103 protein-coding genes, 1 tRNA gene, 1 other RNA gene and 5 pseudogenes (2 of these 110 running past the window's edge) are annotated in these 115,343 nt (G+C 34.9%); 69 read left to right on the top strand and 41 right to left on the bottom strand.

The window, feature by feature from the left end; translation table 11 throughout:
• The 4 genes in view from OTK01_RS11410 to pepV are tightly spaced (at most 42 nt apart) and all read left to right on the top strand, a layout consistent with a single transcriptional unit that may run on beyond the window.
• On the top strand, positions 1–877 hold the end of the coding sequence (locus OTK01_RS11410) for an ASKHA domain-containing protein (RefSeq protein ID WP_029228960.1). Its footprint begins 938 nt before the window's first position; 877 of the gene's 1,815 nt are visible here — the last part of the coding sequence; its start codon lies beyond the left edge, outside the window; its stop codon occupies positions 875–877.
• On the top strand, positions 870–1,571 hold the full coding sequence (locus tag OTK01_RS11405; protein WP_013433416.1) for a TVP38/TMEM64 family protein: 702 nt from the start codon (positions 870–872) through the stop codon (positions 1,569–1,571). The genes OTK01_RS11410 and OTK01_RS11405 overlap by 8 nt, the downstream gene beginning before the upstream one ends.
• 42 nt (positions 1,572–1,613) lie before the next feature.
• Positions 1,614–2,336, top strand: a complete 723-nt coding sequence (locus OTK01_RS11400; RefSeq protein WP_029228961.1) for an N-acetylmuramoyl-L-alanine amidase — start codon at positions 1,614–1,616, stop codon at positions 2,334–2,336.
• Complete coding sequence (gene pepV, locus OTK01_RS11395) at positions 2,329–3,720, top strand: dipeptidase PepV (RefSeq protein WP_029228962.1); 1,392 nt, start codon at positions 2,329–2,331, stop codon at positions 3,718–3,720. Before OTK01_RS11400 ends, pepV begins: the two co-directional genes overlap by 8 nt.
• 60 nt (positions 3,721–3,780) lie before the next feature.
• Here the strand turns inward: pepV and OTK01_RS11390 are convergent, their stop codons facing one another.
• Entirely contained in the window at positions 3,781–4,431 is a 651-nt protein-coding gene (locus tag OTK01_RS11390; protein WP_269011612.1) for a manganese efflux pump, read from the bottom strand.
• 142 nt (positions 4,432–4,573) lie between these two features.
• On the opposite strand from OTK01_RS11390, the gene OTK01_RS11385 reads away from it, so the two are divergent.
• Genes OTK01_RS11385 through OTK01_RS11365 form a run of 5 tightly spaced genes read left to right on the top strand, consistent with a single transcriptional unit; the run spans position 4,574 to position 7,989 of the window.
• Entirely contained in the window at positions 4,574–5,116 is a 543-nt protein-coding gene (locus OTK01_RS11385; protein ID WP_013433412.1) for a sigma-70 family RNA polymerase sigma factor, read from the top strand.
• Positions 5,109–6,479: a hypothetical protein gene (locus OTK01_RS11380; RefSeq protein WP_029228964.1), complete on the top strand. Its 1,371-nt coding sequence runs from the start codon at positions 5,109–5,111 to the stop codon at positions 6,477–6,479. The genes OTK01_RS11385 and OTK01_RS11380 overlap by 8 nt, the downstream gene beginning before the upstream one ends.
• A gap of 52 nt (positions 6,480–6,531) precedes the next feature.
• The gene (locus tag OTK01_RS11375) at positions 6,532–6,840 is read left to right on the top strand and encodes an STAS domain-containing protein (RefSeq protein ID WP_014041881.1); all 309 of its coding nucleotides are present in this window, start codon (positions 6,532–6,534) and stop codon (positions 6,838–6,840) included.
• Between the two features lie 17 nt (positions 6,841–6,857).
• Positions 6,858–7,214, top strand: a complete 357-nt coding sequence (locus tag OTK01_RS11370) for an ATP-binding protein (protein ID WP_029228965.1) — start codon at positions 6,858–6,860, stop codon at positions 7,212–7,214.
• A gap of 4 nt (positions 7,215–7,218) precedes the next feature.
• Positions 7,219–7,989 carry a SigB/SigF/SigG family RNA polymerase sigma factor gene (locus OTK01_RS11365; protein WP_029228966.1) on the top strand — a complete coding sequence of 257 codons (771 nt, stop codon included), beginning with the start codon at positions 7,219–7,221 and terminating at the stop codon, positions 7,987–7,989.
• 79 nt (positions 7,990–8,068) lie between these two features.
• On the opposite strand, the gene OTK01_RS11360 is transcribed toward OTK01_RS11365, so the two are convergent.
• Positions 8,069–9,253 carry a glycosyltransferase family 4 protein gene (locus OTK01_RS11360; RefSeq protein ID WP_029228967.1) on the bottom strand — a complete coding sequence of 395 codons (1,185 nt, stop codon included), beginning with the start codon at positions 9,251–9,253 and terminating at the stop codon, positions 8,069–8,071.
• Positions 9,254–9,479: 226 nt separating this feature from the next.
• On the opposite strand from OTK01_RS11360, the gene OTK01_RS11355 reads away from it, so the two are divergent.
• The 10 genes from OTK01_RS11355 (at position 9,480) to rimI (ending at position 19,178) form a co-directional block, all read left to right on the top strand.
• Positions 9,480–12,953 carry an Ig-like domain-containing protein gene (locus tag OTK01_RS11355; protein ID WP_029228968.1) on the top strand — a complete coding sequence of 1,158 codons (3,474 nt, stop codon included), beginning with the start codon at positions 9,480–9,482 and terminating at the stop codon, positions 12,951–12,953.
• 35 nt (positions 12,954–12,988) lie between these two features.
• Positions 12,989–13,270, top strand: a complete 282-nt coding sequence (locus OTK01_RS11350; protein WP_269011611.1) for a hypothetical protein — start codon at positions 12,989–12,991, stop codon at positions 13,268–13,270.
• Positions 13,263–13,613, top strand: a complete 351-nt coding sequence (locus OTK01_RS11345) for a type II toxin-antitoxin system VapC family toxin (RefSeq protein WP_051129965.1) — start codon at positions 13,263–13,265, stop codon at positions 13,611–13,613. The genes OTK01_RS11350 and OTK01_RS11345 overlap by 8 nt, the downstream gene beginning before the upstream one ends.
• 152 nt (positions 13,614–13,765) lie before the next feature.
• Positions 13,766–14,128 carry a 6-carboxytetrahydropterin synthase QueD gene (gene queD / locus OTK01_RS11340; protein ID WP_029228970.1) on the top strand — a complete coding sequence of 121 codons (363 nt, stop codon included), beginning with the start codon at positions 13,766–13,768 and terminating at the stop codon, positions 14,126–14,128.
• Entirely contained in the window at positions 14,125–14,895 is a 771-nt protein-coding gene (gene folE2, locus OTK01_RS11335) for a GTP cyclohydrolase FolE2 (RefSeq protein ID WP_029228971.1), read from the top strand. Before queD ends, folE2 begins: the two co-directional genes overlap by 4 nt.
• A gap of 62 nt (positions 14,896–14,957) precedes the next feature.
• Positions 14,958–16,397 (top strand): TMEM106 family protein, encoded by a 1,440-nt coding sequence (locus OTK01_RS11330; RefSeq protein WP_029228972.1) that lies wholly within the window; start codon positions 14,958–14,960, stop codon positions 16,395–16,397.
• A 35-nt stretch (positions 16,398–16,432) separates the two neighbouring features.
• The gene (locus OTK01_RS11325; protein WP_013433401.1) at positions 16,433–17,599 is read left to right on the top strand and encodes an amidohydrolase; all 1,167 of its coding nucleotides are present in this window, start codon (positions 16,433–16,435) and stop codon (positions 17,597–17,599) included.
• Positions 17,600–17,618: 19 nt separating this feature from the next.
• Positions 17,619–18,092 carry a tRNA (adenosine(37)-N6)-threonylcarbamoyltransferase complex ATPase subunit type 1 TsaE gene (gene tsaE, locus OTK01_RS11320; protein WP_029228973.1) on the top strand — a complete coding sequence of 158 codons (474 nt, stop codon included), beginning with the start codon at positions 17,619–17,621 and terminating at the stop codon, positions 18,090–18,092.
• Positions 18,073–18,738 carry a tRNA (adenosine(37)-N6)-threonylcarbamoyltransferase complex dimerization subunit type 1 TsaB gene (tsaB, locus tag OTK01_RS11315; protein WP_029228974.1) on the top strand — a complete coding sequence of 222 codons (666 nt, stop codon included), beginning with the start codon at positions 18,073–18,075 and terminating at the stop codon, positions 18,736–18,738. Before tsaE ends, tsaB begins: the two co-directional genes overlap by 20 nt.
• Positions 18,735–19,178 carry a ribosomal protein S18-alanine N-acetyltransferase gene (gene rimI / locus OTK01_RS11310; protein ID WP_029228975.1) on the top strand — a complete coding sequence of 148 codons (444 nt, stop codon included), beginning with the start codon at positions 18,735–18,737 and terminating at the stop codon, positions 19,176–19,178. Before tsaB ends, rimI begins: the two co-directional genes overlap by 4 nt.
• 14 nt (positions 19,179–19,192) lie before the next feature.
• Here the strand turns inward: rimI and OTK01_RS11305 are convergent, their stop codons facing one another.
• Positions 19,193–20,842 carry a putative bifunctional diguanylate cyclase/phosphodiesterase gene (locus OTK01_RS11305; protein ID WP_029228976.1) on the bottom strand — a complete coding sequence of 550 codons (1,650 nt, stop codon included), beginning with the start codon at positions 20,840–20,842 and terminating at the stop codon, positions 19,193–19,195.
• A gap of 189 nt (positions 20,843–21,031) precedes the next feature.
• On the opposite strand from OTK01_RS11305, the gene pulA reads away from it, so the two are divergent.
• Positions 21,032–23,509: a type I pullulanase gene (gene pulA / locus OTK01_RS11300; protein WP_029228977.1), complete on the top strand. Its 2,478-nt coding sequence runs from the start codon at positions 21,032–21,034 to the stop codon at positions 23,507–23,509.
• A 78-nt stretch (positions 23,510–23,587) separates the two neighbouring features.
• On the opposite strand, the gene OTK01_RS11295 is transcribed toward pulA, so the two are convergent.
• On the bottom strand, positions 23,588–24,733 hold the full coding sequence (locus tag OTK01_RS11295; RefSeq protein WP_029228978.1) for a DUF58 domain-containing protein: 1,146 nt from the start codon (positions 24,731–24,733) through the stop codon (positions 23,588–23,590).
• Between the two features lie 505 nt (positions 24,734–25,238).
• Between OTK01_RS11295 and OTK01_RS11290 the strand changes: the two genes are divergently transcribed.
• The 10 genes from OTK01_RS11290 to OTK01_RS11245 all read left to right on the top strand — a co-directional run bounded on the left by OTK01_RS11290 (position 25,239) and on the right by OTK01_RS11245 (position 35,802).
• Positions 25,239–26,198, top strand: coding sequence for a tyrosine-type recombinase/integrase (locus OTK01_RS11290; RefSeq protein WP_029228979.1), 960 nt, complete (start codon positions 25,239–25,241; stop codon positions 26,196–26,198).
• An 8-nt stretch (positions 26,199–26,206) separates the two neighbouring features.
• Entirely contained in the window at positions 26,207–26,536 is a 330-nt protein-coding gene (locus tag OTK01_RS11285; RefSeq protein WP_029228980.1) for a hypothetical protein, read from the top strand.
• 314 nt (positions 26,537–26,850) lie between these two features.
• Positions 26,851–27,072 (top strand): helix-turn-helix domain-containing protein, encoded by a 222-nt coding sequence (locus OTK01_RS11280; protein ID WP_029228981.1) that lies wholly within the window; start codon positions 26,851–26,853, stop codon positions 27,070–27,072.
• Between the two features lie 17 nt (positions 27,073–27,089).
• A complete protein-coding gene (locus OTK01_RS11275) occupies positions 27,090–29,228 on the top strand; it encodes a hypothetical protein (RefSeq protein WP_029228982.1) in 2,139 nt (712 codons plus the stop codon).
• Between the two features lie 373 nt (positions 29,229–29,601).
• Complete coding sequence (locus OTK01_RS11270; RefSeq protein ID WP_014041898.1) at positions 29,602–29,784, top strand: helix-turn-helix domain-containing protein; 183 nt, start codon at positions 29,602–29,604, stop codon at positions 29,782–29,784.
• A gap of 223 nt (positions 29,785–30,007) precedes the next feature.
• The gene (locus tag OTK01_RS11265; protein WP_029228983.1) at positions 30,008–32,008 is read left to right on the top strand and encodes a DnaB-like helicase N-terminal domain-containing protein; all 2,001 of its coding nucleotides are present in this window, start codon (positions 30,008–30,010) and stop codon (positions 32,006–32,008) included.
• 36 nt (positions 32,009–32,044) lie between these two features.
• Complete coding sequence (locus tag OTK01_RS11260) at positions 32,045–32,281, top strand: hypothetical protein (RefSeq protein ID WP_029228984.1); 237 nt, start codon at positions 32,045–32,047, stop codon at positions 32,279–32,281.
• Positions 32,278–32,439 (top strand): hypothetical protein, encoded by a 162-nt coding sequence (locus tag OTK01_RS11255; RefSeq protein WP_167321288.1) that lies wholly within the window; start codon positions 32,278–32,280, stop codon positions 32,437–32,439. The genes OTK01_RS11260 and OTK01_RS11255 overlap by 4 nt, the downstream gene beginning before the upstream one ends.
• Before the next feature lie 2,549 nt (positions 32,440–34,988).
• Positions 34,989–35,076 (top strand) — tRNA-Leu (locus tag OTK01_RS11250).
• A gap of 309 nt (positions 35,077–35,385) precedes the next feature.
• On the top strand, positions 35,386–35,802 hold the full coding sequence (locus tag OTK01_RS11245) for a bacteriohemerythrin (protein ID WP_029228985.1): 417 nt from the start codon (positions 35,386–35,388) through the stop codon (positions 35,800–35,802).
• Positions 35,803–35,857: 55 nt separating this feature from the next.
• On the opposite strand, the gene OTK01_RS11240 is transcribed toward OTK01_RS11245, so the two are convergent.
• Positions 35,858–37,123 (bottom strand): hypothetical protein, encoded by a 1,266-nt coding sequence (locus OTK01_RS11240; RefSeq protein WP_029228986.1) that lies wholly within the window; start codon positions 37,121–37,123, stop codon positions 35,858–35,860.
• Positions 37,124–37,286: 163 nt separating this feature from the next.
• Between OTK01_RS11240 and rlmD the strand changes: the two genes are divergently transcribed.
• Both rlmD and OTK01_RS11230 read left to right on the top strand, forming a co-directional pair.
• Positions 37,287–38,642, top strand: coding sequence for a 23S rRNA (uracil(1939)-C(5))-methyltransferase RlmD (rlmD, locus tag OTK01_RS11235; RefSeq protein ID WP_029228987.1), 1,356 nt, complete (start codon positions 37,287–37,289; stop codon positions 38,640–38,642).
• Positions 38,643–38,653: 11 nt separating this feature from the next.
• The gene (locus tag OTK01_RS11230) at positions 38,654–39,136 is read left to right on the top strand and encodes a methylated-DNA--[protein]-cysteine S-methyltransferase (protein WP_029228988.1); all 483 of its coding nucleotides are present in this window, start codon (positions 38,654–38,656) and stop codon (positions 39,134–39,136) included.
• 29 nt (positions 39,137–39,165) lie between these two features.
• Here the strand turns inward: OTK01_RS11230 and OTK01_RS11225 are convergent, their stop codons facing one another.
• From OTK01_RS11225 to OTK01_RS11215, 3 genes are all read right to left on the bottom strand, one after another.
• Entirely contained in the window at positions 39,166–40,524 is a 1,359-nt protein-coding gene (locus OTK01_RS11225) for a GH1 family beta-glucosidase (protein ID WP_029228989.1), read from the bottom strand.
• 240 nt (positions 40,525–40,764) lie between these two features.
• Positions 40,765–43,137: a glycoside hydrolase family 94 protein gene (locus OTK01_RS11220; protein WP_029228990.1), complete on the bottom strand. Its 2,373-nt coding sequence runs from the start codon at positions 43,135–43,137 to the stop codon at positions 40,765–40,767.
• 37 nt (positions 43,138–43,174) lie between these two features.
• On the bottom strand, positions 43,175–45,610 hold the full coding sequence (locus OTK01_RS11215; RefSeq protein ID WP_029228991.1) for a glycoside hydrolase family 94 protein: 2,436 nt from the start codon (positions 45,608–45,610) through the stop codon (positions 43,175–43,177).
• A gap of 259 nt (positions 45,611–45,869) precedes the next feature.
• Here OTK01_RS11215 and OTK01_RS11210 point away from each other — a divergent pair, with 259 nt between their 5' ends.
• Entirely contained in the window at positions 45,870–47,093 is a 1,224-nt protein-coding gene (locus OTK01_RS11210) for a glycosyltransferase family 4 protein (protein WP_029228992.1), read from the top strand.
• A gap of 16 nt (positions 47,094–47,109) precedes the next feature.
• Positions 47,110–48,456: a sugar transferase gene (locus OTK01_RS11205; RefSeq protein ID WP_029228993.1), complete on the top strand. Its 1,347-nt coding sequence runs from the start codon at positions 47,110–47,112 to the stop codon at positions 48,454–48,456.
• A 171-nt stretch (positions 48,457–48,627) separates the two neighbouring features.
• On the opposite strand, the gene OTK01_RS11200 is transcribed toward OTK01_RS11205, so the two are convergent.
• The 8 genes and pseudogenes from OTK01_RS11200 to OTK01_RS11175 form a co-directional block, all read right to left on the bottom strand.
• Entirely contained in the window at positions 48,628–48,825 is a 198-nt protein-coding gene (locus OTK01_RS11200; RefSeq protein ID WP_013433383.1) for a DUF2281 domain-containing protein, read from the bottom strand.
• Between the two features lie 113 nt (positions 48,826–48,938).
• Positions 48,939–49,301: a transfer-messenger RNA gene (gene ssrA / locus OTK01_RS11195) on the bottom strand.
• The gene (gene smpB, locus OTK01_RS11190) at positions 49,302–49,778 is read right to left on the bottom strand and encodes an SsrA-binding protein SmpB (RefSeq protein ID WP_029228994.1); all 477 of its coding nucleotides are present in this window, start codon (positions 49,776–49,778) and stop codon (positions 49,302–49,304) included. It lies immediately after the preceding tmRNA gene.
• A 272-nt stretch (positions 49,779–50,050) separates the two neighbouring features.
• The gene (locus OTK01_RS13375) at positions 50,051–50,314 is read right to left on the bottom strand and encodes a 4Fe-4S dicluster domain-containing protein (RefSeq protein WP_416358739.1); all 264 of its coding nucleotides are present in this window, start codon (positions 50,312–50,314) and stop codon (positions 50,051–50,053) included.
• 177 nt (positions 50,315–50,491) lie between these two features.
• Positions 50,492–51,016 (bottom strand): annotated as a pseudogene (locus tag OTK01_RS13370) (aldo/keto reductase); the annotation flags it as partial.
• A gap of 69 nt (positions 51,017–51,085) precedes the next feature.
• Positions 51,086–52,837: pseudogene (locus OTK01_RS13365) on the bottom strand (ABC transporter ATP-binding protein); the annotation flags it as partial.
• A 21-nt stretch (positions 52,838–52,858) separates the two neighbouring features.
• The gene (cas6, locus tag OTK01_RS11180) at positions 52,859–53,611 is read right to left on the bottom strand and encodes a CRISPR-associated endoribonuclease Cas6 (RefSeq protein ID WP_029228996.1); all 753 of its coding nucleotides are present in this window, start codon (positions 53,609–53,611) and stop codon (positions 52,859–52,861) included.
• A 17-nt stretch (positions 53,612–53,628) separates the two neighbouring features.
• A complete protein-coding gene (locus OTK01_RS11175) occupies positions 53,629–54,606 on the bottom strand; it encodes a LacI family DNA-binding transcriptional regulator (RefSeq protein ID WP_029228997.1) in 978 nt (325 codons plus the stop codon).
• A gap of 237 nt (positions 54,607–54,843) precedes the next feature.
• Between OTK01_RS11175 and OTK01_RS11170 the strand changes: the two genes are divergently transcribed.
• From OTK01_RS11170 to OTK01_RS11155, 4 genes are all read left to right on the top strand, one after another.
• Positions 54,844–56,145 (top strand): ABC transporter substrate-binding protein, encoded by a 1,302-nt coding sequence (locus tag OTK01_RS11170; protein ID WP_029228998.1) that lies wholly within the window; start codon positions 54,844–54,846, stop codon positions 56,143–56,145.
• A gap of 79 nt (positions 56,146–56,224) precedes the next feature.
• On the top strand, positions 56,225–57,100 hold the full coding sequence (locus OTK01_RS11165; RefSeq protein ID WP_029228999.1) for a carbohydrate ABC transporter permease: 876 nt from the start codon (positions 56,225–56,227) through the stop codon (positions 57,098–57,100).
• Positions 57,101–57,925 (top strand): carbohydrate ABC transporter permease, encoded by an 825-nt coding sequence (locus OTK01_RS11160; protein ID WP_029229000.1) that lies wholly within the window; start codon positions 57,101–57,103, stop codon positions 57,923–57,925.
• 23 nt (positions 57,926–57,948) lie between these two features.
• Positions 57,949–59,403 (top strand): glycoside hydrolase family 32 protein, encoded by a 1,455-nt coding sequence (locus OTK01_RS11155; protein WP_029229001.1) that lies wholly within the window; start codon positions 57,949–57,951, stop codon positions 59,401–59,403.
• Between the two features lie 465 nt (positions 59,404–59,868).
• Here the strand turns inward: OTK01_RS11155 and OTK01_RS11150 are convergent, their stop codons facing one another.
• Both OTK01_RS11150 and OTK01_RS11145 read right to left on the bottom strand, forming a co-directional pair.
• Positions 59,869–60,261 (bottom strand): helix-turn-helix domain-containing protein, encoded by a 393-nt coding sequence (locus OTK01_RS11150; RefSeq protein WP_029229002.1) that lies wholly within the window; start codon positions 60,259–60,261, stop codon positions 59,869–59,871.
• Positions 60,262–60,291: 30 nt separating this feature from the next.
• Positions 60,292–60,588 carry a helix-turn-helix domain-containing protein gene (locus OTK01_RS11145; RefSeq protein WP_029229003.1) on the bottom strand — a complete coding sequence of 99 codons (297 nt, stop codon included), beginning with the start codon at positions 60,586–60,588 and terminating at the stop codon, positions 60,292–60,294.
• 194 nt (positions 60,589–60,782) lie between these two features.
• Between OTK01_RS11145 and OTK01_RS11140 the strand changes: the two genes are divergently transcribed.
• From OTK01_RS11140 to OTK01_RS11115, 6 genes are all read left to right on the top strand, one after another.
• Positions 60,783–62,099 carry an ABC transporter substrate-binding protein gene (locus tag OTK01_RS11140; RefSeq protein ID WP_029229004.1) on the top strand — a complete coding sequence of 439 codons (1,317 nt, stop codon included), beginning with the start codon at positions 60,783–60,785 and terminating at the stop codon, positions 62,097–62,099.
• Positions 62,100–62,189: 90 nt separating this feature from the next.
• Entirely contained in the window at positions 62,190–63,074 is an 885-nt protein-coding gene (locus OTK01_RS11135; protein WP_029229005.1) for a carbohydrate ABC transporter permease, read from the top strand.
• Between the two features lie 27 nt (positions 63,075–63,101).
• Positions 63,102–63,944 carry a carbohydrate ABC transporter permease gene (locus OTK01_RS11130; protein WP_084694648.1) on the top strand — a complete coding sequence of 281 codons (843 nt, stop codon included), beginning with the start codon at positions 63,102–63,104 and terminating at the stop codon, positions 63,942–63,944.
• 144 nt (positions 63,945–64,088) lie between these two features.
• Entirely contained in the window at positions 64,089–66,278 is a 2,190-nt protein-coding gene (locus tag OTK01_RS11125) for an alpha-galactosidase (protein WP_029229007.1), read from the top strand.
• Entirely contained in the window at positions 66,271–67,152 is an 882-nt protein-coding gene (locus OTK01_RS11120) for a GNAT family N-acetyltransferase (protein WP_269011610.1), read from the top strand. Before OTK01_RS11125 ends, OTK01_RS11120 begins: the two co-directional genes overlap by 8 nt.
• Positions 67,153–67,295: 143 nt before the next feature.
• Positions 67,296–68,039 (top strand): SIMPL domain-containing protein, encoded by a 744-nt coding sequence (locus OTK01_RS11115; RefSeq protein WP_013433057.1) that lies wholly within the window; start codon positions 67,296–67,298, stop codon positions 68,037–68,039.
• 58 nt (positions 68,040–68,097) lie between these two features.
• Here the strand turns inward: OTK01_RS11115 and hydF are convergent, their stop codons facing one another.
• Both hydF and OTK01_RS11105 read right to left on the bottom strand, forming a co-directional pair.
• Positions 68,098–69,309, bottom strand: a complete 1,212-nt coding sequence (gene hydF / locus OTK01_RS11110) for a [FeFe] hydrogenase H-cluster maturation GTPase HydF (RefSeq protein WP_029229009.1) — start codon at positions 69,307–69,309, stop codon at positions 68,098–68,100.
• A gap of 26 nt (positions 69,310–69,335) precedes the next feature.
• Complete coding sequence (locus OTK01_RS11105; protein WP_029229010.1) at positions 69,336–70,721, bottom strand: aspartate ammonia-lyase; 1,386 nt, start codon at positions 70,719–70,721, stop codon at positions 69,336–69,338.
• 343 nt (positions 70,722–71,064) lie between these two features.
• Here OTK01_RS11105 and OTK01_RS11100 point away from each other — a divergent pair, with 343 nt between their 5' ends.
• Both OTK01_RS11100 and OTK01_RS11095 read left to right on the top strand, forming a co-directional pair.
• A complete protein-coding gene (locus OTK01_RS11100) occupies positions 71,065–71,637 on the top strand; it encodes a papain-like cysteine protease family protein (protein WP_029229011.1) in 573 nt (190 codons plus the stop codon).
• Positions 71,638–71,661: 24 nt separating this feature from the next.
• Entirely contained in the window at positions 71,662–72,642 is a 981-nt protein-coding gene (locus tag OTK01_RS11095) for a hypothetical protein (protein WP_029229012.1), read from the top strand.
• A 97-nt stretch (positions 72,643–72,739) separates the two neighbouring features.
• Here OTK01_RS11095 and OTK01_RS11090 read toward each other — a convergent pair whose 3' ends face one another.
• Positions 72,740–73,234 carry a ferritin family protein gene (locus OTK01_RS11090; protein ID WP_013433052.1) on the bottom strand — a complete coding sequence of 165 codons (495 nt, stop codon included), beginning with the start codon at positions 73,232–73,234 and terminating at the stop codon, positions 72,740–72,742.
• 178 nt (positions 73,235–73,412) lie between these two features.
• Positions 73,413–73,610, bottom strand: coding sequence for a hypothetical protein (locus OTK01_RS11085; RefSeq protein WP_269011609.1), 198 nt, complete (start codon positions 73,608–73,610; stop codon positions 73,413–73,415).
• 169 nt (positions 73,611–73,779) lie between these two features.
• Between OTK01_RS11085 and OTK01_RS11080 the strand changes: the two genes are divergently transcribed.
• Both OTK01_RS11080 and OTK01_RS11075 read left to right on the top strand, forming a co-directional pair.
• Positions 73,780–75,204, top strand: a complete 1,425-nt coding sequence (locus OTK01_RS11080; RefSeq protein WP_269011608.1) for a transposase — start codon at positions 73,780–73,782, stop codon at positions 75,202–75,204.
• Positions 75,205–76,117: 913 nt separating this feature from the next.
• Positions 76,118–76,285, top strand: a complete 168-nt coding sequence (locus tag OTK01_RS11075; protein WP_269011607.1) for a hypothetical protein — start codon at positions 76,118–76,120, stop codon at positions 76,283–76,285.
• A gap of 221 nt (positions 76,286–76,506) precedes the next feature.
• Here the strand turns inward: OTK01_RS11075 and OTK01_RS11070 are convergent.
• Positions 76,507–77,730, bottom strand: a pseudogene (locus OTK01_RS11070) (IS256 family transposase).
• A gap of 784 nt (positions 77,731–78,514) precedes the next feature.
• On the opposite strand from OTK01_RS11070, the gene OTK01_RS11065 reads away from it, so the two are divergent.
• Entirely contained in the window at positions 78,515–79,015 is a 501-nt protein-coding gene (locus tag OTK01_RS11065) for a GNAT family N-acetyltransferase (protein WP_029229273.1), read from the top strand.
• Between the two features lie 209 nt (positions 79,016–79,224).
• Here the strand turns inward: OTK01_RS11065 and OTK01_RS11060 are convergent, their stop codons facing one another.
• The gene (locus tag OTK01_RS11060) at positions 79,225–80,517 is read right to left on the bottom strand and encodes an IS110 family RNA-guided transposase (protein WP_029229272.1); all 1,293 of its coding nucleotides are present in this window, start codon (positions 80,515–80,517) and stop codon (positions 79,225–79,227) included.
• 441 nt (positions 80,518–80,958) lie between these two features.
• Between OTK01_RS11060 and OTK01_RS11055 the strand changes: the two are divergent.
• Positions 80,959–81,546: pseudogene (locus OTK01_RS11055) on the top strand (IS256 family transposase); the annotation flags it as partial.
• Positions 81,547–81,830: 284 nt separating this feature from the next.
• Here the strand turns inward: OTK01_RS11055 and OTK01_RS11050 are convergent.
• The 13 genes from OTK01_RS11050 to OTK01_RS10990 all read right to left on the bottom strand — a co-directional run bounded on the left by OTK01_RS11050 (position 81,831) and on the right by OTK01_RS10990 (position 93,508).
• Positions 81,831–82,325 carry a ferritin family protein gene (locus OTK01_RS11050; protein ID WP_013433052.1) on the bottom strand — a complete coding sequence of 165 codons (495 nt, stop codon included), beginning with the start codon at positions 82,323–82,325 and terminating at the stop codon, positions 81,831–81,833.
• Between the two features lie 172 nt (positions 82,326–82,497).
• On the bottom strand, positions 82,498–83,109 hold the full coding sequence (locus OTK01_RS11045; RefSeq protein WP_013433051.1) for a hypothetical protein: 612 nt from the start codon (positions 83,107–83,109) through the stop codon (positions 82,498–82,500).
• Positions 83,110–83,636: 527 nt separating this feature from the next.
• Complete coding sequence (locus OTK01_RS11040; protein WP_029228575.1) at positions 83,637–84,251, bottom strand: hypothetical protein; 615 nt, start codon at positions 84,249–84,251, stop codon at positions 83,637–83,639.
• Positions 84,252–84,361: 110 nt separating this feature from the next.
• Positions 84,362–85,714 carry a hypothetical protein gene (locus OTK01_RS11035; protein ID WP_269011606.1) on the bottom strand — a complete coding sequence of 451 codons (1,353 nt, stop codon included), beginning with the start codon at positions 85,712–85,714 and terminating at the stop codon, positions 84,362–84,364.
• A gap of 81 nt (positions 85,715–85,795) precedes the next feature.
• Positions 85,796–85,930, bottom strand: coding sequence for a hypothetical protein (locus tag OTK01_RS11030; protein WP_269011605.1), 135 nt, complete (start codon positions 85,928–85,930; stop codon positions 85,796–85,798).
• A gap of 724 nt (positions 85,931–86,654) precedes the next feature.
• Complete coding sequence (locus OTK01_RS11025) at positions 86,655–87,413, bottom strand: hypothetical protein (protein ID WP_269011604.1); 759 nt, start codon at positions 87,411–87,413, stop codon at positions 86,655–86,657.
• 62 nt (positions 87,414–87,475) lie between these two features.
• Positions 87,476–88,345: a lysozyme gene (locus tag OTK01_RS11020; RefSeq protein ID WP_029228577.1), complete on the bottom strand. Its 870-nt coding sequence runs from the start codon at positions 88,343–88,345 to the stop codon at positions 87,476–87,478.
• A 1,067-nt stretch (positions 88,346–89,412) separates the two neighbouring features.
• Positions 89,413–90,021: a hypothetical protein gene (locus OTK01_RS11015; RefSeq protein ID WP_029228578.1), complete on the bottom strand. Its 609-nt coding sequence runs from the start codon at positions 90,019–90,021 to the stop codon at positions 89,413–89,415.
• On the bottom strand, positions 90,018–90,959 hold the full coding sequence (locus tag OTK01_RS11010; RefSeq protein ID WP_029228579.1) for a M23 family metallopeptidase: 942 nt from the start codon (positions 90,957–90,959) through the stop codon (positions 90,018–90,020). Before OTK01_RS11010 ends, OTK01_RS11015 begins: the two co-directional genes overlap by 4 nt.
• A 257-nt stretch (positions 90,960–91,216) precedes the next feature.
• Positions 91,217–91,396: a hypothetical protein gene (locus OTK01_RS11005; RefSeq protein ID WP_029228580.1), complete on the bottom strand. Its 180-nt coding sequence runs from the start codon at positions 91,394–91,396 to the stop codon at positions 91,217–91,219.
• Positions 91,397–91,402: 6 nt separating this feature from the next.
• On the bottom strand, positions 91,403–92,272 hold the full coding sequence (locus tag OTK01_RS11000) for a hypothetical protein (RefSeq protein WP_029228581.1): 870 nt from the start codon (positions 92,270–92,272) through the stop codon (positions 91,403–91,405).
• 26 nt (positions 92,273–92,298) lie between these two features.
• Complete coding sequence (locus OTK01_RS10995) at positions 92,299–93,288, bottom strand: peptidoglycan-binding protein (RefSeq protein ID WP_029228582.1); 990 nt, start codon at positions 93,286–93,288, stop codon at positions 92,299–92,301.
• Positions 93,239–93,508, bottom strand: a complete 270-nt coding sequence (locus OTK01_RS10990) for a hypothetical protein (RefSeq protein WP_029228583.1) — start codon at positions 93,506–93,508, stop codon at positions 93,239–93,241. The genes OTK01_RS10995 and OTK01_RS10990 overlap by 50 nt, the downstream gene beginning before the upstream one ends.
• A 460-nt stretch (positions 93,509–93,968) precedes the next feature.
• On the opposite strand from OTK01_RS10990, the gene OTK01_RS10985 reads away from it, so the two are divergent.
• From OTK01_RS10985 to cimA, 8 genes are all read left to right on the top strand, one after another.
• Positions 93,969–94,784, top strand: a complete 816-nt coding sequence (locus OTK01_RS10985; RefSeq protein WP_013433042.1) for an amidohydrolase family protein — start codon at positions 93,969–93,971, stop codon at positions 94,782–94,784.
• 54 nt (positions 94,785–94,838) lie between these two features.
• Positions 94,839–95,627, top strand: a complete 789-nt coding sequence (locus OTK01_RS10980) for an MBL fold metallo-hydrolase (protein ID WP_029228584.1) — start codon at positions 94,839–94,841, stop codon at positions 95,625–95,627.
• 25 nt (positions 95,628–95,652) lie between these two features.
• Positions 95,653–96,459, top strand: a complete 807-nt coding sequence (locus tag OTK01_RS10975; RefSeq protein WP_029228585.1) for an SDR family NAD(P)-dependent oxidoreductase — start codon at positions 95,653–95,655, stop codon at positions 96,457–96,459.
• Between the two features lie 163 nt (positions 96,460–96,622).
• The gene (gene ilvB, locus OTK01_RS10970) at positions 96,623–98,230 is read left to right on the top strand and encodes a biosynthetic-type acetolactate synthase large subunit (RefSeq protein ID WP_029228586.1); all 1,608 of its coding nucleotides are present in this window, start codon (positions 96,623–96,625) and stop codon (positions 98,228–98,230) included.
• Positions 98,231–98,280: 50 nt separating this feature from the next.
• Positions 98,281–98,793, top strand: coding sequence for an acetolactate synthase small subunit (ilvN, locus tag OTK01_RS10965; RefSeq protein WP_013404018.1), 513 nt, complete (start codon positions 98,281–98,283; stop codon positions 98,791–98,793).
• Positions 98,794–98,795: 2 nt separating this feature from the next.
• Complete coding sequence (ilvC, locus tag OTK01_RS10960; protein WP_014042562.1) at positions 98,796–99,797, top strand: ketol-acid reductoisomerase; 1,002 nt, start codon at positions 98,796–98,798, stop codon at positions 99,795–99,797.
• A gap of 16 nt (positions 99,798–99,813) precedes the next feature.
• Complete coding sequence (locus OTK01_RS10955; protein ID WP_013433037.1) at positions 99,814–101,337, top strand: 2-isopropylmalate synthase; 1,524 nt, start codon at positions 99,814–99,816, stop codon at positions 101,335–101,337.
• Between the two features lie 336 nt (positions 101,338–101,673).
• The gene (gene cimA, locus OTK01_RS10950; RefSeq protein WP_014042561.1) at positions 101,674–103,254 is read left to right on the top strand and encodes a citramalate synthase; all 1,581 of its coding nucleotides are present in this window, start codon (positions 101,674–101,676) and stop codon (positions 103,252–103,254) included.
• Between the two features lie 69 nt (positions 103,255–103,323).
• Here the strand turns inward: cimA and OTK01_RS10945 are convergent, their stop codons facing one another.
• Together OTK01_RS10945 and OTK01_RS10940 are read right to left on the bottom strand one after the other, a co-directional pair.
• Positions 103,324–104,007 carry a DUF5412 family protein gene (locus OTK01_RS10945; protein WP_029228587.1) on the bottom strand — a complete coding sequence of 228 codons (684 nt, stop codon included), beginning with the start codon at positions 104,005–104,007 and terminating at the stop codon, positions 103,324–103,326.
• Positions 104,008–104,201: 194 nt separating this feature from the next.
• Positions 104,202–104,339: pseudogene (locus tag OTK01_RS10940) on the bottom strand (CAP domain-containing protein); the annotation flags it as partial.
• 97 nt (positions 104,340–104,436) lie between these two features.
• On the opposite strand from OTK01_RS10940, the gene OTK01_RS10935 reads away from it, so the two are divergent.
• The 10 genes from OTK01_RS10935 to OTK01_RS10890 all read left to right on the top strand — a co-directional run bounded on the left by OTK01_RS10935 (position 104,437) and on the right by OTK01_RS10890 (position 112,931).
• A complete protein-coding gene (locus OTK01_RS10935; RefSeq protein ID WP_013433032.1) occupies positions 104,437–104,610 on the top strand; it encodes an indolepyruvate ferredoxin oxidoreductase subunit alpha in 174 nt (57 codons plus the stop codon).
• Between the two features lie 120 nt (positions 104,611–104,730).
• Positions 104,731–105,288: a FumA C-terminus/TtdB family hydratase beta subunit gene (locus OTK01_RS10930; protein WP_029228588.1), complete on the top strand. Its 558-nt coding sequence runs from the start codon at positions 104,731–104,733 to the stop codon at positions 105,286–105,288.
• On the top strand, positions 105,248–106,642 hold the full coding sequence (locus OTK01_RS10925) for an aminotransferase class I/II-fold pyridoxal phosphate-dependent enzyme (RefSeq protein WP_464233309.1): 1,395 nt from the start codon (positions 105,248–105,250) through the stop codon (positions 106,640–106,642). The genes OTK01_RS10930 and OTK01_RS10925 overlap by 41 nt, the downstream gene beginning before the upstream one ends.
• Positions 106,629–107,252, top strand: coding sequence for a dTMP kinase (gene tmk, locus OTK01_RS10920; protein WP_014042557.1), 624 nt, complete (start codon positions 106,629–106,631; stop codon positions 107,250–107,252). The genes OTK01_RS10925 and tmk overlap by 14 nt, the downstream gene beginning before the upstream one ends.
• A 73-nt stretch (positions 107,253–107,325) precedes the next feature.
• Positions 107,326–107,655: a cyclic-di-AMP receptor gene (locus OTK01_RS10915; RefSeq protein WP_029228590.1), complete on the top strand. Its 330-nt coding sequence runs from the start codon at positions 107,326–107,328 to the stop codon at positions 107,653–107,655.
• A gap of 26 nt (positions 107,656–107,681) precedes the next feature.
• The gene (locus OTK01_RS10910) at positions 107,682–108,128 is read left to right on the top strand and encodes a YaaR family protein (protein ID WP_013433027.1); all 447 of its coding nucleotides are present in this window, start codon (positions 107,682–107,684) and stop codon (positions 108,126–108,128) included.
• A gap of 26 nt (positions 108,129–108,154) precedes the next feature.
• Positions 108,155–109,117, top strand: coding sequence for a DNA polymerase III subunit (locus tag OTK01_RS10905; protein ID WP_029228591.1), 963 nt, complete (start codon positions 108,155–108,157; stop codon positions 109,115–109,117).
• 7 nt (positions 109,118–109,124) lie between these two features.
• Positions 109,125–110,012: a PSP1 domain-containing protein gene (locus OTK01_RS10900; RefSeq protein WP_013433025.1), complete on the top strand. Its 888-nt coding sequence runs from the start codon at positions 109,125–109,127 to the stop codon at positions 110,010–110,012.
• A gap of 108 nt (positions 110,013–110,120) precedes the next feature.
• Entirely contained in the window at positions 110,121–111,347 is a 1,227-nt protein-coding gene (locus OTK01_RS10895) for a DNA recombination protein RmuC (RefSeq protein WP_029228592.1), read from the top strand.
• A gap of 186 nt (positions 111,348–111,533) precedes the next feature.
• Positions 111,534–112,931, top strand: coding sequence for a beta/alpha barrel domain-containing protein (locus OTK01_RS10890; RefSeq protein ID WP_029228593.1), 1,398 nt, complete (start codon positions 111,534–111,536; stop codon positions 112,929–112,931).
• A gap of 50 nt (positions 112,932–112,981) precedes the next feature.
• Here the strand turns inward: OTK01_RS10890 and OTK01_RS10885 are convergent, their stop codons facing one another.
• On the bottom strand, positions 112,982–113,311 hold the full coding sequence (locus OTK01_RS10885; protein ID WP_013433022.1) for a DUF6922 domain-containing protein: 330 nt from the start codon (positions 113,309–113,311) through the stop codon (positions 112,982–112,984).
• Positions 113,308–114,018: a nucleotidyl transferase AbiEii/AbiGii toxin family protein gene (locus tag OTK01_RS10880; protein WP_029228594.1), complete on the bottom strand. Its 711-nt coding sequence runs from the start codon at positions 114,016–114,018 to the stop codon at positions 113,308–113,310. Before OTK01_RS10880 ends, OTK01_RS10885 begins: the two co-directional genes overlap by 4 nt.
• 530 nt (positions 114,019–114,548) lie before the next feature.
• Between OTK01_RS10880 and OTK01_RS10875 the strand changes: the two genes are divergently transcribed.
• Positions 114,549–115,343, top strand: the 5' portion of a protein-coding gene (locus OTK01_RS10875) for an ammonium transporter (RefSeq protein WP_029228595.1). Its footprint extends 552 nt past the window's final position; 795 of the gene's 1,347 nt are visible here — the first part of the coding sequence; the start codon lies at positions 114,549–114,551; the stop codon falls past the right edge of the window.

The raw sequence follows: 115,343 nt of genomic DNA, 5'->3' as shown, positions 1-115,343 counted from the left end.
GGGGTTTGAAATAAATCCAGCAGGTACCATTGAGGTTTTAAACAGCATCTCAGCATACATTGGAGCTGATATTGTTGCGGGAATACTCTCAACCCAGATGCACAAAAGCTCCAAGATTTCTCTTCTTTTGGACCTTGGGACAAACGGTGAGATGGTGCTTGGCAGCAGCAGCTTTATGCTTGCATGCTCAACTGCGGCAGGACCTGCATTTGAAGGTGTTAACATCTCGTGCGGGATGGGCGCGGTGGAAGGTGCAATTGACAGTGTTAAGATAGAAAATGGCAAGGTGTATTTTACCACAATAGGGGCAAAGCAGCCAGCTGGAATTTGTGGTTCTGGAATAGTAGATGCCATTGCTTATATGCTAAAAGAAGGTATAATTGATGAAACTGGCAGGTTTTGTGATAAAAATGATACTTATAAATCATACATGAGAGAAGAAAACGGTCAACAAGCCTTTTTCATAACCGACTCAGTCTATATAACTCAAAAAGACATAAGAGAGATTCAGCTTGCAAAAGCGGCAATCTCAGCTGGGGTAAAGACAATGATTGAACATGCCAAAATTACAGAAGATGACATCGAAAATGTATATTTAGCAGGTGGGTTTGGAAATTACATAAATCCATGGTCAGCCATTGAAATTGGTATCATTCCAAAGAAACTAAAAAGCAAAATAGTTCCTGTTGGAAACAGTGCTGTAGCAGGTGCTGTGCTTGTGCTTCTGAGCCGCAAAATGGCACTTGAGGCACAGGAGATTGGCAGGAAAGTAAAATACATTGAGCTTTCAAACTCTCAAGATTTCAACCAATTTTTTGTTGAGAGCATGATGTTTGAGAACTTCAGCCAAGAAGGTGAGCAGAAGCAAAATGGTTGATGAAGTAAAGGTAAAGGATAAGATAAAACTGTGGATATTCATCTTTATCATGGTGCTTTCCATATTTGCTCTTGTGTATGCCGAAAAACAGCATCAACTAAACCCTAAGTATATCAAACAGTATATTTCTCATTTTGGTGTTTGGGCACCGCTTGTGTTTTTGATACTATACTCAGTAAAATCGTTTATAATCTTTATCCCGGCAGGAGTATTTATGCTGGCAGCAGGACTTTCGTTTGGTACATTGTTTGGAGCACTTATTCTAATTGTGGGAACTCTTCTTTCCTCTACCATTGGTTTTGTGTTTGCAAGGTATTTTGGTAAAGACTATGTACAGAAAAAGCTACACAGCACAAAGTTTTCTAATGTAGGAAAGAAGATAGCCCAGAAAGGTTTTTTAATCATACTACTTTTGAGGCTTGTGCCAATCCTTCCTTACGATGCGATAAATTATATATGCGGTCTTTCAAAGATAAGGTACAGAGACTTTATACTTGCCACCTTTATTGGAACAGTACCTGCATGTTTTTTGTATGCTTATCTTGGTGAAAATATCCTAAGACCGTTTTCTAAAGGATTTTATTTGAGCTTGTGTTTGGTGATTGTTATATCCCTCACGCCAGTTCTTTTTGCAAAGACAATAAAAGAGTTTTTGCAGGATGATAAAGAAGAAGAGGATGAGCATAAAATTTAATTATGAAATAGAAGATTGAAGATAAAGGAAGGAATAAAAGGGTTGAAAAATAGAAAAGTAAAGCTATTTTCAATTTGCACGGCATTTTTAGTTTTTATAGCTTTAACAGCTTTTTTGTTTGTAAATACCAATATATTCAAAATCGCTGAGATATTCAGCGAAAACAACATGTATTCAAAAAAACTTATTGTTATTGACCCTGGGCATGGTGGGTTTGACCCGGGGGCAGTGAGCGGCGATATAAAAGAGTCTGTGATAAATCTTCAGATTTCAAGAAAGCTCAAAGAGTATTTTGAGATGTTCGGTTTTAAAGTTCTTCTTACACGCTCAACAGAAGATGATTTGAGCGAGCACGACAAAAAGTCGCATGACCTGAAAAAGAGAAAAGAGATTGTGCTGGAAAACAATCCTCAAGTTTTTATCTCAATCCATTTAAACAGCTTTCCTGTTAGCAAGTACTTTGGTGCGCAGGTGTTTTATGACAAGTCAAATGAGGAGGCGAAAAAACTTGCTTTGTTTGTCCAAAATGAGCTAAGATATATGCCAAATGGACTTATAAACAAACGACAGCCAAAACCAATAGATGTGTATATTCTAAAAAACATCAAAATTCCTGCCATATTAGTAGAATGTGGTTTTATGTCAAACAAGATGGAGCTATCTTTACTTCAAAGCCAGAAGTATCAGGACTGGCTTTCATACTCAATATTGAAAGGAGTTTTAAACTATTTAGACCAAAGAGAGGAGATGGTGAGAGGTGGATGAGGTAAAAGCGCTGATAGACAGAGAAATTGAAAATTTAAAAGATGAAATAGTGAATACTACTTTGCAGCTTATAAAAATCAGGAGCGTTGAGGATACACCTGCACCTGATATGCCGTTTGGCAAGGGAATTAATGATGCCCTGCTTGTGTGCGAAAATCTTTGCAAAAGCTTGGGATTTGAAACAAAGAACTATGACGGATATGCGCTTGAGGCAGTCTATGGAAATCAGGATGAAGATGTGTGCGTGATAGGTCATTTGGATGTTGTGCCCGAAGGGGAGGGCTGGAGTGTACCGCCTTATGAAGGTGTTGTAAAGGACGGTAAGATTTTTGGCCGTGGTGCGGTTGATGACAAAGGTCCAACTGTGGCAGCTCTTTATGGCATGTATGTGGTTAAAAAGCTTGCTGAAGAAAAGAAGATTTCTCTTAAAAGAAAGCTAAGGTTTGTTTTTGGTACAAACGAAGAGGGTGGCTCTAAGTGTCTTCAGTATTATTTTGAAAGAGCAAAATATCCAACTGTTGGGTTTACTCCAGATGCTGATTTTCCAGTCATCCAGGGTGAAAAAGGTTTTTTGGTGTTTGAGCTTGCAAAAGATGTGGAAGATACCTTTGAGATTGAGGGCGGACAGCGACCTAACATGGTGCCTGACAGGTGCAGGTTCGAAGGCAGTTTTGATGTCCAAAAAGCCAAAGAAATTATTGCAAAAAAAGGGCTGAATGACAAGGTAGAGGTTTTTGAAGAAGGCGAAAAAGCATTTTTAGTTACAAAGGGCGTTTCTGCGCACGGGAGCCTGCCTTTTAAGGGCGAGAATGCTATATCGTATATGTTTGATATTTTAGATGAGCTTTGGACAAAAGAGGATGATTTTAGAAGATTTATTGACTTTTACAACACTCACATTGGGTTTGATGTGTTTGGCGAGAAACTCTCAATTGGGTTTGAAGATGAAAAGTCTGGCAAGCTTGTGTTAAATGCCGGGATGATACGCAAAGAAAAAGGCAGACTTGTCCTTACAATAAATGTTAGATATCCAGTTGACACCTCATATGATGAGATAGAAAAGAAAGTGAAGGAAGTAGTACAGAATTACAATATTGAATACCGTTTGGTTACAAACGTACCCCCTCTTTATTTTGAAACTGACCACTTTTTAATCAGGACCTTGCTTGAGGTTTACAAAGAATTTACAAAAGATGATACACAGCCGCTTGTGATTGGCGGTGGAACATACGCAAGGTGGGCAAAAAACGTGGTTGCTTTTGGTCCAAATATGCCAGGTGATGAAGATGTTGCCCACCAAAAAGATGAGTATATCCTTATAGACAGGCTCATACTGTGCAGCAAAATCTATGCAAATGCTATTTACAGGCTTGCAAAAGAATAGTAAAAAGCAAAGAGGCTGTAGTCTTGGTATGCACAGGACTTTTCGGCCTCTTTGTCTTTTTTAAAATAGATTGTAAATTCCAAGAACAATTAGAACAATCCCCGGGATGTAATTGGCAATAAGTGATTTTCTGAAAGTCTTAAAAAAGTAGGCAAAGACATTTCCTGCAGAGATAGCTAAAAATTGAAAGGCTGGTATGAGAAGTATTTGCTTTATGTTTGCAAGGTTTGAAAGACCCAATGAGAATGAAGCTGAAAGACTATCAAACGAAAGCGCAAAAGCAACTAAGAGCGCTTCTGCAGGCTCTATTGACCCTGAGCTGTCGATGTCGGATAGTACAGGCTCTTTTATGATTTTTATAGTAAGTCCGAGCGATTTTAAAGAGAGGTTAACAAGTGTCTTAGGTAAAGGGCTGCTGTTCTTCTCAAGAAGTGTTCTAATTACAAATACTATGCCGATTATTATCATAAAAATGGCGCCCAAGTGTGAAGAAAGTTGAGGTTCAAGAAATTTGCCACAGCCTTTTCCCATGAAAAATGAAATTATGGTGATACTCATAGATGTAAAAAAGATGATTAGCTTTGACTTTGCAAGAATTTTAATTCCTTTTGCACCGAAAGCAACTCCAAAGAAAAGTGCGTCAATGTTGAGTGAGAGAATTACAACAAGCACCTGATATATGTTCATTTCTGAAATCTGTGCACCCACCATTTTTTGGTCTTTATTATTATACGACCGAGCAAGTTATTTTGGTAATTGAGCGAAACGAAATTTTTACTTTTCGCGTTATAATAAATATAGTAAAATTTAGGTGTGTGATAAAAAATAAGCAAGAGGGGATTAAAAGTAGACAATGGATGAGAGAGAATTAGTAGAAAAGGCAAAGAAGGATAAAAAATACTTTGAAAAATTATATGAGATGTATTTTGACAAGATTTATTCTTACATATACTACAGAACGTTCAACCATCCGATTACCGAGGACCTGACCAGCGAGACCTTTATGAAAGTGCTAAGGTCACTTGACAGGTTTGAATGGAAAGAAAATGGTTCTTTTTCAGCATGGATATTCCGTATTGCCCAGAATGTTGTAAATGACTATTACAGGAGCAAAAAAGAGTTTGTTGATATCGAGAAAATATCGGACAGTTCATGGCTGAAAAATCCGGAGGATGAGCTTTTAGATAAAGTTGAGAAAGATATAATTAAAAGTGCGCTGAGCAAGCTCACAAAAGACCAGCAGGAAGTTGTAATTTTGCGCTATAGCGCGAATATGAAATTTCATGAGATTGCAAAGGTAAAAAACAAGTCTGATGTAGCGGTGAGAGCCCTGTTTTTCAGAGCAATGCATTCGCTTAAAGAAATGCTTTTAAAAGAGGTGCATGAAAGTGAATGATGAAAAACTTGACAGAATTTTTGAAGAGGCTTTTAAAGTGGAGTATAGGAAAGAGTTTAAACAAGAGCTAAAAGATGTGTTATTAAAAGAATATGATAAGAGAAAAAAAGCAAGATTTTTCTTGAGAATATCTACTGTGGTTGCGGCTTGTATAGTTTTAGCCATTGTCGCCTTTGGAGCTATGAAACTTGATTTGATGAGATTAAATGTCCCGGACACTTCCTTTGTAAAGACCGAGATGGAAAAAGCTTTTACACAGCAGGATACAAGCACAAAACAAGAGACCAAGCAAAATAGTAAGAATAGTAAAGATAATAGCCTTTCTGTTGAGCAGAAAACTTCGCAAAATAGTGATGTTCCTGAAAAAAGTCAGACGCAAAGCACAAAGCAAAAACAAAGTTCAAATGATGCTTATTCTACATCATCTTCAGCAAAGCCAGAATCCAAAAAAACTGTAGAAAAATCTTCTAGTATCACAAAAAAATCGAGTTTTACTACAAATGAAAACAAAAATGCATCGAGCAAGAAACCTTTAGCTGTTAGCAGCTCTTTGCCAAATTCTTCGACCAAAAAAATTGTTGAAAGCGATGTGAAAAATAAAACTAAGCAGAGTATTGAAAAAGCTTCTGAGTCAAATGCTAAAAACGAAAGCTCAAATACAACTGTAATTGTTACAAAACAGAATATAGAGCCGGCAAAAGAGCAGAAAGATGTGGTTGTAATAGCGCAAGAAGAGAATGTGTTGGAAAGTGTTTATGTTTTGAGAGAAGAAGAGCTAAAATTTGATGAAGAATATATTTTAGATGTACTGGGCAGCATTGTATCATCTGATGTATATGAAAAAGAGTATTTTACACCACAAAGTATTGTTCAGGCTCAGGTCTATGATGGATATTTTAGTTTTGAGGTTGTCAAAAGCGATACACAAGTTTCAATTTCTAAATTTTCAGGGCAACTGGAGCAGGAAAATGTTTTGGAGAGCGTTTATAATAAAACTGACCTTATTTTACAAAAACTTGGTATAAAAGATTACAAAGTTTCTGTCTTTCCCCAGCAGGAGGGCTACAGAGCAGAGATTGCCATTTACTTTGACGGATACAGGATATTTGATGCAGATGGTTATATAGATTATTCAAGCAGTGCAGATGTTATTGGCGGAAAGATTTATCTTAAAAGCTTTTCAAAATTAAAAAGTGTGAAAATAATAGATGCAAAAACGGCAGCAAAAGAGTTTGAGAAAAGATATAACCTCAAAAATGTAGAGCCATCTGATATTGCTATTGTATATAAGAAAACAGGAGAACTTTTTATTCCAGTATATATTTACATTTATGAAAACAAAATATACTGGTTGGAAAAGTAGAGTTTAAAATGATATAATAAGATATACAAAAATGTTTACGGAGGTTTTTGTTATGAACCTTGATTTAAAAGAGAGAATTTCTGAAAATGGTGTCGTGATTGAGCTTAAAGGAGAGCTTGACATATTTTCTTCACCAACTTTGAAAGACAAGCTCTATTCATTGATTGATACATCATCAAGTGACGTTATTGTTGATATGAACGATGTGAGCTATATAGACTCAACCGGGCTTGGTGTATTTGTAGGCGCTCTGAAAAAATCAAAGCAAAAAGGCACAAATATTGTTCTTAAGAACTTAAAACCCAACGTGAAGAAGGTTTTCACTATCACCGGACTTGATAAGGTGTTCAGAATTGAATGAGGGGGCAAAAGTTAAATATGGACCAAATTATGTTAACAATTCCGCCCAAAGCTGAATATATTATGGTAGTAAGATTAACGCTATCTGGGATAGCTGCGCGAGCAGGCTTTGATTTTGAGACAATTGAAGATTTGAAAATGGCCATATCAGAGGTTTTTAACCTTTTTGAAATAGAAAAGCTAAATAGAAAAATATCTATAGAGTTTAACATTGCAAGTGAGTATTTGGACATAAGAATTGATGTGCCAAATGGTGAGATAAAAGACAACGAGCTTGCAAAGATGATTCTTCAAACTTTGATTGATGAGACTGAGTTTGAAAAAACTGAAGATGGCCATATTGTGAAACTAAAAAAATATCATCGAGGGGTCTGATTTGATGGTTGATGAAAAAAGGACATTAGAGATTGATGATGAAAAAATAGATAGACTCTTCGAAGAGTATCAGAAAACCAAGGATATTAAGCTTAGAAATGAACTTGTGAACAAGCACCTTTATATAGCCGAGATTATTGCAAAAAAGTTTGTCAACAGAGGGATAGACTATGAAGACCTTTACCAGGTCGCATGCATTGCGCTTATAAACGCTGTGGAGAGGTTTGAACCCAACAAAGGTTATAAATTCACAAGTTTTGCAACCCCAACCATAATGGGAGAGATAAAAAGATATTTCAGAGATAGAGCTTCAATCATCAGACTTCCAAGAAGGATCTACGAAACTTCTGCCAAGATAAAACTTGCCACAGAGATACTCTCTACAAAATTAAAAAGACCGCCGAAGGTAGAAGAGATTGCTCAGCATCTTAACATGAGCACAGAAGAAGTTTTAGAGGTAATGGAAGCATCTAACAACTATCTTCCACAGTCTTTGGACCAGACCATGTATGAGGATGAAGAGATGACGCTTGGGGATGTTCTTGGCAAGAGCGATGAGAACATCTTGCAGGTAGAAAATGTTGAAGCTGTAAAGAAGGCAATTGAAAGGCTTTCACCTTTTGAGAGAGAGTTTGTTCAAAAGCGGTTTTTTGAAGAAAAAACTCAAAAGGAAATTGCAGAGGAGATGAACGTTTCACAGATGTACATTTCACGGCTTGAGAAAAAGGTGCTAAAAAAATTGAAGGATTTTATTGAAGAGAAAAAAGAGGAATAAAAAAATATAAGACTGCCGTGGTGGGCAAAAACCAATTTTTTTCTGCACGGCAGTCTTTTTTATTTATTTGTTGCTAACTTTATCCAAAGACCTCTTCATACATTTCAAGTTGATTTTTGAGTTGAAATCTTGAAATAAATGTGATGATATTAAAGAGCATTGCTTTTTGAAGATTTTTATCACACATTTTTTTCATTGCTTCTACCAGGAGATTTTCGTTATGTGGCTCAATTAACAGACCAGTTTTTCCGTCATTCACAATCTCATTTATAGCACCTACATTTGTAGCTATTACAGGAAGACCATGGGCGTATGCTTCTATTATCACTCTACCAAATGATTCATAAAGAAGGCTTGGGAATACAAGCACATCTGAAAAAGAAAATATGGCTTCTTTTTCGCTATCCTGTACAAACCCGAAATATTTTATTCTAGGATTTTGAGAAGAAAGCTTTTTAACCTCATTTTCCAGAGGACCACGCCCACATATTAAAAGCTCTGCATGGCTGCATTCCAATTTTTCAAATGCGTTTAAAAGATTTATAATTCCTTTTTCATAAGACAGTCTTCCCATATACAAAAATCTTGTTCTTTTATTGGTTTTAAGATTTCGTATTCTCCAGTCAACCATATTTTTTATACTGATTTGTTCAAAATCGATGCTATTTGGTATGACTCTTTTTTGAGCGTTTTTAAAGTAACCTTTTGAAATAAAGAAGTTGAGGATGAAATTTGAAGGTGCACAAACTGCGTCTACAAAACCTGACAAGAATTTAATGTAATTCCTGTAAAGTTTACAGAAAGGATTATTGCATTTGGCAGGTATTTTTTTACCTGCGTTAAGCTTGTCCTTGGGACAAAAAAGCCAAATATCTCGTATAGTATGGACCACTTTTAAGTTGTGCTTCTTTTTTATAAACTTCCACACATAGGGGGAAATAAAAAAGAGATTATTTGTAAGGACCACTTCTATTTTAAACTGTTCTATCACCTTGCTCAACTTTCTTAAAAACAATGGGTTGAAACAGTCTAACATTCTGTATACAAACCAATTAGATTTATTTTTGTACAAAATTCCTTTTGTTCTTACAACTGTGACACCGTTATAGTTTTTAGCTTTTATTGATTTGTCAATACCATCTGCAGAAAAAACGATTACATTATGACCTTTTTTTGAAAGCCCTTCAGCTAATAGTTTTATACTCTCTTCAGTTCCGCCTATAATGTTGGGATAATAATATGTATTCAAGATTAGTATATTCATGATTTTCCTCCGTGTGTATATTTTACACTGCCTATATTGTACGGTTTGAGTTTTAATAATTTGTTAATATTCTGTGAACAATTGTGAACAAAATTAAGATGTTTTATGACAAAATTATTACAAATGTTTATCTTCCTTTTTCTAAACATTTTCCAAAAAACATGATATAATACCTTATATAAATGCTGTGAAGGAATACAAATATTGAACAAAGGAGAGAACAACAATGTTTAAAAGTTGGGGAAAGAGATTTTTTGTTTTTTTGAGCTTACTGAGTTTTCTGTTAAGCTTTTTGGTAAATACTTCATTTTCTCAAAACCTTTCTTATTATCAGCAGGCGGCACAGGTTTTAAAGCAAAAAGGAATAATGACAGGTGACACAAAAGGAAATTTGAATCTTGACAAACCTCTCAAACGTTCAGAGATTTCCAAAATGATTATCATGCTGCTTGGCAAAAAGCCTTTAGCAGATTTTTATGCAAATCAAAAAAGGTCTTCTTTTAAAGATGTTAAGGCAGATTACTGGGGACTTGGCTACATAGAAGCAGCAAAATCAATAGGATTGATTTCAGGGTATACAGATGGGACTTTCAGGCCAGAACAGTACTTAAAAGTTGAAGAGTTGACTGCCATGGTTGTAAGGGCACTTGGTGTGAAGGAGTCGGAGCTCAAAGGCAAGTGGCCACTGAACTATATCCAGAAAGCATATTCGATGAACATTTTTTATGGGATAGAATCCGAAATTGAGATAGGAAAGCTTGTCACAAGAGGCCAGACGGCAGCTATACTTTACAATGCGTTTTTAAACGAAAGCTTAAAAGCTGCAAAGCCTGTCGGACTTGAAATAATTGACCTGCAAACTTTAAAGGTAACATTTGATAAGGAGATTTCTTTAGTTGCAAAATCTGACTTTTCGTTTGATGGTGGACTTTCTGTTGTGGATGCGAAGTTTGCAGACTCAAGCAAAAAGGTCATTGAGATAAAAACATCTGCCCAGCAAGAAGGGAAAGAGTACACGCTTTTTTACAAAGGGCAAGCTACAACTTTAAAGTTTGTGGCGAAGACAATACCTTTTTCGCTTGCAGAGGATATTAAAATTGAGAGTTTAAAGAAAGTGGATTTGAAGTTTACAAAGCCGATTTCAAAGAGCCAGCAGGATAACCTGCCGATAAAAATTTATGTAAATAGCAAAGAAATTACAGATGTAAGGAAAGTTCTCTCGAGCGATTTTAAAACTGTGAGTATAATCTTCCCAAGCAGATTAAATCAAACTGACAAGCTGATGGTTGAGATTTCAAACCTTCTTTCAGAAACAGGCCAGAGCTTAAGCATAACAAAAGAGCTAACAGTTATTGATGCAACCCAGCCAAAGGTTGTGGATTTTAGGGTCATTAACAGCAAAAAGTTTAAAGTTATCTTCACTGAGCCTATGAATATTGATTCTGCAAATGCTTACAAGGTATGTGATTTATCTTCGGTTGGAGCAAATATCAGAATTGACTCAAATTATGTGTATGCAAAAGTTACACCAAAACATCAAGAGAATGCTATTGATATTGAACTTTTATATCCTCTTGCTGATGGGAATCACACAGTTGAAATAACAGAAGCGAAAGACTTTGCAGGATACAAAGCTCCTGACTTTAAAGCTACATTTACAACAGTGCTTGAAAAAAATCCGCCAAAGCTTGTGTCCTTAGACCTTGTTTCAAACAATCGAATAAGGCTTGTATTTGATGAAGAGATAAGAAGCTTAAATGGTTTGACTCCAACAGGCGAGTATGAGGTTTACCAAGCACAGGACAGTACCAACCATGCAATTGGCGCAAAAATAACACTTCTTTCAGATGAAAAAACAATTGACATTCAGTTAAATCCACAATTGAAGCTTGATAGCAGGGCACTTGTTTCATTTGAAGTGAGGTTCCGATACGTTGAAGACCTTCTTGGCAACAAGGTATCAGATTGGGTATCAGTAACATCCAAAGCTCAGGATGATACTACAAAACCGGCAGTCAAAAGTGTCGAGGTTTTGGATGGGAATATAATTAAGGTAACATTTACTGAAAACGTGAATGCTGATGGTAAGGTTCAAAGTTTTTCTCTGCTTTCAGCAGATGGTACACAGATAGTAGAGACTCAGGCAAAAGTAGTAAAACCGTTAAAAGAAGAAGATAACTCAATGTTTGCTGTTGAGTTTTCGACACTTGCAGCAATAAATGGTGGAAGATATACTTTGAAGATTTCAGGCATCTGTGATACATCTGTGAGGGAAAATGTTATGGACAGTAGCACATATGCAATAGATGCAAAAGACACACTTGCACCTACTGTAACTGCTGCAATTGCCAAGTATGATTCTTCTTCGGATGTGGACAGAATAGATGTATTTTTCTCAGAACCAATGGATGTTGAAAAACTGAAGAATTTGAGCAGTTATTTTGTGGGGGCATCAAGTGCAACAATTCCACTTTCGAGCATCAAAGGAGCAAAAGTTGATTATATCTCACCAAACGGCGACAGAATCACCCTTTTAATTCCAGGGGCAGACGATACATCGCCTGGCAAGTGGAGTCAATCGGGGGGTGTGATAGACAAATTGGCAGCTCCTACCCTCACAGACAAGGCAGGCAACTTTTTAGCAAATGCTACAATTGCAATGCCAGTTTCTGTGTCGGCAAACTTTAGAGGGATATCTGCGCAAGACATAGAGGTTGTTGCAGTGGACAAAAATACTATTGAACTTAGAGCTTTGAATGGATACATCTTTGCATCGTTTGACCCTGCAGCAATAATGTTCAGAAACGCATATTCGACTTCAAGTTTAAATGGAAATCCTGACAACGATAAAGTGGTCAGCCTTGGAATTGTAAGTTATTCAATTTCTCAAGACAAAAAGACCATTACTTTAAAAACATCAATTTCTTTGACTTCAAGTGCCATGGCTGATACAAATGATTCTGGTCAAGATGCTGAACAGCTGAAAATATTTACAGTAAATTCGAATATAAAAGACCAGTTTGAACAAAGCCTTGTAATTCCGCCAATACTTGATATTAGCTTTTATCCATCGATATTGCTAAAAGACAAAATTAGTCCACAGCAGACAGGGGTTTCTGTTGGAAGTGGAAATCAGTCAGACACAATAGCTATTACATTCGACGAACCAGTTTTTTCCCTGCCAGGTATAAGTACCACAGTGCTGGCTGCAGGAATTGAGCTAAAGGTTGGAGGTATTACTTTAATTCCTGATGTTGACTACGCAGCTTACATCCAAAATGGCATAGTTTATGTGAAGGTCAAAAAACCAGGGACTGTAGACAGCAAGATAAGCTTAGAGATAAAAAGACCAGACTTAATAGTAGATAGCAATGGAAATTCTTCTGTTGTGTTAAAAGCTCAAACTGTTGAGCATGTGACAGAAAGGACTTCCCCTGATGTCACAGCAGAGTTTTCTTCGACGGATACAAGAAAAGTCAAACTCACATTTTCTGAACCCATGGATGCTTCAACACTAATTGCTCAAAACTTCTCATGCGTTGCAGGCGGTAGTATTGTAAGCTTTGTAAAGTCTTCTGATAACAGAGTTGTTGAGATTACATTCACAAACCCGCTTCCAGCAGGAAGCATTGTAAATATCTCACCAAATGTCAAGGACTTGGCTGGAAATTCAGTGTCAGTCCAGGCGGTGAGAAAATAGGGGAAAGAATGTGGTATAATAAATTTATAAGGAAGTTGAAAGTAGGTGAGAAAGTAATGCTGATTAATGCCGAGGAATTTAAAGAAAATGTTCAAAAGTTTTTAGAAGTTGCCAAAAGAGAAGAAGTAATAATAGCAGAAGATGGGAAACCAACACTTAAAATTGTGCCTCTAAGAGATAATAAAAATAGAAAAAATAATTTAAAGAAAAAACAAAAGGTTTTTGAACTAATTGACAAGCTTGCAGGTGCTGCAAGTGATATAAAGGATATAGATGTGGATAAGGCAAGAGAGGAGAGAATATTAAAAATTGAATAGAATCTTATTAGATACGAATGTAATATTAGATTTAATACTTGCTAGAGAACCTTTTTATGAATCAACTGTGAGACTATTTAAACTTCTTTTAAGTAGTGATAATTATAAAGGTTACATTACAGCAAATAGTATTACCGATATTTTCTATATTGCAAAAAAGAGTATACATTATGAGAAAGTAAGATTAATGTTAATTGAGCTGTTAAAATATATTGAAATCGTTAATGTATGTAAGACAGACATTAAAAAAGCTCTTTTAAGTGATTATCCAGATTTGGAAGATGCTCTACAGATTGTATGTGCAGAAAAAAATAAAAGCATATGCAATAATTACTCGGGATAAGAAAATGAAAGCCACTAAAATAAAAATTTTAACACCAACAGAGTTTTTGGGAAAATATATTCTCCCAGACCAAGAGATATGAACATCTTGGTCTGGGTTTTTACTTCTAAGATAAATAATGTATCATTATCTGAAGGAGAGTGAGAACAATCATGCTTCTTAAAAAAATCTTCAAATTTGATGCAGCGCATAATCTTACAAAGTACAATGGAAAATGTGAAAACCTTCACGGGCACACATACAAGCTTGTTGTGACAGTGGAAGGCAAACCCGATGACCAGGACATGGTGATAGACTTTGTGCTTTTGAAAAAGATTGTGCAGGATGAGGTAATTGACATCTTAGACCATGCATATATAAACGACATAATAGAAAATCCTACTGCTGAGAACATTGCAAAGTGGATATGGGGGAAACTTAGCAAAAAAATAGAAGAACAAGGCTGCAGACTTTATGAAATTGAAGTGTGGGAGACAGAAGATAGCAGCGTCATATACAGGGGTGAAGATGAATGATTGATGTGCAGAGCCAGAAAGACCAGAGAGGGATTTCCATCCAGAAGGTGGGGATAAAAGACCTGAATTGGCCAATTGTTGTAATGGACAGAGAAAACAAAACTCAGACAACAATTGCAAAAATCACCGCTGCAGCAGAGCTAAAAGGTGATATCAGAGGCACGCACATGTCCAGGTTCATTGAAGCTATAGATGAGCTGAAAGTTGTAGGACCAAAGGAGATCGAAAAGCTTTTGGATAGGATAAAAGAAAAGCTGAATTCAGAAAAAGCCTATATAAGGTTTGATTTTCCTTACTTTATCAACAAAAGAACACCTGTGACAGGAACACTTTCTCCACTTAAAGTTGACTGTTATTTTGAAGCAGAAAAAGACCAGAAATTTGACCTCAAAACTGGTGTGATTGTCCCTGTTCACACTCTGTGCCCATGCTCAAAAGAAATTTCAGAGTATGGAGCTCACAACCAGAGAGCTTATGTGACGATAGAAGTGAGAATGAAAAAGTTTATGTGGATTGAGGAACTTGTTGAGATTGCAGAAGCTTCTGCATCATGCCCTCTTTATTCTATTTTAAAAAGACCTGACGAAAAATGGGTAACAGAAAGAGCTTACCAGAACCCTCGCTTTGTTGAAGACCTTTTGAGAGAGGTTGTTTTGAAAATAAAGGAAGATGGGCGAATAAAATGGTATAAGGTTTTTGTTGAGTCAATTGAGAGCATTCACAACCACAATGCCTTTGCGTATATTGAAGGTGAAATAACAAAATGATACAATTAAAGTAACAATCTGCTTTGAAAAAGCGAGGGAAGGTTTTTAAAAAACCGATTGATATGAAAATAAAGATTTATACAAAAAGGCTTGGGATAAGTATTGCAGCGTTTGTATTTGGAATTTTGTTTATAATCCTTTTAATCAGAAATTTTACGGTCAAAAATACGCCAACCCAAAATGACAACATAACCTATGTAAAAAATATGTTTGAACTGAAAAATGCAAAGCTTGTTGAAGACAACATTGTCATCGAGAAGTTACCAGACGATACCTTTATGTTCAAGTATCTTTTTGAAGACTCAAAATCAAAATATGAAATATACATGAAAGAAGACCAGTCAATAGTTTATTTTAAGAAATTTACTCCTTCCGACATGGTTAACAAGTTTTCAATAAGAGATGTGAAGACAAAAGCTTTCAAGCTTTTATATAAGCTTGCGCCTTATACAAAAGGAAATGTTGAGATTGAGGTGGCTTCATCGCCAAACGCCTACATTTGTGTTTTTAATCGCTATGAAGGCGACAAAAAAGTTTTAGGAAACTGGGCAACGGTTGTACTTAACAAAGATAATGGAGAACTTTTAGAGTTTAGCATAAACTGGCATCAAGATATTAACTTCAAAAGTGCAGGCAAAAAAGGTGACGAAGAGGGTAAAATCTTAAGTAGCATAAAGGTTGTACCTGTTTTGAGCTCTGATTCTTTTTTAAAGTATACCACATTGAACAGTGTCCTTGGATTAAAAGATGTCTATTACGACTTTGTTGATGGCAAAGTGTATCCACAGATTAATCTATCTACAAACACTTTAAATATTCGGGATTACAATAACTATGTTGAGTATGCTCAAAAAAAAGCACAGGTTGAATATGTAAAGTTGAAATTTGGAAAGATTTTAAATCTGCTTTCTTCCCAGGCAAGACGTCTTCCATTTTCTGCTTCCGAGTTTAGCATTTCTTCCAGTGGTGAATACTCATACACCAAAAAAAGTATTCTTGGTACTGTAAAGATAACTGCCGACAAGTACGGGAACATCTTGAAAGCCATGGCAGATTTAAAATCATCTGGTGAAATAAAAAAGGTTGACTCTAAGGTCTTAAACGATAAAGCAGAGCAGATTATGCAGGTGCTTGCTGGCAAATACGTTGTTGCAAAATCTTATATATTCGAAAACGATAATCAGCACACTGTAAGTTACAAGCTCTATATAGGGAATGCCTACATAATGAATGGAAAACTTGAAATTGCATTTGATAAACTTTCTGGAGAAGTATTAAAACTTGATTTTGATTTGGGCATAAGACCAGAGTTTATGGAAAAGGTGAAAACTTTTAGAAGTACATCCGAGTATATAAATCTCATAAAATCAAGTGGATTTGAAGAGGTTTATGTTTTGACAAAAGAATATGGGAAGGTGTACCTTTATCAGAAACCTGTTGAGGCGCACTTGGCGCTGAAACCCAAATTTGATATGACATATCTTATGCATGCAACAAAATAATCTTGAAAGATATTCAAAGGAGGAAATCTACAGCGATGGACATCTTAATAAAAAATGCAAAAATCTATACAATGGATGAGAAAGGAATTATTGAAAAAGGCGATATACTTATCAAAGATGGCAAGATAGCAATGATTGACCAAAATATTCATGAAGAATTTGCCCATGTAATAGATGCAACAGGAAGACTTGTCTTTCCAGGGTTTATAGATGCGCACTCACACATAGGAATGTGGGAAGACTCTGTCGGGTTTGAAGGTGCTGATGGGAACGAAGACTCAGACCCTGTCACGCCGCACCTGAGAGCAATTGATGCTATAAATCCATTTGACAGGAGTTTTGAAGAGGCAATTGAAGGTGGGGTTACATGTGTTGCAACAGGACCAGGAAGCGCTAACGTGATAGGCGGGCAGTTTTGTGTCATCAAGACGTTTGGCAAGAGAGTTGACAAAATGGTTGTGAAAGAACCTGCTGCAATGAAGGTTGCGTTTGGCGAAAACCCAAAAAGCGTGTACCATGAAAAACATCAGATGCCTCAAACACGCATGGCAACTGCTGCAATCTTAAGAGAAGCACTTTTTAAAGCAAGAGAGTACTTAAATAAAAAACTTGAGGCTCAGCAGGATGAAGAAAAAGATATGCCAGAGTTTGATATGAAAAGTGAGAGCCTTATAAAGGTTTTAACAAAAGAAATTCCGCTGAAAGCGCATGCTCACAGGGCAGATGACATATTCACGGCAATAAGGATAGCAAAAGAATTTGATGTAAATCTCACACTTGACCATGTGACAGACGGATATTTGATTGTGGATGAGCTAAAACAAGAAAATATCCCATGCATTGTTGGACCAAACCTTACTGACAGGTCAAAGGTTGAGCTTAAAAACCTTGATTTCAAAAATCCAGGAATACTTTCTAAAGAGGGCATTCTTGTTGCTATTATGACCGACCATCCTGTCATTCCGCAAAAATATCTTGTGCTATGTAGCGCGCTTGCGTGCAAAAGCGGAATGGATGAGATAGAGGCTCTAAAAGCAATTACCATAAACCCTGCAAAGATTTTAGGAATTGATAATAGGGTTGGGAGTATAAAGGAAGGCAAAGATGCTGATATTGTAATATACAAGGGTCATCCTTTTGACATATTTTCTGAGGTTGAATATGTCCTGATTGATGGCAAAGTTGTATATCACCGCAAATAAAAAGGGGAAATTATGAAAAATGAAGGAGATAATGTCTTATTCGTATGATGAAACAGTGTCGATTGGCTATAACATTGGAAGAAATCTTTTCCAAGGTGCTATTGTTACCTTAGAAGGAGAACTTGGTAGCGGAAAGACTGCACTGACATGTGGGATTGCCAAGGCTTTTGGGATTGAAGATATTTCAAGTCCAACGTTTACCATATTTCATGTGTATGAGGGGAAAGATGGCATTTTGGTTTATCATTTTGACATTTACAGGATTGAAGAGACAGAGCTTGAGGATATAGGATATGAGGAGTATTTTTATGGTGATGGTATTGTGATAATTGAGTGGGCTGATAAGTTAAAAAGACTTCATCCCAAAGAATATTTAAAGGTTGAGATTCAGAAGATAGATGAGAATGTTCGAAAAATATTGATAACAGGTGTTGGGGAAAAGTACAAAAATGTTGAGGATGTGATAGAAAAAGATGAAGATATTGGCGATTGAGACGTCCGGCAAGGTTGCAAGCGCTGCCTTGTTGGAAGACTTAAAAGTAATTTCTGAGATAGTGCTTAACACAAAACTTGTTCACTCTGTAATGCTAATCGATTTGATTGACCAGGTATTAAAAAATGCTTCGAGTAAAATAGAAGATGTTGACCTATTTGCGGTATCAATAGGACCTGGTTCTTTTACAGGACTTAGGATTGGTGTTTCAACAATAAAAGGTTTTTGCTATGCTACTTCAAAGCCGTGTGTAGGTGTTGATACCTTGAAAGCTCTTTGCTATAACTTCTGGGCTTGTTCAGATTTTCTGATGCCCATTTTGGATGCAAAGTCACAAAAAGTATTTACTGGAATTTTCAGATTCGAGGAGGGCAAACTCAAAACATATCATCCAACTTCGATACTTGATATTGAAGAAGCAAAAGAACTTGCAAAAAAGTATGACCCTGTTTTGCTGGGCGAAGGTCTGGACATTTATGATTTTTCTGAGTTTAAAATTTCGCCCAAATTTTTGCAGTACCAAAAAGCATCAAATGTTGGAATTTTGGCTTTTGAGCTTGCCCAGGAAGGCAAGATTTGTTCTCATTTTGACCTTATACCAGTTTACCTTAAAAAATCGTATGCAGAAAGGGACCAGGACACATGAAAAAAGGCCTAATAAGAAGGATGACAAAAGAGGATATAGATATGGTGCATGAGATAGAAGTTTTATCATTTTCTGTTCCATGGAGCAGAGAAAGCTTTGAGTATGAGGTTCAAAATGAGTCTGCAGTATATTTTGTATACGAAGAAGATGGCAGAGTATGGGGTTTTGCAGGGATGCATCATATTGTGGATGAAGGGCACATTACAAATATTGCTGTACATCCTCAAAAAAGAGGGCAGGGAATAGGAAAATTGTTACTTTCTGCCCTCATTTCATATGCAAAAGAAAATGGCCTTGTTGGACTTACACTTGAAGTGAGAAGCAAAAACCATGTTGCTATTTCACTTTACAAGAGCTTTGGATTTGTTCAGGAAGGTATAAGAAAAAATTACTATTCTAACCCACCGGATGATGCCATAATTATGTGGCTGTGGTTATAGAATCTAATTACTATTCAAAATCTCTTTGCAAGTTCTAAAAATTGGTCTTTTGGGAGAGGTTTGCCGAACAAATACCCCTGCCCAAAGTCACAATCAAAAGATTTTAGTATCTCAGCCTGCTGACTATCCTCAATACCCTCTGCTACAACTTTTAAGTCTAAGATGTGAGAAAGGTCAATCAGACTTTTAGCTATTCTTTGTTCTTTTATGTCAGTGCTCATATTTGCTATAAAGCTTCTGTCGATTTTAACAACGTCAATGGGAAGCTGTTTTAGATAGTTCAAAGAAGAGTAGCCTGTGCCAAAATCGTCAAGAAAAACTTTAATACCTTTTTCTTTGAAGGTATTGATCGACTTTATGGTATTTTGAGGGTCTGCCATTGCAACCGATTCGGTAATCTCTATTCCTAAAGAAGTAGGGTCAGCTTTTAAGGCTTCAATTGTATAAAGTACGTTGTCAACAAAATTTGCGCTTGAAAACTCTCTCAGAGATGCATTGAAAGAAACATAAAAGTTGTGGTTTGTTACTTCTCTGATGCTTTTCAAATCCCAAATAGCCTTTGTCAATACCCATTGACCGATTTGTGATATTAGTCCTGTCTGCTCAGCAATTGGGATGAAAGACATGGGTGGTATCATACCTTTTTGTGGATGTATCCAGCGAATGAGTGCTTCTGCTCCGCATAGCTGCATTTTTTCAAGGTTTACAATTGGCTGATAATACAAAACGAACTGGTCTTTTTCAATAGCCTTTCTCAAGTCTGATTCAAATTCAAGTCTCTGCTGTAGTATATTGTCCATTTCCACGTTATAAAAACAAAAGGTATTTTTGCCTTTTTCCTTGGCAAGTTTCAAAGCCTTATCGGCATTCTTCAGAAGTGATATACTATCCTGGCCATCTGAAGGATATATGGCAACTCCCATACTTGGTGTAATGTAAAAATCATATTCCATTATCTCCCATGACATTGAAAACGAATTAAAAATTTTATAGATAAAATAATTCAAAACATTAAAATCAAGAAAGTTATAAATTATTATTCCAAACTCATCTCCTGTTAGTCTTGCAACAAATCCGTTATTACCCACTGCTTCTTTAAGCCTTTGCGCAATTTCTTTTAAAACAATGTCACCAGTCTCATGGCCAAGAGTATTATTAATTTTACTGAAATTATCAATATCGATATATATCAGAGCAAGTTGCTGGCCTTTGAAATGTGCTTCTTTAATAGCCTTTTCAAGTACCAGCATAAAATGATTTCTGTTTGGAAGGTTAGTTAGCTGGTCAAAGAAAGCAAGCTCTTTTATCCTTTCCTGGTTTTTTAAAAGTTTTTTGTACTGGACAACAAGCTTTTCCTGTGTTTTGGAAAGCTCAGCATTTGTCTTTTGAAGTTCCTCTAATGCATTTTGGAGTTTATTTTCAGAAAGGTAAAGCGAATAGATTTTTTTGCGAATCAGAAAATACAAAAGGCTTGCAGTGATAAGTACAAAGAGCCAACCTTTAATGACCGAAAAAATGGTAAAAAGCCCTCTCTTTGCAAAAAGGGTTGTTGTTAATATGTCAGAGACCAAAATCCAAACTGCGCTCACAACTGCATATATTATTGAAATTTTAGCTGCATAATTGTTGGCCTTACAGTTTAAATCTTTGTTTTTCTCAGGCATTTTGTTTACCACCACAAATTATATGAAAAATTTTTCTTCTCATATTTATACCCAGAAAAAAGGGTCTAAAAACATCTTTTGCATATGTATTCTCAAGGTGCAATTTTTTTATTTTCAAAAAGGGTATAAATGATATATAATTTCTGCATATTGCATATCCTATTCTTTAGAAAAAGACAGGTGGTTTTAATGATAGTGAGAGCATATATAGATGACTTTAACGAGATAGTAGTTGTGCTGTCCCAGATGGTTCACTCTGTAAAGAAAGAAGATTTTAAAGTATTTTTAAATGAAGAAGAAATAGACATAGAAAGAATAGACAAGATAATTCCTCACTCCGACAATCCTTATGAAGCAGAAATGAGAGGTTATGAGATTTGCGAGCAAAAAGGAAAGATTAGATTTGTGTTAAAAGAAGGGCATTTTGACTATCACCGAAAACCGCTCAGAAGACCGGTATTTGTCATTGGTGAGATGAATGGCTGGCAAATTTCGCCCGAGTGGGAAATGACATATTCAAAGCTGCGTGGAAGATATGAGCTTATAAAGGATTTAAAAGAAATAAAGATTGGGCAAAAGTTTAAATTTGCAGAAGGTGCAAATCAAAAGCTTTGGTACCCGCCCGGATTTGGCAACGATATTGTAATAACAGAATACTTTGACAGAGAAACTGCTTTTACAAATATGATAAGAATTATTACTTCAAAGAGGCTTTTGCCAAATTTAAAATACAAGGTTGTCTACAAAACAGAACACATTTGGGCAAGACCACGAGAAATTCTAACAAGGCCTGAGTTTTTTTATCCTGGTGAACTTGGAATAAAATATGAGCCATATGGTACCTACTTTAGACTGTGGGCTCCCACTGCATACAAAGTAAAGGTTAAGATATTTGATGAGAGCGAAAATTTCAGATTTGAAAAAGAGATGGCAAGGTCAGAAAACGGTACATGGAATATACACCTTACAGGGGACTTGAAAAACCACTACTATCTTTATGAGGTTTGGCATTACAATTATGATGAGGACGAAGGTTTTATTGTGTACGAGGTTCCTGACCCTTACTCAAAAGCTTCTTCCTCAAACTCTCAAAAATCTTTCATATTTGACCCGGCAGATACGCTAATTGAAGGCTGGCAGCAGGATGAGTTTGTTAAAACAGTAGAAAAGCAACAAGATGCTATCATTTACGAGATGCACGTGCGAGACTTTACAATTGATGAAACCTCAGGTGTAGATGAAAAGTTTAGAGGAAAGTTTTTGGGCCTTTGCCAGCAAAGCTTCTACAAAGAAAAGTTTTCAACAGGTCTTTTGCATCTAAAAGAGCTTGGAATAACCCACATTCATCTTCTTCCAATATCTGACTTTGGAAGTGTTGATGATAAAAATCCTGATAAAAAGTACAACTGGGGATACGACCCTGTTTTATATCAGTGCCCAGAGTACTGGTACTCAACAAAAAGTGGTGGAATTGAGGCTTTAAAAGAGCTGAGAACTATGATTAAAACTTTGCACCAAAACGGCATAGGAGTTGTGATGGACGTTGTTTTCAACCACACATACCACACAAAGGGCGGAAAGTTTTCTATCTTTGACAAAATTGTTCCTGGATATTTTTATAGGATAGATGACTATGGCGACTATTCAAACGCAACAGGCTGTGGCAATGAAATCGCAACAGAAAAGCCAATGGTAAGAAAGTTTATACTTGATACAATAATATACTGGACAGAAGAGTTTCATATAGACGGATTCAGATTTGACCTTATGGGCCTTATTGATACACTTACTATGAGAATGATTTCAAAAGAAGTGCGGAAGCGAAATCCTCATGCCCTCATTTATGGTGAAGGATGGGTGATGGGAGATAGTACGTGCCTTTTAGAAGAGAGGGCAACAATTGAGTCAACAGCGCATCAGGGGTATTCAATTGGACTTTTCAACGATAGAATAAGAGACAGTATAAGAGGTGACCTTGACGGGTTTAAAACTGGATACATGCATGGAAACCTTTCTGATGTTGAGAGATTAAAACAGGGTATAAAGGCAGCCATTGACGATTTTGCAAAAGAGCCCGATGAATGTGTAAATTATTGTTCCTGCCATGACAACTTGACCCTCTTTGACAAGGCACAAAAGACAATGGTGGGTGAAGATATATTCTGGATTGACCGGGCATGCCGCTTAGCAAATGCAATCATCTTAACATCTCAGGGCATTGCGTTTTTGCACGGTGGAGTTGAGTTCAATAGAAGCAAAGGAGGGCACCCGAACACATACAACGCAGGCGATAGCATAAATAAGATTGACTGGAGTTTAAAAGAAAAGTTCTATGACACCTTCAAATTTTATTGTGACCTTATAAAGTTGCGAAAAGAACATTTGGCGTTTAGAATGCGCTCATCAGGCGAAATAAGAAAATATCTAAAATTCTTGCCAGCACCTGATGGCATTGTTGCATTTTTGATTTCGTATCCTTATGATGTGTGGAAAAAAATTATTGTTGCCTACAATCCTTTTAAAGAAAAGAAGGTAATTGCGCTTCCTGATGGAATGTGGAAGATAAAAGCAAATGATGGTGTTGTATTTTTAGAAGAAAATGAACAGGAAGCAATTGGTAGTTTTGAGATTGCACCTATCAGTCTTTTCATAGCATATCAGAAATGATATCTTTTTTGCTATCCAAAAGAACATTAAGCCGCAGGTGTGAATACGAACATAAAGTGAGCCTGCGGCGATTTTTACTTATACTCTGGCGCTTTCTAAAAGATGCTGTTTTGCCAGAAAAATTCTCACATTTTCTGACTCTAAGTTTAAAGCTTTTTCATCATACTCAAGAAGGATAATGGTAAACTTAACTCCCAGCGAGGAGTAAAGGAGAATAGAGTCTTCCATCTCCTTGTTCACAAATGAGGTAATTATAAAAAGCTCACGGAAGTTGTAACTTCTTAAGACCTGATAAAGCAAAGATTCAAAGTATTCGTTTACCTGAATTTTAATGTGTGCAAGGGTTTCGAGAATTTTTAAAAGCTGGTTTTGGTCTTGGGAGGGAAGAAGAATTTCAAGCGGCTGCAAGGTTTCTTCATCTACACCATTACAAACAAAACCAACTGGGATGTGAGCATCCAAGCATTCTTTTGCTAAGCTTGCTGCAATCTTTATTCCAAACTCAATGGCGTTTTTGTTAAAAACCTCTTTTCTTTCATACTCTGAACTTTGGACATTCAAAAGTATCAAAGCATCCCCTGATGAGGTGTATTCGTACTTGTTTACCATCAAAGTATTATACTTTGCAGTTGCATTCCAGTTTATTCTATTGAAAGAATCAAAAGACTGATACTCTCTAATTCCTGCAAAGTGAAATATATCTTCATAATAGTGTCTTTTTACCACAACTTCACCTGAGAGGCTTGAGCGGGGAAGAAAATGTTTTTTCAGGTCCAAAAATGCTGGGTAAATAGTAATGTTGGAATTTACATAGTAACACCTGTCATCTGTTGAAAGACCAAAAAGGTCACCGGTGACAAGATATATTTTGTCAAGCTTATAAAATCCTCTTTTTGTTGCAACAAATCTGTGCCGTCTTACTATTTGCTGATAAGGCAGAAGAAAGAAAATACTGATGTACCTTAGCTTATCTCCCACTACATAATTTTTTGCATTTTCCATGAAAAAGAATGCTGACACTTCAAATTCAGATTTTACCCATGGAAGTGGCAAAATTTTGCCGTTGTATATTCTTTCGACAATGTGAATCTCATCACCTTCAGTTTTTTTGTTCTCTTCAAAGTAGATTTCATACTCAACGTTTTTTAGTCCAAATTTTTTAGTTACGAAAAAATTTAGAGCAAATAATAAAGAGCATATTATAAATAACCAGAAGGTTTCCATACAAATAACCTCGCGCTTTTTTGAATTTATTTCTATTATAACCTAACCATTTGAATATTAAAATTAGAAATTTCTCCAGAGAATTTGTTAGTGATAATATTCCTTCTTAACAAAACTGACCCGAGCATAATTAATTTTTTATTTTAGACCCTTGACTTTTTACCTTGAAAGAAGGTAAAATGAAGTTGGTAATTCAATCTACGGCAGGATTTTATCAAAATCTACCGCTTTGACAACCTCAAAAATTTATGATATAATCAATCTTGCTTGAAAATTCAAAAGGAAAATGTGCCGAAGTGGTGGAACTGGCAGACGCGCTGGACTCAAAACTGCCATAGATGGCACAAAATAACAAATAAGCAGTATGAAGATTTAGAGGCGTTTTTACAATCAGAAAAAGCTACATAGTCGTAGAATGGTAGAAAAACAAAGTAATCAGTCATTTAACACCGAACATAAGGGACACCACCGAGACGCAAAAAATAAGCGTTGAGGTGGTTTTATTATGCCTAAACAACTTAAAGCTAACAATTCAAGTTCAGATTGGGAAGATGTTTTGCAAATATTTTTAGCTTATAAAAAAGCACAAGGCAGAAGCGAAACCACAATTGAAGACTATAAATATCACATCAGTTCATTTTTCAAGCGTTATCCAGATTGTTTTAATGACCCAGAGAAGTTGAGAAAGTGCTTGATTGAATATTTATCGCAGCCTATGAAACCAGTCACTTATAATCTAAGAATGAAAAACTTGAAAGCATTTTTGAATTGGTGTGTTGAAGAGGGCATTATACCGACAAATCCTATTGCCAAATTCAAACCAAGAAAGACGGACGACAGAATTGTTGAAATTGATATTGAGACACTTCAAAAGTTACTCCAATTGCCGAACAGAAAAACTTTTGCTGGTTTGCGTGATTATGCATTGATGTTATTGACGCTTGACACAGGAATAAGACCTAAAGAAGCCTTTTCTTTGCTAAAAGACCATTTTGATTTTAAGAATATGCAAGTTGTAATTCCTTCTGATGTGGCAAAGACAAGAGTATCAAGAGTGCTGCCAATCTCACCAGTAACAGCAAATGCAATTAAAAAACTCATATCTTCAAGGCATCCACAATGGGATGACAGCGTTCCTGTATTTTGTTCAGTTACAGGGAAGCCTTTTAACAGGAGTAGATGGGAAGAAAGAATGAGAATTTATAGTGCTCAATTAGGTGTAAAAATAAAACCATATGACTTAAGGCATATGTTTGCTTTGCTATATCTCAAAAATGGTGGTTATGAATTGAGCTTACAAAAGATAATGGGACATACAACATTGGAAATGACAAAAAAGTATGTCCACTTTACACAGCAAGACTTACAAGATATTCACGCAAAGGCAACACCGATTAACACTTTGCTAAAACAACCCTTAAACAGGGTTGGGAATATAAAAAATCAAAATAAAAAGAAGGGGTGAGTTTAAAGATGTTGTATCATTTTTATGATGAGGAAAGCAAAACAAACTTCTTTGTCGGTTACAGCGACGTGTTTAAAGAAAATCAGGTTGCAGGCGGTGGTTGTTTAATTTTAGAGGAAATGGGCGTCAAAAATGTTTATCTTCAAGTGAACAGAAAAATTGACAGAGACAAAAGAATAAAAGCGTGGTTTAAGCTATTAGAAGGGATTGATAAGGCTTTAGGAGCGTTACCATCACAAAGCAGCATTGTAAGGGTGTATGCCGATGAGGACAAGCTTTCAGGTGTAATTGCAGCGTTTAAAGAAAAAGAAGACGCAGAAGTTGTTATGACATACTGAAAAAAAGTTGTATGCACAGGTTTAAAGCAGTTGTTACAATAAAAAGCAAAGACAACAACTTATGAAGGTAAATCCTGCATTTTTATTATGTATCATGCTATTAATTCAAATGTTTAGCATTGCTAATATTTTGAATACCAAACCTTGTCGGCATATCCAAACGTATGTTCTACTTGACAAATATGGTATAATATTGTATAGAAGGGTAAAAAGTGAACACACAAAATTGAAAAATTAAGCTGCCTCAAAGAGGTTTTATAACTTCTTTGGGCAGCTTTTATTTTTGAAAAACACATGAAAGGAGTTGATTTAAAATGACAAAGTTAGAATATTTGAAAAAACAGCTTAACTTATCATCAGCTAAACTATCTTTGGCAGCGGGTATTAATTACACTTTGTTAACAGCGATTGAAAGAGGCGAAAGGAAAGCATATCCAAAGGTTAAAAAGAGACTGGCAGAGTTTTTCAATGTGCCAGAAGATGAGCTATTTAATGAAGATGGTTCCTTGAAAGAGATTGAAAACAAAATTGCATAAGAAAGGGTGTGTTAATCATGGCATACTTAATAGATTGGTTAGGCAATCAAACTCAAACCAGCAGAAAAAATCAAATTCAAAGCATTATTCAAGACTTTAAGCAAAATCAATTTCTTGCACCAAGACAGCAACAAATAAAAACAGCTATTCAAAATTTTAAGCAAAATCAATCTAACCCAAGCTGGGGACAGTTCAAACTTTTAGACCAGCAATTATCTTTAGCACAGAGTGTTAAACCAACAACTACACCGACGACAAAGACAACAACACCGACAACACCATCATGGGGACAGTTTAAAGTTTTGGATGCACAATTAAATCAACCGACAAGTCCACAGAATTTGAGTTATACGGCGACAACAAACCCATCATGGGGAAGTTTTAAAGTTTTAGACGCACAGCTTAGCAAACAAACACCATCAGCGCAGTCAACACAGGCAACTGCAAAAACAACATCAGTTGCAACACCGACAACAAAACCTTTGTGGTATCAAGACCCATCAAGAAAAGTAACCATCTATGATTTTTCAAGCGGTACACCAAAAGCATTAGGTGAGGGTTATATTGGTCCTGATAACAAGACTTATGTCAATGTAAACGGTCAATGGATATGGGTAAGAGACTTATACCCAAATGCTGATTGGACATGGAATAGAGACCCACAGACAGGCAAAATGTATATTGGCATTGTGCCATATAAGACACCTTCTAATTTAGAAAGCTTATTGCAAGCAATAACACCGACACAGGGATTGTCTCAAGAATTTGCTAAAATACCATCAACAGAAGAATTACAGAAGGAAGCAGAAGCGATATACAATCCGATTTATAATCAAAGGGCACAAGAGATAAAACAGGCTATTGAGCAAGCAAAGTCAAATGTATCAAATCAAATGTTATCAAGAGGACTGGCAAGGTCAAGCTATGCGGTTGACAAAATAGCAGAAGTGGAAGCTCAGGGACAAAAACAATTAGAACAGCTTGATGAAGAAAGAAGAGCACAAATAGCTAATTATATAGCACAGCAAAGAGAGAAAGCAATTGAAAGGGCAATGCAAGCTCAGCAATACAATGCTGAATTGCCATACAGAAACGCACAGATAGCAGCTGCATTGTCTAATGTATTAGGTGCACAACAGCAACAGAAACAGTCAGCACAATTATTCCCAATTCAGAAAGAGACGGCACAGACAGAATTAGCGACAAAACAAACAGCTTTGCAGCAATCCAAGGAATTATTCCCAATCCAGAAGGAAGCTGCACAAACAGAGTTAGCGACAAAGAAATTTGAATTAAATGTCAAAGAACAGATGGCACCAATTGAAATAAAGCAGGCAACAGAGCAGTTAAGGAATATGCAGTTGACCAATGATAAGTTAGCAAAGATGACACCATTAGAATTGCAGCAATTGGATTATCAGATAAAATTGTTAGCTCAAAACTATGAGAAGAATAAACAGATAATTCCATATGAAGTCAAACAGGCTGCATTGGAAGTTGATAAAGCTAAATTGCAAAACGGTATATTGGAACAGGAATTAAAACAGCAGAAGATAAACACAGATACATTGCAGAAGATGTCTCCTTATCAGATAGAAAAGGCTTACTGGGATGTGCAGTTATTGAAACAGCAATATCAGCAGAATAATAAGAAATTCCCATTAGAATTGCAAGCTATTGAGAGTCAGTTATTAACAGAAGCAGTTAGAAGAGCAATTATGAATGATGAGAATTTCAGAAATAATGAGTTATTTAAGGTTGAATTGTCATTGAAAGGTGTTCAATTACAAAAGGCACAAAAAGATTTGGAAGCAGAAATGAACAAAGGGATTATGGATAAAGCTTTAGGTGCTGCCATAACTCAATGTTTAAAAGACATAACCACTAATCAAAAGAAATTACAGGAACAAGCAAAAAACAAGAAAAATAAAAATGCTACTCAACCAGATTTAGCAGTAACACCATGGGAATGGCTTTATCAACCCGCTAAAGACAGCCAAGGCAGAAATATAATAGACTCTAAAACTAAGAAACCAGTTACAAATGGTGAAGTGTTAGCTCAGGCAGGTTTATTACAAGGATTTATAAGCTTTATACAGCAATACAATTCAGGGTTAAGTGATATAGAGAAAATTAAGATTATGTCTTTAGAGTAACCATAATTGAGGAATTCCAAAGGGACGAGTATACAGAAGCATTATCGTTACTTTCTGAAACTTCATAATTCGACAAGATTTGCAGCAAAAATGAAAATTATTTATAACAAAACTTAAACATTATCCACATTTGGCTTTAAGGAATTCTAAAGATATAATATATAGTGTGAGAGACAACAAGGAAACAAGACATATTGTTTTAACATATTTTTTAAAACAATTTTGTTCCCTGTTGCTTTGAAAATTTGGTTGGAATATAATATATTATGGAAAGAAAAAGAAACAACACAATATATAGTGTGGAGTATTAACAACTTACAAGGAAATCTTTTATAATTGAATTAGAAAAACAAAAATTTGGAGGGATATAAAAATGATAAACGAATTTGAAAAAATGACTTACACTCCAAAAGAGGCAGCACAGGTTTTGGGGATTAGTCTTACTACTGTTTTTAAGTTAATTAAGCAAAAAAAGATACCAGTTATCAGAATAGGCAGGAAAGTTTTAATTCCAAAAGCTAAATTAAAAGACTGGATTGATAAAGTGGCACAATAGTTTAATTTGTGGGTGGAGCGGGGCGGGTAAAAAAAATCTGTTTTGCAAAAAACAAAACAGATTAACTCTATTTTTCACGTTTTATCATTAAACTTTATTATCCTCTATTAATTTTAATTTTACTTTATGTTTTTTAAAAAATCAATATGAATTTAATCAAAATTAAAAGAATTAGCATTTACTTTTGTTTTCTCTTTAAAAAATACTAAAGGAGGAACATTAAATGGAAACTATATTAAAAGCTGATACAAGCAACCTACAGTCATTTGAAGCAGAAGAAGCAGTTATAGGTGCTATGCTTCTTAGCAGAGAAGTAATTTCTGATGTTACCGAGATTTTAACAGAAGAAGATTTTGCAATGCCACAGCTTAAAGAGATTTTTTCTGCTATAATGGACCTTTTTGAAGAGGGCAAACCGGTGGATGTCATAACTGTGGCTGAAAGATTGAGAGAGAGAGGAACATTTGATGCAGTTGGAGGAAGTGAGTATCTGACAAGCCTTGTGATAAATACTCCAACAACAGCAAATGCAACATATTATGCAAAGATAATTAAAGAGAAATCACTTTTAAGACAGGGGTTAAACAAATGTGAAGAGTTAACAAAAGCCTATCAAGAGGGTAACATTACACGCATTCAACAGTTATTAGATGATTTATTGAAAATCAAAACCGTTATAGAGTCAGGACAATTTGACAATCTCTTACCAACAATATCATTAGAAAAAGCCTATGAAAAAGAACTAAGTTTAGGAATGAATAAATGGAGAATACACAGACTTTTACCAGCAAAGGGATTGATATTATTATGTGGTAGACCCAAAAAGGGCAAAACAGCAATATTATGCAAAATTATAGCTGGTTTAATATTAGGCAAAAATTGTTTTCAAAGAAATGTGTATCAAGAAAGCGAACCAAAAATTTTGTGGATAACCAATGAGAATACAGCAGAAGAATTAAGAAACTCAATCAAACTTTATGGAGATATTGATACAGATAAATATATCCGAATTATTGATATAGAAAAATTAGAAGCAATTTCTTTGTTTAACATTGACACGATTGTTAACACAGCTAAATATCACAGTTGCAATCTTATCATAATAGAACCTTTAACACTTTTAAATGAAGTAATGCAAGCAGAGAGCAAAAAGAATGCTAACTTTGACCAGGTTTATGGAACCTTAATTAGAATAAGACAAAAGCTAATAAAAGAAAATTTAAGCCTTATAGGTGTAAGACATAGCAAAAAAGGGACTGGTGTTCTTTATAACATGGATGATGTTATAGATAGTCCTATGGGAAGCACAGCTTATCCATCTGCCGCAGATGCAATAATAGGTTTTGGATTGCCACCTAATACAGAAAAAGACACTCAACGTCGTATAATGGCTATAGGTCGTGGAGTTTATCTTGATTATCTTTTAGACTATGACGAAGAACAGGGCTACATAGAGCTTGGTGATTATGAAAACGAAACCAGCAGTATTAAACTATCAGAAAATCAAAGAAAAATTTATGAATATCTTAAAAAAGTTCCAATAGCTAAACCACATGAAATTGCAAAAGAAACAGGAATAAATTTTGATACTGTTAGAACTATATTATACCGATTAACCCAAAGAGGTTTAATTACAAAATCTGACAATGGTTATTCATTGCTTATTTCAAATTCAAATAATGAGACAAAAAATATAAACAAAATTGACACTCACGAAAGAAATGAAAAACATGAAACATTTGAAACAGTTGAAACATATGAAACGTCAAATAAAGTGTTTCAAAATGTTTCAAGAAGTTTGAAACGCTCAGAAGTAGACAAAAATCAAGGCTTAGAGGTAAATAAAAGCAATACCGTTTCAAACGTTTCAAGTGTTTCAAACATTACAGAGGTGAAAGATGATATTAAGAAAACTGTTTGTGTTTATAAGAATTTAAGTTTTGATAAACAGAATGAAAAACAGAATATTAAACATATTATCGGTTTTGATATCCAAAGATTTTATGTATTAAACTTCAGTCTATTAACGACAGAAGATTATAGGGAAGCTGCAAAGCATTATAAATGTGAATGTGGTAATATTCTGGAATATGGCGAGGCTATAGACTGTTTTGTTTGTAAAGTTTGCAGACAGATATATCGTTTAATACCAGGCAGAACATCTGATATTGAAGGAGGCAAACTATTTATTGAGCTCAAAAAATTAGATAAAGAGGCAGTCTAAAAAGGCTGCCTCTATTTTTGAAAAGAGGTGAACAACATGCTTGAAGCGTTGTTAGTTTATATCTTTGTTCTTTTAGCTTTTCTACCAGTTTATTATTTTACAAACGACAAAGGCTTTATACTCTCAATCCAGCACAGTTTGTTTTTATCTTTAGCTGCTATGACTAATACAATCTTTTTGATTGCAGCGATAATAAACATAGCCATTCTATTGGTGTTGTTTTTAATCAGGTATTTAACAGTAACCAGAAAACAAAGGGGGTCTTTGTCATGAGGACAAAAACAAAGAGAAATTATATTGATGAGTGGTATTTTTTCAAGAACGACAAGGGTAAAATTCAATACCATGCTCTTTGTGAGAAATGCCAGAAGAATTGCAAACAGAGTTTTAGAGTGAAGGAAATTCATTGTCCAAAATACATGGAAAAATGACTTTCTAAATTGGAAAGGCAGCATAAAAAAAAGCATTGTTTTAAACACATTTCAGGGTGTTCTAACATGGAACATCCATAAAATGAGAATAAGAGACCACCTTAGTTGTGGTCTCTTTTCTTTTTTATAGCCACTTTGTAGAATTGCATACCCTATCAGCTTGAAATGTGCTTAAAAACTGAATGTGGTAAGGGAAATAAAGGTAGTAACAAAAGCAAAATCAAAAGTTATCAGAAATAATCAAATAAAAATTTAAAAGTAAATTATAGCACAAATTAAGTTTTAAAACTATAAATATTTAAGCAGCAATTATATTCTAAATCAAGCAAAAGTAAAATAATGGAATTCAAGAATTTATTCATATTTTGAATGTTAATCTTTTTGATTGGTTTACTGTTAATTGTGCTAAATGGCTTGAAATTTGAATGATGGCAATTAAAGGCATAAATAAATTGTCCACTGCAAAGAATAAATATGCATTAATTTAGAATAATTATGAAAATCAATTGCCAAAGATAATTTTAGCATAAAAGACTTAAATTAAGTAAGTTGAAAACTGTAAGAAATTAAACTTTAATTAAGAATTAATACAGCTTAATACAAATATTTCTTCTTCTAAACAGAAAATAAGATTTACAGAATTTCAGTTAAAATTTTAAATCCTGGACTTTATTTTACATTGTTCCTTGTGGTCAAAATGTGGTTGTGTCTTATTTTATCCTGTCCGCAGTTTACACGTCAAATCTGTTCTTTGGCTGCTGGTTTTAACTTGACAAATTAGTCATGAGATTTTTAAAAAATGTCTTACGAAAAAAGGGTAAAAAGTCGGTTGATGTTAGATATATCAAGGCTTTTAAGACACAGCTTTTTTACGAAAAAAGTACGAAAAAAGTACGAAAAAAGTCCAAAGGCTTGTCATTTCTATGTTTGTGGCAATTCTCATTGATTTTACAAAGTATACTCCCGATTTTCAGGCTGAAAATCTAAAGTGTATTTGTGATTGTCAAGATTTTAAAATACAGCCTTATAGAGAAGCGAAAATTTGAAAGGTGATATAAAGATATTACCCAGCTATTTTTTGAAGCTTATAAAGGCTTTATATACAAATCTTATTGTGAAAATGGCTTTTATCATAGGTGTATCAAGGTTTTGCAGCAAATCATTTTAAATTAAGCAGTATCAAGGCTTTGACAGGATTTTTTATTTTTGTTTTTAGCTATCTTATAAAGCTATCCCTAACTTATTGAGACCTTAAAACATTTTTGAAATTTCAAAAACCATAGCGAACATATAGCGAACAAAGTTAAGGGTGGTATAAAAATATTACCCATTGAATTTTAAATCTAAAGAAACCGATTTCAAAGAATTTTGTTTTGAAAAATTGTCTTTTAGATTAGAAGTATCAAGGAATAGAAAGCAATTTAATTCTAATCAAGCAATATCAAGACTTTTCAGGTTTTGTTTAAAAGTGGTTTTTGGAAAATGAAATTGAAGTTATAAGGGATAGTTGATTTGACTATTCCTTTTGGTTGGTAAATTGTATATGAGTTATTCAACATTGAGATGGGGCGGTAAGTTGCCGCAGCATTCTAAGTGTTTTAAATATTATGTACGCAAATCTAAGTTTTGTTAGTGGATTGTAAGGGGTCGATAATATGTCGATACCTTAGGAAAGGTGTTTGTGAAAAGTAAAGCTAAAGATTTGATTATTTTATGGGTGTAAAAATGCGACATTTTTGCACAAAATGAGTAACCCTTGATAGGGTGTTAGGTTTACACATCAAAGCCTTGAGAAATGGCTAATTGAGAATGATTTTCAATTAGAAAAACAGGGTCAAAGTGTGTCATTTTGTAACTGGTAAAGAAGGGGATAGGGCAGTTTACAGAACAGAAATTAAATTACATCAAAGACGATTATCGGCATTTGAATAGTCAAAACCATGGTATAGCAAAACAAATAAGGTGGTAATGTAAATTTATGTTTGCACAAAAATATAATTTTGTGCAATGTTAAATTATGGCGCTGTTTAGAGACAAAAGCTTTTGGTTTTAGGAAAGTCTATTCAATGGTTGTGTTATGGGGTTCGAAAGTTGCGAGGTCGTCAATAATGTTTGGATATGTCAAACTACTTTTTCTTTGGTCTTTGCTTGCAAAATAGAATTGATTTCTGGCAGCAATTAAGAAGGAAAGCAAAGCCATGAAGCAGCCAAAAGCAAGGGGTAGGGGGCAAGAATTTAAAGAAGGTTCATTGTTGCGTGCTGCCTTTAGCCGATATTTTAAAGCACAAAATCAAAAGTTATGATAGGGTATTTATAATTAAAGACCACTCACGACAAACAAAATTTCTGTATTGTATAATCCTGAATTTGAGGTTAAACTAATAACGAACAAAGCGTGCTGGATTTTTAAATGTCTTGATTTAGAAACTTTGAAAGTCCAGCACGGTAAATGTGAATATGTAGCCAAATCTTGGTTGGTGTCCCTTGTGTGACAACCTCAAAAATTTATGATATAATCAATCTTGCTTGAAAATTCAAAAGGAAAATGTGCCGAAGTGGTGGAACTGGCAGACGCGCTGGACTCAAAATCCAGTGGCCGCTGAGGCCGTGCGGGTTCGACTCCCGCCTTCGGCACCATAATTATTCGCACATAACCCCTTTTTTAAACCTGTAAGGGTTTGAGAAGGGGGTTTTTTATTTTTGCTTTTTGGAGTTAAAAGTAGATGATAATAGAAAATTAGGATGATGCTTAAATTGAATGTAAATTCATGAGAGTTAACATAATATTCAAATTTTAAAGTTCATTGATTTATTTATAACCAAATTATGCAAAATATTGGACAAAGATAGGAAGAAAAAAGATTGCAAGAAGATGTGTTAAGAGTACTAATCAAAAGGGTATAAATTATTTTGAAAAAATCATTTGAAGTGGAAAGGAGTGAGAAAATGCCGCAAATTGAATGGCTTGACCAGTACTCTGTAGGTGTTGAGTCAATAGACAATCAGCACAAAGAGCTTTTTGAGAGAATAAACAGGCTTTTGGATGCCTGTGCTCAGGGTGAAGGGAAGAAAGTTTTGCCAGAAGTTTTGGACTTTTTGGGCGATTATGTGGTTTTTCATTTTTCAACCGAGGAAAAGTACATGAAAGAGTATCTGTATCCTGAGTATTTGTCTCACAAGAAAGAACACGACAGCTTTGTTGAAACCTACAAAAAATTTCGAGAGGAGATAGAGAAAGAAGGAGCAGGAGTTGCAGCAGTTATAAAGACAAACAGACTTGTTGTCGACTGGCTCAAAAATCATATCCTTGGAACAGATAGAAAACTTGGAGCCTTCTTGAAAGAAAAGATGCCATCTAAATAGATGAATGATTCTTTTAGGAAAAAGCTGTCCACCGCAAGGGTAGACAGCTTTTTGTTTATATGCTAACAAGCTTTTTCTGCTTTGTTCTTCCAATTGAGCTATTGTCTTCTTTTCTATTTCTCAAGCTTTCAACAGGGTGTGGAGCCATCTCCCACCTGTAATCTTCACCTTTTACCATTTTGTGCTTATCAATTACTACATGGCTTGCAACTAAATTTATATCGTGATTTACTTTGTTCTGGAACCAGAAAAATGTGTGATTTTCTGGCAGGTCATTTACGTTTCTCAGGTCTTCTTTGTCAGCTGTGATTTCAACCATCTGGGAAAGAACTTTGCGGACATATTCGCGTGTGTCGTGGAACATCAGAAGATTTGGGAACTGTCCGCCAGGGATGACCTCGCACCAAGATTTGTTCTCATGTTTTTGCAAAAGCTCAGCTGCTTTATGAAGATGTGCAATTTCAGCATCAAGATGCATCTCCCAGATTGATTTTACATTTGAGTCAACCTCAGATTCATAGAATGAGTAATACAGGTAACATTCTGTGTATTCATGCAAAAGAAGACTTTCAAACCATGTGAGTCTCGGGTCAATCAATGAACCATACTGGGTTACGTGTTCTTCTTCCACTAAGGCTATTTCCAGGTAGAGCTGTCTTCCAAGGTCGTTGTAATAAGTGTTACCAATGTTGTTATAAAAATTCATTGTCTGCTGCTCACCGGCTGTTATAATGAAGATGTTTAACTTTGTTCTAATATCTGCCTTTTTGAAATCAACATATCTGCTGACGGTGTCATGAGGATGTCTGTGATGGGCAATTGTCGGTCTGCCTGGTGTTATTTCAACATAGTTTTTTACCAAATTGTTTGCTGGGATATTTGAGTCCATGTCAAGAAGGTTTGCATAACGGTAAAGATGGTCAAAGTCCTCAAGCAGAATAAAATCAAGTGTTTGTTTTACATAAGGGTCAGGTTCATTTTGAGCAAGCCAGGCGGTAAGGTCTACAGCAACATGTTCATATCCAATTGTAGTTTCAAGAGGTGTCTCGTCGATTGGCTTTAACCAGTTGATTTGTTTTTGCTGCATCTGCTCAATTCTTCTCATCATTGCTAAGTCTTTTCTTGTTTGATTGTCAGTGCAGTGACGATGGAGCTGATGAGAAAACATCGAGGCTTCAGCTTCAATTCCGTTCATGAGGATTATTCTTGTCTTTGTGTAAGGGTCAACTTCGTTTTTGCAGTACGACTTGGGGTATATTGTTTTCCAGTCCACGAGAAAATTTTCAATTGGCTTTGGCTTTTCTTCAAATGGGTTGAACACTTTTTTCAAACCTCCTTTTGATTGAATGTCGTATGAACAGCAGCTTTTGGATTTTCAATATATATTTTCTCTAAGACTTTATGAAATTATTATTTTCTTGCTATAAAAAAATAGTGTAAAATATTAAAGCGAAAAAAACAAAGAAGTATCAGGGGGAAAAGATGTGGTAAAAAAGTCGCAAGAGTATATTGTCAAGATTGACACGCTTAATCACCAGGCACAGGGCATTGCAAGAATTGATGGGTTTGTAGTGTTTGTTGACAATGTTCTTATTGATGAGGTTGTAAAAATCAAAATAGAAGAGGCAAAAAAGGAATATGCCAAAGCAAAACTGGTTGAAATTTTAGAAAAAAGCCCATATAGAAAAGACCCGGAATGCCCTTATTATGACTTTTGTGGTGGATGTCACTTAATGCATGCAAAATACCAGCATCAGCTGAAGCTAAAAAAACTTCTTGTTGAAGATGCTTTTAGGCGAATAGGTAAGCTCAGTCCTAAAATAAATGATGTTATTGGAATGGAAAACCCATTTAGATACAGAAACAAAACTGCACTTCCAGTAGGTGGAGATTATAAAAATCCCCAAATAGGATTTTATAAAAAGATGACACATGATGTTGTCCCTATAGATTACTGTCTTATTCAGCATAAGTTTTGCGATGATGTGATAAAAGGTATGAAAGAGCTGATAAAAAAGCACAAGATAGAAGTTTATGACGAAAGAAAACATCAAGGTGTTTTAAGGCACATTGTTGTTAGAAATTCATTTGCATTTGATGAAATGATGCTCATTCTTGTTTGTACCAAAGTACCTGAGAATTTAGAGGCCATCAAAAATGACATTTTAGATAGGTTTACCAAGATTAAGTCCTTCTTCGTCAACTTGAATCCTAAAAGGACAAATGTAATATTGGGTGAGGAAAATATATTGATTTGGGGCAGTAGCACAATAAAAGATAAGATAGGGAATTTAACATTTGAAATTTCTTCAAAATCATTTTTTCAGGTAAATTCTATGCAAACAGAGGTGCTCTACAGTCAGGTAGTAAAATATCTAAGGAATATTGATGCAGAAATTGTGTTTGATGTATACTCTGGAATAGGCACCATTTCCATGTTCGTCGCTCCTTTTTGCAAAAAGGTTTACGCTATAGAAATTGTTGAAGATGCAGTTGAAGATGCTAAAAAAAGCAGCAAGAATAATAATATTTCTAACATTGAATTTATATGCGGTAGTGCTGAGATTGAAATTCCAAGGCTGATGAAAAGCGGAATTATACCCCAGGCTGTGATTCTTGACCCTCCGCGAAGTGGATGTGAAAAAGAGCTCTTAGAAAGCTTAATAGAGCACAAGATACCAAACATAATTTATGTATCCTGCAATCCTTCAACACTTGCAAGAGATAGCAATATTCTTTGTTCAAATGGCTATGAAGTTGTGGAAGTTCAGCCTGTTGATATGTTTCCGCAGACATTTCATGTTGAGTGTGTGGCTTTGTTTAAAAAGAGAGAAGAGTAGGTGAATTTAAATTGAAAGTATCAATTGGCTATCTTCTATCTCCACTTGGGCTCATAAAAATTGTAGGACAAGACGACAGCATAGTATCAGTAGAGTTTGTTTCACACAAAGATGAGGAAGAGGTAATAAGCCCTGTTGTAAAGGAAGCTATTTTGCAACTTAAAGAGTATTTTGAAGGGAAGAGGACTGCTTTTGAGCTAAAACTTCGTTTAGATGGGACAGAGTTTCAAAAAAGGGTTTGGAGCAAGCTTATTGATGTTCCTTTTGGAAGTGTAATTTCTTATAGAGAGCTTGCGGAAAAAGTTGGAAAACCACAGGGCGCAAGAGCTGTTGGAAATGCCGTCGGCAAAAATCCAGCTGTGATAATTGTTCCGTGTCACAGAGTTGTCAAATCGGATTTAGACTTGGGTGGTTTTAGCGGAGGGATTGAGAAAAAGATTTGGCTACTTTCACATGAGGGATGGAAAATAGAAAACGGGCTTTTGAGAAAGTGATTTCTCCAAAAGCCCGCTTTTGTTTATATTTACGAATTTTCCTTTATATACTGCTGATAAAAATAGAAGCTGTCTTTTTTAATTCTCTTTTGGGTTTCATAGTCCACATATATAACTCCAAACCTTTTTGTATAACCCATTGCCCATTCAAAATTGTCCATCAAAGACCACACAAAATAACCCCGCAAATCTACTCCATTTTCAATTGCCTTTCTTGCTGCCTCAAAGTGCTGTTTTAAATACTCCACTCTCTTTTGGTCATGAACCCTTCCATCTTCTACCTTGTCGTTATAAGCAGCACCGTTTTCTGTTATATAAATTGGAATTTGTGGGTAACTTTCTTTAATCCAAATCAAAAGGTCAAAAAGTCCTTGCGGGAACACTTCCCAGCCCATTTCAGTGTATTCTCCTGCAGGATGTTCCCATCTTATTGGGAAAATCCAACCAGAATTTTCATCATAAAGCCTGACGGCACGTGTGTAGTAGTTGATACCAAGAAAATCAGGGAAAATGAAATTTTCTTTTACTTCCTGCTGCATATTATTGGCTTTTTGAGCTTCCAACAAATCTTTTTGAACAAGATAATCTAACAGCTTTTGTGGATAGCTTCCTTTAAGTACTGGATCAAGGAAAAGTTCGTTGTCAAGCTGACTGCTGAGGTTTACCATTTCTCTTTCAATTTCGCTTACCTTATATCCAAGACGTTCTGTTTGAAGGTAAACTGGAGTTAAATTTAATGTAATTCCTACTTCAACATCAATATTGTTTTCCTTTACAGCTTTTACAACCTTAAAATGAGAAAGCATAATGTTGTGCACAACATCCATTGCAACTTTAAAGTCTTTTATTCCTGGTGCGTGAATTCCATGCCAGTGGCCTAAAAAGGCAATACAATAGGGTTCATTGAATGTTATCCACTTTTTTACTTTGTCTTTATAACGGTTTATGATAAGCATTGCATATTCAAAATAATAATTTACAATTTCTGTGTTTGTCCAGCCGCCAATGTCTTGTAGCTTTTGAGGAAGGTCCCAGTGGTAAAGGGTGACAACCGGTTCAATACCGTTTTCAACAAGCTTGTTTATTAGTTTGTCATAAAACTCAAGACCTTTCTGATTTACATTGCCAAAACCGTCTGGAAAAATTCTTGTCCATGAAATGGAAAACCTGTAGGCTTTTAGCCCAAGTTCTTTCATAAGAGAGACATCTTCTTCGAACCTGTGGTAGTGGTCGCAGGCAACATCTCCATTATGACCATATAGAATATTTCCTTTTTGATGTGTGAACCTGTCCCAAATAGATTCGCCTTTTCCATCTTCATTCCATGCACCTTCAATCTGATATGACGCAGTTGCAGCACCCCACAAAAATCCTTTTGGAAAACTCATGTTTGTAAACCTCCTTGAGTAATAAAGCTTTTTAGTTGTGAAATCAATTACACTCATATCAAAATATATTGCCATATAAAATTTGAGTTTGCAAATAAAAATTTTAAATAAATATAGCAAAATTTTTAGATGTTTTTCACCAGCAGATGTTTTAGAAAAGAAACAAAAAAAAAGACACACCACTTTTAAAATACAAGGTGTGCCTCTTTTTGTGTAGTTTTATTTTCCTACTTTAAAGGGCTATTTTCCCATCACAACTTCAACTACATTTTCCTCATCAAGCAATTCTACTGGAATCAGATTACCCACAATTTCTTTTCCATTTACCAATATCTTTTTAACACCTTTTGAAATATGATCTGGATTTGAAACCTTAATGGAAAGTTTTCTTCCTCTGAAAACTCTCTCGAATTCAAAACCGTCCCACCATGATGGTATACATGGGTCAATTATAAGACCTTTGTAGTGTGGGCGAACCCCCAGGATATACTGTGTTGCTGCAGTAAATGCCCAGGTTGCAGTACCTGTCAGCCATGGGTTTCGTGCTCGACCAAAATAATATGGATGTTCTTTCCCAGTGATGAACTGAGAGTAAACATAGGGTTCTGCTGTGTAGATTTCAGCTATGTCGTTTTTGTTTGCGGGCAAAAAGGACATGTAATATTCAAAAGCATACTCTCCTCGACCCAAGATTGCCTCAGCAATAATTACCCATGTGTTTGCATGGCAAAAGATTGCAGCATTTTCTTTTAAGCCCGGTGGGAATGATGTTACAGCACCAACTTCAATGATATAGTCTACATATGCTGGCCAGTTTTTGACACAACCATGCTCTGTTGCAAGATACTTTTTAACACTGTCCATTGCGGTTTTTCCTTTTTCATCAACGAAAGCACCCGAGAATACTGACCAAGACTGGGAGTTTAAGAATATCTTAGTTTGCTCACTTTCTTTTGAACCAAGCTTTTTACCGCTTGCAAGATACCCTCGTACAAACCATTCTCCGTCCCATGTGTATTCTTCAAGAGCTTTTCTTATTTCATCTCGATATTGTTTATACTTTTCAGCATCCTCAGTTTTTCCAAGATACTCACAAAGTTCAATAAACTCTGTAAGAGCTTTAAAATAAAGCTGAGTTGACCATGTGCTTTCTCCACCGTTGCGAAGATTTATACAGTCGTTCCAATCGGCTGCAAGACCAAGCAACAGCCCATGTTTTCCTCTATGGTTCCAGGAAAACTCAAGTGCCGCTTTGAGATGTTCAAAAACAGTTGCGCTTCCTTCGTCAGCGTATTCAACAACCTCATCCAGTATAGAAAAATCGCCCGTTTCTTTAATGTAATGAGGCACAGAAATCAAAAGCCACAGATGATCATCTGAATAGATTCTATCACGTGGAGGAATATTGTGTTCACCTTGTGTCCATGTTAGAGGTTGAAAATGATGCATAGCATATCCTTCAGAAAGCTGCGCTTTTAAAAGCTCTATTAATCTTTTTCTGACTTCCTGAGGGATAGAATGAACAACACCGAGAATGTCTTGGCAAGAGTCTCTAAAGCCAAGCCCGTCTCTTCCACCAGCTTCAATAAATGAAGCAGACCTTGACCAGTTAAATGTTGTGTGGCATTGATACTGATTCCAAATATTTATCATAAGATTCATATTCTCATTTGGAGTTGAGCAAGAAAGTTTTGATAGTCTTTCAGCCCAGTAATTTTGTACTTTTTCAAATTCTTTTTGAATGTTTTCTTTATCTGCAAAAAGCTTTTTGTATTCTTTGCCCTCTTTGTAAGCATTACCAATTCCTAAAATAAATACAATATACTCTTCTTGACCAGGAAGTAGTGAAAACTTAACCTGTGTTGCTGCACATGGATTTCCACCTATTGCAATTGATCCAAAACATTTGCCTTGCACTATGGCTTCGGGTCTGCTTTCATCGTTGTAAGCACCTATAAAAACATCTCTGTCTGTATCAAAACTTTCTATTTTCTTGTTTGTGCATGTGAAAAATGCTTTTGGTTCATAAGGACTCCACAGTTTTATTGAATAGTCTATTATCTCATCTTCGTGATTATAGCCCATTCTACAGGTATAAAGAATGTATTGAAAGTCCATCATATCCAGCATTGAATTCCAAAGACAAAACTCTGTATAGGTAAAAAGCGAAAGTTCTTTTACTTCATTTGATTCATTTTTGACTCTTACTTCCCATATTTCTATAGGCTTATCAATTGGAACAAATATTTTAAGAGAAGATGTTATTGAGTCATAACTACTTTCAAAAATAGAATAACCAAGACCGTGGCGGCAAATGCTCTTAAAGCTTTCAAGAGATTTAGCTACAGGCTGCCAGCTTATTGACCAAAAATCTTTGGTTTTTTCATCTTTTATATATACATACCTGCCAGGTCTGTCCATTGGAATACTATTGAATCTAAAACGAGTAACCCTTCCAAGCTTGGGAGATTTATAAAACGAATAACCAGAAGCATTGTTGGAGATTATAAGACAGTAATCTGCTGTACCGAGATAGTTTACCCAAGAAGTAGGTGTTTTTGGGTTAGTTATAACATACTCCTTGTTTTTAGGATCAAAATAACCAAACTTCATAGAATTTTCCCCCTTGTGCATTTTTAAATTTCTTAGCTTAGCCCATGATGACTTCTACAAAATGCTCTTTGCCGTCTGAAAAAGCAGGTATTAGATTGGAAGACATTTCTTTGCCATCAACAATAACCTTCTTGACACCCTTTGATACTCTATTTGGGTTTTTGACTTCAATGTGATATATAGCATTTCTGAAAACTCTTTTTACTTTAAAACCTTCCCATGATGTTGGTATGCAAGGGTCTATCAAAAGCCCATCAAAATCAGGTCTTATTCCTAAAATCCACTGGGTCATTGCTACAAAGTTCCAGGCAGCAGAACCTGTCAGCCACGAATTTTTTGCTTCTCCTGGTTTGTATGCATCTTTTCCTGCAATCATCTGACAGTATACATATGGTTCAATCTTGTGCACATCACTAATCTCTTCCCTGTACGATGGTGCAATCTTTGACCAGTACTCAAATGCTCTGTCTCCTCTTCCGACAATACACTCTGCAATTATAATCCATGGGTTGTTGTGACAGAACACCGCTGCATTTTCTTTGTAGCCCGGCGGATAGCTTGTAATCTCACCAAGATGAATTTTGTACTCTGTAAAAGCTGGCTGAACTAAAACTATTCCATGTTCTGTGTCAAGATATTTTTTAACAGAATCAAGAGCAGAGATAGCTTTTCCATCATCAAGTCCTATTTGTGCCATCACACAAAAACCTTGTGTTTCAATAAAGATTTTTCCTTCATCGTTTTCTTTGCTACCAACCTTGTTGCCAAAATAGTCGTATGCTCTTAAAAACCATTCACCATCATAGCCATACTTTAAAATAGCCTCTTTCATGTTATCAATGTGTTTTTGAGCATCTTTGGCCAGTTCAAAATTTCCTATCTTTTCACACAGCTTTACAAATTCTTTTCCTACATATACAAACATCCCTGCAATCATGACAGATTCAGCAGTCTTGCCATCCTTGTTGTCACATGTCTGGAACGACTCGTCAGGGTTTGTTGAAAAAGCATTGAGGTTCAAACAGTCATTCCAGTCAGCCCTGCCGATAAGAGGAAGTCCATGTGGTCCTAAGTTGTTGACTACATGATAAAATGCCCTTTTTAAATGTTCAAACAGTGTTCCCATCTTTTCAGGATTATTTTCAAATGGGACTACCTCATCAAGAATTGACCAGTCTCCTGTCTCTTTTATATAGTGGACTGTCGAAAGTATCAGCCACAGAGGGTCATCATTGAAGTTTCCACCGATTTCATTGTTACCTCTCTTTGTAAGTGGCTGATACTGATGGTATGCCCCACCATCTTCTAACTGGGTTGCAGCTAAGTCTAAGATTCTTTCTCTTGCACGTTCTGGTATCTGATGTACAAAACCAAGTATGTCCTGGTTTGAGTCTCTAAATCCCATTCCTCTTCCAATTCCAGACTCAAAATATGATGCACTTCTGGAGAGGTTAAATGTAACCATGCACTGATATTGATTCCATATATTCACTATTCTATCTACTTTGTCAATGCCTGTTGACACATTGAACTTGTCCAAAAGCTTATCCCAGAATTCTTTCAATTTTTCAAATGCAGCGTTTACATCCTCTGGTTTTGAGAACTTTTCAATCATCTTATATGCCTTTTCTTTGTTAATGACGCCTTTTTTAAACCACTTCTTTTCAGGTTCATTTTCAACATACCCAAGAACAAATACAAGCTCTTTTGTTTCATTTGGCAAAAGACTTATTTCAATCATGTGAGAAGCAATTGGCGACCAGCCGTGTGCTTCGGAGTTAAAGCTTCTTCCTCTTTCAACAGCAGCAGGGTTTTCAAACCCTCTGTAAAGCCCTAAAAATGTGTCTCTGTCTGTATCAAAGCCGGAAATTGAAGTGTTTACTGAGTAAAAAGCAAAATGATTTCTTCTTTCTCTGTACTCAGTCTTATGGTAGATTACAGAACCTTCAATTTCAACCTCACCTGTTGAAAAGTTTCTCTGGAAGTTTGTCATGTCATCAAGTGCGTTCCACAAACAAAATTCGATTAGAGAGAAAAGTTTAATTTCTTTTTTATCGATTGTCTTGTTGGTAATTTTCAGATGATGTATCTCACAGTTTTCATCAACAGGGACAAAAAACCTTTGCTCAACCTCAATGCCATTTCTTCTGCCTGTGATAATTGTATACCCAAGACCGTGTCTGCATTCATAAAATTCAAGGTCTTTTCTTGTTGGCATCCATGATGGCGACCAGACATCATCCCCATCTTTTATGTAGAAATATCTTCCACCCATATCAAGCGGAACGTTGTTGTAACGAAATCTTGTTATTCTTCTGAGCCTTGCGTCTTTATAAAAACAATAACCTCCAGCGTGGTTTGAAATCAATGATAAAAAGTCTTTCATTCCAAGATAATTTATCCATGGATATGGAGTGAGAGGTGTTGTGATTACATACTCTCTTTTGGCATCGTCAAAATAGCCAAACTTCATTTTTGAAAACCCCTTTCTCAGAACATATTTAATCAGACAGCATGCCTATCTTAATTATACCTTTTTTGCCAAACTGCCAACTTTAATTATTTTGCTTTTATTTTGCACTATTTTGTCTTGAAGCTTTAAGGTTTAAGCACTTTATTTTTAGATATTAATAATCAGTCAAAATTGTGATATACTCAATATGGACAAAATTTTGCCGATTCTCAAATAACCAAGAATATCTAGAGTAGTTCTTTGGAGAGGGAGAAGAAGATTGAAGAAGGTTTGGATATTTAATCACTATGCAATCCCGCCAAAAGTTGGAGGAATTACAAGGCATTTTGATTTTGCTAAGCAGCTTGCAGAAAGAGGCTATAGCGTTACCATCTTTGCTTCAAGTTTTGACCACAAACAGAGGGTTGAGATGTTAGAAAAAGGCAAGAAGTTTAAAATAGAGGAATATGAAAAAGTAAAGTTTGTGTGGATAAAGACGTTTCCTTATAAAAAGAATGACATAAAAAGGCTTTTTAATATATTTTCATATGCCAAAAACCTTTATTTCATTGCCAGAAAGTTTGAAAGACCTGATGTAATATTGGCATCCTCATTTCATCCTCTTGCCTGGATTGTAGGGTATCTGCTGTCAAAAAAATTTAAATGCAGATTCATTGCAGAAGTAAGGGACCTTTGGCCACAAAGCGGCATTGACCTTGGCGCTTTGAAGGAAGGAAGTGTAATTGTAAAACTTTTAAGAAGTCTTGAAAAGTTTATTTACACAAAAGCAGATTATGTTGTGACAGTATTGCCAAAGGCAGACCAGTACATAGAAAGTTTGGGTATTGATAAAAAGAAGATTGTTCATATTCCAAATGGATGTGATATAGATAGATTTGATAGTCTTAAAAATGTTTTTTCAGAAGAAGCAAAAAAGATTTTAGATGAACATGAAGGATATTTCAAAGCTTGTTATCTTGGTGCGCTTGGACAAGCAAATGCAATGGAGACCATAATAGAGGCTGCAAAAATTGTTCAGGAAAATGGAGGAGATGGCATACATTTTTTGATAATAGGTGACGGTCCAGAAAAAGAAAAGCTTGAGAATATGGCAAAAGAGCTTGGACTTAGAAATGTATTTTTTTATTCTCCCATTTCAAAGCTTTCTGTGCCAAGCTTACTCAAAGGTGTAGACATAACACTTGTGGCTATGCATAATCTAAAAGTGTATAGGTTTGGAATATCTTTAAACAAACTGTTTGATTATCTTTGTGCTGCAAAGCCAATTGTTTTTGCAGGAAATGTAGCAAATGATATTGTCAAAGAGTCGGGTGCAGGAATTTCCTGTAGCAGTTATGACAGCAAAGCTTTTGCTGAGGCTATTTTGAGCTTGTATGCTATGTCAAAAGAAGAAAGAGAGAGAATTGGACAAAAGGGAAGAGAGTATGCCCAAAAGCACCATGATATAAAGATGCTTGCAGACAGGTTAGAAAAAATATTATAAGTGGAGATGGTAGGAGATGAAGTCGTATATTAAAAGCTATCACAAGCTGAGCAAATTCTTTGTTGTTCTTATGGACATTTTACTTATACACGCAGGTTACATTCTTGCATATATAATAAAATTCAACTTTACATTCCCTGAGCGAAATTTTATGCCTTATTATACATTGATTCCTCAGATAACTCTTTTTGCTCTTGTGCTTTTGAACATCTACGGACTTTATACTATTACCATGAAGACAATTAGCGAAATAGCATTTTCGCTTGGTCTGGCTCTAATGCTTCTGCAATTTTTAACTGTTGTATCAACATTTTTCTACAGACACTTTGCTTTCCCACGAAGTATATTTATAATTGCATTTTTTGTACAGTTTTTATTGCTTTTGGGATGGAGAGGGCTTGTTTTATATGTTTTCAAAAGAGTTCAAGGTGTCAAGCATGTGCTTGTGGTTGGTGAGATGCCAAAGGCGCAGGAGTTTGCTCAAAAGCTTCAGAATATTTCAAAAGGGTGGATTGATGTAAAATATGTTCTTGAACCAACAACTATTGAAGAGTTGATACCATATATAAAAGTAGTGGATACAATTTATCTTTATTCTAAAATGGATGAGAACTTGAAAAGTGAGATTGTAAGAAAGGCAATAGAATTCAAAAAACACATTTTCATAGCACCAGACTTTAGAGATATATTGGTTTCAAGAGCGAGAGTGATTCAGTTTGACGATGTTGCAACACTTTCAATTGAACAGCCAGAGCTGACTTCCGAGCAAAAGCTCATAAAAAGAGTGTGCGATATTCTTCTTGCATCACTTGCGCTGGTTATTGCTTTTCCGATAATGCTGATAATTGCAATTGCTATAAAATTTGACTCTGAAGGGCCAGTGATTTACAGGCAAAAAAGGGTCACAGAAGGAGAAAGAGAGTTTTATGTTTTAAAGTTCAGAACAATGGTAAAAGACGCCGAAAAGATGACAGGGCCTGTTTTGGCAACTGAAAACGACCCGAGGATAACAAGGGTTGGAAGGTTCTTGCGCGCAACCCGGCTTGATGAGCTTCCGCAGCTGATAAATATTTTAAAAGGTGAGATGAGCTTTATAGGTCCAAGACCAGAGCGACCATACTTTGTTGAGCAGTTTAAAAAGCTCTATCCTGAATATTCTCTACGCCACAATGTAAAGGCAGGACTTACAGGTCTTGCTCAGGTTTATGGCAAGTACGCAACAAGCCCAGAAGACAAGCTCAGGCTTGATTTGATATATATAAAGAACTATTCTGTATTTTTGGATATTAAAATACTTCTTTTAACACTCAAAACAATCTTTACAAAAGAGGCTGCTGAGGGGGTAAAAACCCAAAAAGAATAGGGGCTGCTTTTCTATTTTGTGAGGCAGCCCTGTTCTTTATAGTAAAATCCCAATAAAAATGAGCAATCGGCATATTTGGCACTACCAATTGGGTAATGCACTGCCGACTGCGTCGGGTTTTGTTTTTACTAATTTTTTGTCCGACATTTTTTATAGGCTTAAAAATTACATCTATACATTGTTCCATACCTCATCGTCAATATCATTATTCCAAAAATCTATACTACTCTCACTGGCGGACACCAAATCACTTAATAATTTTTTATCTTGCTTGTGTTTTAAAAACAAAATAAAATCTATAACTTCTTCAATTTGACTTTCCGGGATTTCCTCAATTAGCTTTAATAAAAAATTCTTATTTGCTCTCACTAATTTCACCTCTAAATTAATATTCACTTATCTATACCTTATTATTTTTCTAATGGGAGTTCTTCTTAGAAGTGTAGTCTCATAATCCTGAAACATTGTTGAATTGTTTATTTTGGTGGAGGCGGGGGGAGTCGAACCCCCGTCCGAAGGCATCGAACCCCAAACTTCTCCGGGTGCAGTCAGTGTATTAAGTTCTCGGGAAGAAAACGCCCACTGACAGGCTTTTTCCTCCCCAGCCTGAGATTTGTTCCGAAGTAAGGCTCAGGCTACCTTACTTCAGTGCCCCACATGGGTTGGCGCCCGGCTCGGAGGCTGTGGGCACCCCCGGCGGACGTTAGCTGCGCTTTAGGCAGCTAAAGCGAGTTCTGTTCTGTCTGCAGTTATTTTTCTTCTCGGTTTTTTATAGTGGTTCCGAGAAAACCACTACCCGCTATTTGGAATCCGACTGCCCCCGTCGAATTCCAAAACACGCCCCCTCATCTTAAATACTCCTTCATTTTCTTTCTTATCTCAAGCTCAGCATCTCTTTTTGCTATTGCCTCACGCTTGTCGTAAAGTTTTTTACCTTTTGCAACTGCAAGCTCTACTTTTATTTTACCTCTTTTCAAGTAAATCTTCAATGGGATTAAAGTGTAACCTTTTTGCTGAACATAACCTGCAAGTCTGTTGATTTCATGTTTGTGCAAAAGTAGTTTCCTATCTCTCATCGGGTCAACGTTAAAAATGTTGCCTTTTTCATATGGGCTTATATGCATGTTGTAAAGAAAAACTTCACCGTTTTCAACCCTGGCAAAACTGTCTTTCAGGTTAACATGACCAAGTCGCACAGACTTTACTTCAGTGCCTTTGAGTTCAATTCCTGCTTCGATTGTCTCTTCAATAAAATAGTCGTGATAAGCTTTGCGGTTTGTTGCTATGACTTTTATATCGTCTTGTTTTTTTACCTCTGGCATAGATTTCAACTCCTAAAATCTGCCTTTTAATTTATTTTGCAAAATTCTATTATATGAATTTTCGCGGAGTTTGTCAAGAGGTATATTATGTCCTCCCTCGAATAGGTGTAAAGATATTTACCATAGTGAAAAGATGTGCGAAAATACTAAAAGAGCAGAAAAATAAAAAAAGCGCCTTCCCTTCTTCTTTGCCCCAATGAAAAAGAAAAATATTTTTCCAAATATCTTATAATAATTTTCAGGAAGGCGCTTTCTATTTTATTTAGAACATTTTATTCACCTAATACCTGTCTCACAAGCTCAACATTTTTCTCAATTAGCTCAGGAATAGGAAGATTGTATGGACACCTTGTAATGCATACTCCACATTTTATACAATTTTTGGCTTTTTGATAAGCTTCATAAAACCATCCTGTTTTTAAGGTTTGATAAGGTAATCGTTTTGTAGCTGAATCAGCATGTAATATAACCCATATCGGTATCTCTTGGGGACATGGTTGACAATAGTTGCATCTTCTACAAAATTCTTTTCCCATTTCTTTTCTGATTCTTTCTATTTCTCTTATCTCGCTTTCAGTTAAAGGTTCTATGTGCATAGCGACTTTTACGTTTTCTTCTAATTCTTCAATGGTTTCTATACCAGGGTCAGGTACAACAAATTCTTTTTGAAGAACATATTTTAATGACAAGGTAGGATTTGGTATTACTCCACCACCCATTGGTTTCATGGCAATTATTCCAATGTCCTTTTCTAATGCTAATGGGAAAATTTTCTCTTCGACTTCTGTCTCAATAATGTTATAGCAAAGCTGGATTACATCAAATTTATCTGTTTTTATTAGCTTTTCAAGAATGTCAACGCTATGACTCGAAACTGCTATATGGCGTATAAGTCCTTTTTCTTTTGCCTCAACTAATCCCCAGTATGCGCCATCTTCAGAAAATACCTTATTAAATGTATCCAAATCATTAACGCCATGTAATTGATATATATCAATCTGCTCTACTCCAAGATTTTTCAAACTTATTTCGATATCTTTGAGAATACCGTCCTTTGTTCTATTTTGAGATTTTGAAGCTAAATATACTTTTTGATTAATTCCCTTTAATGCTTTACCAATTTTTATCTCACTATCAGTATAACCTCTTGCAGTATCAATTAAATTAATTCCAAGCTCCACAGCTCGTTGAATTACCTTTATAGCAGATTCCTCATCAATTCTTTGAATAGGAATTCCCCCAAATGCTATTGGGAATACTTCTATATTTGTTCTTCCAAGTCTCCTGTACTTCATAATATATTCCCCCCTTATATAGCTATTGTTTTCATCAATTAACTGCACAGAACACAAATGATAATAAAGTCCTTTTCTAGCAAGCAGCTGTTCATGTGTTCCAACTTCCACAATTTCACCATCTTTCAAAACTATAATCTTGTCTGCCTTTTTTACAGTAGATAACCTGTGGGCAATAATTAAAATTGTCCTTGTACCAGCCAGGTTGTTTATTGCTTTTTGAATCTCATTTTCAGTCTCTGTGTCAACAGAAGATGTTGCTTCATCTAAAATCAAAATAGGCGCATTTTTCAAAACAGCTCTTGCAATTGCCAAGCGCTGCTTCTGCCCTCCAGAAAGCTTTACACCTCTTTCACCGATTACTGTGTCGTAACCCTGTGGCAGATTTTGAATAAAGTCGTGTGCACAGGCAATTTTTGCTGCCTGTATTATCTCATCCATGGTGGCATTTTCTTTTCCATATGCAATATTTTGAGCAACTGTTCCGTTGAACAAAAAAACATCTTGCATTACCATACTGATATTGTCGTGCAGGGATTTCAAGGTAACATCCCTTATATCAATATCATCAATCTTGATTGTACCCGAGTCTGGGTCATAAAAGCGATTTAAAAGATACATAATTGTTGTCTTTCCAACACCTGTTGGGCCAACAAATGCAACCATTTGTCCTGGCTGAATCTCAAACGATATATTTTTTAAAACCTGAACCTCAGGATTGTAAGAAAAAGAAACATTTTCGAATGTGATTTTACCTTGGACGTTTTTAAGTTCTATCGCATTTTCTTTTTCTTTTATCTCAGACTCTGTTTGAAGAATTTCAAAAACTCTTTCAGCACCTGCTAAAGCCTGCTGAACATTTTCAATAACCTGTGATAGCGCAGTCACTGGTTGATAGAACATGCTAAGATACAAAATGAATCCCACAATATCTTGGACAGGCACTTTTCCTTTCAAGGCCATAAGTCCGCCAACAGAAACTACTATCACTGTTCCAACAGAGCTTAAAAAACTTACAGTTGGATGAAACAGTGCTGAGAGCTTGAGTGCGCTCAAAAGTGCATGAATGTGCCTGTAGATTTTTTCTTTTATTTTTAAAAGTTCTTTTTCCTGCTTGTTAAAAATCTGTATTTCACGGATACCTGAGAGATTGTCTTGCAAGTCGGCATTTAAATCTGCTAAAGCTTTTTGAGCTTCTCTGAAATTTGGCAAAATCTTTTTGGCAAAGACCGTGCCGCTTAGGACCAAAAATGGTATAGGAATTAGAGATAGCGCAGCAAGAACAGGATTTATAATAAAAAGGATACATGCTACGCCGAGGATAATGAGAGCATTTGTAAATAGGTCTGGAACAGCATGGGCAATCAAAACTTCGAAGTTTGCAGTATCGTTTACAATTCTTGACATAAGCTGACCTGTCTGCTTATCAACAAAATATTTGAAAGAAAGCTGTTGGAGTTTGTCATATACCATAGTTCTGACATCTGCTACTAAGTGCCATGCTGCATAGTGTGAAAGATAGCTATTTAAAAACTGAAATACAATCCTTAGAATGTAAGATAGAATCAATATAAGAGAGATGTTGATTATCATTCTTTTTGCGTTTGGGTACTTGCCAATAGATGTAATTATTCCTGTCAAATCTCTCACAAGCCACGGACCAAGAAGGTTTAGTGCTGTGATTGCAAGCATGGAGAAAGCAGCTATGATAAGATATTTCCAGTACGGTCTTGCCATTTTGACAAGCTTTATCAAATACCCCATCCAATCATCTCCTTTAAAATTTTACTCAATGATTTCAAAAAGTCCAAACCCCTGAGAGTTTTTGGAGCCAAGACCGCAATAATATGCAACTTCCATTATTCTTGGGTCAGTTTCAATTGTATAAAAACCGAGCCAGCCTTTTATAGGCGTCTTTTTGAAAAGCATGGGTTTAAAGTGTATTTTTTCTTCAATCTTTAGTGGTTTTAGCTCGAATCTGAAACTTTTTTCGTCAAAGTCTTTTATTAAAAGCTTGCATTTTTTCATCAGGTTTTGAGAAATGAGGTTATAAAACTCATCCTCAAAGGGAGTAAAAAAATGCTTGTATTCTGAATTTTCATTTCTAATTGTTTTATACGCACACATAGGAGATAACATTTTTATTTTATGGAAACTTGAAAATTTTGGCTTTCTAAGCATGTTTGCAGATGTCACATATAGTATATTATCTTTTAGATAGATTTGGTCTTTTTTTAAGAGCCCGGTTGAAAACTTTGTAATAAAATCCTCAACAGGTGAGGAGATTATAAGTGAAACCTTTTTGTCAAAGACTATTTTTTTATTTGAACCATCCTCCACAATTTTAAATGGTCCTTCTAAGCGTGAAAATGAAAAAAGTTTAAAGTTTTTCAAATCAACCTCATATCCCTTGTCATGTAAAAATGTTGCATAGATTTTATCCTCAATAGTATTGTATATCATTGACTGGACAAAGTAGTTGTAATGAATAGGAAGTTCTATTGGCTTTTGTGATTCAAATTCTACTTTAAGACGCAACGTAACAATCCCCTTTCTTATGTTGTTTCTCTTTCAATAAGAGAAATAGGCAAAATGTTTTTATTTTCTACTTTTTTACCTTCTATCAAATTTATCAGAATTTCAACAGATTTTTTTGCAATTTCCTCTTTATCTTGCCTTATTGTTGTTATGGAAGGTTTATACCATGAAGCTATGTTAATGTCGTCAAATCCTATTATTTTTAAATCATCAGGGACGCGTTTTTTAAAAGCCTCTGCAACTTTGATGGCTGTAATTGCTATCATATCACTACTTGCAAAAATACCATCGATAAATGGATTATTTTCGAACAGATCATTGATTATTATTTGATACTCCTCCATATCAAATTTATTTAATTTGGTTTCGACAACAACATGCTCAATTTTATTTTCAGATACAACTTTTAAAAAACCATAATATCTATCATTGGCAGGTGTATTTAATTCCAATGGGCCACTAATATGTGCTAAGCATTTACATCCTTTTTGGATTAATAAATTAGTTGCTAAAACTGCTCCTGTAAAGTTATCTGAAGTTATATAAGGTATATCATCAGAAAGATATCTATCTAAGGCTACAACTGGAAGATTCAGATTTTTATAATCTTCTATATCTAATGTGTGACTTCCCATGATTATCCCATCAACTTGATGTCTTTTTAACATGTTTATATATTCTTTCTCTTTTTCTGGATTTAAATATGAATTACAAAGTAGAATTTTGTAGCCGTTTAAAGAAGCATAATATTCAATATATTTAGTAACTTCAGCAAAAAAAGGGTGGGAGACATCAGGAATAATAAGTCCAATAAAATAAGATCTTTTCTTATATAGAGCTCTTGCAATTTCATTTGGTTGATAGTTAAGCTCTTCCATGGCTTTGTAAACCTTTTTACGAGTCTCTTCACTGATATATCCTCTGTTATTTAGAACTCGAGAAACAGTTGTTACAGTAACTCCTGCCCTCTTTGCTACATCCTTTAAACTTGCCATTTTTATTATCTACCTCCATATCTTATTTTATCATTAATTCGCATTAATTTTAAATTTATTATCAAATTTTTGTTAGCTCAGCGGTGTTAGCATAGCAATTACCTCATCAATATTAACCAAATCTGGTTTATGCAAATATCACTAAAATTTTTATATGTCAACCGCTTGACATATGACTAAAAGTAATATATACTTAAACTAAATTAAATTTTAATTTCAATGGAGGGTGGTTTTTTGATGAGTTTAAAAAAATTTTTATCAACGATGATAGGTGTTGTGTTAGTTTTCGTTTTAGTTTTTGGTATTTATTCATTGAACATTACTGTTTCAAAAGCAGGATCTAAAAAGGTAAAAATAACTTTGATGAGTACAAAGGGTGAAATTAATTCTCAGTTAGAAGACGTAGCAAAAAGTTTTTCCAAAACTTATCCTAATGTAAATTTAGAGATTATTCCTGTTGGCGCAGGTCAGTCACCTTTTGAAAAACTCTCGACAATGTATGCATCTGGTAATGCACCAACTATTTCTATGATTGATTCTTCAGATGTAGCAAAATTTAAAAGTTACTTTTTAAATCTTACAAAAGAAAAATGGGTAAAAGACGCAATAAATGGCACTTTAGATGATATTACATTTAATGGGCAAGTTATGGGTTTTCCTTTTGCTATTGAAGGCTATGGGCTTATTTACAATAAACAAGTAATTGAAAAAACAATAGGGAAATTTAATCCTTCAACAATAAAAACAAGAAATGATTTAGAGAACCTATTTAAAAAACTTCAACAAAAGAAAGTTACACCTATTTTAATATCGCCTTTGGATTGGTCTTTGGGGGCCCATTATCTTGGCATAGCTTATGGTGCTCAGTCAAAAGATATGCAAAAGAATTATGAATTTATTAAAAAATTGAAAACTGGAAAAGTAAATTTGCAAACAAACAAGGTATTTAACGGTTTGTTAGATACATTTGATATGCTTAGAAAGTACAATTATCTAAAGAATTCGCCTTTGGCTGGAACATACGAGCAAGGACCACAATTATTAGCAAATGGAAAAGTTGCTTTTTGGTTCATGGGTAACTGGGCATGGCCACAAATAAAAGATGCAAATCCACAGAATAGTGAATATGGATTTTTACCAGTACCAATAAGCAATGATCCAAATGACTTTTATAACAAAGCAATTGTTGCTGGTCCATCTAAAATCCTTTGTATTGATGCTAAGAATAATAGTAAAGCTCAGCAGTTAGCCGCAAAGCAATTTTTGAATTGGCTTGTGTATAATTCTGATGGACAAAAAGCATGGGTTTATACTTTAAGCATAATTCCACCTTTTAAAAATATTAATTTAACTCCAAATGATCCTCTTGCAAAATCAATTATTAGTTACTTAAAAGAAGGTAGAACTTTTAGAACTCCTATTTTACCTTCTGATCATTGGCCTAAAGTAGGTGCTTCTATGCAAAAATATTTAGCAGGTATAATTAAGCGCTCACAATTATATACAGAAATAAAAAATTATTGGTTAACAGTAAAATAATTAAAAAACAAAAAGAAGGATAGTAGATTAAAGTCTGCTGTCCTTCTTTAATTCTTCTTTGGTATGAGGAGGATAGATAATGAAAAGTAAGGCAAAAAATGTAGTTAATTATATAATTTTCGCTGGTATAACGACTATGGTATTTTTAACAGTTGTAATTATTCCTTTTTTATACGGGGTTTATTTAACTTTAACTGATTGGAATGGTATTGAAGCTACAAAAAAGTATATAGGTATTAGGAATTATATTTCGATTTTAAATGATTCTACTTTTTTATATTCCTTCACATTAACTCTAAAATATGTTTTTTTTAGTGTTTTGTTTATTAATCTTATAGCTTTTTTATTAGCTTATTTATTAACAAGCGGGATAAAGGGACAAAATGTCTTCAGAATTGCACTTTTCACTCCAAATTTAATAGGTGGTATTGTATTAGGGTTTATATGGCAATTTATTTTTAATAATACCTTACCTTATATTGGTCAAAAAATAGGACTTGGATTGATAAGTAATTCATGGTTAGCAAGTCCTCAGAAGGCTTTTTGGGCGTTAGTGATTGTAACAGTGTGGCAATATTCTGGTTATATGATGATGATTTATATAGCTGGGCTTGTTGGAATACCTCAAGACATAATTGAGGCATCAACTATAGATGGAGCAGGTCAATTAACAAGGATTACTAGAATAATATTGCCCTTATTAGCACCTTCTTTTACAGTATCTGTATTTTTGTCTTTACAAAGAAGTTTCATGGTTTATGATTTGAATCTTGCTCTTACAAAAGGAGGTCCGTTTAGAAGTACTGAACTCGTATCAATGCACGTTTATAGCGAAGCATTTCTATCCCAAAATTATGGAATTGGTCAGGCAAAAGCTATAATATTGTTTATTACAGTTGCCATTATAACTTCGATTCAGGTATACCTTAGTAAAAAAGCAGAGGTGGAAGCTTAAATGTCTAAGAAGGTTTACAAAGATTATATTAAATTTTTTATTGTCTTTCTTATTTCTCTTTTATATATATTACCATTTATTGCTGTTATTATTAATTCATTTAAAACCACAAATGATATAATGGCAAATCCATTAAGTTTACCGACAAAGTTTAGTGTATCAAATTATATCAAAGCAGCAGAAAAAATGACCTATTTAAGAGGATTTTTGAATACATTAATAATTACTTTTTTTAGTATTGGTGGTATTGTAGTGTTTTCTGCAATGACTGCATATTTATTTGTAAGAAAGAAATGGAAATTAAATAGATTGGTATTTAGTCTTATGATAGCTTCTATGATTATACCTTTTCAAGCTATCATGATTCCCTTGGTAAAAATCTATGGAACTCTCAATTTACTTAATAATATGTGGACATTAATTTACATGTATTGGGGATTTGGAGCAGCCTTTGCTGTTTTTATGTATCATGGGTTTATAAAAGGTATTCCTTATGAATTGGAAGAAGCAGCTTATGTTGAAGGTGCAACGGAATTTCAAACTTTTTGGAAAGTAGTATTTCCTCTTTTAAAACCAGTGACTACTACAATTGTGATATTAGATGGACTTTGGATATGGAATGACTTTTTATTACCGAGTCTCATACTGATTTCAGCTGAAAAAAGAACTTTACAGCTTTCAACATTTTATTTTTATGGTACCTATACTGCTGATTATGGATTAGCCATGGCAGCATTGATTTTAACGATAACACCTATAATTGTTGTATACCTTATTTTACAGAAAAATATTATAAACGGTATCTTAAAAGGAGCAATAAAATAAATAACAAAATTGGAGTGTCAAATATGGAAAAATTAGATCTGCTAAAAAAGGCTAATGACTATGTACAAACGTATAAGAGTAAAGTTAATAAAAAATATCGCTTAAAATTTCATTTAATGGGCGAATGCGGATGGATAAATGATCCGAATGGTTTTGTCTATTATAATGGAGTCTATCACTGCTTTTTTCAGTACAATCCATTTAAACCTTTTTGGCATTCAACTTATTGGGGACACGCAATAAGCAATGATATGATTAAATGGAAATATTTGCCAATTGCTTTAGCTCCTGATATGGATTATGATAAAGATGGTTGTTTTTCAGGAAGTGCAATTGAAAAGGATGGAAAACTATATTTAGTATATACTGGTCACATAAATAAGAATCACAATAATTATATTCAAACTCAATGTCTTGCATTTTCAGAAGATGGTATAACGTTCCAGAAATATACTAATAATCCTATTATTGATTTAAATGATTTACCAGATGATTCAAACAAAAAAGATTTTAGAGATCCTAAGGTTTTTAAGATGGATGATTATTATTATATGGTGATTGCTTCTCAAGATAAAAAAGGTAGAGGTCAAATTTTACTTTATAAATCGCAAGACCTAATAAAATGGAATTATGTTAATACGATTTTGAAAAATGAAAATATAATTGATGGAGATGTTTGGGAGTGCCCCGATTTATTTTCTCTATGTGGTCGTGATATTTTGATTCTATCGTATCAAAAAAAAGAAGGGGAAAAAGTTCTTAAAAGTGAAAGTATATATTTTGTTGGTAAAATGGATTATGAAAGAGGAAATTTTAAGATTGATTATTACAGTAAATTAGATTATGGCAGGCATTTTTATGCACCACAAACAACAGTTGCACCTGATGGTAGAAGACTGATGATAGCATGGATGGATAATTGGAATGTAAAAATTCCCACCCAGAACGGACATAACTGGGCTGGGGCTTTGACTTTACCTCGACAATTGGAGTATGTAAATAATAAATTAATTACAAAACCTATTTATGAGATTGAAAGATACAAAAAGGTAAAGATTGCCGTGGAAAAGAATATTAATAATGATGAAATAAAATTAGATTGTTCTAATTTAGATACATTTGAATTAGACTTTAGTATGAGTTTTAATGAATTGAAGAACATAGATATAGAATTTTATGACAAAGCAAATAATAAAAAACCTTTCTTTATGATGAGCTATAATTCGATATTAAAAAAATTTGAAGTAGAAATTGCTGAATGTGAGGAAATACAACAAGAGTATATTCCTTTAAAAGTTATAAGTGATTTATTGAAGATAAAATTATTAGTAGACACTTCGTCAGTTGAGATTTTTCTTAATGAGGGAGAAATAGTTTTTACTTATAGAATTTATCTAGCTGAAAAAATGGATTTTGTTAAGGTGCAAATATACGGCCAAAGCAAGATATCCGCAAAAATATATGAAATAAAAATTTGATTTATGCCCCCTTGTTTTAAAAAATTTTATATAACAAGGGGGATTCCTTTTATTTTTCATTCATAAATATTCTTATTTCTTTCAAAGAGAACTCAAAAATTCACTAAGCTTTTTAATTTGTTCAGGTGAAAGTTTAGATGTATGTTTCAAAAGTTCTCTGACTTCTGGAGATATTTCAACAATGTCTTCTTTAAAAAATTCTGACAAACTTGTACTAAAAACTTTACACAAATACCAATTGTTAAAATAGCAGGTTCTTTTATACCCCTTTCGATGTCCTATAAGTTTGATTGTCCGATATCTGCTAATCTTGCTAATTTATATTGGCCAATTTTGTATCTTTTTCTCAATTCCCTGATTCTTTTTCTTACATCCATATCCTCATTACTTCTGTTTCATTGTTACTTCAATAATAGTAAAAAATTTATGAAATGAATAACAAAAGAATGTTAGCTGCACAATTTGCTATTTTTCATTAATTATCTTTCCATATTGAAGTGCGATTGTAAGGAGCTCTTTAAGATAATTCTTTGTATGATCATTCAATATTTCGCCATTAAAAACAATTATTTCTTTAGAATTTTCAAGTTCAACAAGTAAGTCTTCCATAATTCTTGCAACATCTTTTTGCTTTTCAAAATATTTTTGATTGTTTTTGTTATTGTCTTCTTTGGTAAGGAAAAATTCTAATGAGACTCCAAAGAATTCAGCTATTTTTTGAAGAGTTTCAATATCTGGCAACCTTCTTCCTTGTTCATACATTCCGATGGTAGAAGGACTGAGACTTAGCTTTTCAGCTAATTGGGCTTGAGTAAGTCTGCACTTTTTTCTTAGTTCTCTTAACTTCTCTGAAAGCATGGAATATCTGCACCTCATATATTTGCTATTTTATAACGAGCTTAAAAAATCACTAAGTTTCTTTATTTGTTCTGGGGTAAGTTTTGATGTCTGTTTCAATAAGTCTTGGATTTCAGGAGGAAATTCTGGTTTTTCCTCAGAAAAAAATTCTGATAAGCTCATATTAAAAGCTCTACAAATATTTTCAATTGTAGTGATTGTTGGCTGTTTTATTCCCCTTTCGATGTCTGATAATGTTGATTGTCCGATATTTGCTAATCTTGCTAATTCACATTGACTAATTTTGTATCTTTCTCTCAATTCCCTGATTCTTTTTCCTACATCCATATTCTCATCACTCCTGTTTAATCGCTATTGCTATGATAGCATAAAAAATGTTTATAAAGTAATCGCAATAACGTTGACAAATTATCGTTATAGCGTTATAATATCAATGAAAGGAGGGGGTCCTGTATGTAAAAGAAGTAAAAAGAGCCAAATCATTTACTTTCTAAATATTATCAAAAATGGAGGAGGAAAAAATGAAAAAATTTAATGTTGCTGCAATTATAATAATGTCCATGTTTTTATTAAATTTACTACTCTTTCAAAACATTTTCATTTTTCAGTCACAGGCTGCTTCACAAAAAATTACTCTTACGTTTATGAACTGGGCAAACCCAGGCGAAAGAGAAAGATTTATTAAGTTCAATGAATATTTCATGAAAAAGAATCCGGATATTCAGATCAAATATATTACAGTAAGCTCAGATTATGATTACAAGCTTCTTACAATGCTTGCCGGCAATAGCGCACCTGACGTGTTTTATGTTGGTGACAATGCAATTCGAAAAACTATTCAAAGTGGGAAATTAGAACCCTTAAATAGTTATTTTGGGAAGGGAAAAGTAATTCTTAAGAAAGAGGATTTTGACAACATACTTTTTAGAATTGCTGAGTATAAAGGGAAAATTTACGGTATTCCTGTCGACTGTAACCCCATGGTCATCCATTATAACATGAGTATTATTTCTAAATTAGGTTTAGAATTACCTCAAAAATTGTACGATGCTGGTAAGTGGACATGGGATGAATTTTATAAAATTGCTAAAAAGGCAAGAGAAAAAGGATATTATGGGTATGTACTTGATAGTGGTTGGTGGGGACCTATTATGCCTTGGTTTGCAAGCGTCTATAAAGATGGAAGGGAGCCTGTGTTGACAGATTTAAAAAACAAAAAATCGTTGTTAGATAAGCCAGAATACATTGAAGTTATTAAATTCCTCGTGAAAGGAATAAAAGATAAAGCATTTACTTATGCAGGATCATTGCCGCAAGGTCAGACTTCAGATGGCATGTTTCTAAGCGGTAGATTAGTATTTGGTGCGTGGGGACGCTGGCAAGTACCAAATTTCAAGAAAGCAAAATTTAGTTGGGACATAGTGCCTTATCCAACCAAGTACGGTAATAAAAATGCAAAAACATATATAGCTCAAGCAGTAATTTCTATGTCTTCCACCTCTAAATATAAAGATCAAGCTTGGAGATTTATTGCTTCATTTACTAACCAAGATGGACAAAAGTTCAGACTTGAAGGTCAAGGAAATGCTGTTCCTGCAATAAAAGGTATTGATTATCTTGTTACGCAAGATAAAGTTCCTGCTCATGCAGAATACTATGTGAGAGGTAGAGAAAACGGATTCCCTGTAGACTTTTACATCCAAGAAGCTGGAGCAAATTCTACAGCATTGCAAGAGCTTGAAAAGATTTTTGTATTAAAGGCTGATCCTGAACAGCAAATGAAAAAGATTGCAGGATATATAACACAGCAGTATCAAAAAAATCTTAAAGGATATTAATGAAAAAAGGGGTATCTTCAGAAAATTATATAAACAGCTTTCTGAGGATACCCCCTAATTTAAGAACATAAAGGAGGTAAATTTTGAGCGATGTCTAAAAAAGAGTTAAAGGAAAATTTATGGGGATTTGGATTCATAGCTCCACAATTAATAGGTTTTTTGCTATTTTCGTTATTTCCCACAGTTGCGGCTATTATTTTGAGTTGTTTTGAATGGGATTTGGTAAGCAAACCAAAATGGGTAGGGATTTCTAATTTTAAATATATATTTTTTTCCGGTGAGAGTGATTTCCCGCTTGCTCTAAAGAATACTGTGCTTTATATTCTCTATACAGTCCCTGCCCAGTTGTTTTTAGCATTAGTCTTTGCAGTAATTTTGAATAATGTGGGTTTGAAAATGTTGTACAGAGCTATATTCTTCTTACCTACTATAACAAATTCTATTGCAATAAGTTTTGTCTGGACTTGGCTTTTAAATGGCGATTTTGGAATTATAAATACTTTACTTAAAAGCTTGGGTATTGAAGGACCACAATGGCTTACAGATCCTAATCTTGTAATGCTATCTATTTCGTTGATGTCGATATGGTGGGGAGTGGGTTACTACACCACTATATTTTTAGCTGGACTGCAGAGTATACCTAATGTGTACTATGAAGCGGCTACTATCGATGGTGCAAATGCAGTCCAGAAATTTTTTAAAATTACATTACCCATGGTTTCACCTACTACGTTTTTTGTACTTATTATGAGTTTGATTAACGGTTTTCAGGTTTTTGATCAGATATATATAATGACCAATGGCGGACCTGCCAAGGCAAGTATGAGTTTAGTATTTTTAATTTACCAATATGGATTTAAAGATTTTAAAATGGGCTGGGCAGCAGCAGTTTCTATGGTTATGTTTGCTATAATTTTAACAATTACTCTTGTTCAGTTTAAGTTTTCAAACAGATGGGTTTATTATGAACGATAAATCACTTTGAAAACGGGAGGAAAAAAGATGATGAGCAGTATAAATAGGAAGAAGATGGTAACTAAATTATTTCTTCACCTGATTCTCATTCTTGTTAGTATTTCAATGATATTTCCTTTTTTATGGATGATATCAACTTCTCTGAAGTCTCTTGACCAGGTATTTTTAATTCCGCCTATTTGGATACCTAAACCCCTACAATGGGAAAACTATCTCAATGCGTGGAACGCGTTACCTTTTGGAAATGCTTATTTAAATAGTTTGAAGATTGCTCTTATTTGTGTGATAGGGCAACTTATAACTTGTTCAATGGCTGCTTATGCTCTTGCAAAAATCAATTTTCGAGGAAAGAATATAATTTTTATAGCTTTTTTAGCAACGATGATGGTACCAAGTCAAGTAACCATGATTCCTACATTTATCCTCTACAAATACATAGGATGGATAGATACTCATTTACCTTTGACAGTGCCATGGGTTTTATTTAGTGCATTTGGAGTGTTTTTAATAAGACAGTTTATACTAACACTTCCCAAAGAATTGGATGAAGCAGCAATTATTGATGGTGCAAACCATTTTGTAATCTACACAAGAATAATACTACCTTTGATTGTGCCTGTATTGGCAACTTTAGCAATATTCACTTTTATGTCTTCTTGGAACAATTTTTTGGGACCCCTGATTTATCTAAATAGTCCAGAAAAATATACTGTACCACTTTTACTTGCTCAGTTCAAAGGAATCTATATTACAGATTGGACACTTCTGATGGCTGCTTCGACAATAGCAATAGTACCAGTTTTAATAGTGTATTTATTAGGTCAAAGATATATCATAGAGAGTATTGCGCTTACGGGAATTAAAAGTTAAAAAGTTAATGAGGATTTGTGAATGAAAAGTAAATATCAAATTTTTAAAAAATATTTAAGAATTTTAATTAGGTATGGTGAAAATATTTTACCAGTGCTATTATTAATTTTGAAACCTAAATTTTAAAAAGGAGGATTTCCAGTAATGCCAATAACCTTTAACCCACAAACAGGCATGTTTTTTATAGAAGCAAAGAACACAAGCTATGTGATAAAGCTTTTCAAAGGAAAGTTTTTGTCCCATGTTTACTGGGGCAAAAAGATTAAAGAGTTTGAGTGGACAGACTTTGATGTGACAGGCGGAAGAGCATTTGGTGCAACACCTGACCCAAATGACAAATCCTATACATTTGATACAATGCTTTTAGAATACCCTGCATATGGAAATTCAGATTTCAGACATCCTGCATTTCAAGTAGAACAGGAAGATGGTTCTCGTATCACAAACCTTGTTTACAAGACCCACAGAATCTATGATGGAAAGCCAAAACTTGAAGGTCTTCCAGCAACATATGTAGAGTCACCTGATGAAGCCCAGACACTGGAGATAGACCTTTATGATGATTTGATTGATTTGAAAGTCACATTGATTTATACAGCCTACAAAGATTATGATGCAATAACAAGAAGCGTAAGATTTGAGAACTTAGGAAAACAAAGACTAAAAATCCTTCGTGCAATGAGCGCGTGTGTTGACTTTCCAGAAGGGGATTTTGAACTTTTGCATCTTTGGGGTTCATGGGCAAGGGAGAGGTATGTAGAGAGAACTTCCCTTATCCACGGAATTCAGGTAATTGACAGCACAAGAGGAGAAAGTTCTCATCAGCACAATCCATTTATAGCACTTTTGTCAAAGGATGCAACCGAAAAACATGGTGATGTGTATGGCTTTTCGCTTGTCTATAGTGGAAACTTTGCTGCAATTGTTGAAAAAGACCAGTACAATCTTGTAAGAGTCACTATGGGAATAAATCCATTTGAGTTTACATGGGTTTTAGAGCCGCATAGCAGTTTTCAGACACCCGAGGTTGTAATGGTTTATTCACAAGAGGGCTTAGGAGGAATGTCTCGCACATACCATAAGCTTTACAGAAAAAGACTTTGCAGAGGAGCATATCGAGACAAGAGAAGACCAATTCTTATAAACAGCTGGGAAGCAGCATATTTCAATTTCAATGAGGAAAAGCTTTTGGCATTGGCGAAAGAGGCAAAAGATCTTGGGATTGAGCTGTTTGTTCTTGATGATGGATGGTTTGGCAAAAGAGATGATGATACAAGCTCACTTGGCGACTGGTTTGTTGACAGGAGAAAACTTCCAAATGGTTTGGACGGGCTTGGTAAAAAGCTAAATGAGATGGGGCTCAAATTTGGACTTTGGTTTGAGCCTGAGATGGTCTCCCCAGATAGCGAACTTTACAGAAAGCATCCTGACTGGTGCATACAGGTTCGGGGAAGGACTTTGACGCAGTGCAGGAACCAGTATGTTTTGGACATTACCAGAGAAGATGTGAGAAAAGAGATTTTAAGGATGATGAAAGAGATTTTAAGAACAGCTCCAATTGAATATATTAAGTGGGACATGAACAGGCCCTTAACAGAGGTAGGTTCGCTTGAGCTTCCACCAGAGAGACAAAAAGAGGTATTTCACAGATATGTTTTGGGGCTTTATCAGATGATGGAGGAGCTGACAACAGAATTTCCCCACATTCTATTTGAAGGATGTTCTGGCGGTGGTGGAAGGTTCGACCCGGGAATTTTGTATTACATGCCTCAAATTTGGACAAGTGATGACACAGACGCAATCGAAAGGCTTAAAATCCAGTTTGGAACAAGCATAGTGTATCCAGCGTCAACTATGGGTGCGCATGTATCAATCGTGCCAAACCATCAGGTTGGCAGGATAACTCCCATGAAAACAAGAGGGATCGTGGCACTTTCAGGCTGTTTTGGATATGAGCTTGACCTTACAAAGCTTTCTAAAGAAGATAAAGAAGAGATTAAAAAACAGATAGAAACCTACAAAAAAATTTGGCATATAGTATTTGAAGGAGATTTGTACAGGCTAATTTCTCCGTTTGAAGAAAGTGCTGCTGCGTGGATGTTTGTAACAGAGGACAAAAAAGAAGCTGTTGTGTTCTACGTAGAGGTCTTAAGAAGTCCAAATCCACCGGTGAGGTACTTAAAACTTGACGGGCTTGACCCTGACAAAAAATATCTTATAGAAAGTGAAGCAACAACAAAATACGGTGATGAGCTTATGAATATTGGTATTCTTATTCCTCAGACCTGGGGCGATTTTAATTCGTTTATGTGGGTTTTGAAAGCTGTTGAATAAACGCCATTTTGGTAGTATAATTTTAAAAAAGCAGGAAAGTGTGGTTTTGGTCAATATGATTACAAAACTTTCTGCACAACACTTTGACAAACTTATGGAATTTGTCAGAAAAGAAAAAGAATGGAATATCTTTATCATTGGCGATGTTTTGAGTTATGGTTTTGATTCGCCCATTGTTCAGGTTTGGGGTGAGTTTGATTTAAAAACTGATAGCATAAAAGCTGTTCTTTTGCAGTACAGAAAGGATTTGATTTTTTATTCAGATACTCTTGACTATGATATAGAGGGCTTTAGCAATATCATTTTAAATCTTAAATTTAAAACTTTTTCTGGAAAAAGATCTGCAATCTTGCCTTTTGCAAAGAAGATAAAATTTTCGCAAAAAAGAGAACAAGCTTTTTCCAAACTTTCACAGCCGCAGGATTTCAGCAGGTTTAATCTTAAGCCTGAAGAAGAGAACATGGTTAAAATTATCACCAAAGACAATTTAGAAGAAAACCTTGACAAGATAGAGATGCTTGTTTACTTATATCAGTCAATTGAAAAATTTTTGAACCCTGCAACTTTTGACCAAATAAAACAAGATGTAAGTCTTGGAAGAAGCAGAATATATTACATTGAAGATGATGGTATGATAGTATCATCTGCAAGAACAGGTGCAGAGATTCAGGATATGGCGATGGTAATAAGCGTGTGTACAATGCACGAATACAGAGGTAAAGGGTATGCCACAATGTGCATGAAAAAGCTCTGCTCAGATCTTTTGAGTGAAGGAAAGTCACTTTGCCTGTTTTACGAAAACCCTGCTGCAGGAAGGATTTATAAAAAACTTGGGTTTGAAGAGCTTGGCAAGTGGGTAACATTTACTGTATAGAAGATGCCAAAAAAAACAACCTCTGCTTTCTTATCCATAAAAGATAAGAGGCAGAGGTTTATTTTTAGCTTTCCAAGTAAAAATTTTTTATATTGAATTTGTTTGCCCATAGTGATAAAATATTGTCAAGTAAAAAATAGGGGGTGGATAAAACGAATAACAAAAATATCACTTACATTATTATTGCTCTGATTTTAGGGGTTTCCTTTACAGTCTCATCTTACTTTATTTCAAATGGTCTTATTAATCTCAGGTCAGAACAAAAGATAATCCGAGTTACAGGGTCTGCTAAGAAGCAGATAAGGTCGGATTTGGTAAAATGGACAGGAACATATTCAGTTCAGGCAAAAGACTTAAAAGAGGCGTACAAGCAGCTCCAAAACAGCCAGAAAATTGTGAAAAATTATTTTTTATCTAAAGGAATTTTTGAAAAAGATTTGATTTTTTCATCAATTTCTACAACAACCATTTACGAAATGCTTCCCAATGGTGTCACATCAACAAAAATTGACAGTTACAGGCTTGTTCAGAATGTTCAAATTACTTCAAAGGATGTTGATAAGATTACAGACCTGTCAAGGAAATCAACAGAGCTTATAAACCTCGGTGTTCAGTTCGAATCAATGCCACCGCAGTATTACTATACAAAACTTGCAGACCTCAAAATTGAGATGCTGTCTTTGGCAACCAAGGATGCGGTGAAAAGAGCTCAGCAAATTGCAGAAAGCACTGGGATAAAGGTAGAGAGGCTCAGGTCTGCGTCAATGGGTGTTTTCCAAATAACACCGCCTTATTCAACAGAGGTTAGCGACTATGGCATAAACGATACATCTTCTGTTGACAAAGAAATAACAGCTATTGTAAACTGTGAGTTTTCTATAAAATAAATTTTTGTTTCAAGATAAAAGGGGCTATCCAATTAACTTTTTGGACAGCCCAATTTTTTCAATATTCAAACTCAATACCAAATGGTTTTAATGCTCTTGGCAAAATCCCGTGGACATACGCAATCATGATACCATAGTTTGTGATTGGCACACCTTGCTGTTTTGCAAGCTCAATTCTAAATAGCATTTCTCGTCTTGTTATCATGCACCCGCCGCAGTGGATTATAAGCTTGTACTTTGTAAGGTCTTTTGGGTAATTGTAGCCTGATACCCATTCAAAGTTTATGTCAAATCCAGCTATCTGGCGGAGCCATCTTGGAATTTTTACTGTGCCAATGTCGTCAGACTGTCTGTGATGAGTACATGCCTCTGCAATCAATACTTTATCACCTGGCTTTAATTCTTTAATCTTTTTTACACCCTCAACAAATTCTACCAAATCTCCTTTGTATCTTGCAAACAAAATGGAAAATGAAGTAAGAGGAATGTCTGGCGGGGTGTCTGCATCAACCTTCAAAAACGCCTGTGAGTCTGTTATAACAATTGCTGGCTTTTTCCCAAGATTTTCTATGGTTTCTTTAAGTTCATACTCTTTTGTCACAATTGCAATTGCGTCAGAGTCCAGAATATCTCTTATTGTCTGCTGCTGGGGCAAAATCAATCTTCCTTTTGGGGCGGCTTTGTCAATTGGTACAACCAAAACTGCAAAGTCACTTGGGTTTATTAAATCTCCAACTATTCGCAAATCCTCACCAACATCTGGAATGAGTTTGGATAAAGTATTTTTCAAATCATCAATTCCTTTTTGCTGCGCGCACGATACAGGCAAAAATGGCATCCCAAGGGTTGATTGCAAAAACGAAAGTTTTTCCTTGTAATTCTGGTCTTTATCAATCTTGTTCAATACACCAATCCTGGCAACTTTTTTCTGTTCAAAGAGCTTTACAAGCCATTTTTCATATGTCAGGTCATCAAGGTCTGAGACAACTAAGATGGCAATGTCTGTTTTGTCCAAAACCTCTAAGGTCTTTTCAACCCTGAGCTTGCCAAGTGCGCCTTCATCGTCAATTCCTGCTGTGTCAATCAAAACAACAGGACCAAGCGGCAAAATCTCCATTGCTTTGTACACAGGGTCGGTGGTAGTACCTGGCATGTCAGACACGATTGCAATTGGCTGGTTTGTAATGGCATTAATTAAACTTGACTTTCCAGCATTTCGCTTGCCAAATATGGCTATATGGATTCTTTCGCTTCGTGGTGTTGTGTTCATCTTAAAGTCAGTCCCTTCAAAAAGATTTATTCTTTGAACTTTACAAACTCAAATGGGTCCAAAATCTTTTCAGCTTGATTTTCATCCATAATATTTTGTTCTTTTACTACCTCAATTACCTGCTTTCCTTCCAAAATAGCTTTTTTGGCAACCTCTGCTGCTTTGTCATAGCCAATTTTGTCAATCAAAGCTGCGGCAATTGCTGGTGTCTTTTTAGCATATTCTAAACACTTTTCTCTATTTGCTGTAATTCCATCTATGCATTGTTTTCTAAAAATTCTTATTCCATTTTTAAGAATTTTGAGGCTTTCTAATATGTTTTTGCTAATTAGAGGCAAAAAAGCGTTCAGTTCAAGCTGACCAGCCTGTGCTGCCAAGGTTATTGCAAAGTCGTTTGCCATCACTTGAAAAGCTATTGTGTTTATAAGCTCTGGTATAACAGGATTCACCTTTCCTGGCATTATGCTTGACCCTGCCTGAACAGGTAGCAGATTTATTTCATTAAATCCTGTGTTTGGACCAGAGGATAAAAGCCTGAGGTCATTTGCAATCTTGGTAAGGTTTACTGCCAAGGCTTTCAAAAGGCCAGAACATTCAACAAAAACATCTGCGTTTTGTGTTGCATCCATGAGATAGTCTGACCGTGCAAGGCCAATCTTTGTAAGGTCGCGCAGAATCTCTGTCACTTTAAAAATATACTTCAAAGGAGCGTTAGTTGCATTTCCCACTGCAGTTGCCCCGATGTTTATTACTCTCAGGCGCTCTTCAACTTTGTAAAGTCGCCATCTGTCGCGCGATATTGCCTGAGCGTATGCGCCAAACTCCTGACCTAAAGTGACAGGAAGAGCATCCTGCAGCTGAGTTCTTCCTGCCTTGATTACATCTTCAAATTCATGTTCTTTTTTCTGAAGACTTTTCTGAAGCTCTGCTATTTCCTCAGAAAGTTCTCTTACATTCCAGATTGTAGCAATCCGAAGGGCAGTGGGATACACATCATTTGTTGACTGTGACATATTTACATGGTCAATAGGGTGGATGACTTCATACTCACCGGGTTTTCTTCCCATAGAAATTAGTGCAATATTTGCTATGACCTCATTTACATTCATATTGGTTGATGTTCCAGCACCGCCTTGGAACTTATCAACCACAAACTGGTCAAGGTATTTTCCTTCCAGTATTTGGTCGCATGCGTATACAATTGCGTCCTTTCTTGTTTTGTCAAGAAGGCCAACTTCAAAGTTTGCAATTGCACAAGCTTTTTTGACCATTACCATAGCTTTTATCAAGTCTGAATCAACTGGCTCTTTTGAAACGTTGAAATTTTCCTGTGCACGCTTTGTATGAATTCCATAAAGTTCAGAGTCAGAAAGCTCTATGCTACCCAAGAAATCTTTTTCTATTCTTGACATTGCTTTTATCTCTCCTGATTAGGTATATTTTAAAATTGTTTTATATTAATCAACATCAAATATTATATCATACCGGTAAGAATTCCGGTGAAAAAGACACATTTTTAAAAGCATTTCCTTAATAAAATTTATGTTATGTGCATTTTTTTGATGTTTTCAACAAATAAAATTATCCAAATTGAGGTTTAAAAAATGAAAAAAAAGACAATTTTGTACATTGAAAATCAGAAATGATGAATTTAAAGTTATAATGTAGTAATTATATTGGAAAATAGGAAGGAGTGAAAAGTGTGGTAACAAAACTTTTTAAAATAGAAAAGAGAAAAAAATAGCAATTTCAATTGTGGTACTCCTGAATTTATTTTTTCTAAGCATTTTTAGTGTACGTGCAGAAAACACAGTTACGTATGTTAGTCTTCCGGTTAAAGAAGTGCAGCAAGCATACTCAAACTGGTGCTGGGCAGCAGGAAGTAAGTCAATACTTTACTATTGTAAAAACTATTTAGGTTTTGGAAGAGAGGCAACACAATGGGATATAGTGAAATATATTTATGGAAGCTATGTAAATAAATCTGCATCTCTTTATGATATACAAAGAGCACTGAGCTATTATGGTGTTGGCTCTTCACGCATGATACCAGTAAGTGGTTTTGTAATTTCATATGGGCAAATTGCAGAACAAATTGTAAATTATAGAAGTCCAATAGGATTAGAAATTACAGTAACAGTAAGTCAAAATCATTTTGTTGTTTTAAACGGTATATGGCAATATTTTGACTCAAATGGGTTTCTGCAAAATTATATAACAATTATGGATCCAGCCATTGGCGGAGTAATTACTATTCCTGATTCTGAGCTGAGAGATAACGATAATTACAGAGATTATTTAGATGCAATAAGAGTATTTAAGCCATAATAGTTTAGCGAGAGGTGAAACAAAATGAAAAAAGATAAGGTATTTCTTAGTCTTGTAATAGTTTTTTTACTATTATATATTTCAACATTTACATGTATTGGAACAAACCTTTCTAATGAGCACAATAGTGAAATTAATATACTCCAAAGACAATGTTTAGCTAACTCATGGCTAAATCTTTATATTAATAATCTTACTATTAATAAAGATTCAACTGCGCTGCAGTCGTTGAATAAAATAACAAATATCAATGGATCGTATGACACTGAAAAATTCAAGTTGAGTAAAGAATACGAATATTACAGGGTATTTCATATTCCAACTGAAGTTAAGATAGCTGAGAATGGGCGCCCATATCATATTGTGAGAGATGAGGTAAAAGATAAAATTAAAAATTTGAGATTTAACTCTTGGAGAGATGTTCTTAATACTGAATTTGTAGACAAGGGATGGGCGAGAATTGTATATTACGATAATATACCTGTTGGATATCTTCTTATCGAGTGGGATAGTAAAATGAACAATTATATAGTGAATACTGGAGTGTTTGGTGATGATTCATTGGGTAATGCAGTAGAAAATTTGGAAAGGTATTTGGCACGACGGGGCATGAAGAGTGATGTAAAAATTGTCAATATTGAAGAGATGAGATTATACGCTGTATCAGGTGATGGAAATTGGTGGTGTGCTGGTGCAAAAGGTTATGAAAATCATATATGGGATTTTGGCATAATAAAAGATGCATTAAATGAAAAACCAATGCAAATTTTAAAAGCCATAGAAGAAAGAAGTAGATTGATGAGAGAAGCTCCTGAAAAGATAATGATGGGTGGGGAAGACCCTTCAAAGACATTATACTTTGCTGCTGCCAAAAAAGAAAGAACTCAGAATGCCATGATTGCTATATTCTTACTGATCCTTACTGCTATTGTTGTTATATGCTCAAAGTGGAAATTTTCTTACCAGTATCAATTCCGCAAACATATTAAAAATACACAAAAGTAAAACTATGTTCGAGAACGATTTAAATAAAAATTAAAAGGGAGCTGTCTAACAAAATAGAATACAGACTGCTCCCTTGCTACTTTTTTATAGGTCTTTTTTAGAACAGGTCAAGTTCTTCCCATTCCTTTTTCATAAGACTGTGGTATCTATCTTTGAAGAACTTCTCATGTTCCTCTTCCCACTTTGCAAGATGTAGAAGCAAACCTTTTACATTGCTATCTTCAACCTTTTCAGCAGCTTGTTTGTAAAATGCGGCAAAGTCGCTTTCAATCAGATATGCAAGCCGCAATATTGTAAGGTCTGAAAAATCTGTCTCCAATATTTTTGAGTTTTCGGCAAGTATATGAGGGTCTACCATTTTGTTATGGTCGTCTACAACCCATGAGATTGATATTGGTGGTTCTTGGCTACCCAGACTTTTAAGAATATTCTCAAGATACTTGTAATGTTCCTGCTCAATCTTTACAAACTCTTCAAAAAGTTTTTTTAGCCCTTCATCTTGCAAGCTGTTTGCATAGAACGAATAAAAGTCTTGCGCATTTTTCTCCATCTTCATTCCAAACCTTAATATGTTCTCAATCTTTTTGCTCATCACAAGGTCTCTCCTTTTATAAAATTTTTGTTCTCAAAAGTATTTATACCCCGAAAGTTTATTTTAAAAACTTTAAAATAAATCATAAAAATAGGGACTGCCTATTATTTCATAAACATAGCAGCCCTAATGTAGTCAATCTATTTTCTCATAATCTATCATAAGCTAAGATTTATTTTTAATTTCTTTCAGAAGGGTATACTATTTTGTTTGCCTTTTCAATATCCCAGGTTTTAATAATCTTATTAAATAGCTCGGTACCTGTAGATGACTTTGTCACTTCTAAGTCTAATTTTGAAAAAAGATCGTAATATAATAAAAGCTCATTATAAATATCTTTTTTTGTTTTTATCAAGAATTTACCATCTCCAAACAAATCAATAGGCTTACTCCCATCTTTAATGTAATATAGCTTTTTGCAGAAACGCTCAATATGAGCGTTATTAAGCTTTAGAAAGATTCAAAAAAGTCTGGTCACCCTCCTCATAGTTGTAGTAAAATATGAGTATATAAAACAAATATGTTACTGTGAGGAGGGTCCTAAAATGTTCAAAAACAAACCTAAACAACTTTCCTTTTTGGAACTTCACTCCCATATAAAGGCCTCGGCTCTTTATTCGCCAGAAAGCCTTTTGGGCTTGTTCAATAAATTCATCGACCTGTCTCAATTCATCCCTGACTCATTCTACAAAGCCTACTACAAATATTTCGGCAAACACAGAAGTTTCTCTTTAGAATCCATGCTCTGCGCTTTCTTCATCCAAAAAATCCTCAAACTTAATACTATCACCCAGCCTCGTGCTGTTCTATTTAAATCATACGAACTCCGCACCTTCTGCAACTTTGAAAATGTGCCCTCTATTTCTACCTTCTCAAGGTTTAGAAAACTCTTTGCACTTGAAATCGAAAAATTGTTCAATAACATCGCTCTTTTCGCTCATAACATAGCTTTTGAGCATTGCCCAGATTTAGCTTCTACCCTAATATTCGATACTACAGGCCTTGAACCTAAAGTCCGGGAAAATAACCCTAAATTCTTTCAATCTCTACTGCGTAAAACTTCTAAGGCTAACCCTGACCTCGAAACTAACCAGGTGTACTCTCTTGTTTATTCTTCTTTGTCCAAAACATCCGCCGCTAATTCTAATATCCGCCTTATGTTCATAAACGGTCATTTTTGTTATGCACTCAAATTCGCTGTCATTACAAATGCTCTCGGTCTTCCTCTGGCTATCCATCCTCTGTTCAATATAGATTCATCAAACTCTGACCCTATTGAAGATAAAGCTGTCTCTGATTCAAAAGCTTTGCTACCTTGCCTTGAAAAACTTTTTTCATACATCCCTAATAACTTCTCTACTTTTAGCGCTGATAGTGCCTTGGATTCTGCTAACATTTATTCCACTTTAAAAAACTCTTTCAATTTCTCTAAAATCGTTATCCCTCTAAACAAAAGAGCTAACAAAAACTCTACTACCTCTGACCCCAATATCATTATCTCAGAAGATGGTATCCCCATATGTCAAAAATTCAATCTGCCTTTTAAACCAGAAGGCATTTGCCAGGGTAAAAATCGTTCAGAGCGTTTTAAATGGGTCTGCCCTTTGTCTTCATACAAAGATGGCAAACGTGTCTGCTCTTGCCCTCAGCCCTGTACTTCCTCTAAATCAGGCAGAATGTTTTATACATACCCTGATAACCTTCGTTCTTTCCCTGGCATCAACAGAAACTCTCAAAAATTCTTAAACCTCTACAAAAAACGTGTCGTCATTGAACAAACCATCGCTCACCTTAAATCCTACATGGGCTCTGACATCCTGCCAACACGCGACCATATTTCTCTGTTTTCTGATTTCCTTTTGTCTGCTGTGTCTTTCCTCTTGCTATTTATTCTCGCTCATAATATTAAGCTTCATTGCTCTAAGCTTACTATTAAAAAACTTAATAAACTCAAAAAACTTATTGCTTAAAACTTTAAGTTTTTTCTTGGTTAAATCTTTCAACCCTTTACTCAATATCATAGTTACCTGTCTTAAACCCTCTAAAGAAGCTTTTTTAGAGGGTATGGGATAGTATTGTCTTTTTAAACGCTGTTAATAATTTCCATCAATTTGATTTAGCTATTGTTGTTTGTATTGGTATTAATTGTATTAGCTTTTCCTTTGTCTTCCTACTTCTTATTTGTACTTAATTTCTGTTTTCCCACCTATTACCTGCAAACATCACCCTTTTTGCAAACGGCTAAGTGATTTTAAAATTGAATTAGGGCATGAGTTTTCCATTCCGAGCCAAGGTAAGTATACAACCTTGCGAGTGATACGAGGAACCAGCTTTAATTAGGTTTTAAGCTGGCCTCAACCAGCCAAATAGTTTAGACTTACCTGGAATGGAATAATAGTCTCTTGTGCGGGTATATGGAAGGTGACTTCCATTCCCAGGAGTGAATGTACAGATAAATTCCATGCCCAAATGAAAGAATTATATCAAATTTAATGAGGCTGGCAAGAGGCCAGCGATAAATCAGAGTGTGGCCGAAGAAGAGAAGCCACAAGCAGCAGGAAGTGATTTTAGGCTGCTTTCCTCTCAAAGAGGAATGATTGGAAATGTTATTTTAATGATGAGACTTAAAATCTTATGTTAACCGAAACTTTGGTTGTTATTTTATTAGAATTTTTTTGATGTGTATTACGAAAATAATTATACAAGGAGTATACTCAATATAAAATTGATAAAGTTGCTATTTACTATTACGAAAAATTCCTTAAAGATTTAATTAAAAAACCTTATGATTGGCAAAATATTTGGAAAGAATTTCGAACAATAGCCATTGAACATAAAGCAAGAAGTTCACTTGTTAAGTTTGAACCAGATTTTAAAAAGAACATGTTTTTCTCAACTCCTGTAGGTAAAGCATTAGCCAAACAAAACAATTTAACAGAAGAAGATATAGAGAAAGAGAGAGAAGAATACCAAAAGATATTAGAAGAAAAGAAAAAAGAAGTGGCACAAGAGCTTGATAAATGGGCAAAAGAAAATGGGGTCTGTAAATAATTTTGTGTATTTAAATTAAACCAACCTTCTTGGTAAGAAATCATTCAAGGATAAGCTTGTCTACCTTCTATTTTTTAGTATTACCATTTTAAAAATTTTTATGCATAAATTTTTAAAATCCTGGACAAAATTTAATACTGGGTTATAATACTCTGTTTTTTATTTGTTGTTTTAAACTGCTTCCATGGAAGCAGTTTAAAATGCGAACTGGTAATCGCTATCTACTTTATATACTCTCTCAAACGCTCAGGATACATTATCAAAAGCTGATTTAATATTATATCCCAATTTCTGTACCTCTGTGTCCACTTTCTTACAACATTTTTTGTCGCAAGATAAAGCATCTTCTCTAATGCTATATCATTTGGAAACACTGATTTTGTCTTTGTCACTTTCCTAAACTGTCTGTGAATTCCTTCTATGATGTTTGTGGTATAAATTATCTTCCTTATTCTGCGGGGAAACTTAAAAAACGATGTTAGTAGCTCCCAGTTGTTTTCCCAGCTTCTGAACGCATAAGGATACTGTTTCCCACACTTTTCTCTTACCTGATAAAAATTCTCCAGCGCTTCTTCTTCATTAGTTGCCTGATACACTTTCTTAAAATCCTTTGAAAATTCTTTTATATGCTTGTATGAAACATACTTGAATTAATTTCTTAGTTGATGAATAATACACCTTTGAACATCGCTTTTAGGGAACACTGCTTCTATTGCTTCCTTTAAACCTGTCAAGCCGTCAACACAAAACAGTAGTACCTCTTCTACTCCTCTTGTTTTCAAGTCATTCAAAACACCCAACCAGAATTTAGAGCTTTCACTCTCTCCAATCCATATCCCTAAAACATCCTTATATCCTTCAATGTTAATACCCAAAACAACATAGGCAGCTTTATTTACAATTTTACCCTCATCCTTTATCTTGTAATGAATTGCGTCCATGAAAATAAATGGATATATTTTTTCCAATGGTCTATTTTGCCATTCTCTTATCTCAGGAATAATTTTCTCTGTAATTTTGCTAACCATTTCGCTAGATATTTCAATACCATAAATATCTTTAATTTGCTCATGAATGTCTCGTGTTGTCATTCCTCTTGAATACAGGGCTATAATTTTGTCTTCAATCTCTGAAATGTCTCTTTTATACTTAGGAATTATCTTCGGTTCAAATTTACCTTCTCTATCCCTTGGAATATCAAGTTCCATTTCACCAAACTTAGTTTTGACAGTCTTTTGACTATAACCATTTCAGGAATTTGTTGTCTGCTTGTTTTTGCCATCATATTTTTCGTAACCTAAACTTTCTTCAATTTCTGCTTCTAAAAAGCTTTGTAGTAAGTCTTTGAATAGATCCTTCAAGCTTTCATAAATGTCGCTTACACTCTGGATGTTATTTTTTCTTATGAATTCGAGTAATTGTTCTTTTGATAAAACATTTTCCATAATAAAAGCCTCCCACTTGGTTATTTTTGTTTATATTCTGATTCTTACCAAGAAGGAGGCTATTATACTTTACACAAAATTATTTATAGTATCAGAAAATGGAATTATCGAATAGACTTTCAGTTTGAAAGAAACTACAAATATACTCAAGGGCTGTCCAAAAGTTGATTGGATAGCCTTTTACTTTATCTTCCTTCATCCCCTATCCTTTCCCGATACTCTTCTCTAACAATATTAACAATATCAGAGTCATAATTTTGTATAATCTGACTATTGCGTTTTTTCTTTTTTTTGCTAATATTAAAGTAAATAATTAACTCGAGAGGTGATTTCATCATTTAAAACTTTCGACTTCTAATTCAACAACTTTATTATTCTTATTCTATTTTCAAATATACCAAAGAGTCGAGGGGTGATTTACTAAGGATTTCTAACAGACTAAAAACTATAAAAGCACAAAGAATAACTTTATACCATTCTATATTGCTATGGCATTTATAGGTTAAGTTATACAAAAGTACAGAAGAAAGAAAAATTAAGGGAAAAACTTTTTCTGTAGCAGTAAAAAATCATGTGCAGAAAAAACAAAAATTGGTTACTGTCTTTGCTGAAAAGTTCTTTGGCGTCTTCGGCTTTCTGAAGTTTATTTAATTGTATGTGCCATGCGGTGCAGAAGTGGAACAGTATTTATATCAGATTCTGAACAAAATATAAAGTAAAAAAAGATTTCTGCTTAAATTATGAATTGCAGTTATATAAATACTTGAATAGTGAGGGGGAATAATTGAGTTATATAAGGTTAGCTAAAATTGAAGATGTAGCTAGTATGAGTAGAATACACGCTTTAACGTGGAAAGAAGCTTATAAAGGTTTGATACCGCAAGAATATCTAAATGGGATTTCGGAAGATAAATGGATCAAGCCATTTACTGATGCGTTATCTAATAAATTGCATGAAGCGGCGATAATAAATAATGGAGAAACTGATACTGGATGTGTTTGTTTTGGCAAATCGCGTGATGGAGAAGCTGGATATGGAGAGATCATATCTATATATGTTTTACCAGCATATTGGTCAACTAGGCAAGGTTATGAATTAATGAATTTTGCTTTAAATAGATTGAAAAAGCAAAATTTTGATTATTGTCACCTTTGGGTTTTGGAAGGTAATACGAGAGCTTTGAATTTTTATGAAAGGTATGGGTTCAGAAGTGATAATAAAGTAAGAATGCTTAACATTGCGGGGGTAAATTTAAGAGAACTAAGGTATTCTATTAAATTATGATATGTTTTAGTCTATAGTTAGTTTATAAAATAAGTTAAGACCAGCTAATTAAAGTCAAGAGTTTTTTAAAAAATTTTTGATAACATTTTATGGTAGAAAATTCTTTTAAAAGGGCATAAGACGGTAAGCCATCCATTAGAGGTTGACATAACATATGGAGGCTGGGCACATATTATGGTTAACCAATGTTTCATTAATAAAACAATTATTTATACACAATAAACAGCAGTCTTGTTAAAACATTTTTGAATATGTTTTTCAGGAGTTCTAAGTTCAAAAGGTTTTCTATCGCGCATGACAGCAAAGATAATGCATATGAGCTTTCTCATGACAGCGCCTAATGCAACTTTTTTGGGCTTTTGTTGACACTTTTTCTGATAGTATTCCAATAACACAGGATTACAAGGCTCAGAGTTTCTTTTAGTTCTGATATTTGCAAGAGCAATTGTAAATAAGATTCTTCGCAAGATTTTAGAGCCACGTTTAGACATTTTGTTTTTTGTGCCAACAAATTGCCCAGACTGATTTACGGAAGGATCAATACCAAAGAAGGCAACAAGTTTATTAGGTTTTGAAAATTTTTCGAAGTCACCTATTTCAGCAAGGATAGTTGCAGCAGTGAGAAAACCTATGCCAGGGATAGACTGAAGAAGGTTAATATTTTCGGATATTGAAGGCTGAGTCTGTGAAGACTGCTGAACAAGCTGATTTATGGATTCAGAGATTTTATTGATGTTTTGTTGCAAAGTCAAGACTATGTTAATGTAGACTTTAAGCATAGTAACATTTGCCAAGTTGGAGATAGAAAAAGGTTTGAACTGTTTAGCTTTTGCGATAAGTAGTTCATATTTTTCTTTAGCCCATTGGTAGCTTTTTTTAGAAGTTTGCTGAATGATGGAAATAAGTTTTTCGCTGTCAGCGCTTAGGATATCGTTTGGAGTAGGGTAGTTTTCAAGTATAGCCAAAGATGTTTTAGAGCAAATGTCAGGGAAGACCTCTTTGAAATTGAGCATAATTTGGTCGACGACAGAAGTAAGTCTATATTTGTAAGAGGTCAACTCATCGCTGAGGTTGTAGTACTGACGGCATAGGTTTTTCAAGCAATCGAGGGTTTCAGATGAAGGTTGTGCTATAGCAGAGTTAGTAAGCCTGAAGGTTAAGGCAATCCACAGGGCATCAATTTTATCATTTTTTACTTTTCTAACTCCCGCATTTTTGATAGAATTAGATTGGATGGGATTGATAATTGCAACATCCCAGCCATTAGAAGTAAAGAAGCGGGAGAGGATTTTGTGGTAATGCCCTGTGGCTTCCATGACGATGATAGGGCGAGCCGCGAAATCCTCTTCAACTTTTTTAAGGATTTCGATAGCCCTATCAAAGTCAGAGAGATTATTGTGATGGATAGTCAAGCGTGAAAGTATTTCATTTGCAGGAGAGATAACCACCATTTCGCTGAAATATTTAGAGACATCAATCCCGGCAATAGGTTTTAAGTTCATAGCATAAGACCTCCTTGCAAGTGATTTTAAAATTGAATTAGGGCATGAGTTTTCCATTCCGAGCCAAGGTAAGTATACAACCTTGCGAGTGATACGAGGAACCAGCTTTAATTAGGTTTTAAGCTGGCCTCAACCAGCCAAATAGTTTAGACTTACCTGGAATGGAATAATAGTCTCTTGTGCGGGTATATGGAAGGTGACTTCCATTCCCAGGAGTGAATGTACAGATAAATTCCATGCCCAAATGAAAGAATTATATCAAATTTAATGAGGCTGGCAAGAGGCCAGCGATAAATCAGAGTGTGGCCGAAGAAGAGAAGCCACAAGCAGCAGGAAGTGATTTTAGGCTGCTTTCCTCTCAAAGAGGAATGATTGGAAATGTTATTTTAATGATGAGACTTAAAATCTTATGTTAACCGAAACTTTGGTTGTTATTTTATTAGAATTTTTTTGTTGTGTATTACGAAAATAATTATACAAGGAGTAGAAGAGGTACTACTATTTTGTGTTGACGGCTTGACAGGTTTAAAGGAAGCAATAGAAGCAGTGTTCCCTAAAAGCGATGTTCAAAGGTGTATTATTCATCAACTAAGAAATTAATTCAAGTATGTTTCATACAAGCATATAAAAGAATTTTCAAAGGATTTTAAGAAAGTGTATCAGGCAACTAATGAAGAAGAAGCGCTGGAGAATTTTTATCAGGTAAGAGAAAAGTGTGGGAAACAGTATCCTTATGCGTTCAGAAGCTGGGAAAACAACTGGGAGCTACTAACATCGTTTTTTAAGTTTCCCCGCAGAATAAGGAAGATAATTTATACCACAAACATCATAGAAGGAATTCACAGACAGTTTAGGAAAGTGACAAAGACAAAATCAGTGTTTCCAAATGATATAGCATTAGAGAAGATGCTTTATCTTGCAACAAAAAATGTTGTAAGAAAGTGGACACAGAGGTACAGAAATTGGGATATAATATTAAATCAGCTTTTGATAATGTATCCTGACCGTTTGAGAGAGTATATAAAGTAGATAGCAATCACCAGTTCGTATTTTAAACTGCTTCCATGGAAGCAGTTTAAAACAGCAAATAAAAAACAGAGTATTATAACCCAGTATTAAATTTTGTCCAGGATTTTAAAAATTTATGCATAAAAATTTTTAAAATGGTAATACTAAAAAATAGAAGGTAGACAAGCTTATCCTTGAATGATTTCTTACCAAGAAGGTTGGTTTAATTTAAATACACAAAATTATTTACAGACCCAACAAAATAGAATACAGACTGCTCCCTTGCTACTTTTTATAGGTCTTTTTTAGAACAGGTCAAGTTCTTCCCATTCCTTTTTCATAAGACTGTGGTATCTATCTTTGAAGAACTTCTCATGTTCCTCTTCCCACTTTGCAAGATGTAGAAGCAAACCTTTTACATTGCTATCTTCAACCTTTTCAGCAGCTTGTTTGTAAAATGCGGCAAAGTCGCTTTCAATCAGATATGCAAGCCGCAATATTGTAAGGTCTGAAAAATCTGTCTCCAATATTTTTGAGTTTTCGGCAAGTATATGAGGGTCTACCATTTTGTTATGGTCGTCTACAACCCATGAGATTGATATTGGTGGTTCTTGGCTACCCAGACTTTTAAGAATATTCTCAAGATACTTGTAATGTTCCTGCTCAATCTTTACAAACTCTTCAAAAAGTTTTTTTAGCCCTTCATCTTGCAAGCTGTTTGCATAGAACGAATAAAAGTCTTGCGCATTTTTCTCCATCTTCATTCCAAACCTTAATATGTTCTCAATCTTTTTGCTCATCACAAGGTCTCTTCTTTTATAAAATTTTTGTTCTCAAAAGTATTTATACCCCGAAAGTTTATTTTAATAAAATAAATCATAAAAATAGGGACTGCCTATTATTTCATAAACATAGCAGCCCTAATGTAGTCAATCTATTTTCTCATAATCTATCATAAGCTAAGATTTATTTTTAATTTCTTTCAGAAGGGTATACTATTTTGTTTGCCTTTTCAATATCCCAGGTTTTAATAATCTTATTAAATAACTCAGTACCTGTAGAAGACTTTGTTACGTGTAAGTCTAATTTTGAAAAAAGGTCGTGATATAATAAAAACTCGTTATATATATCTTTTTTAGTTTTTATTAAAAACTTGTTATCATTGTTGTCAAATAAATTAAAAGGCTTGCCTCCATCTTTGATATGTTCAATAACTTTTGTCAAAAATCTATCAAAAAGAGAAAATGTATTGTACATTGAGATTAATTTAGTACCATAATTATCTATCTCAAAAGAATCAATACGTGCAAACATAAGTGCATCTATAGCTAAAAAAACAAATTTTACTTTAAGTTTTAAATACGATATATTTTCCATAGAAAACCCGTCTTTATCAAAATTATCTATTATATACTTTGTACAATATGCGACTTCAGCTATTTCATTAAAAGCCGTAACTTTCATATCATTAAAAGCGTTAATATAACGCATCTTTATTACTGAGTAATTTTTATAGAAAATAGATAAAATCAAAGCGATTATAATCAAGAAAGCTATATGGATATAAATTAATTTTCTCTTCATGCATTTTCACCTCTCTCAATATATCGAAAAAAATAAAAAAATATATGAACGTACTGCATAATTCATGGCTTATGCAGTACGTTCGTATTATATGCTTTAACATTATTGAACATAATAATTGTTTGTAACTGTTTTATTTACAGTTGCTTCTAATACACTATATGTTAACCAAACAGGATGGCGTGAATATATTTCAAAATGAAATCCATTATGAAATACACGACTTCCTGAAACTTTTGGCTTGTCAAGTGGCACACAAACTCCATATATTAAAAGTAAGCGTTGGTCTTCTGTATATAAGTAATCGTTTGAGCTTGTTTGAATTTTGTGACTTCTAATGCTTTTCCGTATTGCTATTTTTGAGCATCTACCTTATTTTGTTCTCAATGATATTTATACCCAAAAACTCGTATTAGAAACCTTAAAATAAATCATAAAAATAGGGACTACCTGTTATTTCATAAACATAGAAGCCCTAATGTAGTCAATCTATTTTCTCATAATCTATCATAAGCTAAGATTTATTTTTAATTTCTTTCAGAAGGGTATAATATTTTGTTTGCCTTTTCAATATCCCAGGTTTTAATAATCTTATTAAATAACTCGGTACCTGTAGGAAACTTTGTTGTTATTTCAAAGTCTAATTTTGAAAAAAGATCGTAATATAATAAGAGTTCATTATATATATCTTTTTTAGTTTTTATTAAAAATTTGTTATCGTTGTCGTCAAGTAAATTGAAAGGCTTGCCTCCATTTTTAATATACTCACTAACTTTACTCAAAAATCTATCTAAACGAAAAAATGTATTGTACATTGAATTTAATGTATTTATATAACCTCGTATCTCAAATGAATTAATGTCTATAGACCTAAGTGCATCTATAATATAAGAAACAAATTCTACTTTAGATTTTAGAAACAATATATTTTCTATAGAAAAACCACCTTTATCAAAATCAGATATTATATAATTTGTAGACCACGTGATTTCTCGGATTTCCAAAAAGGCTTTCGATTTCATATTCTCCAAAGCTATAACGAAATATGTTTTTTTTATTGAGTAATTTTTATAGAAAATAGATAAAATTAACGCTATTATAATCAAGAAAACAATATGGATATAAATGATTTTTCTCTTCATGCATATTCCACCTCTCTCAATATACCTCACATAAATAAAAAAGTATATGAATGCACTGCATAATTCAAACTTATGCAGTGCATTCATATTTAGATGATTATGCTTTAGCATTATTGAATATAGTAATTTTTTGTAATTGTTTTGTCTACAGTTGCTTCTAATACACTATATGTTAACCAAAAAGGATGGCGTGAATATATTTCAAAATGAAATCTATTATATACTACACGATATCCTACAGCTTTTGGGATGATATCAAGTGGCGGAACAGCTTTAAAACTTATTAATAGACCATGTGATTCATTTGATAAATATTCGTTTGAATTTAAAGGTAGCTTACAATCTCTAACGACCTTTCCATATTGATACTCTTGAGATTTTTTATTTGTAGGATAGGTAAGAGTATCAAGAGTACGGCTCTCTGTTACATAACTGATTTCAGAGAAGAAATCAACAACATTGGAATAAGTGTTTCCAAATGGCAAAAGTCCAATTAACGTAGGCAAAGAAATACTATATGTTCCTGACTGAGTTCCTGCACTTCTTCGAACTTCAAAAAATATATCTTTATTACCTGATCCGAGTCCAGCTTCTATATAAGGATTTCTTATTCTTAAATAGGAACTGTTATCAAATAACTGAATTGAACCATTATATGCAAGGTAAATATATTGGGCTTCATTTAGAATATTAAATTGTATAGTGCCAATTGCAATTGTGGTATCTACATTATCTACTTTTGCGGGAGTTGTATATAAATTGCATGTATATCCCCATTTTAATAAAGTTGTAAGTCTATTTCCGCTTCCTACTGGCCATTCCACAGTATTTTTGAAGTAACCGTAATTGTCATTATCATTATATACTTTCTTACCAAGAGTAATAAAGTCACTCACGGAAACACCAGGTACTGGAGACGTTGTTGTAAGACTAACAATTTGAGATTCCTTATGGCTAACATCTTTGGTTTCTTCAAGCTGGGAAGTATTACTGTTTGCGATAAAAGGCATAAACCAATTTTCAGAAAAACCTACTTTGTCAACTTCGTCAATGTTTGTTTTGCCAATTTCTATACCTGATTTATCAATTTCATCTTTATTATAAGTTTCAGCTGGCTCTTTAGCAAGAGTATATAAGCTTGATAATTTATTTATACTGGGGAAAACATCTTCAAAGTAGAAAATATCATTTGTGTTTGTGCACAATACTGCTATTTTAACCACAGTTTTATTTTTAAGTTTTTTATTTACAGGAAGAAGAAGTTCTTCATTGGCGTTATTTTCAATTACAAATGATAATATTTTGTAATCTCCTTCATTGTTAAATAATACTGTTAGAGATCTTGTTTTCTTCAACATCATGTTTTGAGAATAATATATTTTTCCAGTTGCTTGAATTAAGTTTTGCATATTTTTATTTTCTATTACAGCTTCTAAAGTAAGCTCATCATTTTTTATTTTCATCTTTTTAATTATCAATTTAGAATCCAGTTGATTTTCGGAATCAACTTTAACAAAATTGCCACCTTTATATTGTATTCCCTTTTAAATACCATTATCAACAATCAATTCATTGTTTTCAGCATATGCATTGATATTAAAGACACTCGTAATAAGAGAAAAAGATATAATCATCAATACTGCCAGTATTTTTGTAATCATTTTATTTCTAACTAACATAATATTCCTCCTCCAACTCAAATTAATTATTTATATAACTGCAATTCACAATTTAAACAACAATTCCTTTTTCACATTATATTTTATTCAGAATCGGATATAAGTGCTGTTTCACTTCTGCACCGCATGACATATACAACAGAATAAACTTCTGAGAACCGAAGGTGCCAAAGTACTGTCCAGCATAGACAATAACCAATTTTAGTCCTTCCTCCACATACTTTTTCGCTCCTACAGGAAGAGTTTTCCCTTCATGTTTCTTTCCTTCTTCCATACGTCTGTATAAATTAGAAGAATAAATAACCTATAAGTACCATAACAATATAGAATGCTATAAAGTTGCACTTTGTGTTTTCAAAATCTTAAATCTGCTAGAAATTCTTAGTAAATCACCCCCCGACTCTTTGATATATTCAAAAATAGAATAGGAAGAATAAAAATGTTAAATTAGAAGGTAAAAATTTTAGATAATGAAATCACCTCTCGAGTTAATTATTTACTTTTAAATTAGCAAAAAAAAAAACGCAATAGACAGATTTAATAAAGTTATGCTTTTAGAATTGTTAATATTGTCTAACAAGAGTGGCAAAAATAACATGTAAAGATAAAACAAAAATCAGTTAATTCTTACAGGTAGGTTTTATAAATCAAATAAAAAGAACAACATTTTAAGAGGTTCAATTAATAAAAATCAATGTAGCTCATTTCCAAATCAAAAATATAATCAGTTATTAATAGTATAAATCAGCAAGCAGTACTTTTTGTCATTCTTTTGTACTCCTGTAAACCAGATATTATATTCATTTTCTCCTAACATAACTCCGTATTGATTTGCAAGCATAAACAAAGGATCAGCATTGATAACTGCTTTTTTTAAATTGACATTAAATATCTTGTCAAAATTATTGATAAACTCTTTTTCATTTCTTATGGTTTTCTTTTTACCATCAATTTTAACATTTATAGGATATACTATTAGTTTTGCAAGTTTTTCTTTCTCGTTTTTTATTAAATATTTTTGAATGTTAGTAGCAAATTTCACTACTTCTTCGTCTGGAAAACTAACCAAGTCATATCTTTTCCCATAATCTGCATAAATTATGTCAACAAGCTTCAGTTTAAAAGGCATTTTAATTTTGCCATTACTCCAAGTTCCTTCGATTATATCTATTGTTTTAAAGTTGCCATAAAAAGTACCTGTAATTTTGCCTTTTTGGCTAAATTCGTTTAATGTTATTTTTCCGTCCTTCAATTTTCCTTCCACTTTTATATGTTCTTTAACTCCTTTAAAAGCATAGAGTCCTGTAATTTTTGAGTTGTTAATATATACGCTCATTATTATGTCTTTGCTTCCTTTTTTGCCGCTGTAATCGTAATAGCCTTTTTCGATTTTATCATTGCTCAAAACAAATGTGTTAGGCAAAATTAAAAGCATGATTAAAACTAAAACTATAATTTTTTTTTCGGCTTTCAAAGATTTCACCTCACTAATTTGTTTAGCTTAAATATAGTATGTGATACAACAATTTTAGAGATGAAAATTTTCTAAAGACCCATTTCTTTTTTTATCTTTTTCCAAGTATTTATATCTGTAACTTTGTAGTCTCCTTTTACAAACATTTCCCATTCATCGTATCTGCGACGTTGTAATCCTTCTAATACTTTTCCCTGAGCTTTGGACCAAGCAAGAAAATCATCTCTAAGTTCTTTTTCTAATTTAATATCAATACCACTTTTTATAGCCTTGACTATATCAGCTTGAATTTTAGATTTTTCATCAGTTGTCCACGCTGGACCAACATTGAATGTAAAACTTACTAAAGCATCAAATTGATTTTGTGGAAGTTGAATTTTGTTATTTTCCATAAATTTATTTACTGCATCCGTTGCATTTTTGATATCGCTTTTGAAAAACTCATATGCTTTTTCTTCTGTTATTGCTTTCTTGGGACTATTAGTTTTAAGACCAACATATTCCTCCAATTCTTTGCCTCTCAGTACATGTCCAATTCCAATAGTCCAAACTCCGTCTTTGTCTCTATAGGCGATTGAGGAATATCCTTCATAGGATTTAACAAATTCAAATAATGCTTTGCTTGGTTCTAATCTTTTTATTTTAGTTGAAGTATTTTGGCTTTCATAAACAGCATTTATCTTTGTTGTAGACGATTCAGAATTTGAACTAGGTCTTTCATAGACTATTTTACCGTACAACTCATTAGCAGAAGAACCTTTTTCATAGACATAGGCAGGTGAAATTTTAGAGTTGTTTTGGGCTGTGTTTTGTTTTGAAGGTGAGAAATAGCTTTTTGAAACTTGCTCTGCTGTACTTTTTTGGGCTGACAGGTTTTGAAGATAAGAGTTATTTTTAAGAGTTAAATTAAGATTGTTAGAAGTTAATACAGAGCTTTTCATTTTCCTCATAACCCCCTATTTTCACTTGTTTTTTGTTTATCACGGAATTATAATACACTAATATATTGTAAATGTCAATTCTTATCTTTTAGAGTTAGGTGCGTAATAAGAATTGATAAATATAATAATCTCCTTAACTTTGCCATTATTATCAATTCCAAATTCTATATTCTTTTCGTTATAACTATATCTGTAAAAGTTATGTTTTTTATCATAAGTACATTTTTCCCATACTTTTTAATTACCTCTTCCGAAGAAGAACCAATTCTGATTTTTCTTAGTGTATAGAATTTTGAGGTCTTTACATTAATTTAGGCAATTCTGTAATTATCAAAGTCCAAGCCCTTTTTATTATAAAATACATTCGAAGTATAAACAATTAAATCTTTATATTCGTGATAAAAATATTTGTAAATTACTCCTTTATCCTGAATAAATATATCACTTGCACGAAAAAAAATTGATTTCTTTTTCCTTAAATTGTTTTAGAAACTTATCAGCAGGGCAGTCAAGATAAACATAGCCAATTCCATCAGTTACAGCGAAGTCCCTATCGTTTAAGGGTTTTACAAGGAAAGTTTCTTTTTTTTGCTAAAATAACTACAATAATTATTCCAACCAAACACAATGCGCTTATTATGCATATAAGCAATTTTTTACTTTTCATCTTTTTTCTTCTCCTTATAAACAGGGATATCAAACCTTAGCTTAGCGTTTGGGAAGCTTTCAAATATATTTTTAATAGAGTAAACTCAATTTGCAGCCCACGCAATGTCAGTTGCATATTGATATTTACCTCCTTGGCTTACTCCTAGGGCCTTGTAAAATCTTTATTGTCCAATTTATCTCTTTGAGCTGTCTATTCCTAACAAATGGGTTTTTGACTACCTTCTTTACGTATTCCTTAAGTTCTTCCAGGTAGTTGGTATCAAATCCACTAATGAAGCTTTCGCGTGGTTTTCTATTTTAAATTTTCTGTATTTTTGTAATATATTTTTCCTAATATTAGCTAAGTTAAACAATAAACAATTAATTAACAACTTTTAAATTTAACTTAAAGTATACCGTTAATTATTATGATGATATGCTACTATTTTCTTCACTCTGCCTTTTGATATTTCAAAGTCAATCCAATAGTAAGAACTATCTCTATAATAAATACTCTCAATTTCTCCTTTTTCGTTATAAACTACACTTCCAAATCTATCAACCACACCGTCTTCAGTTTTTTGTTCAAGGTAGTACAAAAATTCTCTGTCATCAATTTTTATAGGACTATACCTAAATCTATTCAGCACCCTTTTATAGCAATCTCCGACCTCAATTCCTCTTGGTCCTTCAATTCCTTTTTTACTAATTTCCACGTTTATTATATACCTATCACCTTCGCCCGGTACTAATAACACATAACCCCAATCATAGTAACAGTATTCTACATAGTCACCATAAGCTCCCCACCACTCTCTCTTTATTTTTTTTGGGTTTCCCAATTTTTTTATCAATTCTCCCTTTGTACTCCCAAATTTTAATCCTATTAAAACCGGTTCATCATTTGTAAAAACAGGTTTATTGTTCTTTAAAACTAAGAAATCATCTTTAAAAGTTACAAATACTCCAGCAGCAATAATATTGATTCCTATAACAGTTAATAGAACCAGTAATATCTTTTTTCTCACTTTTTAACATCCTTTCCGCTCTTTGTATTTAATCTTAGCACATCCATTGGATTTATTAAATCGCTTCTGCGCTCATAATTCGCCTCTGGAACATATTTGTAAGTTTTGTTATTTCTTTGAGTAAGAGGACCACTGCTATCACCTTTATAAACTTCTAAGTGAAGCATTGCCTCGTGAGTTTTCGTATTAGGTATAATTGTAGCTATAACTTGTCCTTGCTTTACTTTATCCCCAACTTTGACTTTCGATTCAACTTCACCATATCTGATGACAGAACCATCACTGTTTTTTATTTCTATTGCTTGTGTACCCGCATAGAAATCATAAACAGCAGTTACTGTTCCATCAGTCATTGCTAACACTTTTGCATCTTTTACACCCACATATTTTTTCTTATTATCATCATAGTAGCCGGTTAAAAGATCAACTCCAGCGTGAGCTCTTGGTTTGCCATTTGAGTCTTTTCTTTCTGCACCAAATTGCCTTTTATCTGTTGCAGGATTGGCTATAATTAATTTTTTAGATTCTAAAGGAAATATCCACTTTTCAATCCGTTGTTCCCAGAATTCTTTGCTTGGATCAGATTTTTTTGTTTCACTGGTTTTAGTTTTTCCAACTGGGCTACTTGAATTTAGAATTTTACTGCTATTATTTTGATTTTGAATGGAACTGCCACTTTTTGAAGATTGCAAGGTGTAATTTGAGCTTGGTTTAGCATAGACTATTTTACCATAAAACTCATTGGCAGATGAACCTTTTTCATAGACATAGGCAGGCGAAATTTTAGAGTTGTTTTGGGCTGTGTTTTGTTTTGAAGGTGAAAAATAACTTTTTGAAACTTGCTCTGCTGCACTTTTTTGGGCTGACAGGTTTTGAAGATAAGAGTTATTTTTAAGAGTTAAATTAAGATTGTTAGAAGTTAATACAGAACTTTTCATTTTCCTCATAACCCCCTATTTTCATTTGTTTTTTGTTTATCATGGAATTATAATACAGTAACATATCAAAAAATACAGGTAAAAACAATGGTGATTTTAAACAAAAAAATAACAATAGGCTAAAAATGTATATATAAAAAATAGACAATTAAGAGCAAAACAATGAGTACTAAAAATTGATTAAAAATAAAAAGAGCTACATCTCAAGGGGTTCAATTAATAAAAATCGATGTAGCTCTTTCCGATTCAAAATGTAATCAATTATTAATAGTATGAATCAACAAGTAGTACTTTATGACATTAAAAATCTTGTCAAAATTATTGATAAACTCTTTTGAAATTGTTATTTTAAGCGGCTTGTCCTGCAAAGCATGCTCGAAAATATTTATTGAGTATCTTTGGTCATTACCTGTTATATCTCTTAGATCCTCTAACACTACCTCTTACTTTAACTCTACATTCACGACAAATGAAACTTTTTTAAACTGGTTTGCAAAATATTTGTCAGAATCATGTTCAGGTTCAAGTCGACGCATCTTACCAGGTCCTATTATGCCATCCTCATTTATAGGTACATCTATAATCCACATGTTTCCTTTTTCATCTTCATAAAGGACGTAAGTTATATCAGCATTTTCCCTAAAATTACGTATATATGCTTTATATTTCCCTTTTTTTAATTTCCAGAATTCCAACTCATAAGTTAAAAGTCCTCTTATGGTCTTAATTATATCGCGTTTATATTCCGTCATAGGACCAAAATCCGGCTGCACAACTTTCCCAAATTCTATTTCATCTGCTGCATAAAAATGGTAACCAAATTTTTTTATTTCACTTCTCATTTCGGCAGCTGTAGGTCTCGAAAAATATCCGGTAGGTTCACTATAATAATGACCTTTTTTATCCCGTCCGAATGAAATAAAGAAAAAGGACTCTGTTCCTTCAACAAAGGCACTTTCTTTCACTTTTTTATCAAAAAATACGCTTACAACATTGGGAAAAACATCTTCTGTATACACCTCAATTTTAATTTTCTTATTCTCAAATCCACGAAAAGTGGAATATTTACCTTTATACCATATATCATCATTTATGACTGTTTTAATAGCTTTTTTCAGTTCATCCAGATCAACCTTTTGCTGCTCTATCGGCGGCGTCTTCTTAGGAGTGTTTTTACTAGTTGCCACGTTTTGTTGAGCGGGATTTGCTGAATTATTGCTTATGTCTTTCTCGCATCCGAATAAAATAAATGAACTTATCATTAAGCATGTTATAAGCATAGATATTTTAAATAATCTGTAGACCATTTTCATAACCTATACGTCCTTTCTAATTTGTGTTATTTCCTACCAAGATTAAAAAATGTATTACCGCCAAAAGTCTCAACGTCTTTAACATTTACCCAGTTTCCGTCCATTTTTATCTGTACTTGACCGTTAGCTAATATGCGCTTATTTTCATCAAAATAACCAGCTTGCCAGAAGTATTTTTGATCAGTAAAGCCTTTAGGTTTAGCAATCTGATTCTCCTTACCGCCAATTAGCTTTTTGGCAATGTCTAATGCTTTCCTCCACGCTGCTGAAGCTCTTTCCGGAGCTTCAGCTAAACCATTTTCATTTTCATTTGTCAAAGCTGCAAACTGTCCTGGAGCAAACGCAATATTCCTGTAAGTATTTGGTTCTCCGCCAGAAAATCCGCCAGCCTTCCTCCTGCTGATCAATGTCCATGCTACTGCCTCTTGACCTCCATTATCTCTTGCGTCATTACACTCACCATAAATAAGCCTAGCAATTACATCAATATCTGATGATAACCCTTTTAAGCCACTGACTCCGCTCACTTTTTTACCATAGGTTTTGTAATCGTCTGCATTGGTGTCACGTAAAGCAAGCCATGTTTTTTTACCTACAATCCCGTCAATCCCATTTTCACAGCCAGTAGTTCTCTTATTATCCTCTTGAAATCTTCTAACAGCACTATCGGTTCCAGAACCAAAAGTACCATATGCGTCATTGCCTATACTATACCCTAATGCTTTTAATCTGTCTTGCACGCTTTTAACTGCGGAGCTATTAGTAGTTTGTGTATCAAATTTCAAGGTCTTTTTACCGGCCTCGATATCTGCTATTGTAACACCCTGATTTGGTGGGGTCGAAGTGGGTTTAACAGCATATACTACATTGCTTGGATCAGATTTTTTTGTTTCACTGGTTTTAGTTTTTCCAACTGGGCTACTCGAATTTAGAATTTTACTGCTATTATTCGGATTTTGAATGGAACTAACACTTTTTTGAAGACGGCATAGTGTAATTTGAACTTGGTTTAGCATAGACTATTTTACCATAGAACTCATTAGCAGAAGAACCTTTTTCATAAACATAGGCAGGTGAAATTTTAGAGTTATTTTGGGCTGGATTTGAGTTTAAAGACCCAGAATAAGTCTTTGAAGCTTTCTCTGCTGTACTTTTTTGGGCTGACAGGTTTTGAAGGCAAGAGTTATTTTTAAGAGTCAAATTAAGATTGTTAGAAGTTAATACAATACTTTTCATTTTCCTCATAACCCCCTATTTTCATTCGTTTTTTATTTATCATGGAATTATAATACAGCAGTATATCGAAAAATACAGGTAAAAACAATAGTGATTTTAAACGAAAAGTGATAAGAAACTAAAAAACTATATAAAAAAATTAAACAATTGAATAAAATTATAAAAATGAGATTAAAAGATCATGTTACAGTTTAAATACTGCACAAACTGTTGTCACCTCTCAAGTTAATCATTTGCTTTCATATTAGCAAATTAGCAAAAAAAAGCAATTAGCATTTTAAATAAAGTTTTAGATGAAGACAAAGAGAAATTTTGTGAAGAATTAATAAAAAAACTATGATAAAATATTAAAACTAAAGATGAGTTTTAGAAAATTTTTCGCTCCAGCCCCCTGAAAATGAAAAATGATTGAAATAATCAAATGAAAAATTTAGGAAAGAAAAAAGGAGAGTAAGAGAACATGATTATAGATTTTCACACCCACTGCTTCCCAGATGACTTAGCGCCAAGAGCAATGTCAAAGCTTTCACAAAATTCTGGTATGCCATATTATCATGACGGTACTTTGTCAGGTTTGAAAGAATCTGCTAAAAAAGCTGGAATTGACATGTGCGTGGTTCTGCCCATTGCGACAAAACCTCAGCAAACAAGGACAATTAACAGATGGGCCTTGTCTGTGATGGAAAAAAACAAGGACATAATCTGTTTTGGCACAGTTCATCCTGAGTTTGCTGAGTTCAAAGAAGAAATTAAATGGCTTAAAGAAAACGGGTTTTTAGGAATAAAATTTCATCCAGATTATCAGGACTTTTTTGTTGATGATAAAAAGATGTACCCCTTTTATGATTCTATTGCAAAAAACGATATGATTATACTTTTTCACAGCGGAGTTGACCCGGCTTTTATGCCCCCTTACCACTGTACACCAAAAAGGCTTCAAAGAGTTTTAAAAGATTTTTCGGGTGCAAAGATAATTGCAGCGCATATGGGTGGATATAGGTTTTTTGAGGAGACGCTTGAGTGCTTGATAGGTGAAGATATGTATCTTGATACATCCTTTTTCTTTGGTGAAGTTGATATAGAAAGCCCGGAAGAAATTTTCAGAAAACATGGCATAGATAAGATTTTGTTTGCAACAGACTCTCCCTGGAAAGACCAGAAAAGAGAAGTTGAGTATGTAGATAGTTTAAGACTTTCTGAAGAAGAGAAAGAAAAGATTTTTTGGAAGAATGCGCAGCGGTTACTTGGACTTAAAATTGTCCATAGGGCAAACTAAGATGTTTTATTTAAGGAATACTAATGGCAAATTAGAAAGGGAGGCTTTTTTAGAATGAAAGTCAAGATACTTGTCAACAACTGGACGTTCAAAGGTGGGTATTTGGCAGAACACGGTATTTCGATTTTGATTATAAAAGATGGAAAAAGGATTTTGTTTGACTGTGGGCAAACAAATGCTATTGTGAAAAACATTGAGAAGATGGGTGTGAGCTTTGATTTTGATGCGATTGTTTTAAGCCATGCCCATTATGACCACACAGGTGGACTTAAATTTCTTGTTGAAAGAACAGATTGTAGTATTTGGGTGCATAATGGATTCTTTGAGAAAAAGTTTGCAAAAAGAGAAGGGGAGTATAAATTTATAGGTGAAAATTTTGAAGGGCTTAATATGGCAAGGTTTAAGATTGTCAATGAAGATGTCTATGAGATATTTGATGGTATTTTTGTGGTAAATGCTACTTCAGGTAAGGAATCTAATGAGTTTTATATTCTCAAAGATGGCAAATTTCAAAGCGATTTGTTTTTAGAAGAGCAGTCGCTGGTGGTAAAGGAAGATGGGAAAATTGCTGTGATTGTTGGCTGCAGTCACAATGGAATTGAGAATATTGTAGAAAAAGTGGAGAAATGCTTTTCTCAGAGCATCTTTGCAGTTATTGGTGGTTTTCATTCAAAGGACTTTCAACAGGATGATTTGCAAAAGCTTTGTCAGTTTTTCAAGGAAAAGAGAATCTATAAGCTTGTACCTCTACACTGCTCAGGGATAGAGACATTAATTTATTTTGGCAACAATCTTCCAAATAAGCTAAAGGTTTGTGGTGTGGGAGATGAGATTGAGATTTAATTATATTGCAAAGGTGGCGTGCAACATGAAAAAAGATTTCTGGAAAAATAAGACCGTTATCATTACAGGGGCAACATCTGGTCTTGGAAAGGAAATGACAAAGATTTTACTTGAAAAAGATGCAAAGGTTGTTGCCATTTCAAGGTCAGAAGAGTCTTTAAAAGGGCTTCAGAATGAGCTAATAAAGTTTTCGAAAAATCTTTTTTTAATAAAGGCTGATGTGAGCTTTAAAAAAGATTGTGAAGATGCTTTTAAAACCATAAAAGATGAGCTAAAAACGGCAGATTTCTTAATTAACAACGCAGGAGTTGGCTTGAGATGTGAGGTTGAAGAAATCGATGAGATTGACCTTAAGAAGGTGTTTGATACAAACTTTTTTGGTGCTTTTTATATGATGAAGCATGCCATAGCCTTTTTTAAAGAACAAGGAGGAGGCACAATTGTAAATATTTGTTCGCTTGGTGTGAAAAGACCTGTGCCATTTACTTCGGGCTATACAGCTTCAAAAGCAGCGCTATCAAGCTTAGCTGATGTTGCAAGAATTGAGTTAAAAAAATACAACATAACCATTTTAAATGCATATCCAGGTTCTATTTCAACAAGCTTTAGAAAGAATGCTTTAGGAAAGCCATATCCAGAAGATGAGGTTCGGCTTTCAAGGCTTTCGCCGGATGTTGCTGCAAGAAGAATTATCAGAGGTATTGAGAAGAACAGAAAAGAGATATATACATCTAAAAAAGACTATCTATTTGTACTTTTTACCCGTCTTTTTCCACACGTTTCAGATTTTATAGTAGAGAAAGCGTTTGAAAAGAAGTTAAAAAGATTGTAAAAGTCTTTGCACCTAAATTCCTTGACACGAATAAAAATACGTGCTAAAATATTTCAAAATTTAATTTGAAAATAGCAAAAAAGCCATTAGTAAAAAAGAAATTGTCCGACAAATTAAAGTAGCACGGTCGGACTTTTCATATATAAAGGGTGGGATTTGATTGATGGCAAAGATGACGGTAGCACGGGCAATGGTAGAGGTTTTGAAAAGCGAGGGTGTAGAGATTATCTTTGGCATTCCGGGTGCGGCAATCTATCCGTTTTATGATGCTCTTTATGACTCTGATATAAAACATGTCCTAGTTAGAACAGAACAGGCAGCAGTTCATGAGGCAAGTGGATATGCGCGCACAACAGGCAAAGTGGGTGTGTGCGTTGCAACCTCTGGGCCTGGTGCTACAAATCTTATAACTGGCATTGCGACTGCATATATGGATTCAGTTCCTATTGTGGCCATCACCGGTCAGGTAAATTCAAGTTTAATTGGAAAAGATGTGTTTCAGGAAGTGGATATAACAGGGGCAACGGCTCCGTTTACCAAGCATAACTATCTTGTGAAAGACCCTAAAAAAATTGTAAGGATTTTAAAAGAAGCATTCTATATAGCCTCAACAGGAAGACGTGGACCTGTTTTGATAGATGTTCCCATAGATGTCCAGCTGCAGGAGATTGAATTTGAAATCCCAAAGGAAATTGATATTCCTGGCTACAAGCCAAAAGAAAAAGGTCATCCTCTGCAGATAAAAAGGGCAGTAGAAGCGATAGAAAACTCACAAAGACCTGTTGTATGCAGCGGTGGTGGAGTTATTGCATCAGGCGCATCACAGGAGTTGCAAATTTTAATAGAAAAACAAAAAATCCCTGTGATTTCAACCCTAATGGGAATTGGTTCTATTCCTACAGACCATCCTTATTATCTTGGCATGATAGGTTCACATGGTCAGAAAGAGGCCAATTTGGCGCTCAGGCAAGCAGACCTTTTAATTGTGATAGGTGCGCGGCTTGCAGACAGGGCGCTGGGTGATACAAAAATTACTGACAATATGAAGATTATTCATATAGACATTGACCCTGCTGAGATAGGAAAAAATGTTGATACAAATGTGCCAATTGTTGGCGATGCAAAACAGGTGCTTTCAGAGATTAATAAAAGAATTTCAGAAAGAAAAGATTTTTGGGCTCACGATATTAAAGCGCACAAGAAAGTTCTTATAGATGATGACAAGCTTCATCCTTATGATGTGCTAAGAGAAATTTCAAGAGCATACAATGGAGATTATATAATCACCACAGATGTTGGTCAGCATCAGATTTGGGCGGCTCATAATCTGTATATCAAAGAACCAGGGACATTTATAACTTCAGGTGGACTTGGCACAATGGGATATGGAGTTCCTGCAGCAATTGGTGCGAAGTTTGGAAGACCCGATAAAGAGGTAATTAGCATCACCGGCGATGGAAGTTTTCAGATGCTTTTGCAGGAGCTTGCTACCATTAAAAGAGAACAGGTGCCCATTAAAATTGTCCTTTTCAACAACACAAGGCTTGGAATGGTATATGAGCTTCAGAAGAAAAGATGCACAGGCAGGTTTATTGCAACATGCTTAGATGGCAACCCCGATTTTATGATATTAGCAAAAGCATATGGAATTGAGAGTATGAGGCTTGAGAGCAAGGAAAAGTTAAAAGAGGCAATTGAGATTATGAAAAGCCACAAGGGTCCATTTTTACTTGAGGTTGTGACAAGCCCTGATGAGCCCACTATATCTTAAGGGTTTAATTGAGCTTACTAAAACTTTTGGTGATAGGGGGATGTAAGAAGGTGAAGTACACACTTTCTGTTTTGGTTGAGAACCACCCGGGTGTGCTGTCCCGCGTTGCAGGGCTTTTTTCAAGAAGAGGTTTTAATATAGACAGCCTTGCTGTTGGCGTGACAGAAGACCCAACAATATCCCGCATGACAATTGTTGTAAATGGAGATGACTACATTGTCGAGCAGGTGACAAAACAGCTTAATAAACTTATTGATGTTATAAAAATCAAAAAACTAAACCCGAAAGAGGCTGTTGAAAGAGAGCTTGCGCTTATAAAGGTTAATGCTAATTCTCAGACGCGTTCAGACATTATTCAAATAACAGAAATTTTCAGAGCAAACATTGTAGATGTGTCAAAAGAAACGCTTACAATTGAGATTTCAGGTGATGAGGACAAGATTGAAGCGCTAATTGAGCTTTTGAAGCAATATGGTATTCGCGAGGTAGTCCGTACAGGACTTATTGCGATAGAGCGAGGGAATAAAGTCATATCAAAATCTAAGTCTGAGGAGGATGAGTAAAGATGGCAAAGATATTCTATGAAGAAGATTGCAATTTAGACCTACTTAAAGACAAGACAGTTGCAGTGATTGGCTTTGGTAGCCAGGGTCATGCACATGCACTAAACTTGAGAGATTCTGGTATAAACGTTGTTGTTGGACTTTATCATGGTAGCAAGTCTTGGGCAAAGGCAGAAAGTCATGGTCTTAAAGTCATGACAGCTGATGAGGCAACAAAAGTTGCAGATGTCATCATGATTCTTGTAAATGATGAAAAACAGCCAAAGCTATTTAAAGAGAGCATAGAGCCAAATTTAAAAGAAGGAAAGGCAATAGCATTTGCGCACGGGTTTAACATTCACTTTGGTCAGATAGTTCCACCGCCCTACGTTGATGTTATAATGATAGCTCCAAAAGGGCCGGGGCACACAGTCAGAAGCCAGTATGAAGAGGGAAAAGGCGTGCCAGCTTTGGTTGCTGTACATCAGGACTACACAGGGAAAGCTCTTGATATTGCGTTGGCATATGCAAAAGGTATTGGTGCATCAAGGGCTGGAATAATCCTTACTACATTTAAAGAAGAAACAGAGACAGACCTTTTTGGTGAGCAGGCAGTTTTATGTGGCGGTCTTACAGAGCTTATCAAAGCCGGGTTTGATACACTGGTTGAAGCAGGATACCAGCCAGAGATTGCGTATTTTGAATGCCTGCATGAGATGAAGCTCATAGTTGATTTGATTTGGCAGGGCGGACTTTCACTTATGAGATACTCAATCTCAGACACAGCTGAGTATGGTGATTACATGACAGGCAAGAGAATTATCACAGAAGAGACAAGAAAAGAGATGAAAAAAGTATTAGAAGAGATTCAAAACGGTACATTTGCAAAGAAGTGGATTTTGGAGAACATGGCAGGAAGACCTGAGTTCAATAGCATAAGAAGAAGAGAACAAAATCTTTTGATTGAACAGGTTGGTAAAGAGCTTAGAAAGATGATGCCTTGGATAAAGCCAATAAAAGAATAAGGGTGAGGGGTTTTTAATGGGAAAAAGAGTTATAAAGATATTTGATACCACGCTCAGAGACGGTGAGCAAACACCAGGTGTGTCGCTCAACGTCAATGAAAAGCTTGAGATTGCAAAACAGCTTGAAAAGCTCAAAGTTGATGTGATAGAAGCAGGGTTTGCAATAGCCTCTCCTGGCGATTTTGAGGCAATAAAGGTCATCTCAGAAAACATAAAAGATGCTGTTATAGTATCTTTGGCACGAGCAGTAGAAAAGGATATAGACAGAGCTTATGAAGCGCTCAAAAAGGCTTCATCCCCAAGAATTCATACGTTCATTGCAACAAGTGATATTCATATGAAATACAAGCTCAAGATGACAGAAGATGAGGTTTTGGAAAGAGCAGTTGCAATGGTAAAATATGCAAAAAAATATGTGTCTGATGTAGAGTTTTCGTGTGAGGATGCAACACGTTCAAGGATTGAGTTTTTGATAAAGGTTTTTGACGCTGTAATAAAAGCCGGTGCAACAGTAATAAACATTCCTGACACAGTTGGCTACACAACACCAGAAGAGATGAAAAGGATTATTCGAGCAATAAAAGAAAACATTCCTGACATTGACAAGGTCCAGATTTCAGTTCACTGCCACAACGACTTAGGTCTTGCTGTTGCAAACTCATTGGCTGCTGTGGAAGAAGGGGTTCACCAGGTTGAATGCACAATAAATGGTCTTGGTGAGAGAGCTGGGAATGCTGCTTTAGAAGAAATTGTTATGGCTCTCAAGACAAGAAAAGACTTTTACGATGTTGATGTTTTGATTGACACAACTCAGATTTACCGAACAAGCAAGCTTGTGTCTTCACTCACAGGCGTATTTGTTCAGCCAAACAAGGCAATTGTTGGTGCAAATGCATTTGCACACGAGTCTGGAATTCATCAGCATGGAGTGCTCTCAGAGAGAACAACATACGAGATTATTGACCCTGTGTCAATTGGTCTTCCAAAGAACAGGATGGTTTTGGGCAAGCACTCAGGTCGACATGCATTTGAAGAAAGGCTCAAAGAACTTGGATACACAGACCTCACAAGAGAAGAGATTGACGCTGCATTTGAAAAATTTAAAGTTTTGGCAGACAAAAAGAAGGTTGTGCTTGACAAAGACATTGAAGCACTTTTAGAACAAAAGTCACTCAATATCCCCGAGACATATGAGCTTGTGAGGTTCCAGATAATAAGCGGAAATGGTCTTATATCAACCGCATCTGTGAAAATAAAATCGGGTGATGAGGAGTTTGAAGAGGCGGCAACTGGCGATGGTCCTGTTGATGCAATCTTCAAGGCAATTGACAGAATTACAGGTCTTCAGGTTGAACTTGATGATTACAGTATAAAGGCTGTCACCCAGGGCAAGGATGCTCTTGGAGAGGTTACAGTCAGAATAAAGAAAGACGGTAAAGCGTTTTTGGGCAGAGGACTTTCCACCGATATTTTAGAAGCAAGTGCCAAAGCGTATGTAAATGCTATAAATAAGATGCTGTATAAAATTTCAGAGGAGTAAAATTGCCTCTTTACAATTTTTTAAATTGGGTTTAAAATAATTAGCAAATAAAACTTGAGGGTCAAAGGGGTGCAAAAAATGATAATACGAATATGCGGCGCAATCACAATAATTAGCATTATTTCAATAATTAGAAAGAGAATAATTAAATGGATTTATAAAATTTCATATGCCGCATTGCACCCATTTTGGCCTGTGTATGAGCAAAGAGGGTTCTTGAAGAGACCCTTGGGGCATCTTTAGAATTTGCAATCAAATTTGAGATTGAATTTTAAAAGCCCAGCCTAAAAAATCACAGGCTGGGCTTTTTTGATATCAAAAAGGAGGGAAAATGAAGTGGAAAATAATAAGACCATTATCATCTATGACTCAACCTTAAGAGACGGTGCTCAGGCTGGTGGAATTTCATATACTCTGGAAGATAAGCTCAAGATTGTAGAGAGGCTTGACAAATTTGGTGTGAAATTTATCGAGGCAGGCAATCCCGGTTCTAACATCAAAGACCAGGAGTTTTTCGCAAGAGTTAAAAAGATGAGATTGAAAAACGCAAAGCTTATCGCCTTTGGTTCAACAAGGCGAGTGGGAATTGACGTTAAAGATGACCCTAACATCCAGTCGCTAATTGCTGCTGACACCGAAGCTGTTGCAATCTTTGGCAAGTCGTGGGATTTTCATGTCAAAGAGGTCTTGAAAACAACAGAGGACGAAAATCTTCAGATGATTTATGACACTATAAAATATTTAAAGTCTTTGGGCAAGTATGTTGTATTTGACGCAGAGCACTTTTTTGATGGCTACAAGAATAACAAAAAATACGCTTTGGAGACTTTAAAGGTTGCAAAAGAGGCAGGCGCAGATTCTTTAGACCTGTGCGATACAAACGGTGGCACCTTCCCAATGGATATTTATAACATCACAAAAGAAGTTGTTGAGATGTTTCCTGGGACATTAATTGGAATTCACTGTCACAACGACACAGGTATGGCTGTTGCAAACTCAATCATGGCAGTTTTGGCAGGAGCACGTCAGGTTCAGGGAACTATCAACGGATATGGTGAGAGGTGTGGAAATGCAGACCTTATCACGCTCATACCAAATCTTCAGCTAAAGCTTGGCTTTAAATGTGTACCAGATGAGAACATAAAACACCTGACATCACTTTCAAGGTATGTTGCAGAGATTGCCAACATGATTCCAAACGAAAGAGCACCATATGTTGGAGCTTATGCATTTACTCACAAGGCCGGAATGCACATTGATGCTGTCAAGAAAAATCCAGCCTCTTTTGAGCATATCAATCCTGAGGTTGTTGGAAATGCAAGAAGGATAGTACTGTCTGAGGTTGCAGGAAGGGCTACAATTCTTGACAAGATTCGCGAGATTGACCCGACAGTTACAAAAGACTCACCTGTGACAAAAGAGATTATTGATGAGCTAAAGCGCCTTGAAAATGAAGGGTATCAGTTTGAGTCTGCAGAGGCTTCATTTGAGATGTTAATTAGAAAAAAGCTGGGGCTTTACCAGCCGTTCTTTACTCTCAAAGAGTTTAAAGTGCTCATTAACGAGCCGGCAGTAGAGTACAGCTCATCTGCAATTGTAAAGATTGCGGTAGATGGAGTTACAGCAATCACTGCTGCTGAAGGTGATGGCCCTGTTCATGCTTTAGATAATGCTTTGAGAAAGGCTTTGGAAAAATTCTACCCAGAGCTAAAAGAGGTGCATCTTGTTGACTATAAAGTGCGGGTACTGAATGCAGAGACTGCAACTGCTGCAAAGGTAAGAGTTCTGATTGAGTCAACAGACGGCAAAGACACCTGGACAACTGTAGGTGTTTCAACCGACATTGTAAATGCAAGCTGGATTGCACTTGTTGACTCACTGGAGTATAAGCTTTGCAAAGAAAAAGTGGGGAAATAAATAAAGTGGGGGCTGTCCATCTCAAATAATTTTGACAGCCCTTGCTTGCTTTTTATGTGTCTAAATTTTTTAATTATTGCTTGAAAAATTACTTATTATCCATTTGTTTTTAATTTTTTCAAGCAACAGAACCATCTTTTTAATATCACCATAAGGGTCAGCTGGATTTGGTGTGTAAGAGTCTGTGAAGCAGTACACAAAATAGAAATATCCTTTTTTGTTCCAAATAACGGTTTGCTTGGGGTCAGCAGGTTCTACCTTATAATAACAGGTGTAAATATCTTGTGTAGGTTTAGGAAAGAGTATTTTTTGCACTTTCTCAGATACAAATGAATATGCATCTTTGTTTGAAGCAAGGCCAAGGATGCTTTTGCGGTTGGCTTCATTTAACACGGCTTTAATAATTTTATAATGTGCTTGCCTTTCTGCTTTTACTTTACTTATGTTGCTGTCTATATTTGAGTTGTTTATATTCTTTTCTTCTACAACTGGTAAAACTGAGATGATATCTGCTATGAATTTCTTTTTGTTTTTCATTAAATAGGTTCTCTCCAGGTTATTAGCTTTTAGATTTTGACTTGTATTAGTGGCGGCTTTAGTGTAAGAAAATCTAAAGTAAGTACCATCTGGTGAAGTAGAGCTTGCCAAAAATTTACCCTTAGGTAGTCTGTCTATATCAAAAAAAGCCCAGTAGATTCCATATGTTAGTAAGCCAAGCAGTAGTAATACGGAGATTAATATTTTCTTTAACATTTTGCTATTTTATACCCACCTTTCTGAAAATTATATAGATAGTTTTATTTTATCATAACATGAATTATAAATGTAAAAAGTTTTCAAATTTTTTAACAAAAAAAATAAAAACTGAGGACCATTTTTAAAAAATACACTCTTTTTGGTCCCCAGTTATTACTTTTCAAGCATTTTATCTTTACAAAAATTAACTTTCAGTATGGTCTTATGAACATCTGGGTCCAGTACAAAACTCCCTTGCTGTTTTTTGCAACCCCAACACCAATTTCAGTAAAAGAGGGGCTTAGGATATTTGCTCTGTGACCTGGGGAGTTCATCCATGAACGAACAACCACTTACACACCTAATTAAAAATCTATTTTAAAAACCTCAAAATCGTGGTATTATTATAGAAGTAAATCTAATTTCAAAAAGGGAGGCAAAGATAAAATGGCATATTACATCACAGATGATTGTATTTCATGCGGCGCATGCGAGAGTGAATGCCCTGTTCAATGCATATCCGCTGGCGATGGAAAGTATGTAATCAACGAAGAAGAATGCATCTCATGCGGTGCATGCGCAAATGTATGTCCAGTTGATGCTCCAAAGCCAAGAGAGTAGTTCTTGAAAGTTGCAAAATAGCTTAGGACCGGGTAAAAAATCAAACGCCCGGTCTTTAAATTATAAATTGAAACAAAATTTGAAAAATGTGCATAGTTGAAAGGAAGGGCGAAAAAGAAATTGAACAGGATTTATGTTCCAGTTCAAAATCCTGAGGAGATACAGAAACTAAAGTGTGGGCAAGAAGTTTTAGTGTGTGGCAAACTTTTTGTTGCGAGGGATGCTGCTCACAAAAAGCTTTTTGAGATGATTCAAAAAGGTAATAAAATTCCAATAGATTTTAAAAACGGTGCGATATATTACATGGGTCCCTGTCCTGAAAAGCCATGTGAAGTAATAGGACCATGTGGTCCAACAACAGCAGGCAGGATGGATGCATTTACCCCCACGATGCTTGAGCTTGGAATAAAGGTTTTAATTGGAAAGGGGAAAAGAAATGAGGCTGTAAAAGAGGCAATAAAAAAGCACGGTAGCATTTATCTTGCCACATTTGGTGGTGCTGCAGTTTTGATTCAAAGCTGTGTCAAATCTCAAAAGATTGTTATGTTTGAGGACCTTGGTGCAGAGGCAGTTCGTGAGATTGAGGTGGAAGATTTACCGTGCATTGTTGCAATAGATTCTCAAGGGGAAGATATATATGAAGTTGGACCAAGAAAGTATGCGCAGAATTTTAGATAATCTTAAGATTTTCAATGCTCTTAAGAGTTACAATTTTTTGCGTCTTCACATGCCAGGTCACAAAGGCAAAGATGAGATTTTCCCAGATGCTATTAAAAATATATTTCCCAACTTTGATGTCACAGAAACCTTGTATACAGACAACTTATTGGATCCAAAAGGTTATATAAAGGAATTTTTAGATGGAATTAATGAGTTTTTTGGTTCAAATTATAGTTTTTTGTCTCTTCAGGGTTCAACACACCTTCTGCAAGCCTCAATTGCTGCATTTTCAAATCCGTATGACGGTATACTTATAAATAGAGATGCTCATAAAAGCATATATAATGTTGCAAAGATTTTAAAACTTGACATTGAATATATATATCCACAGTACGATGATTCTTTAGGAATATTTACATATATCGACGAAAAGCACTTTGAAAGTGTCCTTCAAACTTCAAAATCTCAAATTGTTGTAATAACCTCACCATCATATTATGGCATTGAGCAGAATGTAAAGGTGCTCTCAAAGATTGCAAAAAAATATCAGAAGAAACTCATAGTTGACCAAGCTCATGGCGGTTATTTTAAATTTGTAGGGAAAAAAACAGCCTTGGATAGCGGAGCTGACATATGCATTTTAAGTCTTCACAAAACATTGCCATGCCCAAACCAGTCTGCACTGCTTTTGTCAAATTTGGCGGAGAAGGATACCAAAAAACTTTCTGCTAATTTAAGTTATCTTCATACAACAAGTCCGTCGTATGTGCTGCTTGCTTGGAGTGAGTATGGGATAGAGTTTTCAAAAATGTTTGGCAGACAGCTTTTTGATGAGCTCGAAGAAAAACTTGAAAAGCTATGCAAGCCGGTCTTGGATTATACAAACTATGTCTACAGCGATTTGGATATTTTAAAACTTCTTCTAAACTTTAGCAAAGCAGGGGTAAAGCAAAGTTTTGCAAAAAGTCTTTTGGAGAAGTATTCCATTGTTCCAGAGCTTCTTGACCAAAATAGGATTCTGTTTTATTTTTCTCTGGTAGATGCTCTTTTTAATTTTGAAATCTTGGAAAGCTTTTTTTATGATATAATAAAAGAAAAAGGAAAAGAAGTGCTGAAAAAAAAGTTTTTATCACCGCCAAGACCAAAAAAGGCTTTGAAAGTGTATGAAGTTGACAACATGAAAAAAAGAAGAGTAAAGATTTGTGAGGCAGAAGGCTTTATATGTGCGCAGGCAATCATTCCTTACCCGCCGGGATTTCCGGTTGTTGTTGAGGGTGAGGTTATAGAAAAGGATACTATAGAATATTTACAAGAACTTTTGGGTATTGAATTTATCAAAAAAAATGAGGTTGATGTGATTGAGGAAGGGTAAACTCATAGTATTTGAAGGAAACGATGGTTCAGGTAAAACTACACAGCTTGTAAAAGTCGAAAAATATCTCAAAGAGAAAGGATACAAGGTTCTCACAACAAGAGAGCCAGGTGGAACAGAAGTAGGATACAGAATCAGAAAGCTTCTTTTAGACCCTCAATATAAGATGGATGGGCTGACTGAAGCTCTGCTTTTAGCTGCAGACAGGAACGAACATGTTAAAAATGTACTCATTCCTGCCCTTGATGAAGGGTACATTGTGCTTTGCGACAGATACATCCTAAGCAGTGTAGTTTACCAGGGCATTGTAAGAGGGGTTGGTGTTGAAAATATTCTGAGATTAAATTCAATCTTTGAAGATAGAATAAAACCCGACCTTTACATTGTTCTTACCTTAGAGCCTGAAATAGCCCTGCAAAGGATTAAAATAGCTGGCAAAACTGACAGGCTTGACTTAGAAGATTTGGAGTTTCACAGGCGTGTCTACAGCGGCTTTAAAGAGGTATCAAAATGGTTTGAAAGATGTGTAAACATTGAGGCGCAGGGTTCAGAAAAAGAAGTCTTTGAAAAGGTGTTGTATGAGATAGAAAGGCTATTAGTAAACAAATAGAAGTAGAAAGAGTAGAAAAAGAAGTGCGAGCTTTAAAGAAGAAGCTTTTCAAAGAGAGGAGAGAAGAGGAAAGATGAAGCTCATTGTAGCAGTTGTACAAAATGAAGACATTGGCAGGCTCTTGGACGCTCTTCAAAAAGAAGGCATAATGGCGACAAAGCTTTCAACGTCGGGTGGATTTTTGCGCTCTGGCAATACCACTTTGCTCATAGGCATTGATGATGACAGAGTTGCTGAGGTGATTGACATTATATCTCAAAAGTGCAAGACACGCAAACAAATTGTCTCATCGCCTGTGACAAACAATCCCTCAGCAGGTGTATACCTGCCATATCCTGTTGAAATAACAATTGGTGGTGCTACAATATTTGTCCTCAATGTTGAGAGGTTTGAGAAGGTTTAAAAAAATTTAAGAAGTGGGAAAGTAAGATGAGAGTAGAAGATGTTAAAAGAAACAATATAAACAATATAACATTTTTTCAAGACCAGCGAAGGGTTGAAAGACCAAAAGACTCTTTTTCAAACTATGTAAAGCAGCTTGAGAAAGATGAAATTATCAATAGAATAAAAGAGCTTATTAACAAAATAGACTCTCTTGGCAAGAGCCTTGCAGAGAGGTTAGACCTTTCAACACTCAAAGAGTATAAAAAGACCATAAAAGAGCTTTTGGGATACACAGTGTATTCTTCCCATGAGTATTTTAATGAAAGCCTTTTTGGCAGAAAAGGCAGGCACAAGGTGTTTGGTATCGTCAAGAAGATTGATGAAAAGATGGACATGCTGACCCAGGAGATTTTGAAAAAAGAGGCAGACAATCTCAAGGTTTTATCATATGTAGGAGAGATAAAAGGACTGCTTGTTGACCTGTTTATTTAGAAATTTGCACAGGGTGAGAGATGAATATGAATTTAGACGCTTTCATAGGTCAAAAAGGACTTGTTGCTACTCTCAAGAAGGCACTTATTCGGCCTTTTCACGCATACATTTTTGAAGGTGAAAAAGGACTTGGTAAAAAACTTTTGGCAATGACCTTTTCAAAGCAAGTTTTGTGTGAAAAAAAGATTGCGTGCGGCGTTTGCAAAAGCTGCAGGCTCTTTGATGCACTCACACACCCGGATTTTAAAATAATAAAGAGAGATGAAGATAAAAAAGAGATATCCGTTGACGCTATTAGAGAGATTATAAAAGACATTTCACGAGGACCTATTTTTGCAAGTAAAAAGGTATATATAATACAAGAGGCAGAGGAGATGTCGACAAGTGCTCAAAATGCACTTTTAAAGACCTTAGAAGAACCTCCAGAGTATGCTCTTTTTATTCTCACATGCAACAATTTAGAAAGGCTTTTGCCGACAGTGGTTTCAAGGTCTTTAGTACTTTCATTCAAAAGATACAGCTCAAGCGAAATCTCTGAGATTTTGAAAAGTCATGGATATGAGCCCAAAGACTATGTTTTAAAACTTTGCAGAGGGAATCCTAAAATTGCTCTTGATTTTTATGATAAAGAGGTTCAAAATAAAAGAGACTATATTTTTGATAAACTTCTTTCGTACGACGGGGCAAGTTTTAGTTTGATAAAAGAATTTGAAAGTGATTTTGAAAAGTTTAAAGACGACTTTGCATTTTTATTTGAAACGGTAATATACTTTCTAAGAGATGCGCTTATGTTCAAAAAAACAAACCTTGTTGAGCTTATTACAAACACAGACAAGTTAGAAAAGATAGTTGAGTTTGCAAACAAGCATACAATCTCACATATATACAGGCTACTGCAGGATTTCATAATGTTAGAAAAGTACCCAGATGCAAATGTAATCTCAGACAATGTGCTTGACATGATTTTTTTAAAACTATCAGGGGGCTAAAAGAAAGATGGCAGAAGTTGTTGGAGTTAGATTCAAAAAAGCTGGAAAGATATACTGGTTTGACCCGAATAACATAGATTTGAAAGCTGGAGATGACGTCATTGTTGAGACAGTCCGCGGGATTGAGATGGGAAAAGTTATGATAGAAAAAAGAGAGGTGCCGGACGAGGAGATAGTCCAGCCTCTCAAAAAGGTTGTAAGAAAGGCAACAGAAGAGGATTACAAAAAAGCTCAAGAGAACATGGAAAAGGCAGCAAGAGCACTTGAGATTTGCAAGGAAAAAGTACAAAAGCATGGGCTTCCTATGAAGCTTTTGCATGCCGAGTACACATTTGACAACAACAAGCTTCTTTTCTATTTCACGGCAGAAGGAAGGGTTGATTTCAGAGAACTTGTAAAAGACCTTGCAGCAGTTTTCAGAACAAGGATTGAGCTGAGACAAATAGGTGTCAGAGACGACACAAAGTTCCGTGGCGGTTTAGGGCCGTGTGGACGAGAGGTTTGCTGTGCGGTGCATCTTTGTGAGTTTGTGCCAATCTCAATAAAGATGGCAAAACAGCAGGGGCTTGTTTTAAACCCTGCAAAGATATCCGGCCTTTGCGGAAGGCTCATGTGCTGCTTGACATACGAGCAAAAATTCTATGAAGAGGCAATGCTCAAACTTCCAGGAATAGGTGCGATTGTAAAAACAGCCGATGGCATAGGTGAAGTTGTTGAGGTGAATGTCTTAAAAGAAAAGATAAAGGTTAGATTTGAAGATGAGATGCAAAATGTAGAGCTAAAAGAATACTCTGTTGGTGAGTTTGAGATTCTAAAAGACACCAAAAAGATTCAACAGCCGGTTGTTGCACTTGATGACGACGAGCTAAAAGAGCTTTTGGATTTGGAAGAATAAAATTGAATTTAAACTTGAAAGAGGCAAAAAGGGCTGCTAAAAAGTTACTGTGAAAGCAGCCCGTTTTTTAAATTTTAAGATTCTTTTCTAAAACAGAGGTGATAAAGATTGGAAGTAGTTTTGCTAATTGTTATTATCGTTCTTATCGTATCAAACTTGTTACTGCTCATAAGACTTAAAAACAATATGAGTTCTTCTGAGACACAAAATAAACTTTTGGAGATTGAAAAGGAACTTGAACAAATTCAAAATTCCATATCGCAACAATTTTCTCAGAATAAAAATGAAACGCAAAGTATGATAAGTTCATTTGGCGGCATTTTGATGACAAGGTTTTCAGACATATCCAATCAGATAATAAATTTTACATCATCAAATCAGGAGAGGCTTGACAGTATCCGAAAAGAGATAGATAGCAAGCTTGAGAAAATACGAGAGACTGTTGACAGCCAGCTACAAAGCACATTAGAGACAAAACTTTCGCAGTCTTTCAAGCTTGTATCAGAGCGTCTTGAGCTTGTCCACAGAGGGCTTGGTGAGATGCAGGCCCTGGCAGGAAGTGTTGGAGACCTTAAAAAGATTTTGAGCAATGTAAAGGTTAGAGGCACGCTTGGTGAGATTCAGCTTGGCAATATCATAGGCCAGATTTTGGATTCTTCACAGTACGAAAGAAATGTAAGGATAAAACCACACACTCAAGAGCAAGTTGAGTTTGCTATTAAGATTCCTTCTAAAAATTCAAAGGATAATGAATTTATATACCTTCCAATAGACTCTAAATTCCCCATAGAAAGTTATCAGCGGCTTATTGAGGCGCAGGAGAAAGCGGAGGCAGAAGAAGTTGCAAGATTTTCAAAGGAGCTTGAAAATAGTATAAGGCAAAATGCAAAGGCTATAAAGGAAAAGTATATAGACCCGCCTAAAACAACAGACTTTGCTATCATGTTTTTGCCCTCTGAAGGGCTTTATGCAGAGGTTTTGAGAATACCCGGGCTGTTTGAGTCTGTGCAAAGGGAATACAAGGTGATTATTGCGGGACCCACAACAGTTGTTGCAATGCTCAACACCATTTCACTTGGCTTTAAAACCCTTGCAATTGAAAAGAGAACAAGCGAGGTTTGGGAGCTTTTGTCAGCGGTCAAAACTGAATTTTCAAGGTTTGCTGAGATTCTTGAAAAGGTTAAAAAGAAGCTTTCTGAGGCACAGGATACAATTGACACTGCAACAAGAAAGACAAGAACCATAGAAAGAAAACTCAAAAGTGTTGAGGTCCTCTCTTCCGAAAAAGACCCTGAAAAGATTCTTTATGACGAGGAAGCTATTGAAGAAGGTTAAGGGAAATAATCTCACATATGAAGATTTTAAATTGCCATCTTGCAAAATTTCAACTCATATCTTAAAATATAGTCTTGCGCAAAAGAATAATTTGCAATGTCCTATTGTCAAAAATGCAAAAGTAGAATATAATATATCTCATAACACTTGATTGTATACATATATACAATGTGGAGGGAAGCTTAAGTGGCAAGAGTAGAATTTAATCCCAGGACAAACCTAATTGAGCAGGCAGCGTATAAATATACACTCCAGGATGTTCCAGAGCCGAACCTCTATAGAGAGATTTTCCCATACACAGAGATACCCAAGATAGCATTCAACCACAGGCATGTCCCTATGTTTGTGCCTGATGAGATATGGATAACAGATACAACATTCAGAGATGGTCAGCAAGCAAGGTCTCCTTATACAGTTGAACAGATTGTAAGGCTTTATGATTATCTCCACGAGCTTGACAACGACTCTGGTGTTATCCGTCAGACAGAGTTTTTCCTATATTCAAAAAAAGATAGAGAAGCTGTTATTAAATGCATGGAAAGAGGTTATAGGTATCCAGAGGTTACCTCATGGATAAGAGCAAGAAAAGAGGATTTTCAACTTGTGAAAGAAATGGGCATCAAAGAAACGGGAATTTTGGTGTCCTGCTCTGACTATCATATATTTAAAAAACTCAATATGACAAGAAAACAGGCAATGGAAATGTATCTTTCTATTGTTGAAGCAGCACTTGAACATGGAATTATTCCGCGCTGCCATTTTGAGGACATCACAAGAGCAGACTTTTACGGCTTTGTTGTTCCGTTTGCAAACGAGCTTATGAAACTTGCGCGCCAAGCAAATATGCCTGTAAAGATTAGAGCATGCGATACCCTCGGGCTTGGTGTGTCTTACCCGGGAGTTGCTCTGCCAAGAAGCGTGCAGGGAATAATTTATGGACTTAGACACTATGCAGAGGTGCCGTCTGAGTGGCTTGAGTGGCACGGTCACAACGATTTTTACAAAGCTGTTGTCAACTCTGGCACTGCATGGCTTTACGGTGCATCTGCAGTCAACTGTTCGCTTCTGGGTATTGGCGAGAGGACGGGCAATACTCCGCTTGAGGCTATGGTAATTGAATATGCCCAGCTTCGTGGGACAACAAAGAATATGAGGCTTGAGGTAATCACTGAGATTGCAGATTACTTTGAAAAAGAGCTTGACTATGAGATTCCACCAAGAACGCCGTTTGTAGGAAGGGCATTTAATGCAACAAGAGCAGGAATTCATGCTGACGGTATTTTAAAGGATGAGGAAATCTACAACATCTTTGATACAAAGAAGATTTTAAACCGTCCAATTGTCATTGCAGTTGATGCGCACTCTGGGCTTGCAGGTATCGCTGCATGGATTAACACATATTTCAGGCTTGAAGGTGACAAGAGAATTGACAAGCGCGACCCTAGAGTTGCTAAAATCAAAGAGTGGGTTGACAAGGAGTACGAAAATGGAAGAACAACTGTTATTGGCGACGATGAGCTTGAAATGGTTGTTCGCGAAGTCATGCCAGAGCTTTTCAAGATGCATGAAAGCAGGGTAAAATAGTTTTTTTCAACATATAAAAAGAGCCAGTCCTAAAAAGTTGGGCTGGCTTTTTACTTATAAACCTTTCTTGTCTGTTTCCACTTTTCTACTAAGTTCATCTTACTTCTCATATTTCTGTATTCCCAATACTCTTTTTCATCGAGAAATAGACTTCCCCAAAGATAAATTGTAGGTATAGGGAGTTCTTGAACTCCATAAAAGTCTTTCAAGAATACTTCTTTTATTTCGTTGAAACTATAAAAAGTAAAAAGCTTTTCAATATGTTCCCAATTGCCTTTTGCCAATACTGTCTTTATTATTAATTCTTTGTGTTTTTCTGTATCTAACATTTCAAAGTTGTAATTTTTGAATAAGATTTTAAAATCCTCTGGAAGTTTCACAGTAGCATACCTCTTTTCTTTATATACTTTTCAATTACTATTTTAGCTTGCTGAGTTAAAAACTTTTCTATTTCATCTACTTTTGGTGTTTTACCTATTACAGAGATTAATGCCGTTTCTTTATCAATTATATCTTCTGTATACATAAGTTGTTCTAAGAACAATTTCTTTGAAAAAACTGATTCACCTTCTATTACAAATTTCTGGGGTGCTTTCTCTAAAATATATTCTAAATTTACAATACCTCTTTTGAGTAAAAAATACAAGTCAATATAATCTCTATATGTTGGTCGTCTACCGATGGTATACGCTTTCATCAAAGCTATTTCCTTAGGAGATGCTAAATTGATTCCTTTTAAACGAATGTCTATTTTATCACCTTGGACTAATGGCTCAATCAAAGGGAAAGGATATGCAATGAAACTTACCTTTACTCCACATATTGTAGAAGTCACTTGGTCAAGTTGCTTTATAATAATATTTACATCCTTTTTAGAAAATAACTTGGTTAAGATATTGTAAATATATTCAAATTCTATCTTTTCGCTAACTTCTTTTTGAAAAAAATCCAAGTCATATGACTTTCTATGCTGAAGCTGTAATGCTAGTGCAGTACCACCTGCAAGGTAGAATTTTTTTGACAAATTGCTTTTAGCGATATTTCTACATATTTCATACCCTACTGGGTCTAATACTTCTATATCCATCTCAGCTGACTCCTTTTTTATTTTCCTTCTATTAACCATTATAACATAACCTTAAAATAAATTAATTAACTCAAATTTAACTATGATGGATTATATCTTGCAAATTTATTATCCTGCAATAATCGACTAATAAGGTATTGTAAGGCTTAATTAACTAAATACAAATTATACAAATATGTCATACTTTTTATATACTATATCTAAAACAATTACAAATTACCTTAGAAACTTTATATAAAATAAAATGCAATTTTGGTATTGACAAATTGCAAAATGAAGAATATAATGAGAATAAACAAAGAGAATAAAGAAAGAAAGGCAAAGGCGCCTTTCAAAAGGTTGCCTTTGCCTTTTTTAATTACCCAATTTTATCAGACTCCATATACCTTTAGTTTTTCAATCTTCTCTTTTTAAAAATTGCGTGCTTTTTCATTATACCAGAGAATCTTTACTTTGAAAAGGGGGGCGCAGGGCAAGTGAAACAAGGTTGTATATCAGTAAAAAGTTAGGTTTAAGGAGGGTTTTTAAAGATGAATAGACTCATTAAAAACTACAAGGCCTTTTTAATCCCGGTAGGGACAATTGCAACTTTGCTGCTTGTTACATCAATAGCAAAAGCAGACCAGGTTACACCCGATAAAGTGGCAATTGCCGTTGATAATGTCTGGGTTCTTGTTACGGCATTTTTGGTGTTCTTTATGCAAGCAGGATTTGCAATGGTCGAAGCAGGCTTTACCAGAGCAAAAAATGCGAGCAATATTGTTATGAAAAACTTAATGGACTTTGCAATAGGTTCTGTGATATTCTGGCTCTTTGGATTTGCATTCATGTTTGGGAAAGACGCAGGTGGGTTTATCGGTACGTCTGGATTTTTCCTGAGTGATTCATTTAAACACTTGGGCCTGTCTATCCCGCTTACATCATTTTTGATCTTCCAAACAGTGTTTGCTGCAACAGCTGCAACAATTGTCTCAGGTGCTATGGCTGAAAGAACAAAGTTTATTGCGTATTGCATTTACAGTGCTGTAATTTCATTTATCATCTATCCTGTTGTAGGTCACTGGGCATGGGGCGGCGGTTGGCTGAGCAAACTTGGATTTATCGACTTTGCAGGTTCTACTGTTGTACATTCTGTTGGTGGTTGGAGTGCTCTGATTGGTGCTGCATTGCTTGGACCAAGAATAGGTAAATACACAAAAGATGGTAAAGTAAATGCTATACCTGGTCATAGTATAACCTTGGCAGCACTTGGAACGTTTATATTGTGGTTTGGTTGGTTTGGATTCAACCCAGGTTCAACCTTATCTGGTATGAATGAAAAGATT

This window comes from Caldicellulosiruptor acetigenus (assembly GCF_026914305.1).
GTDB lineage: Bacteria > Bacillota > Thermoanaerobacteria > Caldicellulosiruptorales > Caldicellulosiruptoraceae > Caldicellulosiruptor > Caldicellulosiruptor acetigenus.
The sequence above is the reverse complement of the archived record's forward strand: the minus strand, read 5'-3'. Positions and strand labels throughout refer to the sequence as shown.

Bases quoted from the DNA above. Each gene is read 5' to 3' on its own strand.
- OTK01_RS11365 (WP_029228966.1), top strand. From the start codon at position 7,219: ATGGTTGATGAAAAAAGGACATTAGAGATTGATGATGAAAAAATAGAT.
- OTK01_RS11225 (WP_029228989.1), bottom strand. From the start codon at position 40,524: ATGAGTTTTCCAAAAGGATTTTTGTGGGGTGCTGCAACTGCGTCATAT.
- OTK01_RS11000 (WP_029228581.1), bottom strand. From the start codon at position 92,272: ATGAAAATGGTCTACAGATTATTTAAAATATCTATGCTTATAACATGC.
- OTK01_RS11170 (WP_029228998.1), top strand. From the start codon at position 54,844: ATGAGTTTAAAAAAATTTTTATCAACGATGATAGGTGTTGTGTTAGTT.
- tsaE (WP_029228973.1), top strand. From the start codon at position 17,619: ATGAAGGAGATAATGTCTTATTCGTATGATGAAACAGTGTCGATTGGC.
- OTK01_RS11355 (WP_029228968.1), top strand. From the start codon at position 9,480: ATGTTTAAAAGTTGGGGAAAGAGATTTTTTGTTTTTTTGAGCTTACTG.
- OTK01_RS11375 (WP_014041881.1), top strand. From the start codon at position 6,532: ATGAACCTTGATTTAAAAGAGAGAATTTCTGAAAATGGTGTCGTGATT.
- OTK01_RS11370 (WP_029228965.1), top strand. From the start codon at position 6,858: ATGGACCAAATTATGTTAACAATTCCGCCCAAAGCTGAATATATTATG.
- OTK01_RS11175 (WP_029228997.1), bottom strand. From the start codon at position 54,606: ATGGCAAGTTTAAAGGATGTAGCAAAGAGGGCAGGAGTTACTGTAACA.
- queD (WP_029228970.1), top strand. From the start codon at position 13,766: ATGCTTCTTAAAAAAATCTTCAAATTTGATGCAGCGCATAATCTTACA.
- OTK01_RS11050 (WP_013433052.1), bottom strand. From the start codon at position 82,325: ATGAGCAAAAAGATTGAGAACATATTAAGGTTTGGAATGAAGATGGAG.
- OTK01_RS11060 (WP_029229272.1), bottom strand. From the start codon at position 80,517: ATGAACTTAAAACCTATTGCCGGGATTGATGTCTCTAAATATTTCAGC.
- OTK01_RS11285 (WP_029228980.1), top strand. From the start codon at position 26,207: ATGTTGTATCATTTTTATGATGAGGAAAGCAAAACAAACTTCTTTGTC.
- OTK01_RS11160 (WP_029229000.1), top strand. From the start codon at position 57,101: ATGTCTAAGAAGGTTTACAAAGATTATATTAAATTTTTTATTGTCTTT.
- OTK01_RS11165 (WP_029228999.1), top strand. From the start codon at position 56,225: ATGAAAAGTAAGGCAAAAAATGTAGTTAATTATATAATTTTCGCTGGT.
- smpB (WP_029228994.1), bottom strand. From the start codon at position 49,778: ATGCCAGAGGTAAAAAAACAAGACGATATAAAAGTCATAGCAACAAAC.
- OTK01_RS11030 (WP_269011605.1), bottom strand. From the start codon at position 85,930: ATGTTAGTTAGAAATAAAATGATTACAAAAATACTGGCAGTATTGATG.
- OTK01_RS11145 (WP_029229003.1), bottom strand. From the start codon at position 60,588: ATGGATGTAGGAAAAAGAATCAGGGAATTGAGAGAAAGATACAAAATT.
- OTK01_RS10900 (WP_013433025.1), top strand. From the start codon at position 109,125: ATGGCAGAAGTTGTTGGAGTTAGATTCAAAAAAGCTGGAAAGATATAC.
- rimI (WP_029228975.1), top strand. From the start codon at position 18,735: ATGAAAAAAGGCCTAATAAGAAGGATGACAAAAGAGGATATAGATATG.
- OTK01_RS11135 (WP_029229005.1), top strand. From the start codon at position 62,190: ATGTCTAAAAAAGAGTTAAAGGAAAATTTATGGGGATTTGGATTCATA.
- folE2 (WP_029228971.1), top strand. From the start codon at position 14,125: ATGATTGATGTGCAGAGCCAGAAAGACCAGAGAGGGATTTCCATCCAG.
- OTK01_RS11080 (WP_269011608.1), top strand. From the start codon at position 73,780: ATGTTCAAAAACAAACCTAAACAACTTTCCTTTTTGGAACTTCACTCC.
- OTK01_RS11325 (WP_013433401.1), top strand. From the start codon at position 16,433: ATGGACATCTTAATAAAAAATGCAAAAATCTATACAATGGATGAGAAA.
- OTK01_RS11305 (WP_029228976.1), bottom strand. From the start codon at position 20,842: ATGCCTGAGAAAAACAAAGATTTAAACTGTAAGGCCAACAATTATGCA.
- OTK01_RS11125 (WP_029229007.1), top strand. From the start codon at position 64,089: ATGCCAATAACCTTTAACCCACAAACAGGCATGTTTTTTATAGAAGCA.
- hydF (WP_029229009.1), bottom strand. From the start codon at position 69,309: ATGAACACAACACCACGAAGCGAAAGAATCCATATAGCCATATTTGGC.
- pulA (WP_029228977.1), top strand. From the start codon at position 21,032: ATGATAGTGAGAGCATATATAGATGACTTTAACGAGATAGTAGTTGTG.
- OTK01_RS11255 (WP_167321288.1), top strand. From the start codon at position 32,278: ATGAGGACAAAAACAAAGAGAAATTATATTGATGAGTGGTATTTTTTC.
- OTK01_RS10995 (WP_029228582.1), bottom strand. From the start codon at position 93,288: ATGCTAAACCAAGTTCAAATTACACTATGCCGTCTTCAAAAAAGTGTT.
- ilvB (WP_029228586.1), top strand. From the start codon at position 96,623: ATGGCAAAGATGACGGTAGCACGGGCAATGGTAGAGGTTTTGAAAAGC.
- OTK01_RS10990 (WP_029228583.1), bottom strand. From the start codon at position 93,508: ATGAAAAGTATTGTATTAACTTCTAACAATCTTAATTTGACTCTTAAA.
- OTK01_RS11330 (WP_029228972.1), top strand. From the start codon at position 14,958: ATGAAAATAAAGATTTATACAAAAAGGCTTGGGATAAGTATTGCAGCG.
- OTK01_RS11220 (WP_029228990.1), bottom strand. From the start codon at position 43,137: ATGAAGTTTGGTTATTTTGATCCTAAAAACAAGGAGTATGTTATAACT.
- OTK01_RS11130 (WP_084694648.1), top strand. From the start codon at position 63,102: ATGATGAGCAGTATAAATAGGAAGAAGATGGTAACTAAATTATTTCTT.
- OTK01_RS11275 (WP_029228982.1), top strand. From the start codon at position 27,090: ATGGCATACTTAATAGATTGGTTAGGCAATCAAACTCAAACCAGCAGA.
- OTK01_RS11075 (WP_269011607.1), top strand. From the start codon at position 76,118: ATGTTTTTCTCAACTCCTGTAGGTAAAGCATTAGCCAAACAAAACAAT.
- OTK01_RS10915 (WP_029228590.1), top strand. From the start codon at position 107,326: ATGAAGCTCATTGTAGCAGTTGTACAAAATGAAGACATTGGCAGGCTC.
- OTK01_RS11360 (WP_029228967.1), bottom strand. From the start codon at position 9,253: ATGAATATACTAATCTTGAATACATATTATTATCCCAACATTATAGGC.
- OTK01_RS11405 (WP_013433416.1), top strand. From the start codon at position 870: ATGGTTGATGAAGTAAAGGTAAAGGATAAGATAAAACTGTGGATATTC.
- OTK01_RS10910 (WP_013433027.1), top strand. From the start codon at position 107,682: ATGAGAGTAGAAGATGTTAAAAGAAACAATATAAACAATATAACATTT.
- OTK01_RS11105 (WP_029229010.1), bottom strand. From the start codon at position 70,721: ATGTCAAGAATAGAAAAAGATTTCTTGGGTAGCATAGAGCTTTCTGAC.
- OTK01_RS11390 (WP_269011612.1), bottom strand. From the start codon at position 4,431: ATGGTGGGTGCACAGATTTCAGAAATGAACATATATCAGGTGCTTGTT.
- OTK01_RS11290 (WP_029228979.1), top strand. From the start codon at position 25,239: ATGCCTAAACAACTTAAAGCTAACAATTCAAGTTCAGATTGGGAAGAT.
- OTK01_RS10935 (WP_013433032.1), top strand. From the start codon at position 104,437: ATGGCATATTACATCACAGATGATTGTATTTCATGCGGCGCATGCGAG.
- OTK01_RS13375 (WP_416358739.1), bottom strand. From the start codon at position 50,314: ATGGGAAAAGAATTTTGTAGAAGATGCAACTATTGTCAACCATGTCCC.
- OTK01_RS10975 (WP_029228585.1), top strand. From the start codon at position 95,653: ATGAAAAAAGATTTCTGGAAAAATAAGACCGTTATCATTACAGGGGCA.
- OTK01_RS11150 (WP_029229002.1), bottom strand. From the start codon at position 60,261: ATGCTTTCAGAGAAGTTAAGAGAACTAAGAAAAAAGTGCAGACTTACT.
- OTK01_RS11035 (WP_269011606.1), bottom strand. From the start codon at position 85,714: ATGAAAATAAAAAATGATGAGCTTACTTTAGAAGCTGTAATAGAAAAT.
- ilvC (WP_014042562.1), top strand. From the start codon at position 98,796: ATGGCAAAGATATTCTATGAAGAAGATTGCAATTTAGACCTACTTAAA.
- OTK01_RS11280 (WP_029228981.1), top strand. From the start codon at position 26,851: ATGACAAAGTTAGAATATTTGAAAAAACAGCTTAACTTATCATCAGCT.
- OTK01_RS11045 (WP_013433051.1), bottom strand. From the start codon at position 83,109: ATGAAGAGAAAATTAATTTATATCCATATAGCTTTCTTGATTATAATC.
- OTK01_RS11260 (WP_029228984.1), top strand. From the start codon at position 32,045: ATGCTTGAAGCGTTGTTAGTTTATATCTTTGTTCTTTTAGCTTTTCTA.
- OTK01_RS10925 (WP_464233309.1), top strand. From the start codon at position 105,248: ATGAAGTTGGACCAAGAAAGTATGCGCAGAATTTTAGATAATCTTAAG.
- OTK01_RS10955 (WP_013433037.1), top strand. From the start codon at position 99,814: ATGGGAAAAAGAGTTATAAAGATATTTGATACCACGCTCAGAGACGGT.
- OTK01_RS10985 (WP_013433042.1), top strand. From the start codon at position 93,969: ATGATTATAGATTTTCACACCCACTGCTTCCCAGATGACTTAGCGCCA.
- OTK01_RS10945 (WP_029228587.1), bottom strand. From the start codon at position 104,007: ATGTTAAAGAAAATATTAATCTCCGTATTACTACTGCTTGGCTTACTA.
- OTK01_RS11040 (WP_029228575.1), bottom strand. From the start codon at position 84,251: ATGAAGAGAAAAATCATTTATATCCATATTGTTTTCTTGATTATAATA.
- OTK01_RS11265 (WP_029228983.1), top strand. From the start codon at position 30,008: ATGGAAACTATATTAAAAGCTGATACAAGCAACCTACAGTCATTTGAA.
- OTK01_RS11295 (WP_029228978.1), bottom strand. From the start codon at position 24,733: ATGGAAACCTTCTGGTTATTTATAATATGCTCTTTATTATTTGCTCTA.
- OTK01_RS11140 (WP_029229004.1), top strand. From the start codon at position 60,783: ATGAAAAAATTTAATGTTGCTGCAATTATAATAATGTCCATGTTTTTA.
- OTK01_RS11095 (WP_029229012.1), top strand. From the start codon at position 71,662: ATGAAAAAAGATAAGGTATTTCTTAGTCTTGTAATAGTTTTTTTACTA.
- OTK01_RS11090 (WP_013433052.1), bottom strand. From the start codon at position 73,234: ATGAGCAAAAAGATTGAGAACATATTAAGGTTTGGAATGAAGATGGAG.
- OTK01_RS11205 (WP_029228993.1), top strand. From the start codon at position 47,110: ATGAAGTCGTATATTAAAAGCTATCACAAGCTGAGCAAATTCTTTGTT.
- OTK01_RS10905 (WP_029228591.1), top strand. From the start codon at position 108,155: ATGAATTTAGACGCTTTCATAGGTCAAAAAGGACTTGTTGCTACTCTC.
- OTK01_RS11155 (WP_029229001.1), top strand. From the start codon at position 57,949: ATGGAAAAATTAGATCTGCTAAAAAAGGCTAATGACTATGTACAAACG.
- OTK01_RS11020 (WP_029228577.1), bottom strand. From the start codon at position 88,345: ATGAAAAGCTCTGTATTAACTTCTAACAATCTTAATTTAACTCTTAAA.
- OTK01_RS11215 (WP_029228991.1), bottom strand. From the start codon at position 45,610: ATGAAGTTTGGCTATTTTGACGATGCCAAAAGAGAGTATGTAATCACA.
- tsaB (WP_029228974.1), top strand. From the start codon at position 18,073: ATGAAGATATTGGCGATTGAGACGTCCGGCAAGGTTGCAAGCGCTGCC.
- OTK01_RS11010 (WP_029228579.1), bottom strand. From the start codon at position 90,959: ATGAAAAGTTCTGTATTAACTTCTAACAATCTTAATTTAACTCTTAAA.
- OTK01_RS11245 (WP_029228985.1), top strand. From the start codon at position 35,386: ATGCCGCAAATTGAATGGCTTGACCAGTACTCTGTAGGTGTTGAGTCA.
- OTK01_RS11270 (WP_014041898.1), top strand. From the start codon at position 29,602: ATGATAAACGAATTTGAAAAAATGACTTACACTCCAAAAGAGGCAGCA.
- OTK01_RS10980 (WP_029228584.1), top strand. From the start codon at position 94,839: ATGAAAGTCAAGATACTTGTCAACAACTGGACGTTCAAAGGTGGGTAT.
- OTK01_RS11385 (WP_013433412.1), top strand. From the start codon at position 4,574: ATGGATGAGAGAGAATTAGTAGAAAAGGCAAAGAAGGATAAAAAATAC.
- OTK01_RS10880 (WP_029228594.1), bottom strand. From the start codon at position 114,018: ATGGATATAGAAGTATTAGACCCAGTAGGGTATGAAATATGTAGAAAT.